Genomic DNA, 115,343 nt, shown 5'->3' with positions numbered 1-115,343 from the left:
GTTGCTTCGCCAGATTATATTGCTCAGCATGGTCAACCTGAAACACCAAGTGATTTACGCCGCCACAATTGCATTACTTATCAAAGCCGCGAACGTAAATATGTCAATTGGGCTTTCTCTCGTGATGGTGTACAACAATCAATTCGTGTTCGAGGCAATTACCGTATAGATAATGCCCCCGCGGTATTGGACGCGGCGGTTAGTGGCTTAGGTATTGCCTATTTATCAACATACTTAATGACCAATGAAATTAAAAATAACAAATTAATTCAATTACTTCCTGAGTGGAAAACAACTGTCGATTTACCCATCTATGCTGTTTATCCACGACGAAAATACTTAGCACCTAAAGTACGTTGCTTTATTGATTTTATGGCCGATCGTATGGCACAAGCACCGTATAAAACACCGCAATCATAGCCAAAAATAATCTAAGTAAAAATATAACCACAAACAATAACGCGGCTATTGCTATTATAGCAATAGCCGCGTTATTGGCTTTAAAATAAATGTATTTATTCTAGGGGCTGTTTTTTCTGAGCCGGGAATGCATACATACGGCGTAAAATCGCTTGTACACCTTGTGGTTGATCGGCTAATTTCTGTGCAAACAACTGTTGCTCTTCCGCCGTTACTTGATCCGATTCAATCTCTGCTGCAATATAATTTGATGGGAATAAATGATAATTTTCAGTTATTTGCTTGTCAATAATTGCAGCCATTTCATCAGGTGTTTCTGGCGCATTGGTGATCACATCACCAAAGCTGATATGGATTCTGCGTTTCTGTCCGACAATACCTTGGACAATACTTTCAATATCTTCAAATTCAGATTTTTCATACGTTCCCGTCGTCTCTTTTTGGTAAAGCTCTTGTGCTTTAGCCAAATCACAAGGGTCATTTTCATATGAAATAGCAACAGGAACAATATTTAAGCCACTCATAAACTCAGCAAAGGGCATTTTTTGCTTACGTCCTTCCATGAAGAACATCTTCAAAATAGCAGGATCAGTTTTATCGTTACCGTCTTTTGCTCGGCCTTCTTTTTGTGCTATCCAAATATTATTGCCCGTCATTAAAGAATGTGAAATATAACTAGAAAGTAGACCTAATGACTTCATTAACTCACGAGGGCCTTTTGATGAACGTTTAACAATAAAACTCTTATTTAAACGCATCAATTCAGTTGCACAAGGCTTTTTAAGTAAATTATCACCAATCGCAATACGAACTGTAGTGAAATTATTATTGAATAAACACCAATTCACCATCGCAGGATCCATTGCAATATCACGATGATTAGAAACAAATAAGTAGGCTTTATTTGGGTCGAGCTTATCCAAGCCGGTTATAGTTACACCGTCACATGAATGATCTATTGTTGCTCGCATATACTTAGCAACATAATCTTGTACGTCTTTAACACTGGCCACATTTGACCATTTTTTAACAAGAAAACGTTTTATTAATGGAATAAGCAACCACCCAAACATACCGGAAGCATGAGGAAAGCGGTATTTTAAAATAGCATTGATAAAATCTTTATCCTCAATAAGGCGTTTAATAGCCCCTTTAACTTCGTTATCGTTGTAAGGGCGGATCTCTTTATAAATATCGTTATCTATACACACAATAAGGCTTCATCTTGAAAAAATCAGTTATTTTTTGGTAAATATTATTTTACCTAATAACCTAAATCGATAAGGAATATGGTTGAAGATCTAACCATAGCGAGTCGTTGAATTTTCAACCACTATTAATCATAAAAAGTGCGTTCTAATGCAAAAACGACCAATCATACACTGATTTTGATTATTGTCGCCTATGCAATGTTGACGATGAAACAAAAACAGCCGAATATGTATAAGATATCGAGTTAGAGAGACATTATGAAACAAGCCATTGAGTTTTCCAATAACGAGCACCCTTTTCTTTTCGTTGGTTCTCGTCGTAAAAGTCACAACGCCTACTTTATTGTTGTGAATAGCGGCAGCATATTAATACGTTTAGGTAAACATGAGCACCTCATGTCCAAAGGACAGGGGTTTTGGGTACCCTTTGATTGTTTACATGCATTAACGATTTTACCTGGCACGCAGTTTTTTAAAGTTGCGTTTTCAATCCGTTTACGACAACCATTGTGTCGTGATGCAGGGTTCTTTATCGTAACCCCGTTACTTAATGCCTTATTGGTCGAACTTGAAAAACAGCCAGTTGAAGAAAATGATTGGAATGGTGTCGATGGACGCTTACTTAAAGTCGTGGCCGATCAAGTAGCAAACTTATCAGCCTCTACCCAATCGTTATCACCTGCAATTAGCAAACACTATCATAGTGCGTTAGCCTTATTACTTAATGGTCATAAAGTTACTGACTCATCAGCAATTAAAACGATACAACCTGTATTAGGGATGACATTAAAAGAATTTGAATCTTGTCTTACCATACGTGAAACGGTGAAATTAATCCGTTCAGGAAGAAAATTACCGCAAATTGCAGCGCAGCTAAATACATCAGAAGTATTACTTGAAGCGCTTGCGATGGCGATTCTAGGCAAGTCCTTTCAATAATAATCCCTGATCTTAAAATAATGCCCATTATGAATATGGGCATTATCTTCCGTTTCATGTTTGATTGCTTTTATATTAAATCGCCATCGGATCTTTCTTAATTCAACGGCACATGTACTTGTAATGAAATGCCATCATCAACATTACTCTTGGTATGCCAGCGATAATCTAATCGTACCTGGGTGCTATCATCATTTGGATCACCAAAACCTAAACTCATTTGGACACCATGATTTAATACCCATTGCTCGGCATCAACCACATCGTCAACCTCTTCATTATTATATTTTCTTGGCAACCAAAATCCTAAACCGTAGTACATTGAATCATTATGGTCAGTAAAAACAGGATGATCAGAAAAATCATCATTCCACAAATTCCAAAAATCACTGGTGTTATAATTATGATCTTGTTTCCAATCACTGAATTGTTGAGCGTGATCATAAGAATTAGTCTTAACATGTAAAAATGGAATATTGTCAGCATTATTCGATGATAGACAGGCTGCATGATCAAATTGAAACAAATGATCATCTGTTTTAATGACTTCATGAGATATCAATTTACATGGATAAGCATAGGCAGATGATGAATAAATTACGTTACTCATCATAATAAGTATCACTGCTTTCATCGTATTCATGCGCAATATTAACTATCCGTTCGTTAATGAGAAAATAGAAAACGTTCATCATTCATGAGCATTAATTTAACTGTTGGCGTCGTATATTGGCTAATATCATCATTACTTGCCAATGCCTCTCGAATTAAAGTACTTCGTATTGGAACTGTTTCCGGACATGCCATAATTTGCCATTGTTTTAGGATTTCATCTGCTTTATAAAATCGATGAAAATTCAGAAAATTATCGGGCCCAACAACAAAGGTAATATTGGTATCTGGGTGCTTTAATTGTAAGTTTTTAAGTACAGAATATGTTGTGACAGCGTTATCACCAATGGCAATTTGTTGTTCTAATGTAGACAATTCTAGATTAGATTGTCCAATATCACTGATAAATGCACGAACAAGATCACAGCGAGCATCATAATCAAGCATCACTTTCCCCCACGCATGTTGATAGCTAGGAAGCAATAACACCTTATCAAACTGACTTAGTCGCTCTAATACCGAACGATGGCCTAAACTTGGAGGGTTAAATGCACTACCAAAAACTGCCAGTGTCTGTTTCATATTTCAATCACTCCCCTCTTAATTACCAACCTTATAAATACAACCTAGTTTAGGAAATATTCTTTAGTATCGTACTGTTTTTACGCTAAAACGGCATTATTTTATATAAATTCACGCTTGAGCATTGATCCTTAGTTAGAGTTATCGCATGATTTTGATAAAGGTGTAATGGCTGAATTCTCATTTTTCCGTTATGTCGTTTTAAATGATTAATATTTGGGCAAAAGCCTTAAGGATTCATGATCCATGGAACAACTTATCCGTGAGCAGATGCGCGTACTACCCACTATCGATATTGAATTTGAAATCCAGCGCCGTATTGCTTTCATCCAGAAAAAACTTAAGCAATCTGGTTGTAAATCTTTAGTTCTAGGTATTAGCGGAGGTGTTGACTCAACAACTTGTGGCCGTTTAGCACAACTTGCTATCAATGATTTAAATACAATAACAACGAGCAATGATTATCAGTTCATCGCTGTTCGCCTTCCTTATGGCGAGCAACAAGATGAAGATGAAGCACAACATGCTTTACAGTTTATCCAACCTAGTCAATCTGTTAGTGTAAATATCAAAACGGGTGTTGATGGACTACATGCCAGTGCTTTATTAGGATTAGAAGGTACAACTTTAATTCCAACCGACGCGGCTAAAGTCGATTTTGTAAAAGGCAATGTTAAAGCACGCGCACGTATGATTGCACAATATGAAATCGCTGGCTTAGTCGGTGGTCTTGTTATTGGTACAGATCATTCAGCAGAAAATATTACAGGGTTCTACACTAAATTTGGTGATGGTGCTTGTGATCTTGCTCCTCTTTTTGGTTTAAATAAACGTCAAATTCGTAGCATTGCCGCTAAATTAGGCGCGCCTGAACATCTTGTGGCTAAAGTGCCTACCGCTGATTTAGAAGAATTGGCACCACAGAAAGCGGATGAAGAGGCATTATTGGTTACTTATGACCAAATTGATGACTTCCTTGAAGGTAAACCCGTTGATGAATTTGTCAGTGAACGTTTAATTAGTATTTATCGTGCAACTCAGCATAAACGTCAGCCAATCCCGACTATTTACGATAAAGACTGACCTAGACCCAAATAGTGCTGATATAAATAAAAAGGCCTAACACAATGTTAGGCCTCTGTTTTGTCGAAAAGTGAAGATATTACTTACATAACGTAGCTTCAGGTTGACCAATAATGAGGCCATCTAGTTCTCTCCATAAATCATCACAAAGACCTGGACGATAGACTGCATCTTTAAATGCAGAATGTTCATGTTGATACATTTTATAATGTCGTGGTGAGCTTTTACTACTTGAACGCACATTCGCTAAACGATCACACACTTTCACTATCAGAGCTAAACGTGCAGCATCTTCTGTAATGTTTAAAGCTGCTAGACGATGGTTAATTTCTAATTTTCTTTTCGCACGATCTTCTAATTTCACATCAGTAACAGAATTAACCGCATCAGCAATCGTAAAACCAAAGCGATCAACTAATTCGTTAAAATTAGTATCCGTATCTTCAATCACATCATGTAATTGGGCAACAATCATCGCATCGATGCCAAATGGTTGAGCCAATTTTGCTACAGTATTAAGATGCACTGCATATGGGGTTTCGCCATATTTTTGCTCACCGTGACGTTTTTTTGCAAATTCTTGTGCTACTAAATAACGACTATCCATCAATGTTTCCTCGATACTTTATTATTTTATTAGTTCATTGTAGAAGTAATACATTCCTTGTTGCTAGTCATTTATTTGAAATGAAATTATTCAAAAATAAAAAAAGAGCCATAAAGGCTCTTTTTATTTATTAGATAGTTACGAATGATAACTTAGTTTTATTCTTCTTCATCCGCAGAGAATTCGCCAGCATCCTGACGACGCTTCATATCCGCTTCACGAATCTCATGAGCAACAATCATGATAGCTTCACCGCTACTAATACCTGTAGCCATAAGATCATGAATACGCTCTGCAGCTACTTGCTGTTCTGAGTGCGTTAATGTCGGCGTGTGATTATACATATCATTCTTCTTAACTTCGTAAACGGGTAGGTATTCTAGGAGTAAAGTGAAACAATGTCACTGTTTATCCTTACTGAATACAGATTAACCAGGATGACCATCAGCACGAGCTTTCGTTAATATTGGAAAATAAACCACACTAAAAATAGTAAATGCAATTACCCATAAAACGGCTGAAATAACATATGCATCTACCGCCGCTATTGGCATTACAACCACTAATAATGTTCGCGCTAATAACGAACCAAATATGCTAACAAATGCGATCATCATCCAACGACCCACCTGTAATTTTCGTCCTGTATGTCCTAATGAAACACGCGCCATCATCGCAAGTATCATTGCGCCAATACCACCAATAGCAATGAGATGGATCCCAATAGCCGAGCTCATATTATGATCAATATAACTTCCACCAAGCCATGCTAAACCAATAATCATTGATAAATAAGCCCCATGTAGCGACCATAATAACGGTACTGTTTTTGTTTTATAACTACGCCAGCGACACAGACGCACTAAATTAGTCACAGCAGCAATAATATAGGTTGTCGCTAATACATTTGCTGAAACGGTAATAGGAAAAATAGTGAGTATTAGTAATATCCAAATAGGCACCAATGCGGCGTATTCAAGCATTGGAATGCGTGTGATCGTCGCAGTCTGTGTTCCTCGTGAGGTAAAGAATGGGATCACTCTTCCACCCACAACTAATACCACCGCAGCAATAATAGTCAGTGTTGTTAATGCCGTTGCTTTTAAATCGTAAGGAATAACCTTGAGTACCATTAAATGATATTTAACATTGAGTAATGTAAATATAATTAAAACGGGTACAAAAAACAAATTGCGCCATTGCTTCACTCTAATAATGGGTATTGCTAAAAAAACAGTTGCGACAACAATCCAAGCACAATCAACGACCATCCATAAATAACTCGGTGTAGCAAAAATCAATCCTAACCGTGCAATAAGCCATAAACTAAATAGAAAGGCTAACTTGAACCCTTTTACTCCTGTTTGTCCGGTCCATGTTTGTACTGCCGTTAATAAAAATCCAACAATAACCGCACCTGTAAATCCAAATAACATTTCATGGCTATGCCACCATAACGGATTACCATACATAAATTGGCTAATGTGAGTATTACCAGACCAAAACAAACCCCATAATGCAATTGAAATCACAGCATAAATTGCTGCTCCGATAAAAAACGGACGAAATGCGAGTCGGAATAACGGTGGGATTTTTTCTTCTTGTGCTCGATCTATAATTTGCATCATACTACCTCACTGTAAACATGTATAAATTATACATGTTTACAGTGCTATTTCTATCTTTTCTCTAATTAGTTTTATTTATCTGAATTTAAAGGAAAAAAAATGACCATTACATAATTTAACCAGTAAAAGTTAAATGTAATAGCCATTTAGTTATGAATTATCTTAATCATCATCGCCAATATAATCGACTGGACGAGTAATACGTTGAATATCTAAAATCGAGATTTCACCTTGCCAACGCGTCTTTACCATACCAACACTGAGCCAATAACGCCCCTCAGGAACATTTAATTTAGGCAATGTTGTTGGCCAATCTGAGTCAGACTCTTGACTCCAAATAGAATGCCATGTTGTATCATTAAGATCATATAACTTTATATTTAATGTTGGAGACGGACAATTACCATTATTTTTTTCAATATTGCTAATACGCCACGTTTTACTGTCTTTCCAGCTAATTTCTTGTTTATCCGCAGGTGTTGTTAAAACAATCCAGTCAACCCAAGCGGGCTTATTCTCAGCAGTAATTGATAGTTTATACAGCCCAGCAGAAACAGGTTCATTTAAACGCTTTGTTTTAACAGAAAAAAAACCACCATCATCAATAGATGGAGCACCTTGCAATAACGGTTTATTCGGCCATTTCGTCAGGCTAATATTCGTAATATCACTGCGAGTAAGACCAACAACAGAAATTTTTAATAATTGTTGATTCAGGTTCTGCTCAACTTGGCGTTCAATTGATAATTTCGGTAACCAAACAGGTAAAACTTTACGCTCAAGGCTATGCCCACAATCTTCACTGATGGCTAAATTAAGTAATTGATCAAGATTGTTAGCTTGTACGCTATTAGGGGATTGTTGCCATGCTTGAATTATCGTTTGAAAAACAGCAGCTGTATTATCTTCAAGTAATTCTTTATGCGCCATCGTATAAAGATCTTGCGATACAAACCAATCAGATGATGCAAATGCACTCGACGAAAATAACGTCGAATGCACTAACAATAATCCCATAAGCCAGCGTTTTTGCTTGTTTATTCTCATGGAATACGGTACCTAAATCTTATGGCTTCATTCGATATCCAACACCACGTAATGTTTCAATCTCAATATCAGGCAATTTTTGACGTAATTGCAAAATATGAGTATCAACAGTACGCGTTGTTGGGTAGTGATTGTAACCCCACACTTGATCTAACAATTCATCACGAGTAAATACACGACCAGCATTTTTAGCTAAAAATGCCAGTAATTCAAACTCAGTGCGTGTCAAGGTTACACTATCACTGCCATGAAAAACTTCGCGGCTTTCTTGATTAATCGTAATATTACCCACTGAGATAATATTAATAGCGGCCATATCACCATCTTCACCGCGTAAATGTACTCGAACACGAGCCAATAACTCCTCTTCAGCAAATGGCTTCGTTAAATAGTCTTTTGCACCAGAATCTAACCCGATCACTTTGTCGTTAATTGAAACCATCGCTGTTAATAAAATAACAGGAACATATTTCTTTTTTAACCAACCTGATAAATAATCAAGTGAATCACCTTCCGGTAATTGGCGATCAAGTACAACAAGATCGGCATCTCGCCATAAAGCAGCAACTTTAGTCGCACAATCTGCATATAAGCAATTGTATCCAGCTTGCTTTAAGCAGTCGAGTAAACCATCAGCAAGGTTCCGGTCATCTTCAACCAGTAGCAGAGTTTGATTCACACGGAATCTCCAAAATAAATGTTGTAGGTGGACCAATGAGTTTCATTCGCCCTCCCATTCTATGAATCATCGATTCAACAATTGTTAAACCAAGACCTAAGCCTTGAGAACTAACAAAGGGTTTTCTTAAACGAGACCAATCTTTTGCACTAAGTTGCCCTTCATCTTGAACAACCAGCGTCAAAATCCCATTTTTATACGATGACGATAAACTAACTGGCATTACGCCATATTTATGAGCATTGGATAGTAGGTTATCAATACAAGTACCTAGCCAATAAATATTAACCAAAACACTTCTATCTTCTTCTGGTTTTAATATAACATCATATTTTTCAGTAATATAACCTAGCCATTCATTTAGTGACTCAACATTTTGAACGCTTAACTGTTGTTGATTCGCTTGAAGATAATCTTTACTCGCTTCGGCTAATTGACGTAACCGACGAGAATCATCCGTTAAACGACGAAATTCATCATATAAACCTTCAGGTAATTCATCAAAATGGCGTCGAAAACCTTCAACCGTCATGGCTAAACTAGCAATAGGTGTTCGTAATTCATGGGTTAATATTTGTAATACTAACATCCGCTCTTCCATCGTTCGACGACGGATCCGATATCGATAAATAATCCAGCTCAATAACAAACCAGCATTCATTACAAGTAAACCTATTAATAAATAATAAGTTACATGAGATTTATTATCTTCACGCCAACAAATATTACCATTTTTCGCTAAACAAAAATCATTTTGATCTAAATGTTTAAAATGTAATTGATAGCGATTAAGCATTTTTGTCCATGTTATCTTACCAAAAACACGATATTCATTACCATTACGAACCCAAAGTTCACTATTTGATATAAAGAATTGTGCGCCTGAAATAAATGCGTGTATCTCATCATTATTCATTCGCTGCAATCGACCTAAAATCGTCGTTGCGGCAACAATCGGACGTTCTTTTATATGTAAATATTTACTGTATTTTATCGCCATATTCGGATGTTTCTGAATATAACGATAGGCATAACTACCACCACCGGGATGAATATACCCTGAACGTACAAACCAACTCGATGGTAGCTTGGTTTTAAAACAAATAGCACGAGTAAATACAAGAGGTTGAGTCACTAATGGAGATAATGGCCATGGCCCTTTACAGTTTAATGAATTATGGTACAACTGACGCAAGGCATTCAACGGGTATTCATTTGTTTGTGGCAATAATGTTTCAGGAACTAACAAAGGACCCGGATATAAGCTCTGAAGTTTACGGAAATCGTATGTTGCTAAAGGCTTATGTTTCAATAGTTCAGAACGAACTGCATTTAATCGTTCTGGAAATGTTTGAGCTTCTGCAAATGACGCAGCAGAAAAGAATAAAGAAAAGGCTAACACATACGTTTTCATGCTCGTAGCTTAACATTGTAGAACAGTGCTTTGTCAATAAAATGTCAGAGTGACAATCACTGGAATCAATAGTCTTTATCTATGACATTTAGATTAAAAATACATTGTATTGTTCATCGAAAAAAAAAGCCACTCAAGCTTGAGTGACCTTATTTATATTACTGATGTTTTTATAAATATTCAAGAATAGATAAGTATGATGCTTGGCATTGCCAAAAGTAAAATAGACTCACTCACCGTTTAAAATCAATGGGTCAGTAGAAACCATCATTATCAATCTTGCTAAAAACCATTATAAGCCGCTTAACTATTATTGGTTCATCTGGTATCAACCACATGATTAAATCGATTGTAAGACGGTTGATGACTGCTTGCAGCCAAAAAGATAAAACAATTTGAATACTATAATGAGCATTAGTAAAACTATTATTAAGATCTAGAAATCAAGCATTATCGGTAATACCGTATAAAAAAGTGACCATCAAATGATCACCTTTTTATTATTTACCATCTAATTTTTTTGATAATCCAATCTTATTTTTTACATTTTTTAGTTTAATCACAAAATTAACGCTACTAATAACCACCATGTAAATACAAAATAGTTGAGCGTAGGTTAACGTTAACAATGAGCCAATACCTAAAGCACAAAATACACTCGAATAACTAGCAAATAGACTAGTTTTAACAATGAATATCTGTAGTGATGTTCCTATCACTAGTATTCCCATTATCATCGCAGATACAACAATCACACCAACTAACGATTTTACTGCTCTTTCATTTTCTTTGGAAAAAATAGGTATTACTTTCGATGATTGAACCAAGCTTAGAATGACTTGAGGGTAAACATAAGCAATCCATAAACCCATGATAGTAAAAATCATAGCTGATGTATTTTGAAGAATCGAAATCAAATTTTGTACATCTTTAAATTCTATATCGTTTCTAAAACAATAACTAACAGTGACTATTACGAATAAAATAACCACATGCCAGATTATAAATCTTATACTTGGCGATTCCATTTCATCACCCGTTAACAGTGTCCTCTTGATGCTCATCTTGAGCAAAGGGAGCAAGTAAGCTATCTCGGTTTAACTCTAAGGCTGTAAACAAGCGCTTAGGTGTATAATGACCAGTATCATCAATACCACCTTCTGCTAAATCACTTACAACTAGAGTGTTTTTTACAACAAATTTATTTAACCAACAAATCCCACCAACCCCTTCTTTTTTAAATCCAAGATTACGCCAATCATCTAACCCACTATAATCTTCGTTATAACGAGCAAAGACTTGTTGTAACTCTTCAACGGTAGGTTTAGCTTCTATGTTAATTTCAATCTTACGAGTATCTTTAGTCACTTCTCCAGAAACAAACGGTGAGGTTCTAAAAAATCTGGTCCAATCTTGTTCTTGAATTGTACGTGCTGCTATTACATCACGTTGAACGAAATGAGTTATATCTCTAGCTATTTGACTAAGATCGGCCTGAGTTGTGAGCTTAGTATATTGCTTATTTTCACAACGGAACCACAATGTATCTTGATTCGTATCATCATCAGATCTAAACGTTACGGTAGTATAACTTCCTTGAGCACCTTCTTTAACTTCTCGCACTTTACGCTTAACATTACTTTGAAGCCAGATAAAATCTTTAACATAAGAATTAAGCATTGCTGAATCAGCAATAGAATTATGAAAACGAATAGAAGAAAATAAGTTTTGTCTTGGACAGAACCAGTAATATGCTGCTTCACCCCAAATAACTCGAGCATTATCTTCAACGGCTTCATCTGCATTATACAAACGATTATCATCTAATCTAGAGTCAGCACGAATACCGTAAACACCATTACCTTGACCAATAGCTCTCCATAAAACCAGAATGTAATCACCTGTATTTGGGTTATATTCAATAGCTTTCAAATATACTTTTTTTCGATGTGAATAACCTTGTGTTTCATCATCCCACAATAAGGTATCTTCTAATGATATACGATCTTGGAACCATTCATGTAGAGACTCAAGCATTTCTCCCATTTCTAAAGGTTCATTATTATCGTGTTCTCTATAACGATAAAAGCCTAATTTAGTAAATTTAAAAAAAGAAACAACACCTGTACTCATACATAAACTCCAATTGATTAATTTTATAAGTAAATTAGAGCATATAAAGCCGAATACAAGGAAGATAAAAAAATACATATTGAGTGATAAATCTCAAAATACGCAATAGATATTATTAAATTAAATTTACCAAGATCGATGTAAATAGCTTAACGACTATAAAGAGCGATCAAGTAGCTAACTACAATAGATCTACTAGCAACAGCTTTAAATCTCTATCAATAATTATAAAAAAAGGGCTCTGACTAATCAGAACCCTTTAATATCATCTAGTCAGTAAAACCCACTAAAGATGCTCTAAAATTTTAGAACAAGTTACTTTTGCATCGCCAAACAGCATTTGGCTATTCTCTTTAAAGAACAATGGATTTTGTACTCCAGCATAACCAGTATTCATTGAACGTTTAAATACAATCACATTGGCTGCATTCCACACTTCAAGAACAGGCATTCCAGCAATTGGACTGTTTGGATCTTCCATCGCGGCTGGGTTTACAGTGTCATTAGCACCAATGACTAATACCACATCAGTTTTAGGGAAATCATCATTGATCTCATCCATCTCTAATACAATATCGTATGGTACTTTTGCTTCAGCAAGTAATACATTCATATGACCCGGTAAACGTCCAGCTACAGGATGGATACCAAAACGAACGTCAATACCTTGCGCACGTAACTTATCCGTGATCTCATGGACAGGATATTGAGCTTGTGCCACTGCCATACCGTATCCTGGAGTGATAATTACTGATCTTGCATCTTTCAGTAATTCAGCTACTTCTTCTGCCGTTGTTTCACGGTATTCGCCATACTCTTCATCAGATACTGGCGCTGCACCATCTGAACCAAATCCTCCGGCAATAACACTGACAAAAGAACGGTTCATTGCTTTACACATAATGTAAGACAGAATAGCACCTGAAGAGCCCACTAATGCGCCCGTAACAATCAATAGATCATTCGCTAACATAAAGCCTGCCGCAGCCGCTGCCCAACCTGAGTATGAGTTCAGCATTGATACAACCACTGGCATATCTGCACCACCAATAGATGCAACCAAGTGATAACCAAATGCAAACGCAATCAAAGTCACTAAAATCAATGCAGCAAGAGAGCCTTCAGATTGTACAAACCACACTAACAATCCAGCTGACACAATCAATGCGACAAGATTAAGCTTATGACGATGTGGAAGCTTTAATGCTGATGATGACACTAGGCCACGTAGTTTAGCAAAAGCCACCAATGAACCCGTAAAGGTTACTGCACCGATGAATACGCCAAGGAAAACTTCCACTAAGTGAATGTTTAACAATGCGCCTTCTAGCGGCTGATGATGTAAAAATGTATTAAAACCAACCAGTACCGCTGCCATACCCACAAAACTGTGTAGCATTGCAACTAATTCAGGCATTTCAGTCATTTCTACTTTTTTAGCGTAGAAAATACCAATTGCACCACCAATAATCATTGCCAGAATGATCCAAACTGTCGCTTGCGAATCTGGTCCAAAAATAGTGGCTACTAATGCAATCGCCATACCCGCAATACCGAAATAGTTACCTTTTCGTGCGGTTTCTTGCTTGGATAATCCAGCAAGTGACATGATAAACAATACGGCAGCAACAATGTATGCCGCTTGTACGATTCCTGCAGACATGTATTACTCCTTATTTATCTTTACGGAACATTTCTAGCATCCGTTTAGTGACAGTAAAGCCACCAAAAATATTGATACTAGCAATGAGAACAGCAACAAAAGCCAACACGGAAACGATTCCTGAGCCTTGTCCTATTTGGAGTAATGCACCAACAATGATGATGCCTGAAATCGCATTAGTTACTGACATTAATGGTGTATGTAAAGAATGGCTAACATTCCATACCACGTAATAACCAACAACACATGACAATATAAACACAGTAAAGTGAGCGAGGAACTCAGGCGGAGAGTAATGACCAACCCATGCAAATAATGCAATACCAGCAGCCATCATGCCGTATTTCTTAAGCGGTGACATTGGCTCCGCTTTTTTAAGCTGTACCTTTTCTACTGTTTTGGGTTGCTGCTTAACAGCAGACACTTTAATAGGCGGTGCCGGCCATGTAATTTCACCCGCTTTGATCACCGTTAAACCACGTAAAACTTCATCATCAAAGTTAATATCAATCGTGCCGTCTTTTTCTTTGCACAGCAGTTTTAATAAATTAACTAAGTTAGTACCGTAAAGTTGCGAGGCTTGTGTCGGTAAACGCCCCACCATATCGGTATAACCAATGATTTTAACGCCATTCGCGGTTGTGATAACTTTGTTTGCTTCGGTATAAGCGCAGTTACCGCCATTAGCAGCCGCTAGATCAACAATCACACTGCCAGACTTCATCGAATCAACCATTTCTTTGGTGATCAATTTAGGCGCAGGGCGACCAGGAATTAACGCAGTAGTAATAATGATATCAACATCTTTTGCTTGCTCAGCATATAAACGCTCAGCCGCTTGGTTGAATTCATTCGACATTTCTTTGGCGTAACCATCACCCGTTGACGTATCTTCTTTAAAATCTACTTCAAGGAATTCAGCACCCATCGATTCAACTTGTTCTTTCACCTCAGGGCGAACATCAAACGAGCGAACAATAGCACCTAGACTACCCGCAGCACCGATAGCAGCAAGACCAGCAACACCTGCACCCGCCACTAACACTTTAGCCGGTGGCACTTTACCTGCTGCGGTAATTTGCCCTGTAAAGAAGCGACCAAATTCATGGGCGGCTTCAATAACAGCACGATAACCAGCAATATTCGCCATTGAGCTTAATGCGTCTAAGGCTTGCGCACGTGAAATACGTGGCACTGAATCCATCGCCATCACATTAATATTTTTTGTGGCTAATTTTTCTAATAGCTCAGAATTTTGTGCTGGCCAAATAAAGCTCACTAAACTTGCGCCATCTTTGATCAGTTCAAACTCGTCAACACCCGTTGCAGGATTTACCTGCGGAGCATTCACTTTTAAAATAAGATCCGCTTGCCATACTGCTTCAGTCGTCGCTAATTCTGCACCAGCGGCTTCAAAAGCGGCATCATCAAAACTTGCTAATGTACCCGCTCCATGTTCAACAACAACGCTGAACCCCATTTTTAATAACTGCTCAACCGTTTTCGGTGTGGCAGCAACTCGCGTTTCATTCGCGAAAACCTCTTTTGGTACACCAATCTGCATTATTATTCCCTGAACATTGGCTATAGATAAATATTTTGTATCTAACCTTAAAAGCAATAGCAAGCCTTTTACAGTTAAACCCAAAAAATTACACAAATTTCATTCATAAATAACATTCATGTCATTTTATATTGAAATATAAGCACCTTTTCATCCGTGATAAAGAGGTTAAAAAACATGTATTACAAAATGTTAGTTATATTAACTAAATCAAAAAGTGACTCAGTTAATATTTTCATCAGTATTAATTGAAATATATTAAAAATCATCTTTCATTAACAAAGAAACAACACTTTGCTACCTATTTTTAGTGCTAAAAATAAGATACCCAGCAAACGGCACGATTGCAATGAAATATGTTGTATATGAGTATTTATTTGAACATTCGTTCACCCGTCTGATCAATAAACATTTGTGCTTTTTTTAGCATAAATGTTTCAGCATCAGCACGAGAGGGTAAAATATCAGAACGAATAAAATGATGAGTCTGCATCATTCCATCAATTTCTTTACAAATACGCCCTGCAATACGAAACTGCCCACCTTCTGCTTGCGGCTCGGGATAAATCAAATATCCTTTATATTCAATCGGTTCAATTGTTACTGTTTCAGTCGCGTTTTTTTTACCAAAAAGCCAAGAAAATAATCCCATCATTACTCCATTTTTTATTTATACACTCGTTATTGCGAATTTTTTGTTACGATATCATAACAATACATTGATAAGTTTCTTTAATACCAACAAGATTAATACTATATGCTTTTCTTGTTATGGGAAATTGCTTTATAAACAAGATAGGTAAGACATCACTAAGATAAATAGCCGTTGTTATCAGATCATAATTTCAATCATACTGGATGCCGTTATTACAGGTACAAAAAAACCAGCACATTGGCTGGTTTTTTCCTCTTATCGGTAGACTTATATCTTAATTATATTAGCGATAAAGACCGATATCTTTTTGAATATGTAACGGTAAATCAGAGATATTACATACTGCTAGTTTTGAAGCAGAACGACTAAATAAAATATCACGGGCATGAACTAGCAGGCCTTTTAACGTCAATGCGTACGTTTTTTGATCATTCATTACTGATGTTGGAATCGAATCAAAATCAAATGCCTGTGCCATACTGCCTCTTCGGATTAAGCCGTTACTAATAAGATTTTCTGTATAATAACGTAACGGTGACCATCCTGAATAATGACATTATTTAGCAATTAGGATTAGATAATCTAATCCTAATTGATCAGTTTTTATGGCTATCACATGGAATAAAGACGGTGAGGTTTTCACTTGGCTTATTAAACTCACCATGCTGTTTTGCAAATGCCTCAAAAGCATCAGCCATCGTGACGTTTAATGCCTGAGGTTCTTTCACATAATCAAGTAACGGTGCATAGCCTTCTTTCCCTGTGGCGGTATAACCTGATGATACTGAAGTGTAAACATCATCATCGTTTATAGCTAACCATTGTCCATTACGGTAATATTCTAATTTTTCAATCCGCTGACCGTTTGGAGCGCCACAACGATACACATAACGTAAATCGGCAACATAAGGAAAACTACCATCCCCCGTACCTTCAATATCATTATTTATAGCATTATTAATTGCACCTTCAAGTGCTTGACGAACACGCAATCCTTTTACGCTATACATCATAATACCAATAGCGAATGGCAATAATCGTCCAGCAATATCTGCTGGCGTTATCTCACCAGGATTAAATGAACATCTTACGCCACCAGCATTATGTATACCAAAATCAATATGATGACCTAATTCTCTCGCTTGCCAAACAAAGCTTTTTACAACCCATGGCGCTATATCACTTGATCCTTTTGCATCGGGCACTCGAATATGACGCAACGGCTCATTAATACGCGCTATTTTATCAGTTTGTAATGCTCGCACTGCTGGGCGGTAGTGTTGATTAAGAATATCTTCTATGTGTGGGTCTTTCATCACAAACCGAATATTGGGCTGATTCTGCAAATAATCACGAACTTTATTGTGATTATCATAGTCAAGGTGTTGAGTTCGCCCAGCATCAATCGTAAATTTACGGCCAAGTAAAAGTTGATTACACCCAGTAGCACTTTCTACGCTGCCATCAGCATTAAATGCAATTGTTAGCTGACCAAGAGCCAGTGCATTACAGCCGGCTTGTACCACACAGGTATTATTAACCATCAATGCATAAGTATCAGTTTTGCCATAACCAATATTCGTAAAATCGCCTTGCATGGTATGAGAATGACCACCAATAATAGCCCCGATACCATTCACTTCTTGTGCTAATAATAAGTCTCGGTGATAACCTAAATGGCTTAAAACAACGACTTTATTAATACCTTTCGTTTTAAGAAGCGCAATTGTATTTTTAGCAACAGTAACAACATTATGAAACGACGTATCAGGATCAGGGCTTGCGATGCCTGCCATATTTTCAATCGCTAAACCGAAAATAGCGACAGGTTCACCGTGAACATTTTTAATCAAATATTTAGCGGATTGGTTTTCGTTATCATAAGCATAAATATTCGTTTTATTACGCAATGGATTACGCTTAGTTTGATCTTCTTGCGATAAATCCCAATTACCCGCTAATAATGGAAATGTTGTATGATCAAGAAAATCAGCAACAACATCATTACCTATATCAAGTTCATGATTACCCAATGCCATAGCTTCAATACCAATAGCATTCAGTAATACCGCATTAGCGATACCTTTATAAAGCGAAAAATACAATGTTCCTTGAAAACAATCTCCCGCATGCACAAACATAAATTCACGTTTATTAAGTAAAGCGTCATGCTTTACATCCGTAACCGCAGAACAAATACGTGAAAAACCACCACAACTAGCATAAACCGATGTTTCAGTATTTAAGACATCAGGTGAGAGTGATAAAGAAATCGCAGAAGGCTCAAAATTAGAGTGTGTATCATTAATATGAGCAAAAGTGATTGTTGCTGCGTGATTAACAGTCATAAAAATTTCAGTTCCTCCAGAACCATCGGGATCAACTAACGACTGATTTATAACGCTCACTGCATTACAAAAATAAAGATCGCCATTAAATAAGAAACAAGATTACATAAAACGACATAAAAATGAGATCTCTACTAAAATATACTCTTTTTTCAATACAATTACTGAGTGAAGATCTCATTAACACGTTAACGCTCCCCCACTCAGTAAATATCATGCTATTAGATATTATTGATAACGACCATGGCGTTGTAAAAATTCAATTTTATAACCATCAGGATCTTGAACAAAGAAAAATTTAGCCAAGAGTACCCCTTCACGGAAAAACTCTTTAATCTCTGCTGGGTTATATTGAAGTGCTACTAACTTTTGATATTCAGCTTCAAGATCATCAACAGCAATCGCAATATGTCCATAACCTGTACCATGCGTATAAGGTTCTGTCGTTCCTTTATTCCATGTTAATTCAAGTTCCATGTCATTTTCGTCATTACGTAAATACACTAAACTAAAACCATCAAAATCAAGTCGCTCCGCAATCTCTAAATTTAATGCTTGTTTATAAAATTTCAATGATGCGTCAAGATCAATAACACGAATCATAGAATGAATAATTTTAGCCATGGGATCATCCTTTATAATTGTTTTCGTTAAATATTCATGTTCGGTATAGTAACTTTTTTAATTTAAACATTGTATCAATAATGTGAGCGAAACGATCCCTTTCTCATAGTCTCTACGCTATGTTGTAAAGAAATAATGAGGAAAATTCATGCATTTAGATCGAATTGAGATCGCAGGGTTTCGAGGTATCAAACGTCTATCACTGTCATTTGATGAATTAACTGTTCTTATTGGAGAAAATGCATGGGGAAAATCATCATTACTTGATGCACTAAGTTTAATGCTTTGCCCTAGTTCGGAATTTTACGAAATGAAATTTTCGGACTTCCATATTGATCATGCTATTGGCCACGAGCGGGCGTCTTCACTACAAATAGTATTACGGTGGCATGAAGATTATCAAGGTGAATATCGCGCTCGACGTTATCGTGCCTTTGATCCTTTCTGGATAGAACAAGATAATTTAAAACATCTTTATACTGAAATTAATAGTCATATCGAAAATGATAAAATAATCACTCAGCGCCATTTTTTACATGCCGATGGTCATATTATTGAACATCCTGATACTGATAAATTTTTACGCCAGTTAATGGTCTTACATCCAATAGTAAGAATTCGAGATGCTCGTCAATTAGAATATGATAAAACCAAGACAACGACACAGCATAATTCGTCAGTAGTGCCACCAGCTAAAATTTCAGAATCAAGCCGTATTCAACGCCGTCTGGATAATACTTGTCGCCGTTTAATGACTCAACCTGGACATGTTAGCGCTGCTGAAATAAAAAGTAGTATTAATATATTACGTTCATTGGTTGATCATTACTTTGCTTTTACGCCACACACTCGCACGAAAGCACAGCCTCATGCTTATTACCCTTTACAAAACCAATATGACGATCAATGCCTCAATCCGTTTGATCAGCTTGTCCAACCTAAAATGACTAAGCAAGCAAAGTTGATTTTAATGGGATTACTTAACACTTATATTCGTGCCCGTGGTCCTGTTGATCTTAAACGTATTTCACGCCCAATAATGATTTTAGAAGATCCTGAAGGTCGTTTACATCCAATCATGCTTCATCAAGCATGGGCGTTTATACAAAATATGCCAATGCAAAAAGTGTTAACCACCAATAGCCCTGAATTATTAAGTGTTGTTCCACTGACGGCAATTAAACGTCTGCAACGTACGCCACAAAAAACAGTTGTGCATGGCATAAATAACGGTGAATTAAACAAAGATGATATTCGTAAAATCACGTTTCATGTTCGAATGCATCGCCCGAGTGCTTTTTATGCGCGAGTATGGCTCTTAGTTGAAGGAGAAACGGAAGTCTGGTTATTTAATGAAATGGCACATCTCGCAGGCTATAACCTTGCAGCTGAAGGTATTCATGTGATTGAATTTGCACAAAGTGGCATTAAACCACTGATTAAACTCGCACGCTTATTGGGGATTGAATGGCATCTAGTCGCTGATGGTGATCCTGCTGGCCGAAAATATGCAGATAAAGTCAGATCATTGTTGAATGATGATAATGAACGCGAGCGTTTAACGGTACTCCCTGCAAAAGATATTGAACACTTCCTTTTTAAAAAAGGTTACGAGCCTTTATTTCGTCAACTAGCTAACATTGCAGATAATGACCAAATGCCCATTCGTAAAATCATTTATCGAGCCTTAAAAAAACATGCCAAGCCCGATCTTGCTTTAGCGATAGTAAAATATACGCGAGAGTCAGATTCAGACAAAATGCCATTATTAATTAAAGGAGTATTAAAAAGAGTAATCATCATGGCTAGGGGGATAATTTAATTACGTCTAATAACCAACATTCACCTCGTTTATTTATGGTATAGATAAACGAGGGATTAGATACGAAGATTACTTTTGAAAAAATAACGTCACACTCCCAACAGTAATACCCCATTTTTTCATTTTTGCGACATTAAATAATTGACCATCATATTGATAGAACATCCAATCTTCAAAATCAATATGGTATGGCGATCCATCAATATCTACGGTCAATACATATTGCCAATACAATGCGTTGCCTTTTTCATAACCTACCGCTTTACCAACAACATCATCAGCCGTACCAAAATAACGTCCATCTTCTTGTTTAGTGATAGTCCATATTCGCTGTTGCGTTTGTTTATCATCAAACACAAAATCTTCAGTAAGCACCAGTTGATTTCCCGTAATAACCCCGTTAAGTTTTACATCGAATCGGCGTACTTGCCGACCTTTATAATCTTGTACCATCCCCCACGCTTGGCTATGCCCTTCAAAAAACTGAAACAAATCAAATTTAGGTTCAGTCTGTTCATAATCTTCAATTGAAGCAGTACAACCGTTTAATAATAATGCCAATACGCACCCAAGTAACCATTGTAAGGTGATATGTGGTGTCTGATAAATAGAATGAGAAGACATAATCTGTTCCTCTTAACGTGTTATAGCCAATAACTAGCGTATATAACCTAGGTTCTACTGACCAATGAGCTGTAAGCGTAATTTAGGGTATGCGGTGTCGGTTGATAGCCAAATACCAATAAAAGCGTTACTTAATGCCGCAGACAGTGGTTTACCTAACGGTTTACCCTTTTGATAAAAACGTCCTTCAGTGGCATTTTTCACAAACACCAATCTATCGCCGGGTTTAACACTCGGCCATTGTTGTGCTAACTGGCTTAACCATTGTTGCCGCTGTAATGATGAAAAACCTAAGTGTTGCCATTGCTTGTCGGTTGCAATAAGAAGATCTTCTTTATCAATATCACGCAAATAACGAATAATCAGTGCCAAATTTGGATCATTTGCAACATATTTACCCGTAGGTGTTTTAAGTTGGGCGACATATATCTGCCACCAGCCCCATTTTAAGGTCGACTCACCCACGGTTGGCCATGTAAACCATGATGAGGCTTGTGCGGATGAACTCGTTAAAGTAACAATAAGCAGTAATAGTGCTAAATACGCTTTCATGCTATTTCTCTCTTGGTCATCATCTGTAATAACCACAGTAAATAACCACTATAAAGACTCCAGACAACAGCAATGCCGATAAAGGTAATGAGTTCTCCATAAGGCCATATTACTGCACCTAACGTTAATCCGGTCCAATAACTGATTGCACCGCCAAGACTACCCCCCATCATCGCCCCCCATAATGGCAGCTTTTGTACTTGTTCTCGCATTACCCATACCATTGAAGTAAACCCTAACCATAATAAAATGAGCCACAACGGTATAAAGTCATTAAAAGGTGCAAATAAAGGATCTTGAGGCAATGGAAATTGCATTACTTCTAACTGAGATAAGACATAATCACCGCAGATACCAATAACACTAGCAATTAACGCAAACGGGCAACTACGATGGTAAAACAGCCAACAACCAATTAAGAGTGCGATTAATATGCCTACATACTGGTATTGCCCCCATACAGCAAGCAACCAAAACAGGTTAAACCCAAGACCTATCGCGATATATTTCATTATTTACGCCACTGAGGACGACTAGCAACTAATTGAATGGTACTGATACTGCGCTCTAAAAATCCGCCTTCGCAGTAACAGAAGTAATAACGCCACATGCGCATAAAGCGTTCGTCATAACCATACTGATTTAATGCTTCACTATTGCGATTAAACGCAACATGCCAATCGGCTAATGTTTTTGCGTAATCTAAACCGATATCTTTAATATCACGCGTTACAAAATCACTGTGCGATGTTAATTGTGATTGTAAGACACTAATGGATGGTAGAAACCCACCAGGGAAAATATGTTTTTGAATGAAATCAACATCTTTGCTATAGCTTTCATAGCGTTGATCAGCAATGGTTATCGCTTGAATCGCTAATAGTCCGTTAGGCTTTAATAATGATTGGCATTTTTTTATATAAGTAGAGAGATATTGCTTACCGACCGCTTCAATCATTTCAATCGACACTAATTTGTCATATTGTCCGGTTAAATCACGATAATCTTCAAGTAATAAGGTGATCTTATCCTCAAGGCCAGCTTGCTTAACCTTCTCTTGCGCCCATAGGTATTGTTGCTCAGAAATAGTCGTGGTCGTAACATGGCAACCATAATGCTGCGCCGCATAAATAGCCATTCCTCCCCAACCCGTGCCTATCTCTAATAGATGATCATCTTTGGTTAGCTGCAATTGATCACACAATCTTGCCATTTTATTGATTTGAGCCTGAGCAAGTGTGTCTGATGCCGATAAATACACCCCAGCAGAATACAGCATTCTGTCATCAAGAAAGTGACGATATAAATCATTGCCTAAATCATAATGTGCTGAAATATTGTCTTTCGCGTTTAAAAGATTATTTCTACGTGAAAAATGATTAAGTTGTTTAACAAGACGTGCAATCCAGCCAACTTTTGCCTCAATTTTATCCAGTGTTGTCATATTACGCGCCAGAATGCGCACTACATTAGTTAAGTCTGGGCTATCCCACCAGCCATCAATATACGCCTCACCGGCCCCAATACTGCCATCGGTTAATAACCGTTTATAAAAATCAAGATTAGTAACGGTAATCGCTGCTTGTAAACTGGTTTGTTTATCACCAAAGAAATGGGTATCGCCACCTTGCTCAGATACGGTTAATCCAACATCTGATAATTGATGCAATATCGTAAAAATCAATCGACGTGATCGATCATGGCTAAATAAACCGGTTGATGTTGTTGGTTCTAATTCACTTCTAAGCATAGTTTATCCCTTACTATTCATTGTCATGATTAGGGTGATCATAAATCGGAGCACCTTTACGCCACAATTTAAAGGCTTGCCAATATATTCCCACTAACACTTTAACCATCATAATTGGCGTGCCCAATAAGTATCGTAATAATGTTGCGCTTGTAAATGACTGCTTTTTCATCACTAATGTGGCATCAAAGACTTTTGTTGAAATATCGGCATTATGATTGCTGTTTCCATAATCTTCATTTTCACCTCCCCGACAAAAGCTATCTTTTTTTGAATCAACTTCTAAGTGAACTCTTACAATGCTATCAGGTAAAGAAAGCTGCCATACATAATCTTGATCCATAGGATTAAACGGGGAGACATGAAACGCTTTGTCATCAATAAAATGCTTTTGTTGCCAATATTGCTTGGCGGGGATCGCATAATAATGGCGTTGATTCCAAGGGGTATTGCTCACTTCAGCTAATACATATTGCCAAACACCTTGCTGATCAAAAACGTAATACATATTCAATGGGCTAAAATACAATCCACCATAGCGTAGATGACACAACATACTAACTTTACCGTGAATACGTTCGCCAGTGAGTTGATGAATTTTATCCTCAACCGCTAAATGAATGTCATCGGCACCATCAATGTAGTCTTGACGGCGAAAACGAGCGAAATGAAACCATGATCGTCCAAAACACGTTACCCTGTCACTCAGGGAATCAATTTCATCAACATCGAGATACATCATAAACATTGAATAACGAAAACGATGCAGCACAGGGGTAAAGCGTCGATGTCGAATATGACCACTATAAATTCCGCTATTAATAATGGGTTCAGTTTTGTTCATGTGCACACTCAACATCAATAACATCTAACGCACTTTTAACTCCATCTTCATGAAAGCCGTTATACCAATAAGCGCCACAAAACCATGTATTATCAAGACCATTGATCAAATGCCGTTGTTGTTGCGCTTTAATACTGTTGCGATTAAACACCGGATGGGCATAAGTAAATTGGCGTAATATCTTACTGGGATCGATAGCATGCGTTTGATTTAAGGTGACACAAAACGTTTCAGGGGCATCAATGCCTTGTAGAATATTCATGTTATACGTTAAGGCAGGAAGCTGGTGGCATGACTCATTATCCGTTAATGGTAAATGATAATTCCATGAGGCCCACGCAGCTTTAGCATTCGGTAAAATACGGGCATCCGTGTGCAAAACAACATCATTATCTTGGTACGCCATGGCTGATAACACCTGTTGTTCATTTACGGTACTATCGGCTAGTAGCGCTAAGGCTTGATCGCTATGACATGCAAAAATAACATGATCAAAAACGTCCACACTGTCGTTAACGGTGATATGAATTTGATCATTAATACGGCTCACCTGCTGTACGGAAGAATTGAGCCTGATAAATGGTTCTATTTCTACTAGCATACGCTTTACATATTCACGAGAACCACCAGGGATCACATACCACTGTGGGCGATTAACAATATCAAGCAAACCATGGTTTAAGAAAAAACGCAGAAAAAAACCTAATGGTATATTGCGCATATCCGCTAATGATGATGACCAAATTGCAGCCCCCATCGGTAGAATATAATTCTCAGTAAAATAATCACTCAAACCATGTTGTTGCAGAAAATCCCCTAAGGTTTGTTGTTGTTCTATATCTTCATAAGCGGTTTGCTTTGCCAGACGGTTAAATTTGGTGATTTCATATAAAAAGCGGTAAAACTGCGGCTTAAAGAGATTCTTTTTTTGAGCAAACAGTGAACTCAACCCATGACCGTTGTATTCCAAGCCATTATTATCATTATGAACACTAAAACTCATTTCACTGGGTTGACCTTGAATATCAAGTTCTGACAATAACTGCTCAAAATTGGGGTATGTACGATCATTAAAGACAATAAACCCTGTATCAATAGCATATCGACCACTCGCAACCTCAACATCTACTGTTGCTGTATGCCCACCAGCATAATCATTGGCTTCAAACAGTGTAATTGTATGTTGATGACGTAAATACCACGCAGCGGTCAATCCTGAAATCCCTGATCCTATAATTGCTATTTTCATGACGCATTCCTTGTCATCCGTTGAATAATAATCCGCTGTAAAGCAACAGGAAATAAAGCAATCGCTTTCAGTAATAAGGTGAATTTTATCGGAAAATGTATTTCTGCTTGTTGCTTACTCACACCTAGACGTATTTTACGTGAGGCGTATTCACCGCTAACAATCATCGGCATTGGAAAGTCATTTTTATTGGTGAGCGGTGTTGCAACAAATCCGGGATTAACCAAAGTAACCGTCTTAACCTTGTCTTTTAAATCAATCGCTAATCCATTTGCTAAGTAAGATAGCGCAGCTTTAGAGGCACCATACGCTTCAGCACGAGGTAAAGCGGTATAAGCGGCAGATGAACTAATAAATACCAAATGTGTTGTAGCTGTAAATCGAGATTGCATCGCTTCTAAACAATGAATAATGCCAAAAAAATTCACCTCAAATACACGCTTAAACACATCACTCTCAATCACACCATCATCGATATATTCACAGATGCCAGCGTTTAAAAGGATCAACTCAGGCAAAGTTTCAAGCTGTGATAATACCTGTTGAGTCTGTTCAAGATGGGTAACATCAAAGACTAACGGGGTTATTTTTCCTGTCGTGGCAGCATCACAATTAGTGACTAACTGCTCAAGCCGTGGTTGATTTTGACCACAAGCATAAACATGCCAACCATCATTCGCATAATCCATTGCCAATTGCAGACCAATGCCGGAGCTTGCACCAGTAATAAGTACCAGTTTCATTGGCCTAACCTCGTTTTAATAGACGTAATCACATAACCAATAACAGGTAACCCTTCATATAGCATCGCCCCTAAATCAAAAAAATCACGATGATAAATGATCTGTTGCTGCTTAATGGTTAACTGAGTACAGCCGTCTAAAGTACGTTGTTTTCCTTGCTGTAACTTTGGATGAGAAAAAGTCATTGTCCATTGTAAAAACGCATGATCACCATCAACAACTGCTTGATTTATAGTAAAATTACAATAATTAATGTTACTATACAGCGCAGTAAAATAATGCTGTAGCGCGTCAATGCCCGCGATGTGATGGGCAGGATCGTCAAACACAATATTTGAATGATAGACATCATTGAGCAGTAATAAATTGTCTTTATTAAGCTGACAATAAACCTCAATAAACCTATTAATTACTGTGTTATTGGTTGTAACCATAATAATATCCTTATTATTATTCTATTTATGCCTCACGCTGGTTGTCATACTCAGTTTTAGCTTGCTTATAACGCTCAATCGCTAACAGTCGCATTTGTTTATGATCAACAATGGGTAATGGATAATTCACACTACCAAAACCAGACCATAATGATGGTGCATGGATATATTTGTCAGGGACTGATTTGAGTTCAGGTAACCATTGGCGAATAAACTCACCGTTGGGATCAAAACGTTCACTTTGCGTGGTGGGATTAAAGACTCGAAAATACGGTTGAGCATCAGTTCCCGTTGATGCAGCCCATTGCCAGCCGCCATTATTCGATGCTAATTCACCATCAATCAACTGCTGCATAAACCATTGTTCACCAATGCGCCAATCACACAACATATCCTTGGTTAAAAAACTCGCAGTAATCATCCGTAATCGATTATGCATCCAACCGGTTGTTGCCAGTTGTCGCATTGCCGCATCCACCAGCGGAAACCCAGTTTGTCCTTGTTGCCAAGCATGAACATGAACGCTATTTTCTAACCATCGCACATTATCTGTATATAACTGAAAAGATTGGTTTTTACTTAAACGTTCATCACTATCAAGCAAGTGATTGTAAAACTCACGCCACACCACTTCGCTTAACCAGACAAAAGCCCCATTATCTTTATTTATTTCAACACATTGCGGTAAAGTTTGCAGTAAAGCGGATAAACACTGACGGGCTGACAAAGCCCCAATGGCTAAATAAGGCGATAAACAACTGGTGCCATCAATGGCAGGAAAATCACGTTGCTGCTGATAATACTCAGCTTTAGTTTCGCAAAACATCTGTAATCGTTGCTGAATAGCGCCTTCATCAACAGGCCATAATACACTGTCTTGTTTGGTATAATTAAAGGTTTGAATATTACAACTAGCGTCAATATTGCCCGCAAGAAGATCAGCACATTGCGCACTAGGAGTTACGGTGTCACTATTAGTAACGGGCTGATAGTTATGCATTAAAAACTGCGTTAACCATGCATTTCGGTATGGTGTAAAAACCTTATACATTTGTTGTTGTTTCGTAACCACACTACCAGGCGGTAAGGCACAAAAATCATCACTGCAATGCCATTGCTTATCTTGTGCCAGTAAAGCCTGCTCTACCGCACGATCTCGTTGTTTTTCATTCCAAGCATGCTGGCGATTACAATACACCGCACTAATTTGATATTGCTGACACACATTAATAATAATATCAGTCGCTACTGAAAAATCATCACCTTCAAGAATTAATAATGGAATACTGATATCATGAAGTTGCTGTTTAATAACGTGTAATCGGCGTTCAATTAAATCAATTTGTCGTCCTGAAACATAATGTTGATACCACTGCATTGGCGTTGCAATATAAGCGGCAATAACGGGTAAACCTGATGCTATTGCTCGATTTAAAGCCGTATTATCACTAACACGTAAATCAGCACGCAACCACACCAATACATGATCGACGGTTGTTGTCGTTGATAATTGAGGCTCAATATTCATTATGATATCCCTTTAGCATGATCCATTACTGTCCGTGAATTGTTTTTATACTGCCAACAAAATGTAACGTAACCCCAGTTTCTTGTTGTACCCTTTCAATATCAGTTAATTGCCGTCGGCTTAACTTGGATTCACCGACAATAATAAGATTAACGATACTACGCTCACGTATGTAAGCCGGCATACCCGTTAGCCGCCCAGATAAACCCGTCATAATAGTGACACCGTCACCTTTATAGCACCATTCAAGTCCCTGTTGCCAAATATTATGATTCTGATTTTTATCAAAACTTATCAACAAACATGTGCGTTTTTTTTCGTTATTAATCTTGCTAATAACACTAATAAAACACAGCATTAAAACCGACGACCATAAACTTTTTTGAACAGCAATCAAGGGATTATCTGGATGATCAATAACAGCATTTACTTCAGGCAATAAACGTTGTTGAATCACCATATACGGGTATATTTTCAATGCTTCATTGATCAATCTTTCCAACTTAAAGCCATTTAACGCTTGTATCGCAGCAATAATATCAACCGCGATATCTAATGTTTGTTGTGGCTCTAATGTCTGTGTATCACCGCAGATCAATAACGGTTTCACTTTACCAATCGACACCCCTTTTGCTAACCAATCGAGAATTAATTGAATCTTCTCTATGTCTGCTTCTGTGTATAACCGGTGTCCTTTAGGTGTTCGCTGAGGCACTAATAATCCATAGCGGCGCTGCCATGCTCTTAATGTGACCGAGTTCACCCCCGTGATCTCAGAAACCTCACTGATGGCAAATAATGTAGTGTCAGTAAGATCACCCATAAAACGCCTTTAAACTAACCATTGAAAATATAAACGAAAGTGAGTCACTTATAATGCATAACGTAATTTCAAACTTTCAGGATAAAGCTCTAAATAGGCTTGATCGGCTAAATAACTATCCGGATGAACCGTTAAATGATGGTTAATCAGGGTTAAAGGTGCAATTAAGGGCAAAAGTCCCTCACGATAACGCATAATGACATCACGTAATTCTGCTTTTTGTGGCTTGTCGAGATCTCGTTTAAAATAGCCTTGAATATGCATTAATACATTAGTGTTATTTTTACGGCTTGCTCTTTGCTTTAATGCATCCATAAATAGCTGTCGGTATTCAATAAAGAAGGCATTTAAGTCATCCCACTTGTGAATGTCCGAAACAAAAGGCCCTAAGATACGATAAGATTGTGGATCATGCGCCATAAGACACAATTTATAGCGGGAATGAAATTTAATAATACTATCGCGAGTCACTCCATCGGCAACAGAGCGGTATAAATCATCAAGCGCATAGATACGAAAAATAAAATTTTCACGTAATACGGGATCTTGTAAACGACCATCTTCTTCAATGGGTAACCACGGCATTCTTGCTATTAATCGCTGAGTAAAAATACCAACACTACCACCGGGTACTGAATTTCCATTATCTAAATATAATTTAACCCGCTCCATGCCACAGGTTGGCGATTTAGCGCACACAATATAACCCCGTAAATGTTCAAAACTGGGTATTTGATTATCGGCAAATTCTATCATTTGATCGGTATAATCAAGGTCGTGATCTTTAGATCCAACTAAAGCAATACGATCACCGTTATCTTGTAAACGAATCGTTGGTCGCGGTACGGTCATCCCAATACCGACCTCAGGACAAACAGGTTTAAAATCAAAAAATTCACTGAGTTCTTCATCGGCAAAACGGTTACGTTTATGTCCGCCATCAAAACGAACTTTTTGTCCTAGTACACAAGCACTTATACCTACAGGAATCCCCATACTGCCTCCAAACCCCACACAAAGGTTGTACAATTGTTAAATTATGTACAATAAATGTAGCCAACAAATCATAGTTGTACAACATTTTTTTTTGTACAACCTGATGACCCCTCTATCAATAACATCTACTAAATCGCAGCCATAAAAAAAGCGACCTTGATAGTTAATGCCATTCATTTAAGGTGAACCGCATTAACCATCAAGATCGCTTTAATCTTTATATTATAAACAATAGATTACTTTAATTAACTCACACGCTTAAGATTATCTGTTACGTCTTTTTCCATCATTGCCAATTCTGACAATAAACTATCAAAACGTGAGATTTCCTGTTGCTTGTTAGCTATTTGTAACTTCATATCATCGAGTTGCTGATTAATATTTTGCATCAATGATTGCGACAAACTAATCTCAATGTCTTTAAGTTGTTTTACCGCTAAATCAAACTGTTTGGTAAATTCAGCTTGTATTTTTGCTAATACTTGCTCTAAAGCTTTGTTTAATTGTGAACGTAACGTGTCCATATCACCGGAACTTGTCACTTCACCAGAAAAGTTTGCACTGATTAAGCTGGTGGTATCCCCGAGCTGAAGATCAAAACGTGGTAATTCCAATTGGCTCAGTGCATTTTCAAGCATTGCCCTAAACATAATAGGATCAAAATCTTCACTCTTGGTATCTAACTCATTAAGTAATGCTTTTTTCAAACTTAATTTAAGCGCATCAGATGAAATCAACTTACCAAAAGCACTCACAATCTGCTGAGAGCTTTGCGCACCATAGCGGTTCACTTGCTCTATCGCATCGTGCGGATTAAGGTAATCGTAAGAAACGGTATAAGTACTATAAACAGTACGGGTATCACCCCAACTAAACGGGTTATACCATTTAGATGTACTGACCTCTCGGCTGCGTTCTTCCGTTCGTGTACCAGTGCGTGTCGATAATTGGCTAAAACTAATTTGATCTTGTTTTAACTGGCTTAATAATTCAGAGGCTTGCTGTTGAGCATTGTTTCTTGCTTGCGATAAAGTAAGGCTTAATACCGCAGCAATAGAGGCAAGTTTTACTTCACAGCCTTGTTGCTCTTTTTCAATATCGGCAATATCTTTTGACTGTAAAAATTCAATACGCTGTTTAATGGATTCAGCCAAACTTAATAACTGAGTATTCATACGCTTATAGCTATCAGGTAAAATACTGCGCTTTTGCTGTTCTAACAGTTCAGAACGATCGTGTTTAGCTTGATCAAATGCTTGCTGTAAGGCTTCAAAATTTGCTAATCGTTGCCAATCTTGTTGAGTGTACTCATATTCATCCCACTCATCATCAGCTAGCTCTAGTAATTCATTATGAACATGCTGCATCGTTTTCGTCCATTGATCTTGAGGCCAATGAGCAAAACCATAAGCAAATGTACTCGCGAAAACAGGATTGGCTAAACTTTCAATTAACAATGCATGTTGGTTATCATCTGTTGCCATTTTACGATCAGCGAGTTCATTCGCTTTGGTTACTGCAACGCGAGTTAAACGAGTTTTTAGGTTTTGCTCTGTTTCTGCTAATGAATCACGATCATAACCATCATCTAAAATAGCCGAATCAAATTGCCCCCCCACCAGCACTAACCGCTTCACACCTTTATTAGGGAGTTGATCGCGCAACAGTTCATCGTCTGATTTATCTAAAAACTGGCTACTGCGTGATAAGAAAAATACCACGTCACAATTTGCCATATATTCACGGGTTTTCTGAGTGCGACTAGCAACAGGATCGTTCATTCCGGGAGTATCAACTACCTCGAAACCTTTTAAATCATCAATCGGTAATTCAATTTCAGTGCTTTTTACTAATGGGGTATGACTGCCATCACTACCGGTATATTGATTTAAAATACCTTGCAAACCATCAAGATCATCTGCAATAACTGATTCACAACCAATAGATAAGCAGCGTTGAATTTCATCAGCATCTAGCTTATTCGCCATGGCAATCAGTTCTTGTGACACTTTAGCTTCAATGGTATCAGCACCGCTTTGCGCGATTTGTTGGATCTCTTGCCATTCTTGCTCAGTGTAATAATCAACACGCAGTGTAAAGGCATCACCGTAACTGATTTTAGTTAGGTTCGCAGTTTTAGGGGTTGCCGCTTCCGGTAAAATCGGCTTACCTGCAAACAATAGCGCATTTAAAAAGCTACTTTTACCCGCTTTTACTTGCCCCATAATACCAATGCTGAGCTTTTGTTCTTGTTGCTGCCAACGCACTTGTTTAGCTTGCAAATCTTTTTCAATTTCAACTAATGATTGAATTTGAGGGAATGTGTTATTCCATTGGTTTAGTGAATTAAACATTAGTCATTACTCCAACGTCTTATATTTGAAACTTTTTTCATGAAATTACAGACAGAATCAATACCGCTTTTTTTAATCGTCTCAGTATCAAATAATGCTGAATATATATGTCTAAAACCAAATGATACTTCGTTACTTTCAAACTCAATATCACCAGAAAATTTTGTGTTATTTAGTAAGTTATCACCGCATATATTATATATAACTATCTTTGTGGCAATATCACTAGATTTCACTGCCCCACTATAAAACGTCTCACTGTACAACCCACATTCTTTTTTATTTTCATTAAATGAGTAACAATCATCAATCTTACATTTAATTAATGTATTTTCTAACATAGAGAAGGCATAAATAGCCCCTCCTATGTTAGCTATGCATTCTGTAAATTCACAAGAATTAAATTTAACACCTCGATTATAACTTGCCACACCACCATTCAAATATTCATTACCACAATTTTTGAATGTTGTGGCTTCAAATAATCCTTTAGATTCTTCATCCTTGAATTTAAAGCACCGCGCATTTTTTAACTCAAAGGAACTATTAGCCACATTAAATTCATTACAGTGACACAACGTAAATGCGGTTACTTTATCATCAGCATTAAAATCGCCTAATACCATTACATTATCAAAATTCACATTCGATGCTTCGATATTAAATATTGGCTTGACTAGCCCAGTATTGTTCAGATTAATGCTTGCATTTTTAATGTCTAATTTTGCATTATTACTAAAATTTATAATCGAATTTTCAAATTCAACTGCTAATTCGATTTCAATATCTGATTCTATTAACCAAATACCTTGTGTGATTTTACTTTCTAACTGTGATTTTGTTAGTTTAGTTGTGAAAAACTCAGCCCATACATCGTTTAGCAATAACGTCCTAACGGTTTCAGTCATTGAAACCACATGAGGTTCTTCAACACCTAAAATATGATCGGTTAATGCAATAACATCATTTAACTGTGCTTCACTCAGTGACAATAGCTGACACCATTCACCTAAAATGGTTTTTAGATTATCCGATAAAGCACCTGATAAACGTGTAAACACCAATACATCTATTAAGAAATGTTCAATTAAACCCTTCTCTTCTAATAGATTAATTCCGTCACGCAATGCATCCAGATCAACCGCTTGCGCTTGGGTAATTACATTCGATAAGGATAAATTGTTATTGATTGCAGCTAACCAGAAACCATATAAGCGTTCTTGATCTTGATTAATTGCCCCATTAGCTAATACAAATGCAGCTTGTAATACCGCATATTGGTTTTGCTCATGTTCATTTAATGATTCAGCAATGATATGAGCTTTAAATGGATTACGTTCAACACGTAGCTTGTCAAAGCTTTCAAGCCAAAAGTTTAGATTGTTCATTTTATTATAACCTTTAGTTTATTAAATACGTCTTCCCAAGCGATTAACTCATCTATTAAGTGGAACTTAAAATTAAATAAACATTCAATTTTAAAATTACCGATAAAAAAATTAAAATTAATGTCTTTTTTATATTTTTTATTCACTGGGAAATTAATAGCACTTGATAGTACTTGATAGTACTTTAACATCATCCATTACGTTATAACCCACAGGTAATTTGGTTATATTTTTATTTTTTAAATATTCACTTTTAATTATTATATCAAATTTCTTCAAAAAATCAGACTTGGAAATAATTTTAACATTATTATCATGAAAATATTTTTTCTTTTTATTTTTTGCGAATGTATATATATCACCTTCATTATAATAAGGACTCACCAATGAACTTGTAATATTCACGTACCCACTAAAAATACATTTAATATATTTTTTAACTATTCCAGATACACATAACATTCCATAAAGGTTATTTATAAGTTCCTTATTAACGCCATCTTCAGAAAAATAAGATAGTAAAAACGATTCAAAAAACAAAGAGTTTTTTACTTCTTTTTTATTTTCAACTATTGATATAACGTTTTTTTTACTAAAATCCGCAGCTAAATTATAATAGAAAGCCACTTCATTTTCTAATTCCATTGACGTTAACAGCATGCCAAACAAACGGCTTTGTGCTTCTGTTACTGTACCGGCTCCTGTAATGATTGCCGCTAACATGGTTGCGTAATCTTGCCGTTCAGCAACAGAAAATTGTGCCATATAGTGAGTATTTAATGGCTGTAAATTAGGCTTTACCTGATCAATGAGTTGTAATAATTTATGCTGACTCATTTTACTTCATCCAATAATTTTATAATGTCATCAACAGGTTGTGCTTGGCGTAATAACTGCGGTAATTGATTAAATAATTCTCCAGTCATTAACGCATCAAAACCATAATCAGGTGGCGTTTCTCTTCGTAAAATACGCGCAATAACTTTAGGATTAATGGGCTGTGAGAATAAATCAGCAAATGGATTTATGATCGGCTCTTCCAAGCCTTGTTCTTCACGAATTTGACGCAACATGCCTAATAAATCAATTTCCTTTAAGTCCATTAACTCAAGCGCATTTGGCTCGGGTAATGGCACACCGGCACGATCACCAATTTTTTTCAACTTAGTAAAAAACACATGGTTTAACGATGCTAAATTATCTTTAAGCTGTGTTAATTGTTGTAGTTCTTGTTTTACTAACTCAATCAAGTCGTTAGCATCTGACGTTAGCTCATCGTCATCAGCCAGCGTTAGAATACGATTTAATTTATGTAAACGTCGATTACCTAAGCGTTGTTCTTCTTCAAGAAACGATTGATATGCTAAAAACTGACGCTTAAAATTTTGAGCAAACTGTAATACGGTTAGCGTTTCATTCCACGCATCCATTTGTGCAATAACAGGCTCTAATGAATATTTCGCACGTTTACGAGTAGAAAATGGCACAACATCAATTACATTCACGCCACGATTAGCTAATGTAGTTTTAATCAGCTCAATAATTTTCGGTACATCTTCTTCAGTACGCTTATCAGCACGAGAGACTAATACATACTTAGGTATCTTCTTATCAAGTGAATCTAAAAACTTAATATCATCTTCAGAGATCACACCCGCTTCAGCCGATACCACCCAAACAATATAGTTAGCACTGTTTAGCTGTGCTTTCGCTAAGTTAGCATCAGTACGTTCATTCCAGTTTTGATCTTCAGGCTTTGAATACCCAGGTGTATCTAAAATTGCTAGGTTCTGCCACTGGAAATCAGGTAACGTAATAAAAGCAGATTTTAACATTCGCCCGACTTGGCTACCGTAAATAAGCTTTTCTTCGTGGGTTAAACTCGAAAACTCAGCTTGGGTTAACGTAATCGCACAATTATTGGTATTAATCGCTTGAATAGTCTCGTCTTGCCCTTTCATTACATAAGCTGGCATAGAGGTTGTAGGATCAACTTCAGCCACTAAGCATTTATGCCCAATCAACTTATTAATAAAACTTGATTTACCCGCACTAAAACCACCACCGATACCAACTACAGATTTAGTCGCTAACGATGGAAATTCACAAAACTCACGGAAACGCACTAATTCGTTATCCATTGCTTTGAGAATATCAGTGATGTTATCTGGACAACCTTTACGGGTTAGTTCAACTAAATCATGTTTAATTAATTGTTCTAACGCGGCAAGTTCACTCTTTAAATTCGCATCAATACTGCTATCAGACGAACACGCTTTGCACAGTAGTTGATAACGTTCTAATAATTGGTCATGCGACAAATTTGTTTTTAAATCTAAGGGGGACATGTTTTATCCTTTACATTGCTCGAGTAAATCAGTGGCAATGACTAAGTCTTCATTATATTGCTGACACTGAGCTTGATACTCAGCTTCATTTTTTTGTAAATTTTGCTGAAGCGTTTCTAGGGCACGCTGCTTTTCTGCTGCGTTACGTTCTGTTTCCTGATTCAACTCTTGCTTTATTTGATCAGCCAATTGATTCAAGTTGTTGCTCACTGTGCTTTGTGTTTGGTTTAATATTTGAGGGATAAGCGTATTTAGCACATATTGCTTCGCTTCCTCTTGCTGTTGTTCTTGGCGATATTGTTGCTCAGTATTACTCATAAATATCGAGGCTAAACCATGAATAATCAGACTAAATGGCTTTAATACTGGAATTAAGCTCAATACTTTTGCAATAGCTAACGCGACACCTTGATTAAAGATACCTGAATAGCTTTCACCTTGTGGTGATGCTTGAAAATCAGACTGAATATTGATCGCACTAGGTGCTAAATCATTTATATTTTGAAAAGCCTTAATCGTACGTGTAATTCGAGGTTTAAAATCCTGTTCAACACCTGATAGAAAGGCTTGTCGTAACGCGCTACCAACAATGCCATCTATATCGCCACCACGAAGTGCAGAACGGGTTAAACTATCTAATTGGGAAGCCAATGCTGACTGCATATTACGATTTATCGCATCAGAACAAATCGGTACTATTTCATCGATTTGTTGTGCTAACTGTTGGAGTTGTACTTTCAGTGCCGCTAATTCTTCAGGGATCTGGGCACACTCTTGACGAGACTGTTCTAATGTTAGGTTATCTTGATTCAATAACACATTAATCTGTTGAGCAGCACTATTTAGCCAATTTACAAACTGAGTACCAACGCTATTTTTATAAATGACATCAGCTTTACCATTCACTCGCTCAATCGCTGGTGCAAATCCTGTAATGTTCTTTTTCCTTGCTGCGATGGTAATAACATCAATTGGTGCTTCACCTAAAACATCGGTTACTGATTGTGTGATTTTTTCTTTTAAGGCAGGAATGTCTTCAGGTAATCGTTTGTCACATTTAGTGATAATTAACACGACAGGCATTTGGTAAATCTTTAGCTCAGCAAGTAAACGTTTAAGACTTTCACGTAAATCACCTTCTTCGGCACTCACGACAAGGCAATATGCGCCACTGCGGTTTACATAACCATCAATTGCTTGACCATGTTGCGCAATACCTGATTCCCACCCTGGCATATCCACTAACACTAACTCAGGTACTTTTTGCAATTCAGAATGAGGAATAGCAATATCAACCCAATGCGTTAATTTATTATTTTTAATTGGAAATTCTTGGTTTTTAAGCTGTTCACGGTTAAGTTGACATACAACACCGACTTCATTCATTAATTGAATAGTCTCAGTTGCACCATAATGAATTTCAGTTGCTAAACATGTTTCAGGATTTACTTGAACAGCAAGTAGTTTTTCACCTAAAAAAGCGTTCAACAATGTCGATTTACCAGCGCTGAAAGCACCAACCAACGGCAACCTAACTTTAAATTCATTATGCGCAGTAATGATGGCGTTCAGTTGTTCTTCGCTGCCATAGTATTGAGTTAATCGTTGGATTTGAGAAAGAGATTGAGGCGTCAACCAGCTGATTTCCATTAGATATAATCCTTTGTATTAATAAGAGTATATTTTTATTGACTATACTCTTATTAATACAAATGCCCCTACTGTCAAATGTGAATTAGTTGCATATAATCACAAAATCTAAACGAAAATAATGAATTTTGATATTTAGTCAGTACAAAATAAATTATAACTCTAAATAGCAGCCATAAAAAAAGCGACCATCAAGGTCGCTTATTATCAATACAATTATCTATTACTGAAACATTATGCCCAGCGTTCTGCTTGCCATTCTGCTTGTTGTTCTTCGTTTAAGAACGTCCATGCAACAACACGAGAGATTTTCTGCCCTTGTGACATTTCAATGGTTTTTACTTGGAATGCGCTTACTTTTTCAAGTTGCTTATAAAGCACACCAAGGTTTTCTTTCTTAGAAACAAGTGTCGTAAACCAGAAACATTGTGTCGCTTTGGTCGCACTTTGGTTGATCATCTTTTTAATGAAACCAACTTCGCCACCTGTACACCACAATTCAGCCTTTTGACCACCAAAGTTAAGCACTGGCGTTGTTGACTCAGATTTCGCATTAAATGCCGAAAGCTTATTACTACGACCATGTGCTTGACGCTTTTTGTTTGAGTTAGTCGTTAGATTACGTACTTTACGTTCAGAGACAGCCATCGCTTCTTCTTCTGAGCCGTGGAATGGTGGATTACACATAGTGAAATCAAACATTTCTTCATCATCAATCATATCGGTAAAGATATTATCTGCCTGATTTTGAAGACGAATTTGAATAGCACCTTTTAGTTTAGCATTGCTAGCAGCAATAAATTTCGCTGATTTAACCGCTAAAACATCAATCTCAGAGCCTACAAACTGCCAGCCATACGCACGATGACCAATAATAGGATAAACACAGTTAGCACCAATACCGATATCTAAACCACGCACGCCTTTACCTTCAGGAATAACGCCACCATTAGATTGTGCTAATAAATCTGCAATATAATGAATGTAATCAGCACGACCAGGAATTGGCGGACATAAGAAACCCGCAGGAATATCCCAGTAATCGATATGATAGAAATGCTTTAATAACGCTTTATTTAACGTTTTAACTGCGAGTGGATCAGAGAAGTTTACGGAAAGATCCCCATAAGCATTTTCACTAACATATTGCGCCAGTTCAGGTGTTGCTTGAGTTAGGGTCGCAAAATCATAACGCGCACGGTGTGGGTTACGTGGGTGTAAGCCTTGTTTAGGCTGTGCGGCTTTCTTTTGGGTCATCTTTGCTACTCGCAGAAATAAAATACAATTAAGCGCAGCATTGTACATGCTAAACCCTAATAACCTTAGCATCTTAATGAGCAAATGCACAAAAAACACCCAATAGCGGCTAACAATTATCATGTTAGTGCTTAAATTTACGATTAACCCTAATATCCAACGCGAAAATATGCCACATCCATTTGAGAATATCACTAAACCATCATGTGTATTTTCCGCTGTAATATCTATGATATTTAAAAAATTACTTATACTTAAAGATGTCCTCATTTTGCTAGGAGTGATGCTATGACAATTATCGCCCCATCATCTCAGCCATCTCATTTCGGTTTTTTCTCATTATTTTTTATTACAGCCTTCAGTATTATCGTTATATTTTACTCTGCGAATACATACGCAAAAGCCCCCATTAACAGTAAGACGTTACAAGTAGGCACCTATGCTTGCCCCCCGTTTGTGATAACGGACGATACCAATAACTATCAAGGGTTAAGTTTTTTACTGTGGGATAATATCGCCACCAAACTTAATTTAAACTATACGGTTAAAGTGTTACCCCTCAAAGACCTGCTTGCAGAGGTTGCCAGTGGTAAGCTTGATATTGGATTATCGTGTATTTCTATTACACCTGAACGTGAAGAAATATTAGATTTTTCACACTCTTTTTATGAAACAAATCTAGCCATTGCTGTTAAGCAAAAAAGTCATTGGGAAACCTTTACCAGTATTGTTTTCAATAAAAAACTCTTACAGATTCTGGCAATTATCTCAATAACTGCCGCAGTTGTTGGTGGAATATATTATAGACTTGAACATCGGGTTAACGACAAACTTTATTCAATGCAATCACGTTCAGCACGATTAGTTGAAGGGTTTATCTTAGGATTATTATTTATCACCAAAGGTCCGTTTAATTATTATGAATTTAAAACATTAACCGGACGTGTGATCACGGTATTATTAGCGGTTTTTACAACATTATTTATTGCGAGTATTACCGCTGTTCTAGCAAGTTCGTTCACTGTAGTACTAATAAATAGCGATATTAAAAGCCCCAATGATTTAGACAATGTCACTACTGGCGCAAAACAATCATCAACCTCTTCTGAGTTTTTAACAAACCATAGTATTAGCCATAAAACCTACCCAACAGTTGCCGCAATGCTATTGGCTTTAGATAACGGCGAAATTGAAGCGATTGTCGATGATGATGCTATTTTAAGATATCAAATAAAAATGGCGAAAAACAAAGGCAATTACGAACAATTACAAGTGCTTCCTTATCAATTTGAAAAACAAAACTACGGTATCGTATTGGGAGAAAACAGCCCTTATGATGAAGAAATCAATCGAGAACTATTGCAATTTCGTAAAAGTAATCAATGGAAAAAAGCATTAACTGAATATTTCAAGATTAAATAGCCAGTGTCTTTATAATGACAATCGTTACAAAAAACAGATACACAACAAAAAGGAGCACTTATGTACTCCTTAGAATATTTGCAATAAAATATACATCATTAACGTAATTTAAATAAACGCCCAAGTTGGCTTAATGTCGACGGATGATAAGACCAACAATGATCAAACAATTCCAATAACTCTGGGTTACCATATTTAGATAAATTCACCGCATGGAAACGGTTTTTCTGCTGCTTTAGCTTTTGAACTCGCGATTGCATTACTTCAGGTTGGCTTGGCGCAATAAAATCAGACAATACCACCAAATCGGCATTTTTATATTTACCCGCCGCCATCAGATCAATTGACTGATCCAATACGGGTCCAAGATCGGTGCCGCCATGAAATGAATATGACAAGAAGTTAACCACTTCATGTAAACCATCTTGCTTGGTCAGTTCATAAGTGATTTGTTGCGTTGAGAACATAATGACAAAGCAGTCACGTTCTTCAACAAGTGCTATTTGCATTAACCCGTAAGCCAATGCTTTTGCGCAGTTTTCAGGATAACCCGACATCGAACCTGATGCATCAATGCAAACAATAAAAGGACCTTTAGGTTGATCAACCTGTTTGGTTTGCCGCTGAAAGGCTTTTACTTTTCGCAATTTACGTTGAGTACCTTGCATTCGATAATTCATTAACCGCTTATCGGCTAAGTGCTTATAAAAAATCACTTCAAGCTCAGGATACGCTAAAAACATCGCTTCATTAGGCAATAGCTTGGTTAAATCATCACTTTCATGGATCCCAACAATATCGTCGGTGACATTGTCACTGATTTCTTCCACCAGCTTCATTTGTTCGGCTTTCACCCGCTCTTTATTGGGATCATCAACTTCATTGGCCATACGGCCTAATTTTTCAGCAATATCTTGAAGACCATTGTTCTTTTTTAAAAAAGCAGCAATTTTCTTCATCACATCAACATCAGTTTTAGTCAGCTTTGCTTGTGCCATATCCCACAAACGCCCCGCTTTACTGACATCACCAGCATCGGTTACTGTTGCCATTTTTTTCATGGTTTCAATGCGTTGATACAGATCTTGTAATAATTGATCTTTTTGTTCTTCAACTTCCGACTCTTGCGCTTCTCGCAATGCATAGGCTAGGTAGTCATACCATTTATCACAAAAGAAACGTTGGAACATGGGGTTATGTTTATTCTGCTCGGTTGCTAATAAACTTTTCGCCTTAAAATAGAATGCTGACTGCCCTTCAAGTTGCTTAATAATCTGCTCGGAGTGAGCAAAAAAGTACTCTTTATTCCATGTGCATACTTGTTGGTATAAATTAATCTCATCACTGAATTGTTCAACGACCGTGCCTTTGGCGGTTTTTTTGATCATCTGCCCACGCCACTTCATAATTTGATTTTTCATGGCGGTTTTAACACCTGGGCTGGCTTCTGCTGCCATAAGAAGTTGTGGCCTAAGCATCACTTCATTTACAGCAGTATCAATAATACCTGACTCAGCAAGCATCAAAGCAAAATTTAACCCTTCAGATACAGGCATAAGCATCAATCCTTTACTTTATTTATTATCACACAGAGCTATACAACGGTATTTTCTTATTCCAACAATCATTGTTTAGAAAAATATTCATTCATATGCGTAATTCTAAAAGCACTTCTTTCAGTTATTAATTTCAGATCGGCGACTTTATCAACGCAATCATTAAGGCTTTGTTCTATTAATGTAGGAAAATCACCACTAATGAAATTATGCGGTAATGCGCCATGGAACGAAGTGCGCGCTTTAATCACATTATGTTCAGAGTCAGTGATCTTAGCCATTGCTTGATCAACCAGTTGCTGCCATTGTTGCTGCTGAGTCGTTGTTAAGCCTTTATTGCCAGTAACACCGACCAAAACAGGACGATTAGCAATGTCTTTAATGACCAATTGATTCTCAGCATCGATCTCAAACTGTAGTCGGCATAAATGGGTATTTTTATTCACGAAGCCATAAATATCACATTTCCCGGTACGAATTTTTTTATCAAACTCATCACCATCAACATACACCCACCGGCTATCACCGAGTTCTTGCTCTGATACTGAAGTGTTAGGTTGTAGCATGACTAACTTAATCATGCGGGGGTTGTTATTAATATTAAATCGCGTCGCCGTTGCGAAGTTATATTTAAACCATTCTTTACGCATCGTACTTTCACGGGTAAAGGTCACAACTAATTGGGTGCAGATATCTTGGTTAATATTATCAATAATAACATGGGCTTCTTTAGCATCAGCAATAGCATCTTGTTGATTAAAAGCATGTTTAGTCGCAAATTCTTTCATAATGTTAACAATCACATTACGCGACTCAGGGCTATGCCATAAGCAATCTTGTAACAGTAATAAGTCTAACGGATTGATATGATCACGACCGTTAAAAAAGGCACTCGCTTTTAGTAACCGTACTGATTTTTTCCAACGGCGATCAGAAATATAAAGCTCGCTATCTGTTGCTTGTGCAATGCTTTCTCCTGAACGCGCTTCTATCATTGATTTTAGCTGATAAATTTTTTCAAAAAGGGTGTCAGTTAATGTTACATCTTCAATATGCGCTTGCCAGCTATGGTATTCATCGTCTTTGATCGTTAGTGACGGATCAATCGCCGTTAACGTTGTGCTATCGCCCATTAACATTGATTTAAAATTACGTTTTTCTTGAATACGGTTAACGAACACGCGAACTAACATACGATCATATAGCGCGTCTAGGCCACTATCTGCATCGGGTAATTCATTTGACGCGGTAATCAACAATCGCATAGGTATCGGTAGAATATCCTGACCATTTTTAAATGTCCGCTCATTCACCACAGTTAATAAGGTATTTAGAATCGCAGGGCCCGCTTTCCAGATTTCATCAAGAAAAACGACTTGAGCCGTGGGTAGGTAACCATCAATTAAACGAACATACTTGCCGTTATCTTTTAATTCTTGAATTGATAATGGGCCAAATACTTCTTCTGGGGTTGAAAATCGAGTCATTAAATAATCGAAAAAATTACTATTATCAAATGCTTGAATTAATCTTTTTGCAATTAAGCTTTTTGCAATACCTGGTGGACCTAACAAAAAAACACTTTCACCAGCCAATGCGGCTAATAAACATAATTTAATGGTTTCTTCACGTTCATAAACACCATTAGAAAGCCCATTAATCAGCTTTTGAATACGTTCTGATAAAATGGCTTTATTGGGTGCCGCTGTTGCTACTGTAAGCATATATCCAACCTTGAATTATTATCCTACCCTACATGGTATACCGTAAATGGCGTTTAATTATGTGAAATCACACCAATACGTTGCTGTCTTATAACTCTTATATCATGATTTTATGCGTGATACATCAATAGCATTCAGTGCTCAAGCTAACAATACCGTTACAATAACTGGTTCAACATCAGTGATGTCATATCATGGATATTTTAAAGAATTATCAGCGAATGCCGAGCGATCTTAATTTCAAATCAAAAACAGGGATACTACGGTGAGATATAAAAAAGGCTTTTAGTAAGAAATTTCTCGCTAAAAGCCGATTTGAATCATTACTATTCTTTGTACTATTTAAAAAATAATCCGTTATTTAACCACTGGATACTTCTCATTTGCACCCCATTCTGCCCATGAACCATCATAAACAGTGACCTTGTCACGACCACTAAGTTGTGCGGCTAGAGCTAAAATACAAGCTGTCACACCCGAACCACAACTAAAGATAAGCTGTTGTTCAGCAGCACTTAACGCATCAAATTTTTGCTTTAGTTGCTCAACAGGCACAAAGTGACCATCAGTCAATAATTCACCAAAAGGTAAACTTTTCGCATTTGGCATATGACCACTGCGAAGCCCAACGCGCGGTTCTTTTACGGTGGCTAAAAAACGGACTGTAGGACGTGCATCAATGATTTGAATACGGGTATCATCCAGTCTTTGACACAACGTATCTGCATCAATTACCCAATTAGGTCGATATTTAGCACTAAAATCCCCAATCGCATTAGTCATTGGTACACCCGTTTGCGTCGCATAACCCGCCGCTAGCCAAGCAGGTAAACCACCATCAAGCACTGACACATTATCATGTCCCATCGCCTTGAACATCCACCAGCCACGTGGTGCTGAAAACATCCCTTGGCTATCATAAATAACAACATGGCTATCATTATTCACGCCTAATTTTGCGACTTCTTGAGTGAATAATTCAGCTGATGGCAACATATGCGGTAAATCAGTATTCGGTGCTGCTATTTGATGGTTAAAATCAAAAAAATGTGCCGTTGGGATGCGAACATCAATAAACTCTTGTTGCGGATCACGAGGCACATCAGGCATAAATGCACTGGCATCTAATACCACTAGTGATGCAGCTGATAAGGTATTTGATAATTGCTGATTAAGCCATGCAGCAGAAACGATATTATTAACAGGCGATGCCATAAAAAATCCTTAAGAATAATCCGCAGTAAAAATGATTAACCTTGGCCACAACACCTGCCAGTTTTTGTCTCGAATACGCTGTTGATAAATGGCAGGTCTTGGGTAATGTGGATTAATGCTAACATGTAATGACCAGTTATGCTCTAATCCATATGCTGCAGTAAAAATGAATTGATTATCAACCGTTAACCGCACCCCAACACACGTAGGGACTTCTACCCATCGTGAAATGGCATCTGCACTATTCTTATAAGGTAAATGCTGATGTTTTAGGTGCATTCTTGCTTGGTTTTTAACGTCCCAATTAATCATAGGTAATTGCTGTTGTAACAATGCCACATAATGCGCTTCAGTAACTAATGAACAATCATTAGGATCAAAATACACCACATCAGCATCATTTAATGGTGTCATCGGTAAATGATGTAAGTGATCCCAAATAGCATTACGTACAAACCCAGCAGCTATAAACCAATCAGGTAAATTCAATGTTTGTACAGCGCGCAAACATGCCATTCTAAGCGGATCATCGTCTATGATGGCAGCAGTTTTTAAAGCTAAATCAGCCATATATATTAAGATCCTTTATCGGTGCATGTTGATAAATAACAATATGGACAAGCAGTAACGTCTATAACCAGCAACAAGTTACACTGTAGCAACCTGTTGGATTAATACCGACAGACCCTCACCATTGGCTAAATCATGGGTCGATGCCATCTGCATAATCTCTTCCGCATTATAGCGATTACCATCATAGACAACGACGATACTAGTATCACCTTTTTGTAAAAAATGGGTTTCACCATAGGGTGTATAACGAGTTGCTCCAATGCTGATCACCGCTTGGGTTGGATACTGACTTTGCGCTAACAGCTCAGCAATATTTTCAGTAGGTCCAACATCTTGCTGGTGGTTCATTCGTTCAATAATCCAATCTAATAACGTGTTATGAAAATAACTGTAGCCAATCACCGCACTCTCTTCACCATAACGATGAATTTCACCATCACGACAATGAAAACTCGCAATACGGTAACTGTCTAAAACACCACCTACAGAAAAATGATCGATAGTAATAAGGTGATCACTGATGCCTTTACTATTTGCACCCCAGTTTTTCTTTTCACTGATTTTTTTTGCATGTGGTTTTCGAATTGAACAATCGTTATAAGCACCAAATTGACGCGGAATCAATGCTGACACGGTTTGATGTCCATCATTAACATCAGTGCTATATATCACATCACAAACCAATGCTACTTCAGGTTCAATTTGAAGATTATCTGCATCATTAGGCGGCGTGATATTTGTTGAGGATAATGGGTATGTTGCTAGCAATCCGGAATTAATATTAGGAAGGTAAAAAGGAAAAATAGCTTTAGGTTGCGTCACTTCTTTTACTGCAACTGTCACAAAATCTGCGGCTTCACCCGCTTGCTCTAAATGTCCTGCAAAATTACCCGCGACACCAAAGCCAATACATTGATTAAACACAATTTATCCATCAAAAAACAAAAAATAGTGACTTATTATAATCAAAAACACAGCTATTTTCCGTTATCGAGTTAACAATTATCTATACACAACAAACAACATTCTCATTTTTGATTCAACCTTAATCACAGTTTTATAAGCCAAATAATCATCAACTAACTACACTGAAGATAATGGACATAACAAGGATTGATAATGCAATTACATAGACAAAAAAATACAATCCATTATTTATTACTCTTACTTCTTATAATATTCAGCTCTCGTCATTCAGTTGCACTCGCAGCACAATCCACATCAAAATCAATAAATAGCAACCCAGCGACACTTTACGCACCATTACTATTACCGTGGCAAGCAGCAATAACCTCATCAAATGTAACATCTGTATTATGTGGTGCGGTTATTATTGATGAATATTGGTTAATAACCGCAGCACATTGCACTAAAAATCATATTCACTATGTTATTGCAGGAACATCCTCAGTTCCTAAACCAAACACACAACAACTTGATACCAAATATAGATTCACCATCACGCATATAATAAATCACCCTAATTACAATAAGGAAATATTTGCAAATGATCTGGCGTTGATTCGTGTTAATCGTTCTTTATTGACGGTAGCCAAACCGATTGTTATTGCCTCGATAAATGAACAAATAACCGCTAATAATATTTTTGATAATAACTGGGTAATACATCAAAACTCAAAAGCTAATCTCATTGCATCAGGTTGGGGGAAATCAAATAGTGGTACACTAATAAACTACCCGACGCAATTACAAGTAGTGACGTTAGCGGGGATTCCTGATCAATATTGCAATGGCCTGCAAGCCAACAAATCACAGATTATTTGTGCTGATTCTAATATTGATGGTCTACTTAAAGATGTCTGTAGTGGCGACTCTGGTGGTCCCTTGATTTGGCAAAATCCACAACATGTTGCTAATAATGACTTTGGTTTACGTGTTATGGGTATTGTTAGTAATGGTGCGTTATGTGAACAGCGATTAAATAATCCGACCCAACAATACCAACACCTACATGGCCAATATACCGAACTAGCATCATTACGATCTTGGATTGAAACATCTATAAAGCAATATGATAACCAGCTCACCTTTTCCTTAACCTCACACTATAATTCGCCTAATTACAAGTACGATCCATTTAGCCTTGCTGATGATTACCCACAAGATCAAGATCTTAATCTTTTATTAGTGTCCACTCAGCCACAAGCTGCAGGAAATATACCATTAACAGTTTTGAGTATGCTTGTGACAATTGCTTTATTTCGAAAAAGAATCAATTTATTATAGAAAGTAAGTTATAACTATCTATTTATGAATAATAAAAAATACATTATTGTTATCAATAAATATTACGTAATAATAGACCCTATTGATATTTAAATATGGATATTATTAAATGGATTTCTTCCCGATATTTCTAAAAGTAAATCATAAACAAATCTTAGTTATCGGTGGTGGTGACGTTGCTTGCCGAAAAGTTGATTTATTATTAAAAGCACACGCTAATGTCACTGTTGTATCACCACAACTGCACCCTCATTTACAAATGCTACTTGAGCAACAGCTGATCACACATATCGATCAGCCTTATCAGTCATCACAACTTAGTGGTGCCGATCAAGTGTGGGCAACAACAGATTCAGCCGAACTTAATCACCAGATTTACCATGATGCGAGCGCATTAAAGATCTGGACCAATGTTGTTGATGACCCAACATTTTGTGATTTTATTACGCCATCAATAGTTGATCGTTCTCCCATTCAAGTTGCTATCTCTAGCGGCGGTACATCACCCGTATTAGTACGTTATTTACGTGAACGTTTAGAAACCTATTTACCACAGAATTTAAGTTTACTTGCAACATTCGCAGGTAAGCAACGTCAGCGTATTAAACAACATTTCACTACAGTAGATGAACGTAGAAAATTTTGGGAGCAGTTTTTCAGATTAAGTGCTGTTGAAAATGCACATACAACCGAAGAATTAGAAGCCGCTTTTCAGCAATTATTAACTGAGGAAAATCATTGTAGTGGTAATATCTACCTTATTGAAACTGGTCATGATCCTGAATTAATCAGCCTTAAAGCATTACGATTAATGCAACAATCTGAATATATTCTTTACCATGACGATGTAGCAGATGTGTTTATTGATTTATGCCGACGTGATGCTGATCGTGAACGCTGTGATCATAAGAATATCCAAGCCCTTACTGAAAATCTTATGCAGCAAGGTATACGCGTTTGTATACTTGCAACCAAGGATAATCATCGCCCTTGTATCAGAAAGTATTGTGCCAGTCATAATGGTATTTTCGTACCTATTTTTGGTTGAAACATTTTAGTACTGAACTAAAAACGCAGAACCGAAGCTCTGCGTTTTTGTTATCAATACTTATTCACTATACGTATTCTTAGTTATTTATTTGCCCATAATTCGGCGACAATTTTGCATGTAACCATATGCCTGTTGTTTTCATCAAATAACCAAAGATAACACCAACAATAAGAGATGGAATAACGAGCTGCCAATTACCAGCGGCTGCAAATGTTGCACAAGAGCCAATGAATGTACCAGGGATAAAGTTTAACCAGTGTTTTTTGGCTTGAGCACACATCATAAATGCAACAAGAGCCGTGATGATATATCCGACTATTTCTAAATTAATCAATGTTGATAATTTAATGATCACCATCGCCCAAAAGACACCACTAAGATTAGTTGCAATACTTAACCCAACCCCTTTAATACCATCTTGTTGTAAGGCAAAATATGTTGTACATCCTAAAAACCCCCCCCAACTAAGTAAGCCAAGAGAAACAGCAACCCAACCCCATATTCCAGAAAGAATACCGGTCGTTAAGGAAATAGCAATAAGTAAAGACATTATTGATCCCACATCAATTTTTAATGATGCGTAGTCTATATTAACCTGAGTCGCACTTAAAACGATTTAGATCACATATATATAAATAATATTACATTCAGTTACCATTTCAAGTGATACACATCACTTATTTATTTTCTGCTGCTAGTATTAAAAAATACAATAAAATCCAGATTAAAAATTGCGGTTACAGCAAACTATGATAATTTATTCGTTCTATTTGTTTGCTGGAGTGTCTTTATGGGACCTTTAATGCTTGATGTGTCAAGCTATGAACTTGATGCAGAAGAACGTGAAATTATTCAACACCCTACTGTTGGCGGCATTATTTTCTTCGCTCGCAACTACGATAATCGCGATCAACTTCGAGCGCTGATAAAAGATATTCGTCAAACAGCAAAACGCCCGCTTATTATTGGCGTTGATCAAGAAGGCGGACGTGTTCAGCGTTTTAGAGAGCAATTCTCAATTCTTCCTCCTGCTCGCGCATTTGCAGAATCAGATAATGGCCTAGCATTAGCAACAACGGGTGGCTGGTTAATGGCGGCTGAATTACTGGCAATGGATATCGATATCAGCTTTGCGCCAGTGTTGGATTTAGGTTTTGATTGTAAAGCCATCGGCAATCGTGCGTTTTCAGACAAACCATCTGATGTTATTCGCTATGCCTCTGCTTTTATTGATGGTATGACAACCGCGGGTATGGCAGCAACGGGTAAACATTTCCCCGGCCATGGTGGTGTTATTGCAGATTCACACCTTGAAACCCCTTATGACTCACGAGACAATATCAAACAACATGATATGACCGTATTCGCAGACTTAATAAGCAATAATAAACTTCAAGGGATCATGCCTGCACATGTCGTATTTGATGCTTATGATGAGCGTCCTGCCAGTGGTTCTGAATATTGGCTTAAACAAGTACTTCGTCATGATTTAGGCTTTAACGGTGTTATCTTTTCTGATGATTTAAATATGAAAGGTGCCGATGTTTTAGGTAATTATAGTGAGCGTGCTGTTGCAGCCCAACAATCGGGTTGTGACATGGTTATGTTATGTAATAACCGTGAAGGTGCAGTACAAGCATTGGATGGATTACCACAGACTCAAGTTACTATTCTAAATTCGTTATTGAAAAAAACGACACCTGAATTTAATGAGTTAATGCAAACTCGAGAATGGAAACAAGCACAACAATCTATTTCACACTTAGTCGACACTTGGAATAATAAAAACAATTAATCGTCGAAAATCAACAGCACTTTACTCTTCATATAATTTGTAGAATAAAGTGCTTTTCGTAGTAACTTTATTGCATGGTATATCTATCACAAACTATCTTTAGAATAATCAACTGACTTTGAACATTTTTTCTTCTCTTTTAAGATAATATAAAACGCACCAACAATAAACGCTACGGTGAGTATAATTTCCATAATTGACCTTTATATCTGTTAAAACAAAACTGATTATTTTCAGTTCATAAGTCTTTAGAATTTGATTATTCTTTCGCTCAAATCCCTCACCAACTTACATCATTGTATTAACAACACCTTAAATAAGTTATAAAGTTGTGATGCTTTACGGTTAAATTTCATATGCAATACAGCATGTTGCATAAAGATCATGTTATAACTAACATTGTTGAACGGTTAAACTTATAGAAAACTAGATTTTATCAAATTTATCGAAAAATTATGCATCATATGTAACTCGCAATCGACAAATTTACTTTCCTATCAAACAACTATTTTTCATCTATTATATTGATTGTATTAATAAACACTTCAATTATAAGTAATGGCAATGTAACTACTATATTATTAAATATAGCACTTAATACAAATTACGCCTTATTATCAAGTATCAACAATAATGAGATGTTTAAAAAACATTAAGCCTTTATTAATCAATATATTAATTAAAAAAACAAATACACTTTATTTTATTATTATTGACGAATTAACTCTAAACGCTCTACATCCGTATAAAACGTTACCATTTTTATACGACTTATAGCATATTCAAAACTACTTTTCTGACACATAAAAGGCGGTGATGTAGCGATCCAATCTCGAGGGTGTTGTACAACGTTATTGTTATATTTCCGTTCTAATTCGTTACAATTGGCATACCGTAGACAAGCATCATACCGTTCCTCTTTTAAGGTTAACCAATGAGCCTCAAATTGATATAACGCATTATGTAGCTCATTCATATTATCATTGGTAATCTCTCCCTGAAGAGCATTAACTTGCTGTAATTGCGAATCAATAAATGAATTAAAATAATCTTTAACTTGAGGAGCTAAATAAGCGCCACAATGATCCTTATGGTGAATTCGAGTGTGTTGATTTAGTTCTGCCACGTCAGCTGATGAGCATGCAATAACTAGAAATAATGTACAGAGTAACGAGAATGGCTTCATATTACCCTCTCAAGATAAATATTAATCTCAGTATGGCGTACTCATTGTAGCGCTGCTTTAATTATATAAAAGATCTTATAATTAAGAATTATAGGCATAAAAAAAACCAGTAATGTAAGTAACATTACTGGTTATCTTTTGTTTTAACACATGAAAATTTATTGTATTTTAAATATCTGTACCGTTTCGAGTTTGGTCATCTTTCGAATTTGACGCCACACAAAATAAAATATCCCTATCATCATCAACATTGATGGAATAGCAATAACGGGATAACTTAATAATGTCATTCGACCAAGCTCTTCATTAAACGCCTCAGTGCCAGCAGGACTCGTTACAATAACCGTTGCTAAAACATAATTCATAACCGATGAAAAAACGAAGGTACTTGCAAATAAATAATTAGATTGAACTAAACAACGATCAAACGCTTTCTGCTGGTTAAATTCCATCAATTTTTGCTTAATTAAACCTAGATTTAAAATACTCTCATTAAAAATCATTTTAGTTACAATAGGATATTTGGTGAATGTTGAGCCAATAACGACGACTCCAATAATACCTGGAATCAAAGCCTCTTTAACCGCAAGCCATTGAGTATCAAGTTTTAATATGCCAATACCACCAGTAAGTAACACACTCACAATACCGAGTATTGCTATAAAATTAAATTTCTTATTTTTTAATAATTCATAACCACCGAATGCAATAGGAAAAGCTAAAGCAACCAATAGAGCACCAACTGAACCTAGACGATCATCACTGCTCATTTTCATTAAAATGATTGATGGTACAACAACATTAAAAATAATTTCATTCAACGGATTTGTTTTCTTTTCAGCCATAATTCCTAATAATTTCCTTTATTCATAATTATGCCACTTTACATTTATCACAAGAGCTAGATCTCGTAATACTGTACAACTTGCTCTAAAATTATTGTTAATATTATAGTAACTTTAGTTAAAGCTGACAGATCTACTATTTCTTTATTTTGATTGTTTCGTTTCTTATCATTTCTGTAAAGAACAATATCGTTACAAACCATTAAAAACTACCATTAACAGCTAAGCTTGCAATGATTGCTAACGTACACGCACAAGCTAACATCGCTAACACAGGTTTAGTTTTAGTTAACAACGACATTAACCACAACCCTGTTGCGATTAACAAACACCCCACACTAACAATACGCCAGATAAAAGGTAACAAAATATCATGCTGAGTTTGTTCGATAAGCATTGCTAAATCTAAACATGCAACAATAAAAACAATAACACCAATAAATGCACCAAATAAAGGTAATGCTACATTAAGAGGATCGATTTTATGCTGTGCTTTCACTAACATCGTATGTGCTAATAGACTTCCGCCGAAACCAACACTAAAGATAATCGTCATCATATTACCAAAATGGCCATTGTTAGCACTAAAGCTTAAAATATCAATAACGTAAGCAATACTCCACAACAGCATAATACAAATAATTAACTTTCGTGACCCGTCTTTCCCAATAAGTCGATTTTCACACAAACTATAAATTAACGTTAATGCAATAAAGACTAATACAAACATAACTGCACTAGAATTTGTAACATTAATGCTAGATTGTACTGCCATCAAAGTAGCTTCACGAATTAACAACGAAGCAATTAATAACCAACTGATTAACGGTAATATTTTCATTACACGATCATGCTGTCCAAAACATAATTTTCCCGATAACATTACACCACCAATAATGATAAATGCACCTATCGAGAATTGTTCTAACACTTCAGACAGTAATATTGACCAATCATTCCACTGCATTTTAACTCCTAATACAGCCTTACTTAGACATAAGACGTTGACGAATATAGCCAACTTTATATGTCGTCCGTATTTTTAATAGATAGCTATTTTGCCTAATTGTATGAATGAGTGCAAAAGGCTTTGATACAAAAAGACAAATTTACGTATCAAAATAATTACTACAGGTATTAATCAGAGCCATACAACAAAATACAACCATCTTTTTACCTGCAAAGCATATTCAACAATTTTTTTCCCGCAAAGTATTCTTCATTTCAGGATCAAATTTACTTTTGTATGATATAAATATAAAAAAAGATAATAATCATACAATTTTTAGCATTTAATCAGATAAAAGATTGACGAAAGATGATTGAAACAGGTATCTTATTTTTTATAGTGAAATAAGATTCAACACACCGTATTAAATCTTATTCCAAACCAATTATTCGGTGCTCTATCTATCATTAACATAGTGTTGTTCTCATATGAATGAAGCCCACTAGATATAGAGTAAAATCGCCATTTTGCCTGTTAATTTATCATCAGGCTACAGAATTAAAGTGAGTAATCAGATGTTTGCAATTATTAACACCAACGTATTTGATGGTAAAACTATTCAAGAAAACCAAGCCATCTTTATTGAAAACGATCTTATTTCACGTATTGTTCCTATGTCTGCAGTCTCTACAGATGAGTTACCACAAGAAATATTTGATGCTCAAGGCTTATTGGCATCACCTGGCTTTATTGATGTACAACTAAATGGTTGTGGTGGTGTATTACTTAATACTGCTATCTGTAAAGAAACACTTGAGACAATGAATCAAGCAAATTTAAAAGGTGGAACTACACAGTTTTTACCTACATTCATTACCAGCGATGCTGAGTCAATGGTTGAAGTGCTTGATATGGTTGGAGCAATGGATGATCGCTTACAAAAAGGCGTGTTAGGTTTACACCTTGAAGGTCCTTTCATCAGTACTGAAAAGAAAGGCGCACACCGTGAAGAATTTATCCGTAAATTAGACATTAACACAGCTAAATACCTCGCTGATAACGCAGATAAAATTTGCGTATTAACGGTAGCACCTGAAAACACATCACAAGAAGTTATTGATATTGTTCGTAATTCAGGAATCACCGTATCATTAGGTCATACTAATGCAACTTACGAGCAAGTAAATGAGAAAGAAGGCCTAACCATGGCTACTCACCTTTATAATGCCATGACACCACTTGGCTCTCGTGAACCAGGTGTTGTGGGTTACATCTTCGATAAAAAACCACATGCAGGTATTATTGTTGACGGTATCCATGCTTCTTACCCATCAGTACGTATTGCTCATGAAATGCTGGGCGAACAACTGTTTATGGTAACAGATGCCGTTGCTCCAGCGGGTACTGACATGACTGAATTTGATATGGCAGGTTTACAAGCTTACGTAACTAACGGTAAGTGTCATTACAAAGACGGCACTATCGCAGGTTCAGCAGTAACCATGGCACAAGGATTAAATAACCTGATTGACCATGTAGGTCTTTCTCTTGAAGAAGCTTTACGTATGGCAACATTATATCCTGCGAAAGCAATCAAAGTTGATAATGAATATGGTCTACTAAAAGCAGGCTACAAAGCGAATATCACATTGCTTTCTGATAATAACGAAGTGAAACATGTTTACCAAATGGGTAAAAAAGCATTCTAATTTAAGCTAATACCTTAAAAGTAATGAAAAGTAAAAGGCTGCCATTCAATAAATAGCAGCCTTTTTTAATGCGTTTTCTTAATGATGATTAAATCTGCGGTGTTGTTGTCGTTGGGGCTACCAATGTTGCAGTACGCTTTATTGGTGTCGCAGAAACCACTGTATTACGTTTTTCTGCAACAGACATTTGATATTCTCGTAATTTGAAATAACCATAACTAACAACGATCGAGAAGAACAAATATGACAATGAGAAGATAAATGGTGAACTGATCAAGTTAGTTTTAATGACCAAAACCACTCCTGTAACAGTGATCCCTAATTTAGCTATCATCGCAACAAGTAACATCAATAATGCAAGTTGTGGATAACGTGTTGCACGAAAAGCTAACCAATATGCAGTTCCTATCGCGACAGCTGCAATACCAAAACCAGCCATAAACGAATGAAAATGTTCGCCTGATAGTATGCCAGCAACAATGGATAACAATATAATCATTCCAAATATCATATATCCTCACTTATAATATCCACAAAAAACCTCGGTGTAGTCTCTGAACGTATTTTCTCACCTAAAGATCAACTTGTATATATGAATTAAAAGATTTCATTTATAACAAGAAAAACAATTATTCATAACAATCCACATAACCGATTGTTACTAAATAAGTATAGTCAAAGAAAATAATAACAAGATAATTAATAGCATCCACATCGATTATCTGTAAAAAGAATATTTATAGATATTAACCCTACAAAAAACATTAAAATCAGTTATTTACATCAACAACTATCGTAAATAACCCTAATAATCCAAATTTAATAGGGAATAATGTATTGGATTTTTTATAGTATTTAAAAATAAACCGTAAAAACTGCTATAAGTCTGACTTCATAACAGCTTCAATAATTAATGGATAACAATAAGCATAAATAGACTAACAGCAAACATTATGGCACTGACAGTCAATAATAATTCAAAGAGATGTTTAGGCATATCACACCACTGTCAAGGTTACAACGTAACATGTTGCAATTAATAAACACCAACAGCTTCTATTACAAGTGTAGGCATTAACCCTTTGTTTCTATAACAATAGTATAATTATAAATACTAAATATTAGCTGAACAACTTATGGCTGAATGTTAAAAATAATATAGATTTAAATTCAATAGGTTAATTATTCCTTCAGTGAAGATTGCGAGTCGTCGCTTATTATTGCTGCTCTATCAACACTTTTAATCACGTTACTCTTTGAAAACCATCACAGATAAAAATAATAAAGTTGTCATTTATAACTATAATTCAGATACTTAATAATTACTTACCTATATCCTTAGTATTTATATGCGCTTATTTTTTCCTGTTTGTTTTTTATTTTATTGCACTATGAGTTTACTAACAGCATTAGTTATCGCTTCACCAATAAAATCAATTATCAAATTATCGCCACTTCCTATAACACAACATAACGTTGAGTTACCATTAAATGAATATCATGCACTAGAAATCTTAGCCTTGAGAAAAGTGAGTAGCAGTCAAGTCCCTCTCCCTTATGATATGCCACAAAATACTCAATCATTATTACCAATAGACACTGATACCGTTATTGATATTAATCACAACAAGATAAGAGATGACTATGAGCGACTATTGCTAACGCAATATCAACGACCTGAATATGTTGCGATGGGCGTTCTCGCCGCTGCACATTGGGATCGACTAGTAGCCACTCATACTCAAAATGATCGAGTCCCATCAATAACAGCATTGACATTAATAACTAACAATATAGCCATTAACCAATGTTATTATTCGTTGCAGCAAATAGACAACACATTAATATCACCTATATTAAACTATTTTAATACAGAACAACGTCTTGCAATAAAAGACCAAGCTGAAGAAAAACTCTTAGCTATTATTGCTTTATCGCCTTTCACTATCATATTTGATCCTCAACCTTGCCAGCGATTTACACTATTAGCAGAATCAATGCTACAAACGACATTCATTTCATTATAACAGCAGTGATGTCTCTACTTATATTTGACTCATTTGCTAAATTGACATAAATACCACATGACAATTAATATCCTATGTCATCATAATAAATTCAACAACATCCATTGAGGGTATATTATTTCACATATTAACAAATACTATATTTATGATTTAATAGTGGTTTTTAGTCGTTCACTGTATAATGCTTGACCTAAATTATTCAGTCATCACAGTTACGGAATCTAATGAGTAAAATATCAACCTTTTTAAAAGGCATGGCCATGGGGGCAGCAGATGTTGTTCCTGGCGTGTCTGGCGGTACTATCGCGTTCATCACCGGCATTTACGATACGTTGCTTGAAAGTATTCGTCGTATCAATCCCAGTCTAATAAAAATAATCCGTAACGGTGGCATTAAAGCCGCATTTGAACACGTTAATGGAACTTTCTTACTTTGTTTATTTGGTGGTATTTTAACGAGTATCTTTACGTTTGCGAAAGTGATCACTTGGATGCTTCATACTCATCCAATTCCATTGTGGTCATTTTTCTTTGGCTTAATTATTATTTCCGTTATTCATATGCTTAAACAAGTAGATAAATGGAATGTTAATCGTTTTATTGCCATTATTCTTGGTGTTACTTTTGCTTATGGCATCACTGTTTTACATCCGGTAGCGATGGATCCAACACCATTAAATATCTTTATTGCTGGTGCCATTGCTATCTGTGCAATGATCTTACCTGGAATCTCAGGTAGTTTTATTTTATTACTACTTGGCATGTATGGTCCCATTCTAGCCGCCGCAAAATCAGTTGATGTATTCACACTTGGTTTGTTTGCTGTTGGCTGTGTTGCTGGTCTGTTGACGTTCTCTCATGTACTGTCGTGGATATTACGTAATTACCGTGATCTTGCTCTAACACTGCTAACAGGCTTAATGATTGGTACTTTAGGTAAGATTTGGCCTTGGAAAGAAGTTCTTACATGGCGTATAAATTCACATGGTGAGCAAGTGCCACTGCTTGAGCATAATTTATCACCGTTTAATTATGAAAATATAACGGGTCACCCGGCTCTACTGGGTTACGCTATCGCTGCCATGATTTTAGGTCTTGCCGTTGTTTGGGGGCTTGAAAAATACGCTGTACGTAATGATTAATCGTCAGTAGCCAAAAACGTTGAAAAGTAGCCTCCGTGGCTACTTTTTTTATTCTTTGCATCTATCCATGCCGCCACATCACAAAAAATTACTCTGCACCTACCTTTTATAAACATCTCTATTCATAATTCATTTATTCCGTATAGATTATTTGGAAACATTTAAGGATGAATGAATGAAATACCAATGGTTAATTCTTGCTTTGGCTTTAGTTGCTGGACTGTTTGCCCGTCACATGATGGACAGTAACGATCCAACGGTTGCGAATGAACCTTACTACCTAATGAATTATTTAGAGTCGGGGACTGAGGTCATCGACTTATTCGACCCTGAAGATCAGCGTATTCGTTTAGTCTATTTTGGTTACACACAATGCCCTGATATCTGTCCAACATCGCTAGCTGTATTATCAGCGGCTTTAAAAGCAATTCCTCAACAACAACGTGATAAATTATGGCCAATTTTTATTAGTCTTGATCCAACTCGTGATACAGCAGATAAAACGGCACAATATGCTGCTTATTTTGATACCGCGATTACAGGTGCAACAGGAACAGAAGAACAAATTAAAGCTTTAGCTGACACATACGGTGTTCTTTATATTAAAAATAAATTAGATAATTCTGAAATAAAATACGTCCTTGATCACAATTCTTATTTTTATTTTTTAAAACCATCTGGTGAGTTAATTAAAAAACTGCCTCACATGGCAAATCCAACACAATTAATCACAATGATTCCAATAATAACATCAATAAGTAAATAATTAATGATGAAAAAGAACGAACATATAGGTACTTATACTAAACATAATTTATATTCATTGTGTTTTATACTGAATAATCTATTTTTTAAATAACATAATATAAATAACATCTCTTTTCATTATCGCTTTTTTGCTTATTTTTTAATCTATTATGTTATTTATTTGAGTGTTGGCAAAATTTTACATTATCCTGACTTTCACTCTTATTAAAAACGAGAAATTACTTGTAAGTCCTTATATTAAGCGGAGTTATGCGTAAGTTAATTTAAATAGAAATGCAAAAAAATGGTTAAATATGTGTTTTTTTTATTCAAAAATGAGAGATGTATCGGATTTTTTTTTCTTAGCTTAAAAAAATTAATGAGCAATTATAATAAGTTATGCCATAATGAATTTGCCAACTCAAACTTTATTCAACAGTTGTAGTGGCTAAATCAATATGGAGATTATATAAAAATGAAACGTACTGTATCTATCTTAGCTGGTGTTTTACTAAGTGCTTCACTTGTAGGTTGTTCTAGCTCTGATGAAGTAAGTCAAATGCAGCAACTAACTAACAAAGTTGACACACTTTCTACTCAAGTTAGTGCTCTACAAGGTCAACAAGACCAAATCGTAGGCGCAGTAAATGATTCTCGTGCAGCATCTGACGCAGCATACCAAGAAGCAATGCGTGCTAATAAGCGTATTGATAACATTGCTGGTTCATACACTAAGTAATTAATACTTAAGTTGTAGAATACCTAAAGAGATGGCTTCGCCGTCTCTTTTTATTTACAAGTATATTATAAAAAATCAAACATAGAATACCTAACATACTCTTTCAAATAAAATTTCACCATATATCACAATAATAACATTCACTATAAACATATATTTGTATACGATTGTTATCAGGCTTACATTCATCTAAACAAAAAAAACGAGATAATAATATCTCGTTTCTATAGGTTAACTATTTATTACGATTTTAAAATAATAGGAAGACCAGATTGTTTATCTAATTCAGAATATAATCGTTGTTTCGCTTTCGTATCACCTTCAACATCTTTTAATAATACTTCTGGTGCATCAACACTTTTCTTAACCCCAATTTGAGATTCATCTTTTGATAATGGCGAATGGACTTCTACAATCAATTCACCATCAGGATCTTGTGATATCTTGACTGGTTGATTAATAATCTGAACTTGAGTGCCCAAGGCTACATGTGGGAACAACCACTCAACATCCCACGGGTTCATTCGAATACAACCCCCACTAACGCGCATTCCAATACCAAAATCTTTATTGGTACCATGAATAAGATATTCACCATGACCATAAGCCAATCGCATTTTATAATCACCTAGAGGGTTATCAGGTCCAGCAGGTACAACTGCGGGTAAGATATCCCCTTTAGCTGCATGCTCTTTACGAATAGATGCCGGTGGAGTCCACGTTGGGTTTTTTACTTTTTCACTAATAGATGTCGTCATATTAGGTGTTTCACGACCTACTCGACCAATGCCGATAGGAAAAACATAGACAATAGATGCATCATTTTTAGGGAAATAGTAAAGACGTAATTCAGCCAGATTAACGACAATGCCTTTATGAGCCACGTCGGGTAAGACAACTTGAGTCGGTATTTGTAATAGTTTTCCTGGTTGCGGTAAAAAAGGATCAACACCTTTATTTGCCGCCATCATTCCAAGAAAACCCACATTATATTTATTAGCTATATCAGCAAGGCTATCACCCTGCTTTACTTCATAATATTCTGTTGTACCAACGATATTACTACCATCGGTAGGTAGTTTATATTCAATTGCATGCGCTGCGGATGAGGCTAAACATGTGAGTGACAAAAGTAATGCGCGGTACACGACAATATCTCCAGTTAAGATCTTACAAACATTCAATCATGGATGTAAAACGCTATAATTAATTGTGCACATAATAACTATATCGAATTATTACATGTGCTTTTAAGCTTTAGTGCCATACTACTTGATATTATTTTAATCTACTAGTTTATCGGTAACTGTAAATCTACAATAATATTGATGACGATATGCCAAGATAAGAGCATGGTAACGCTATATGATTATAACTGTTAATAAAAAAAAACGGTTAAATCTTGGTAAGACCTAACCGCTCAATAACAAGATTTAAATCTTAAACAGTATATTGTTGGACTAAATACTTCCAGTCGCGTCGTTGTTGTTGTAATTTTTGCTGAATAAATTCATATTGTTGCATAAATTCAAAGTTTTCATAATTATTAGCTAATTTCTTTTTCTGTAAATCTATTAGTCGTTTATTTATTTGATAATATTCAGAAATTTTACTAATTAACGCCTCATATTCATATTGTAATTGTTGTAAGCGAACACTATTATTAGGCAATGATTTTAATTTATCTTGTAACCGCTTAAATTCCATTTTTGTGCGTGTTTTTTCAATCCGATCCGCCGGTGTTACTTTCAAATTTGTCGTCCACCCAAACCATGAACATACTTTGATCAACCACTTAGTGGGATCGAATTGCCACCAGCAAATACCATTTCTATAATCGTTTTCAAAAATATGATGATAATTATGATAACCCTCACCAAATGTTAGCCATGCAATAACACCGTTATCACGCGCACTATTTCTATCTGTATAAGGCTGAGAGCCCCATTTATGTGCTAATGAATTAATAAAAAAAGTAGTATGGTGACTCAATACTAATCGTAATATACCTATAAACAACAGCGCTCCCCATAAGTCACCTAACAACACCCCAATCACAACAGGGATGCCAATATTCATAATAACTGCTAATAATAAATAATACTTATGTTGCCAAACAACGATGGGATCTTGCTGTAAATCGGCACAATTTGAATAATCATGATAACAACTGGCTTGATATTCTCGTAGCATCCAACCTATATGGCTATAAAACAACCCCATTTTAGCTGAGTATGGGTCTTTGTCGTTATTATCCACATGGCGATGATGTACTCGATGATCAGAACACCAATGTAGAATACTATTTTGCAATGCAAATGCCCCACCAAGGGCAAATATCACTCGCAAAAAACGATTTGCTTGATAACTTTGATGTGCCCATAAACGATGATAACCGGCGGTAATTGACATTCCACAACAACAAAATGCCACAATAGCTATCACAACGAGCGTAAGATCGAGCTCATAAAAATAAAGATATAGCGGAACACCAATAACTGCGATTACAAATGTTAGTGTAAATAGAACTACATTTAACCAAATAATGGGTGGTTTTTGCTGTTGAGGTATCATCCTTTTTCACCTTATTTTCAGCGTACACATGTAAGCAACATTATACTTACCACTTAGCTGATTCAACTAACCAACACGATTAAGCGTTATTGTTACATCAATAGTGTGATTCCAACCACATCAAAACGAGCATTTATGCAACAATAACGAGCATCTGTGGCTTGATAATAGCCAATAGGCATTGCCTCTTTTAATCCCGCTTTCACTAACGCATCATATTCTTCTCGCGTCATGATCACATATTCAAGATGCTCATCAATAATCATCTTAATATTTTCAATCGTTGCCTCATCATCACGAACGAGTGTTTTCAAATGACCCATGATTACCGATAATGGCAACATCATCTCTCTAACAAGCAATTTTCGTTCCTGAATCTTATGGGCTGCTATTGTTCGCTTACCAACATTAAATATCTGTATCCAATCGGGCTTTCCTTGTTTAGTCACTAATCCGTGCTGATAGCAATAATATGACTCTAAAAACGTGCGTAAATGGCTATACCGTTCAGCATAAACTTCTAAATAAATATGCTGCAACTCAAGGCTGGCATTAAAGTTATTGATCTCATTCATTAATATTCCTTTTTATTTGCTTATTCTTATCATTATTTTTCAAAACAATAATAAAAACCGACTATTTTTGAAATTTTTATTATTCGGTTACGGTCTACTTAAATAGCAATGATTATCATTTTAAACATCACTTATAGGTAACTTATGCACATAAAAACACGTCCTCGCTGGGCATTAACAGAAAACCAAGTGACACCAGAAGATATATACCATCAACGTCGTTCTATTTTGAAAAAATTAGGTATTGCAGCGGTTGGATTACCATTGTCAACCAATGCTCATGCAGGATTTTTTGATTTTATCTCATCTTCAGAAGAGCCTGCAATTGATCATCGTCGACAATTAGCAGGAACAACCTCATCATTATCCAATGCGGCATTGTCACTAACACCAGAGGATAAAATTCTTCATTATAATAATTTTTATGAATTTGGTACTGATAAATCATCCCCCGCTGTGCGTGCAGAAAAATTCATCACTGATCCATGGAAAGTCACAATTGATGGGATGGTAAATAAACCATTCACACTCGATTATGATGATTTGTTTAACCAGTTTACCTTGGAAGAACGTATCTACCGCTTACGCTGTGTTGAAGCATGGTCAATGAATATTCCGTGGATAGGTTTTAGCTTACGCGACATCATTAAAAAAGCCGATCCACAACAACGAGCAAAATACGTCGCCTTTGAAACCCTATACGATCCTAAACAAATGCCAGGGCAAGCATCATCACGACTTGGTGGTGGCATTGAATATCCTTATGTTGAAGGCTTGCGTATTGATGAAGCCATGCACCCACTGACAATGATCTCTGTCGGCTTATATGGCAAAACATTAGCCCCACAAAATGGAGCACCATTGCGACTCGTTGTGCCATGGAAGTATGGTTTTAAAAGTATAAAATCTATTGTGCGCATTCACCTTACCGATCAACAACCACCAACAACGTGGAATCGTTTAGCGGCCAGTGAATATGGATTTTATGCCAATGTTAACCCTGAGGTTGATCACCCACGTTGGAGCCAAGCCAGTGAACGTTTTATCGGTAAAGGCAATGTCTTTAGCAGTCAACGCCAACCCACATTAATGTTTAACGGTTATGCTGAAGAAGTGGCATCGTTATATAAAGGCATGGATCTAACAAGGAATTATTAATGCTCACTCATTATATTCAAAAATACCGCCTTACACCGGCTCGAATTTTAATGATAAAAATCACCATTCATGCAGTATCATTATTTTTTGTCGCAATATTGGTTAATAACACTCTTAACGGTGGCTTTGGTGCGGATCCGATTAAAGGAATTGAACATTTCACGGGCAAAGCGGCATTAAATACTTTAATCCTTACCTTATTGTTATCACCTTTAGCAAAACAATATAAACAAGGAGGACTGATACGCCTAAGACGCTTATTAGGCGTATACAGCTTCTTTTGGGCGGCACTTCATCTTAGTGTCTATCTTGCCTTAGATCTGAATTTTGATTGGTCTTTATTGGGCAGCGAGATAATAAAACGTCCGTATCTTGCCATTGGTGCTATTAGTTGGATTATCTTATTATTATTAACACTTACCTCAACACAATCGATGCAGCGTCGCTTAGGCAAGCATTGGCAACAACTGCATAATTGGGTGTATCTCGCTTTACTATTAAGCCCTATTCACTATTATTGGTCAGTAAAATCAGGATTGATTGAGCCGACAATTTACTTATTCATTTGTGCATTGCTACTGTATTGCCGTAAACAAAAAATCATGGAATGGTTTACACAAATAAATCATTTCTGGAAAACTAAATCTGTATCTAAAACATCAAACAACTAGCCATTTAATCATCAAATCCCAACAAGGTGTTATTGACTCTCCATTTGGGATTTGAATAATAGATAATAATATCAAAATCACATGATCCCTGCGCCATAAATACAGTTAGTTAGATTGACTCACTCTATGAAGCCACAGACAATACAAACATTTTTTTACATTTAGTGCTGCGGTTCACATGGAAGTAATCCAATGACAAGATCAATACCCCAACCATTATCCTTACGTGATGATTCAATCTTTCGTCTTTTTTGGCGCTATACTTTACCCACTATCGCAGCCATGCTGTTAACGTATTGATTCTACATAGCAAAGCATTTTTACTGGTAGGTAAACCGATTCATGTCGCAGCTTATGGCATCGTAAGTTACACCGAAGCATTTTTCTATTTGATATTTGAAGGTATAGCTTTAGGTACTCAACCCCTTATAAGCTTTACTACAGGAGCCGATCTTAAAGAGCGTGTCACTAAATTTCGTAACCTCGCGTTTATAATTACATTATTGATTGCAGTAATTGGCGTCATAACCGTATATAGCATTCCTGAAATAATCATCTATATATTTGCTGAAGATAACCTAGCATTACAACCTGAAGCAATTAAGGGAATATCATTATATTTCTGGGGATTACCTTTTGAAGGTTTGTTTGTTATTAGTAGGAGCAACTTACTTTCAAGCAATTAATATTCCCAAAGAAGCCTCGCTACTCACTGGAGGTAAGCTTCTTTTAATATCTATCGCTATTTTTGTACTTGCATATAGTATTGGGGTAAATGGTGTTTGGCTTGCATTACCAATCTGTAGTGCTGCACTAACCTTATGGATAATCTTTAGGTTAAGAATGTTATCAATAACTAATTAAATAAACAATTTTTAAACAAAAACCAATATGCATAAAATACATCCATTAAATGAAAATCATTCATTTTACTCATATTAATATTTATCTTAATATGTGGATAAAGAAAAAAACAAAATAGTATGACTACCTAGTTTTGTTTATTATCTAACGCCACTTTATATATAAAGTGGCGTTTTCTTTATTATTTCTTGTCTGCGTATTTCATTGAATCCAGTGCAACAGCAAAAATAATAATTCCGCCTTTAATAATATATTGCCAATACGGACTTACTCCAATATAAGTCATACCGTAATTAATCACGGTAAAGATCAATACCCCTGTAACAACACCAGCAACACTGCCTACACCACCAGCAAACGACACCCCACCAACAACACAAGCCGCAATCGCATCTAATTCATACATAAAGCCAAGGTTATTAGTTGCACTACCAATACGTCCCGCTTCTAACATGCCACCAAAAGCATAAAACACCCCGGACAAAGCATAAATTTTAAGAAGAGTAAGTGAAACATTTACACCGGAAACTTTAGCGGCCTCGGGATTACCACCAACCGCAAATAAATTTTTTCCAAAAACCGTTTTATTCCAAAGGATCCATACAAAAATAATTGCAATAGCAGCATAAAATGTTAGATAAGATAACCTGAAATCTCCAAACCGGATAAAGCCTTGTGTAAATTCAGAAAAACGCTGATCAAAACCAGCAATGGGTGATGCGCCTACAGAGTCGTAATAGAGAGAATTGATACCATAAACAATAATCATCGTACCTAAGGTCGTAATAAAAGGTGTTACCTTCAAATAAGCAACAATCAAACCATTAACAAGACCAATTAAAGCACCAACCGCACATACGGCAATAATGACTCCCACGATAGGGATCTCACCTAAACTTGGAAAAACTTTATTCACATTATCAGATGCTTGTAATAATGTTGCAGATAATACTGCGGCTAAACCGACCTGTCGACCAACAGATAAATCAGTACCTTGAGTAACAATTATACCAGCAACACCAAGTGCAATAATGATACGTACTGAAGACTGAGTCAGAATATTACTTAAGTTACGCAAACTAAGAAAAGAAGGTTCTTGTATTATAATTATTGCAAGTAGTATAAATAAAACCGCATAAATACCACCTTCTTTTAGGTAACGGGTCATACCTAATTTTTTGAGAGCTTCCATGTTCTTATCCTTATAAATAACGTGATGCTAAACTAAGAATTTCATGCTGAGTTGTCGTTTTAGTATCAACAATGCCAGCAGCACGACCATTACTCATAACTAAAATACGATCAGTGATCCCTAATAACTCAGGCATTTCTGATGAAATAATAATGATACCTTTATCACGGTTCGCTAAATCAAGAATAAGCTGATAAATTTCAAATTTAGCCCCAACATCAATACCTCTTGTCGGTTCATCTAACATTAAAATTTCAGGTTTAGTTAGTAACCAACGACCAATAATAACCTTTTGTTGATTACCTCCAGACAACGATCCAATTTTCGTTTTATGTGACGGCGTCTTAACTCGCATAGAATCAATGACCCATTGTGTATCACTGCTCATTTGGCTATAGCTTAGTAATCCACCCCATTTGGTATAGTTATCAACGTTTGCCACCAGCGCATTAAAAGTGATATCTAAATTACTGTATATACCCGTTGTTCGGCGCTCTTCTGTCACTAAAGCAAAACGATTACGAATTGCCTCATGTACATTACGATTTAGCACTACGTTATCATTTAAAACAATCTGCCCTTGACAACGTTCACGAATGCCAAAAATAGTTTCGACAATATCCGTTCTTTTTGAACCTACCAGCCCTGCAATACCTAATATTTCACCTTTTCGTAGATCAAAACTAATATTTTGAATTGACGGTTGATTAAGTGCAGTCAAATTTTTAACCGATAATATCGTTTCTTTAGGTATATTGGTTTTATCTGGGAATCGTTGCGTCAACTCTCGCCCAACCATCTTTGCAATGATTTGATCCATATTAAGATCAGCCAGTTTTTGTGTATCGACCCAGCGACCATCACGTAAAATAGTTATTTCATCACAAATGGAAAATATCTCATCCATCTTGTGTGAAATATAAACAATCCCACAGCCTTTATTTTTAAGCTTTTGTATTATCGTAAATAAATGATTAACTTCTTTTTCCGTTAGCGAAGATGTTGGTTCATCCATAATCACTATTTTTGCGTTATAAGAAAAAGCTTTAGCTATTTCTAACATTTGCATTTGAGATACTGATAATGTGGCAACTTTTACTTGTGGATCGATATCAATATCCAACTCAGAAAATATTTCCTTCGTATCTTGATACATTTTTTGTTGATCAATAAATAAACCTTTTGTGGGATAACGTCCTAACCAAATATTATCCATTACGGTGCGTTGTAAGACCTGGTTAAGCTCCTGATGGACCATCGATATCCCAGCTTCTAACGCTTGTTTTGACGATTGGAAATTGACTTTCTCACCCAGAAAAAAAATATCTCCCTTATTTTTTTCATAAATACCAAAAAGACATTTCAGTAGTGTTGATTTACCTGCACCATTTTCCCCCATTAACGCATGTATCGAATAAGGTCTAACCTTTAAATTAACCTCATCCAACGCTTTTACGCCGGGGAATTCTTTACTGATGCCTCTCATTTCTAAAAGAAATTCATGATTATCAAGCGTTGCCATCATTAATACCCCACCTAAATTAATACAACAACATGGCAGATAACAATCTGCCATGTATCTGCTAAAAATTTAATTAAGACTGGATTTATCAATGCCAACATAAGGAATTCGTACAACCTTATTAATGACAATCCACTTTGTTCCCTCTTCGGCAGGGCGACCATTCGCAAGATTACGCGTCATTTCAAATGCGGCTTTTGCTTGGTTATCGGCATCATTAAGCACTGTTCCCACCATAGCGCCAGATCGTACTAACGCCAATGCTTCACTTAACGCATCAACCCCAAAAACAGGCACCTCTTTTTTATCGGCTGCTTTTAACGATTCAATCGCCCCCATCGCCATACCGTCATTATTGGTGATAACTACTTCGAATTTATTACCATTAGGCCCTGATACCCATGCATCCATCTTATCTTTCGCCATCGCGGTATCCCACATTGCCGTGTCTAAATGCAATTGATCCGTTTTAATACCACGGTCATTTAATGTTTTAATAACATATGTAGTTCGAGCTTCAGCATCAGGATGACCCGGCTCACCTTTTAATAATACATATTGTAAGATACCGTCTTTATTTAAATCCCATGCAGCATTAGCTTGCCAATGTTTAGCGATAAGCTCTCCTTGAATAACGCCGGATTCTTTAGAGTCAGTACCGACGTAATAAGCTTTATCATAACTCGCAAGCACTTCAGGGGCTGGTTCTTTATTAAAAAAAACAATAGGTACATCATCCATTTTAGCTTTTTGAATAATGACAGGAGCGGCAGCAGGATCAACTAAATTAATAGCTAAAGCTTTAACACCACGGGCTAACATAATATCAATTTGATCATTTTGCATAGATTGGCTATTTTGAGAGTCATTCATTAATAATTTAATTTCTTGATCTGTGCTCGCTTCTTTTTCTATCGCTTGGCGAACAACTGACATAAAATTATCATCATATTTATAAATAGTAAAACCAACCATAGTCTCTGCAAATGCTGCTGACCCTACACTTAAACCCGCACACAAAACTGTTAATAATTTCAGACTTTTCATACAGTTACTCCCTGTATTTAATTACTATTTAAATTTCAAAGGATACATGCAGAAAGCATGTTTATTTAACATTCAGAAGTCTATAGTGAATTATTCGCTTAAAATGTGACCAATGATAAAATATGTAATCGTTGCCATCGAATATTAATAAAGAATAAAGTTCAGATCACAAACAGAAATGTTTAGCGATAAGAATTACATTAATAAATAACGTGAAAATCTCATCATATAATTATTACATAGCATAAGTTCTTAGCTTCTATTTTAGAAAAAGATAATTATAAATATTAAATATCTTTTTATAATACAGACACATGATAAAATAGTCATACTACTATAGAATAATAGCATTCTATTAATTGATAATTAAATATTCATCATTCTTGATATTTAATTATCATACCGATTTTAATTAAATATTTTAAAAATCAAACTGAAACAATGGTCATTAAAATATATTAAAAAATATCTTTTTTCATCATCATAAACGTCTTCACTATCAATAATCAGATGATGACTACCTAGTTTTGTTTGTTATCTAACGCCACTTTATATAATAACGTGGCGTTTTCTTTTTACCGCACACTCACTCGCTATTAGATCACCCAAATCCACCAGTTGCATAAAAAACACACTATTATGAATAAGAAAACCCAATTTTTTGATATTTATATCGCATAAATAACATATTAATTAGGAATTATTAAAATCACATATACCATATAGACATACACAACAACATAACTAGAAGATCATGAATCCAACTTCCGTTAAAAAATCATTACCACCACCAGAACCTTTTTTTGCCATCAAAATTATTCCAGCAATAATCATTGTAGTGTTAAGTACTCTCTGTTGGCACTATATCGACATACCCGCTGAATTAAATATTGCAGCATTTCATACCGCTATTATTTTTATCGCGACCATTGTCGCTATCGTAGCTAATGTCTTACCCACCGGTGCGGTTGCCGTTATTGCGGTTTCAGTTTATGCCGTACTCCATGCAGGTGGAGAAACATCCGCAAAAGCAGCGATTATGGCAGCCACCAGCAATTTTAATAACGTTCTTATTTGGCTAATTGTGATTGCGTTTATGATTGCCCGTGCCTTTGCTAAAACAGGCTTAGGTAAACGTATTGCGCTTATCTTGCTTAGTTGGTTTGGCCAATCTTCTTTACGTATTGCTTATTGTTTAGGTGTGGCTGATTTCCTTATCGCACCCGCAACACCCAGCAATACTGCCCGTTCAGCAATTATCTCCCCTATTGCCGACTCACTTGCAAAAGTCATCAACAAAGACGATCGCAAATTGGGTCAATACCTTATTTCTTCGGTAAGCGCCATGAACGACGCATCAGCAGTAGGTTTTCAAACAGGCTTTGCAGGTAACCTTGCTTTAGTCGGTATTGCTGCTTCTGTTGCTGGCATTAATATGACCTTCAGTCACTGGGCGCTCTATCTATTACTACCTGCGTCTATTTTACTATTAACGATCCCCTTTATTCTGTTTAAATTTATCAATCCAGAAACGAAAAAAACACCACAAGCACCCGCTTATGCAAAACAAGCCTTATTGCATTTAGGTCCTGTCAGTGTTGCTGAATGGAAATTAATCGCCGTTTTTATCGCGTTAATTATTATGTGGGTTGGTGGACAATCTCTGCATCTACACTCAACTACGTCAGCATTTATCGGTTTATCTGCCTTATTAATCTTAGGGGTTTTAAACTGGAATGATGTTAAATCAGAAAAAGGCGCATGGGATACGCTAGTTTGGTTTGCAGTGCTAATGGGAATGGCGAGCCAACTTAAAAAACTCGGTTTTACCGCTTGGGTAGGTCATGGCGTCTCTGATTTAATTAGTCAGTACATGGGTCATGCTAGCCCTACCCTTATTTTAATTGTAATGATGATTTTCTATCTTGTAACTGCCTACTTTTTTGCCTCTGGTACAGCAAAAGTTGTTGCTTTAGGTCCGGTTATTATCGGTTCATTAATGGCATTAGGGGTTAATCCCCTGATCTCTATTTTAGCCGTTGCTGGTATTACTAATATCGGCTGTAACCTCACAACCTATAGCCATGCTCGAAATCCATTATTAATGGGCTATCAATACCATAACGATAAACAGTGGATGAAAATTGGTTTAATTATCTCTGGTGGTGGCGCAATTATATTTATGACATCAGGTATTATTTGGTGGTCTATTTTAGGTTTAATGTAGTCAATTAATAACATCATCTAAGAATACAAATATCACAAATCAAATAAGCCCATACTGTCGTAATACACAGATGGGCTTACTCTAATCATACTGTCCATTTATATTACTAACTAACTTATACCGATACATTGACTTTATTTTTTAAGGTTCGAAATTCGTGTTTAGCCAAATGACTGTCCATTGACGCACGAAGTAACTTATACAATAAAATAGACCCATCAATTTCTTCTTTACGATTAGTTAAGCTCTCAATGTTTAATCCCAACGGCAAATCATACTCAACCACTGCATCTAAGATTTGATTGAGGCTATTGCAGCACATTTTAATCGATTCATGTAACGGGTTGGTCGCATTCAGAATACGTAAACTGGTTGCCTCTGGCACACTCACACCCAACCATTCAATAAACTCTAATGTCTTTGCACTACCACATGGCGAAAATGTTAATAAAATACGCTGAGGTTTAATACCATCTTGTTTACATTCAATCGCATAACGGGTCAAAATATCAATTGTCGCTTGCGTGTCATAAATAGCTTGAGAGATAAAGAAATTACACCCTTGCTGGTATTTTTCAATTAATCGTGCGTGCTCATTGCCTTTTTTTGCATGACGTTCAGCAATCATAATCCCGCCAGTAAAAAAGTTATTTTGATGTTCTGCCAGCGTTTGATATGCCGTAGATAACGGTAACGACACTTCATTTTTCGCCGAGGGACTTCCAACAAGCACAATGTCACGTACTTGATATTCATGCCACGCTTCATTAAGCCACTCATCAAAGGCTTCTGTTTCTGATTGCACCACACTTTTGTAAGTAATAACCGGACGCCCAGTTTTCTTATTGAGTAACGATGAATAGTAACGAGGATCATGGGTTGATTTAAATGGGAATGGGCGTGGTTTTTTCGTCCGTGAAACTTCATCTTGAATGTCGTACACAATCAAACCATCAATGGCGAGATCTTTAATACGGTTCACTAATCGATCTGCAATACCTTCAACTTCATCTAAAGGCGTGCTGGTTTTGGGCGGGGTTGTTCCGATAAAATAAACACCACGGGTAATATCATTATAACGTACCCGTAGTTCAGATTCTGTATTTGTCGCTAACGCTTGATTTACCATTAATAATCACTTCCATGTATTGTAATCAGTCCTAAATGTAGCCATAAATCATTGAACCGATGATGACAAATATTCCCTAACCACAGCGATATTATGTTGCGCCATAGTTACATCCTTGTTTCCTTTGTACCTAATCACTCCCCATAAATCAAAATATATCCGTTTTATTTTCAATCAGATAAAATCACACACAAGTCTGCTCTATCCATGAAAGGTAGTCTACTGAACCATTTGTTATAGGTAATTGGATAATTTCAGGCGTTTCATAAAGATGATATTGTTCTATTACTGCTTTAACTTGTTCAAATAATGCTGTTTTAGTTTTAATAATGACTTGCTGCTCTTGATCGCAGTTAATTTTCTGTTTCCAATGGTAATAACTTTTAATCGGCAGCACTTGAACACATGCAGCTAAACGCTGCTCAAGTAATGCATTAATAATAGTTTTACCGTTTTCATCATCTGAAAATGTAGTAACAATGACACAATAATTTGTCATTTTTTTATCCTTTTTAAAAACTCGCATATTAAATTAATAATAAAACATTAGTGATGAATGTTATCAGAGTGATTCATTGCCATCGTTTTTAACCAATACTGCTGCTGACAACGATTATAAAATGATTTTTTTGCGGGTTTAATTGTATGTAAAGGATCAACAGTCACTTGGTAATGAATCCAACATTCCGGACAAACATTTACATCACTAACGCAATCATCATACTCAATGGTATACATAATTTGTATTTTCGTATCAAACACATACTCTATTTCATAACGAATAACTTTAATTTCATCATCACAATATGAACAATCAGTACTTTTCCAATCACGAATACTGATATCAATTGCCCCATTTTGTTGATGTTGATCAATTGCAACGATATATCTAAACAGTGAAAGTGACATATATCTCCATAAAATTGCAATTTTAGGTATAAATAGTTGTAGGATAGCGATCCAGTTATCAAAAATATAATGTATACTATCGACAATTCAATACCTATTCATCGTAAACACTACGATTTAGTGTATTGCGAGTATAAATACAAAGGTAACGAAATGAATTTAAACGAAGAGCTTCAAAATCTTAACAACCGTATGGACAAGTGCCAGCGTAAACTTGCTGCTGCTATTCAACGTGATGATAAAGTTATCATCAAGCAGTTTAAAGATGAACTTCTTAGCTTGAACAAAAAAACGCAAAATGTTAAACACCGTAAGTCATCCGAAGTGAGTGGCAAAAGTAAAGATGTAAAATCTCTAGCTTTTAATCGCGTGTTAACTAAAGCAGAACAAGCAGACATGGGTAAACTGAAAAAATCAGTAAAAGACCTTGTTGTTGTTCACCCTATGACGGCTATTGGCCGTAGCATGGGTATTAAAGCCGTTACAGGTTTCGCACCAAAAGCATTCTAATATCTGTTTAGTAAAATAACTTACAAACAAATATTGCTAAATAGACAAAAAAAAGATCGTCAATTGGCGATCTTTTTTTATATCAAAAATATAGCAAAACCTCAATATTAATGCTTATTAATATATAATCTGAGGTAGAATATATTCCTTCATCGCTATTTGGACTTTCCAATGGAAAAATTAATGCCATATATGGCAAAATTCGCATTTGGCCTATCAATGATCATGTTTGTTGTTGGTGGCGTTTTAGCATTAGTTGCACTGTATAACCACTTTTAATCATGCACTGATTACAACCGTAAACCACCATCAATTTCTAGTACCCTACCAGTGAAATAATCGTTTTCTATAATAAATCTCACCGAGTGGGCAATTTCGCTAGGCTCACCAATACGTGCTAGAGGTACCATCGCTAGCATTTTCTCAACCGCTTCATCATTAATTTGTGTAGCCATTGGTGTATCTATAAGACCAGGTGCAATTGCGGCGACTCGAATACCATATTGTCCCAGCTCACGCGCCCAACCCACAGCCATTGTCGTTACGGCTGCTTTTGATGCTGCATAATTTGTTTGGCCAATATTCCCTGCACGAGCGGCACTTGAAATATTAATGATAACGCCTTTGGTTTCATTTTCAACCATCCACTTAGCCGCTTCTCTACCGCATAAAAATGTACCAGTAACATTCACATCCATTACGGTTTGAAATTGCTTTAGTGACATTTTTTTTATGCTCGTCTGATTTTTTTGTACCAACAGACCATCATCCAGAATACCCGCATTATTGATTAGCGTATCAATATGATCAAAATCTTCTATGATATGAAGGAATGCCTGCTCTACCTGATCTTCATCAGTCACATCAGCTTCATAAATACGCGCCAAACTATTAAGCATATGACATTGATCTTGCGTTTGTCTTAACCCTATTGTATTTACATCAATTAAAGCGAGCTGTGCTCCCATCTGTGCAAGCGTTACTGCCATCATTTGTCCAAGCCCTTGGCCTGCACCTGTTATGACGATAACACTATTCTCAATGTCCACGTTAATTCGCTCCTAAACCTTTTTATACTTACATAAAAAAAACACTGATTAACGTTAACAACTCGAAAAAATGGATAAAACACAACACTGTTTTATTATTCGAATAATTACATCAAATCAATTAATGGATTTGCTTGCTTCTGCCATAGCGGCACAAATAAACTTTTAACTAAACGTATGTCCACGTCCGAAATCGTCTTATATAACCATTTCGGCTGGGCATCTTTATCAATAAGACGCGCTCTTACGCCTTCTTTAAACTCACCAACTAACCCACATCGTACAGACAATGATAGCTCCATCGCTAAACACTCAGCTAAGCTTGCTTGTTGGTATTGCTGCATTTGATGGAAACAGATGTTAGCCGATAACGGACTACCATGAGCAAGGGTTTGTTTTGCTTTTTCAAGCCAACATCCCAATCCATCAATAGCATTAATTTGTTCATAAACAACGTCAAGTGTCGGTGCTACACATGCCGCTTGAATTTGTGGAAAATACGGAATCATCTGGCTTGGTGGACGCTGCCGTTCTGAATCTGTTGCAATATCAGTTAATATCTCAGTAATGATGGTAGCGGCTTGGTTTTCTTTTATATTCTGCCACGGATAATGTTTTAATCGTTTAATCAAATTCTCACGATCTTTATCAACAATAAGATGATCTGCCATGGCTAAGTCCAATGCATCACTTGCATTAACGTGGGCACCTGTTAAGCCTAAAAACAACCCAATACCCGCAGGTAGCTGATTTAAAAACCATGTAGCGCCAACATCTGGGTATAAACCAATATTTATTTCAGGCATCGCCAGCAATGCTGTTGGCGTAACAATTCGATGACTTGCACCAATAAATAATCCAAGTCCACCCCCCATTACTAAGCCATTTCCCCAAGCAATAATAGGTTTAGAATAATTATGAATCAGATAATCACAGCTATATTCGATGGTAAAATAATCAATTAAAAAAGGTTTTGCTAAATAGCTTTTTTCATTGCTTGAGTGGTTAATATAATCGTCAACGGTCGGTGCTACAGTCTGTTCAGCTGCTGTCACCGCGGGATCATTTTCAAGTGCATAATAGAGCGCACGAATATCCGCACCAGAACAAAATGCTTTATCACCAACAGCTTGAATCATCACACTGATGATATTTTCATCATGCTGCCAATGTAATAATTGTTGTTGGATCGTTCTAAGCATTGTCAGTGTTAATGCATTTAATGATGATGCATTATCTAATTCTAATACACCGATAGCATGACCACTGCCACATCGAATTTCAAATACATTTACTTTTCCAGTCATCCTTAAACCTCTTCAATGATCCATGCAATTAGCAATAATATGCTATTTATAGCCTCTGATTGGCCGATAGTTAAGAAATAGTGATGAAAACAGAGTTTTCAGTTTTACAACAAACACCAACTAATATGCAGTCGTTATTATATAAAAGTATCATTCACAATCACGGCATATACGTACTTCAGCTTCAAGCTCAGTAGTCGCATTCCACAATGGCTTCTCTCGTATATGTTGACGCTCTAAATTCGTATTAATGCCATCAATAATACTTTGATCTATCGGACCTAAATAATGCTCCGTAGTATCCGCCATAATAACGCGCAACTCTTCCATCGTAGGTAAACGATTATTCGATTCTTCAAAATCGTCAAAAATGTCATTTCCCTTCCCTGACATTTCTTGTTTGATCCTTTTAAGATTTGAACTATCCATATCAACCTCCAGAAAAACCACAATAATAATAGTAATAAACGATCGATTAAAAGCAATTGCTGGATCGTAGTTATTGTATTAATCTATCAAAAACAAACAATAAAAATACAATCCAAACCATGTAAATTAACAAAATAATCATAATGTATTGTTCTACACTATAATTATTTATACCTAATTTCTTAATCAGTATAGCTGTCGTATACGATATAAAATGAAATTTATGCAACAAAAAAGTAAGGATATAACATTCACTTGAAGACTCTAAAGCACACTATTCTTTCTTATTTTTCTTTATCGTTGTGCTGCTTCTATACAACAGCGATCAATGCAGCATCTCTCACTCAAAATTCTTCAGAAAAGAGTCACACCGTAACAAAGTTATTACCGCAAACGGCCCCAACCATTGATGCTGATACCGACCCTCCACATAAAATGACACTATGGATTGATAGCTCCCAACAATCTATGACTGACTCCGTACATAATGTTGGCGAATATATTGATCAGAGTTTAACTAAAGATGAAGATGAAGCTAAGTTGCCTAACCGTAGTTATCTTCGTATTCGCCAACGGTCAATCTACTCACACCGCGGTGAATTAGATAATGATTTCAAAGTTTATTTTAAACTCGATTTACCACACGTTAAGCGTGATTGGAAACTGATCTTAGATTCAGAGCCGAGTGATTATGACAGTCTAGAAAGTAAACAACGAGGCATAGCATCGGGAAGTAAAACCCAAACGGGAGACACTATTGGTGGATTTAGACTTCAAGATACGCAATTTGGTAACTGGAGCTCTGATTTTGATATTGGTATTAAACTCAAATTCCCTATCGATCCCTTTGTAAAAGTTCGCCTTACTCGTGTAGATAATATTAGTGAAAGCTGGACAACCCAACTCGAACAAGAGCTATTTTATTATCATTCAAAAGGCTTTGGCTCTCTCTCTCAATTAAGTGGATTTTATGCGCTAACCACCGATCATAAAAACATTTTTAGAACGACAACCAGTGCACAATATTTACAAGATGATGATAAGTGGGAATTGGTACAACAATTTAATATTTATCAGAGGGCAACAGAAAGAGATTTGTTTGAATACTCGATGGGAATAAGTGCAGATACCGATGAAATAAAAGAAATCACTAACTATTGGGTATCAGCAGAATGGAAACGGCGTATATACAAGCACTGGCTTTATCTTGCAGCACGACCACAACTTGAATTTCCACGAGATTATAATTACCACGCGAATCTAGGTATTATGATTGAACTTGAAATGTTCTTTTCTAAAAACCGTAAAATTGATGAATTAAAACGCTATATTCCAAAACCCGTAAAACAACGAAAAGAATCCTAGTGCCCTTAAAATAAAAACACCTTTACGTCATAAGAATTATCATCCTCACAACGTAAAGGTGTTAATTTAAATTTGTATGAATTATTTATTGTTCTGCTGTGAAATCGGCATTGTATCGTTAATAACTACAGGACCTAAACCATTAACGCAACGTTGATAACCTTGTTTCCAACCTTCTACATACTTCATTTTCTCAACCCCTTTCATGTCATCAAGGATCATTTTTGATGGTTGCCATTGATTCTTAAGCGCATCTTTACACCCATCATTATAGCCATGTTGAATAAATTGCTCACTAAGAGTAAGAGCTTTAGCCGTTTGAGTTACTTCTGTTTTTACCACTGAAGTTGCAGTTGTAGAAGGTGTTGATGTTAAAGCCGCAGTACTACAACCAGATAAAAGTGCAATTACACCAACCATCGCCCATGAATAACGCATATCTTTACCTTACAAATCAAAGTTAGCTATTTAAGCTCATCATACTCCAATATCCCTTAATGGAATATTAATAATAAAACGGCCTAATATATAAAATAATTTAATGACAAATATATGTTTTTATTATACAAAGGCGCAGCAAAAAAACGTCCCCAGAAATACACAATTATCTTTTTGATAATGACTTAACAGTATTTTATAAATCAACCACTGAGGTTAAGCATGCGCAAAAAATTATTATCTATGGCGATCTTACTTACTGCATCTAGTTCTCTATTTGCTGCTGAAATGTATGATCCAAATAAAAATTACTCGACTAAAGAACAAGTACAATTTAATGGCAATATTTTTGAAGCTCAGTGGTGGGTAAATCAAAATGAATCTCCAGCGACCATTACACAAAATACATGGGAATCACCTTGGATATTCATTTCAGCATCAGAAGCAATAACACCAGAAGACGTTCTACCTTTACCTCCACCAGCAGAAGTTATGCCTGAGATTGAACAAGTAAGTCAGGTTAAATATGTTCAGATCATGAACGAAATGGCTGCACAAATGGTTCAACGTGTAAGCGAACTCAAAAAGTATGCTCAGAACCCTGATTTTTATTTTTTCAAAGATGGTAAGAAATTCATTAAAATCAATGATATTGATTATGAAATAGATGCAGAGCATGGCACCCCTATTATTCCATTACGAAACTGGGCAGATGACAGTGCAACCCGTAATCTATTCAGTTTCTTTGACCAAGATTGGGAATTTTCCATGTATGAAGGCGGCGCTGTTGTCGTTAATAAAACATGGGGAAATTATGATTGGGGCAATGGCTGTGTGCTTGAATACTTACCCAATGGTCACCTTGAGAGCGACTATGTTTTAAATGAAGCATTTACATGTATGGATGGTTCAGACAAACATGAAAAGCCAGATGCTACTTCTATCGCTCCCTATAAATTTGGTGTCGATGTTACACATTCAAACATGGTTTCAATAGAGCAACTTGGCGATAAACTGATTGTTGCTCAATCGCCATCAGCGGGTAATTCACCAATGGTGGGTATTTACGATACCAAAGCAAATACGACAACAAAAATTTTAGGTATTAGTGAAGCTCAACCTTATAAAGGTCTTGATGATTTACGTAGCTATAAATCACAACTGTTCGTTTCAGCAATTAGTGCCCATGATCGTATAGATGTATTTAATGGTGAGACAAATCAATACCAATACTCTTATGCTGTTCAACATAATGGCAGTGGTAAAATTGCTGTTAATGATCAATATATTTTAGTCGCTGATGCCGATCATATTGCGGTTTACCATAATACTCCAGCTACGCTTGGTGAAACCAAATCAATACAACCTTTTGCTTATTTAGCTTATGCTCATGGTCGCCCTTTTACACTTGAATTTATTGGTTCTAAATTACTTGCCGGTGGCTCACAAGGATCCGCTGTTTATGATTTAGCCGCACTGTCACAGAATATAACGCTTCAACCAATGCATAAAAACCTTGGTGCGTTTGAATCAATGGATGCTAATAATAACTACATCTTTGTAAAAGAAAATAATGGTCAACATATAGATGCAACGACACGTTTTGCTATGTATGACATTCAGCAATTTATTGCAAATGATTACCAATTTAAAGATGCAGCTAAAGCCGTTTACCTCCTGGATAATTTCTGGGTAAGTGGTCATGATCTAATCGTCAATAATAATGAGATTATTACATTAACTCCGTCTATTATTGAAAGCGTGCCATTAGACAAATTAGATACCCTTGATTTTACACCAAATGCATATGTACCAACGGCTCAACTAGAATTTGATGCCCTACCACAAACAGCCTCTGTACGTAAAATTTTACAAGATGGATTAACTGAAGGTAGTCAATCTATTTCAGCCAATATTGATTCACTGGTAAATATTCGTTTACTTGATCGTAATACCGTTGAAATCACAAACTTTACTGGAATAGATCTTAACAATCTAGATCTCGATATTAAAGCTCACAGCCAACATAATTGGGCACGCTTGGCTAATTTAGATAAATTACCGGCATACACTCGTATTACCCTGCCAATTACGGATCTAAATATAGATAAAAGCTTTAATACTACAGATGGCAGTGGTGTATATAACTACACCGGAATGCTCAGTACGCTGGATGGTCAAGGCAATACTTACGGTCATTATGGCACCCGGCATCTCATTGATTCACGTTTTGCAACAGAAACAAAACATCCGCTATTAGACAAATTAAACAAAATAACGGCGACATGGGATATCTCGTTTACGGATATGTTGCTAGGTTCTACTAATACAGAAACACCTTGGGATGCAAACAGCATCAAGCGCCACATTGAACTTCTCACGAACGTTGCTTATATTGTTTCTAGTGATAGCTTCAAAAATAAGCTGATGAATTATAAAGAAAACTATGGTCATGATTTGTACCTTTATGGCACAACATTTAAAACAAAAGCACAGAAAGAAAGTTTACTTAACAAGACATTAAATTCGAATGGCTTTGTGAACTATCGTCAAACATCTGGATTCCAAAATACATTTAGCTTTGGTAAAAGTGCAGGAACTGTATTTGGTGTCTCTGATAAAGAGTTAGATAAAGTTGAACGCGGTGAAATGCAAGACTTTGCTTTGTACCTTGGCGAGCAATTTGGTCAGAATTGGTATCATGACTGCCCTCCAATGCCTTGTACCTGGACTGAAATTCATTTTGCTAAGCTATTTGTTGATGTTTATAACGAGCTAGATAAAGCGGGTGAATTACCTTACTAATCAGCCTGATTAATGAGTAAACCGTAATATGACATTCTAGGTTGCGACGTCTTGTCGCAACCTTTTATTCAAAAAAACTAGCGTTCTAGCTGTATTTTCCTCGACTGACCATCATATTATTAATGAGTATTACGACGAAAAGAGCAATGAATGTGACGATAAACGTCGTCACACCATACTGCAAAGATAGTGTACAAAGATCCGTCAAAGTAGATGATAATAATTTACCTGAAGAAAACGCCGATAAAACAATAACATTAATAACAGTTAATCCCGTAAATAAACTCATCATAACGAGAGTTTGATAAGACTGTCTTTTAATCGTAAATAGCAGATTAGTTCGCGTTGCTTCAAATAGAAATTTCTGTCCTAAAGAATACGAAACCAATAATAATAAGGTGCAGTAAAATAGAAAGAACCCAAAAATAGAAATTGGATACAGCGCTTTACTTGAGCCTAATAAATATACAAATTTTGCCGATTCTAAAGCACTATAGAAAACAATTGCTGATAATGAGTAAAATACTACCTGCCGTATAAGTCGATGCATCTGCATTTTAATTACCTAATAAAACATTAACATAAAACATTTCAGCTAAATATTCCGAATTTAACCTCCTTCAAATGACAGCTACAAAAAAGCGCCGAATCATCAGCGCTTTCTTTAAAAGTCACAGTTTTTTATTTTATCACACCACAAACCATACGTGCACCACCACCACCAAGCGGTTGAGGATGATCTGAATGATTATCACCCCCCGCATGAATCATTAATGTTCGGCCTTTTAAATCAGACAATTTTAATCGAGGCGCTAAAACTGGCTCTTCTGCATCGCCTTTAGTGTTTACATAAAGAGGCGGTAAATCCCCCAAATGATTATTATCAGTCCATGAATAACCATGCTGATCCGTTTTCATTGGATCATAATGACCACCAGCCGCACCGCCTAAAACAGTTTTACCCATTTTTTCAGAGGAGTCACATGAAGGATTGGTATGCACATGAAAACCATGTAATCCTGTGGGGAATCCCTTTAGATCAGGCGTAAAAACGACACCATATTTTGTTTGTTCTATCAATATAGTCCCCGTCATTGTTCCTGAATTAAGATCCATCATCTTAACCGAGAGATCCGCAGCACTTACGCTAGCTGAAGCTAAAAACAAAGCAGAAAGTAGTATTTTTTTCATTTTTACAATCCTTATATAAAGTCATTAACACCGATGAAAATATAACTCAGCAATACATCATTAATAGCTTTTTTTACTCAACAAAAATACCCACATATAATGAAAATGACATTTTTATTATAACAACAGTACTATTCATCATAAAATATAAAGAAAAAAAGAGCATCGAATATTATAAAAAATAAACAACACTATAATAATGCCTGAAATTAAATTATTAACATTCCACTTTGGAATAAATATTTAATCACTAATTCAATATAAACCTTATAAGCATTAATGATATAACATAATAATCCCCTCCTAAAACCATCATCCTTACTTACATTCCTGTTATACAACCCATCTTATAAATAAAGTGATATCAGTCATTAAATTGATATTTACTCATTGATAAATAAAACAATTGAAATATTATATTCATCGAAAACACTAGATTTAATATTAATAACTTTTAGGTATATTATTGCTTATTTAGCATAGCTTTAATATTAATCACCGTTATACCATTCTCTTATAATTGTAGGCTTGTATGTATAGTAAGAAAAAAATATTTTTATTTTCTCTAATATCCATTACTGGATGGCTGTTTGCTTCATTCATAATGCATACTGAAATAAAAACTGATCATGAATATATTAAAGTAAAAATATCAGAAAATGCTTTCAATATAGTTTCTCAAGCATTACAAGATCAAAAAACAGATAAAGAAATCATACAACAGATGGAAATATGGTTTGACAAAGGCTGGACGGCTCAAACGGGTTCTGTCACCACCATTTGTAATAATAACAGAGCTGCTTTTAAACAAATAATGTCTGATAACACGATTACTACAATCTGTAGATTACGAATTTAGTAGGAAGAATAATGGCTAAAGGTATTATAACGACTCTATTACTTATATTATCACTCTCAGGTTGGATTAGTGGCACTTTTTTTTATTTTCAAGCGAAAGAAAATGATAAATTCCTAATGGAAAAAAGCCTTGATAATTCGTTAAATATTATATCTCAAATGTTACAAAGAAATAATGATGATGATGGTGTTATAGAACAAATTAACCTTTCAATAAATAAAGGTTGGACAGCTCATACTGGTCCATTAACTACTCTTTGTGAAAATGATCGAGACCGATTATTAACTATTGTCACGAAAATTAATGCTGAACAAATATGTAATTTAGTCCCTAAAGGAAAATACTACTAATTTCGATAATTTCGATAATTTCGATAATTATTATGATTTATATTAATGATATTATTTCTTGTCGGTCTATTCTTATCTTTAATTGAAGATACAAAGCAATTAACTTTTGATAGCATAAGAAAAATCGTATAAACAAGATATACCAAAAAATAACGCTGCATAATTAATCAATAACAAAAAGGGAAGATACGTAACCTTCCCTTTTTAAAATTACTTACATCACAAATAAAACTTTGATTATATGCCAACCAAATTTTGTCTTTACTGGCTCAGGAATCAAACCACGCAAGTTAGTATTTTTCATCTTTAATGCATCACTGGTACTAATAGCCTTACCAGAAAAGACAGCTTTATCAAATTGGGCAACCATAGCTCCTTTGCGGAACTCACCTAAATCACCACCTTTTTTACCTGATGGGCAAGTAGAGTGTTTTTTAGCGAGATCTTGAAATTTCGCTCCAGCTTTTAATTGCTTAATAATGTCATCAGCTAATTCTTTATGCTTAACCAAAATGTGTAGTGCGTGTGCGCTAGAAGCCATCGTAAATATCCAAAATTACAAATATAATGCCGCTATTATACATGAAAGGGTTTTAAGCATTCATTAATCAGTTGTCTATTAACAACGTTCTTCTTTCTTATCAAATTTAGATGAGTATATTTTCATCAATTGTGCTTCCACAGCCCTACGACCGTAAAGTATTTCATCGCCGTTCTTGCAAAATACACACCCAATGTATTACGAGAAAGAATAAAAGTAGATCAGTTAAGTAACTCAATAATGTTCGGAAATATACGGCTATGATGAACTAGACTAGAATCTATCTTGGACGGGTAATCGTTTTACAATAATATGAAGGTATTACTGATGTGTTGATTATCGTATTTGTTGGCATAAAATGCCAAAGTCTCACGTTATGTTATAACATTAAAAAATGAAAAAATTTAAAGGCTTACAAATCGAATAATCTATTTATAATAGTGTTATTCACTTTCCATTCATGGCGACTTGGTTACAGTTATAAATATGAAAAAACATTACAAATATTTATATCTAATCGGATTTATCAGTATTTTTAGCTGTCGGGTTTTCGCAACACCCAATACTGATATCGATGAACATCACGACAATGTCATGGATGCAGTGGCTCTAGGACTTATTCAACCTTTTTCTGCTCTACAACATAAAGTCCAGCAGCAACTATTAGCTCGTATTATTCGCGTTGAATTAGACAAAAATGATAATGAATGGATATACGAATTAAAACTAATTGATGCTAACAATAATATAATAAAAGTCGAGTATGAAGCCCGTACTCTTAAAATGATAGAAATAAAAGGACGCCATCTTGAAAGTGTTCTTAAGGTTCCAAAATGAAAATTTTAGTTGTTGAAGATGATGTAACATTAGGCGAGCAAGTTGTCGCAGGTTTAGAACAAAATGGTTGGGTTGCAGAACACTCCATCGATGGTATTGATGCACTTTATCGCGCAACATCAGAACCATGGGATGCCATTGTACTTGATTTAGGCTTACCTAAACTGGATGGTATTACTGTTCTAAAAGGTATCCGTGAAGAAAACGTTAACTGCCCAGTGGTGATCCTAAGCGCCCGTAATGAGCTAACACAACGTGTCGATGGCTTAAATGCAGGTGCTGATGATTATCTCACCAAGCCATTTCAAATGGTCGAGTTAGTTGCACGCGTACGCGCCCAATTACGTCGAGCGACTGGTAATGTTTCACCCGTTATTCAAGCCGGTGATTTAAGTTTAGATACTCGAACCTCAAAAGTAACATGGCAAGATAATGTCGTTGATTTAACCGCGCTTGAATTTAAAGTGCTGTCATACTTAATGCATAACACTGATAAAGTTATTTCTCGTACTGAGCTTGTTGAACATATTTATAAGCAAGATTTCGACCGTGATTCAAATACTATTGAAGTGTTTATTGGTCGTATTCGTCGTAAAATTGGCAATGATGTTATCAAGACAGTACGTGGTCTTGGATATCGTATCAATGCTAATTAATCCATCTAAAAATCGTCAACCCAGTATTCGTAACCGACTGCTCATTGCTGCAGCAGTCTGGTTATTGGCGATTACATTATCAGCGGGCTATGTTGTCCCAAGTTTCATCAAAACCTATTTAATCGAACAAGAAAAATCACAGTTATATCTTTATATGGATCAAATTACAGCCCAAGTAGATATTGATAAACATGGTCAACTGTTTGTTGATGGTCGCCTATCAAATCCTCGCTTTAATTTTCCATACAGCGGCTTATATTGGTCATTAAAACTCAATCACCAAGTATTACGTTCGCGTTCGTTATGGGATACTACCATCAAAGGTAATGCCCAAAAAGGATTTGAAGGCCCCAATAATCAATCTTTAATTGTGGTGAAACGTAAATTCAGCTTGCCTGACAGTGACTACCCTATCGAATTATCAGTCGCGGTCAATCAAGATAAGCTACTGAAGACATTGCAACAATTAACCCATGGTTTATGGGGCATTCTGATTATCATGGCGATTGGTATTTTAGTGCTAACCACCTTACAAGTAAGCTGGTCATTGTGGCCTTTACGTAAACTTCGCAAGAATCTTATTGAAGTTCGTGAAGGACATTCAACCGAACTAACAGGGCTTTATCCTGTTGAAATTCAGCCTGTTATTGATGATTTGAATGCACTATTATTTCACTATCAAGAGCTGCTATTACGCGCAAGAAACCACTCTGGCAATTTATCACACGCGTTAAAAACCCCGATTGCGATTTTAAATAATGAAGTATCATTATTAGATCCAGCCACACAGGCAAAACTTGCTCCTGCGCTACAGCAGTTGCAACAACATATTGATTACCATTTAGGTCGAGCACGTATGGCGGGAGCCATGAATATTCTTGCCACAAAAACAGCATTGTCACACCGTATTGATGCCATCTCATTAGCGATGGATAAAGTTTATGCGCACCGAGAAGTCATATTAGTAAATGAACTCGATAGTGATGTGGTGATTGCGGTTGAAAAGCGTGACTTAGATGAAATGATCGGTAACTTAATCGAAAATAGCTATAAATGGGCCAATAGTTTAATTCGTGTGTATCAAGAATCGATTGTAGATGGTCATATTGTATTAGTGATTGAAGATGATGGACCAGGTATTGCACATGAAAAATGCAAGCAAGTACTAAAACGTGGTGTGCGGTTAGATGAAAACACCCCAGGTACAGGGCTTGGTCTTAATATCGTTAATGAGCTAGTACATAGTTACCGTGGTGACTTAGTCTTAACGAGCAGTGCTCTTGGTGGCTTAAAAGCGATGTTATATCTACCGATTCCTCGTAAATAAAGCTTAGCGGTTAATAACTGACTATAAAATAACGATTGCTATAGATCATTCAAATCGCGCAGTGATATATTAAAAAAAAACACGACAAAGGAAGATTAAAAATAAATGATAGATTTCCGCTCAGATACAGTCACTCGCCCATCAGACAAAATGCGTCAAGTAATGGCAGCAGCCCTTGTCGGTGATGATGTTTATGGCGATGACACAACCGTTAATGATTTAGAGTTGTGGGCCGCAGAACGTCATGGTTTTGAAGCGGCTATTTATTGCACCTCAGGCACACAAGCAAACTTACTGGCATTGATGGCGCATTGTGAACGTGGTGATGAATACCTTTGTGGTCAACAAGCACATAACTATAAGTTTGAAGGCGGCGGCGCGGCAATATTAGGCTCAATTCAGCCACAACCATTAGAAAATGATGCCGATGGTAGTATTCCATTTTCAAAACTAACGGCTGCAATTAAGCCATTAGATCCACACTTTGCACGAACTAAACTGCTTAGTCTTGAAAACACCATTAATGGTAAAGTATTGCCACTAGAATACATTCAGCAAGCACGTGAGTTTGTTAATCAACACGGCTTACAAATGCACCTTGATGGCGCGCGCGTTTATAATGCAGCGGTTGCCATGAACGTAGATATTACTGAAATTGTAAAATACTTTGATTCATTTACGATTTGTTTATCTAAAGGCTTAGGCGCACCTGTTGGCTCTTTATTACTAGGTGATAAAACCTTAATTGCCAAAGCTCGCCGCTGGCGTAAAGTACTGGGTGGTGGTATGCGCCAAGCGGGTATTATTGCCGCGGCGGGTAAATTAGCATTAACTGAAAATGTTGAGCGTCTTGCTGACGATCACCATAACGCACATTACTTAGCAGAGCAGTTAAATACGGTTGACGGTTTTAGCGTAAACCTACAACATATCCAAACCAATATGGCGTTTGCGAAGGTTGATCAACACATTGATCAAACCCAATTAATCGCAACCCTAAAACAGCAAGATATCTTAATCAGTGGCGGCAACCCAATGCGTTTCGTCACTCATCTTGATATCACAACAGCCGATATTGACACCTTTATTGCAGCACTAAAAAGCGCATTGTAATAGCCTGTTAATCCGCTGACAAAAACGAATAGCCCATACACGCATAAGTGGATATGGGCTTTATTTAAATGTTAGAAATACGTCACATCCAAGCAAAAAAAACACCAAAATCACCCCTCTTGTTTACGATCCTAAACTACGCTTATAACTAGTATCAATAATAGATAAAAACACCATATAAGCTGATGCTTCAAGTTACTAGACAAGGATAAATATATGGATGATTTACAGTTATGGATCGCCACTATAAAGACATGGTACCGTGAAGATAATCCTCACAATATTGAGCCTCTTATCGCGATCATTAGCGCCACGCCAGCGCGTTTATTTACCGCGCCAAATCTAAACCCAAATAAACAAAATAATCATAACTATGAGGAAGCATTGGCTTATTGGCTTGATGGGTGTCAAAAAATCAGCCAATTTCATCGCCAACAACAACCAGAGCTCGCCTTTACTTATATCCAATTACCCTATGCCAAATTACAAGCACTTATCTGTGATCCACAACAAGGTGCAACCACGAAACGCTGGGGCTTAAAAAAGCTCGATAGCATCATTGTTAAGTTATTAGAATTTTGCCAATATCAGCAACCGCAACACTGGCAATCGCAACACTGGCAACAACAACGTCGTGATTTGATCGATCTGCATGTTATTTTTATGGCGGCACAACAACATCTTAACCTTAGATATTAGTACCATGACAACTATAATAACTACGATGACTGAGGCTTACTCCATACCGATTTAAAATCAAACCACCCGAGTAAGTTCGACTCCATTCCTTGCAGTTGTACGTTATCATCAACGCCTAACCAGTTATGGAAGAGCGGAATAATTTGCCCTGTTTGCGATAATGTTTCACCAATAATATCACCGGGAAACTTGGTAGTTGACGTTGAGCGCCATTCACTGATCACTTGCTGTAATTGCTTAAATTCATCACTAGGCATTACGCGCTGAATATGATTAAAATTATGCAACCACGCCAGAATAGCATCACTCCGATTGCTTCCCAGGCTCATGCCATTTAGCCAGATATCAATCTTTTCAGCGTGCTTTCCTAGAACGATATCTTCATAGCTTAATTCCATTATATTTAGCCGAATACCATCTTTCATCAGGATTTTTTCAATCAAAGAGGCAACATACGGATAAATAGGATGTTCATGTTGGTAAGCCAGTGTCACTACTCTTTTATGCGGCATAACAACAGGTTCAGGCACTTGTTGAGTATGGATCCAACCAGGTAATAACCCATAAGCATTAAATAACTTAAAATCCCCTACCTGTGTTAAATCCATCTCACGCATCACATTTAAACTATATAACCGTGATTGAAAATAACGCAGCCATTGTGGATCTTGTGCTAAACCAGAAATACGATTCAACAATAAGAAGGTACAGCCTTGATCCATGGATAAGCGCGATGAAATATGAACATGTTGCTCAAGTTTATCCCCCAAGGTCGGTTGTAAATAACACGCAGCAAAATGATTTAATATCCACACTTCAACCACATCACTTAACGCTCTAAAACCAAAATAATGCTCAAAGGCTTCAAGTTTAAACCGCTGCTTATCATTAACCGCCACTTTATAAGGGCCAGTGCCTATCGGGAAAGTATTATAATCAGAGATCAAAGCATGATTAGCAGGCTGGATCATCGCGCAAATATTGGCTAATAAATCAGGAAAGCGATAATCATCTTGAGATAAATGAAAATCAATAATATTAATAAACGGTGACGACACTTTATCGATATGTGCAAATAAAGCTAACTGCTTCACTTCTGAAAACGTCGCAAAAATATCATTACTATCAAGCAATCGACCATCATGAAATCGAATCGCTGGTCGTAAATAAAAGCGCCAATGCCGTGGTGTTATCGCTTCCCAAGCATGGGCAATATCACCAATAACCGTTTCTTGTTCCCCTTTTTCCTCTTTTAGCTGCGTTAGACCACTAAAAATTTGCCTTACAAGATGCTGTTCAGAACGGCGTAATGGCTTTAGCGGTGTGATATTTTCAAAGCTACGATAATAAGGTAAACGGACAATTTGCTTGCCTTGATGATGTGAAATACCCAATTGTTCTTGAATCAACTGTACCAATTTTTCAGCATTATTATCCAAGGCCACCAAAGCGGGCTCTAACTTACCATCAGCCACTAACTTACGGGCATGGTGAAGCTGTAACTCGCTGTCTGTATTATTAAAAATAAGTCGCGACTGTTTACCTCGGCCAACAGCGGGTTGCCAGTCAACCCAACCTTTCTCGACCATCTTATTGATCACCATTCGCACGTTACGGCGCGTACAAAACAGAACTTCAGAGATATCTTGCAGGTTAGTCTCAGTGCAATCACCACCAAAGTGATTGTACAAACGTTGAAATTGCAATTTAAGCCGTTGACCACTCATAAAAAGGGGAACCTTATTTATCGATTTATACTCTTTTAACTTTTCTACTTTAACTTAAAATAGAGCATGTCAAAACAAAAACGTATCATCACAGAGCAAAATTACGCATGTTAACTCTGTGGCGTTTAATGTATTGACAAGGTTAATGAACATTGTCTGCAATGTGTTCCCCCAAACCGTTGCGACTCCTGAGTGATCATTAATAACACTGGTTGATATAAGCATTTTATTATATCAGCCAGTCTTTCCTCTTTTCTTACATCAAACTCTGTCATGCGACACAAACATAACGACAGAAGTTGCTTATTGAATCGAATATAGGTAAAAACATAACCCTCTATTCCTTAAAACCCATTATCATCATGCCTGAATCTATTTCTCAACCTTACGATTTTTCCTCTTTAGTTCACAGTCGCCGTTCGGTACGTAAATATGATTTAACGGCCGAGTTTGATCATCAAGCAGTTGCTCGCGCATTAGAATTAGCCGCCCTTTCACCCAACAGTTCCAATATGCAATTATGGCAGTTCCACCGCGTGATTAATGATGATAAACGCCAACAATTAGCCACACTTTGTATGGGTCAAAATGCAGCTAAGACTGCAAATGAATTAATCGCATTTGTGATCACACCTGATAAATGGCAACAGCGCACACGCATTAATGCTGCCCACATTCGAGAAATGTTTAAAGGCCGTAATGACAAAGCCTCTAAACGCGCCCTTAAATATTATGAAAAACTGATCCCGCTTGTGTATCGTAATGACCGATTTGGTCTTTTGGGCTTAGGTCGTCGCTTAATTTGTGCATTTTTAGGTAGAAACAAGCTAATGATGCGTGAAGTGAGTAAAGCAGATTTACGGGTTTGTTTGCACAAAAGCAGTTCACTGGCAGCAATGATATTTATGATGGCAATGCGTGCAGAAGGCTATGACACATGCCCAATGGAAGGATTTGACTCTAAACGCGCTAAAGCCTTACTTGGCCTTAAAAGCAACGATGAAATAACTATGATTGTTAGCTGTGGCAAGCGCACAGATGAAGGTATTTATGGCGAGCGTCAACGGGTTGATAATCAAGAGATCATCATTACGCATGCTTGATAGTTTGACTCATCGAATACACAAGCAATAAAATACAAAAGCGCATGGCATTAATGTTCTGTTATATGCGCTATCCCTTGGTTAGTAAGAGTAATTCAAATGTCTAATGTCGTTCAGCTTTCTATGTTCAGTCAGAATAAAAAGACGAACACTCCCCCACCAGCCAAATCATCAAGCCCTAAAGCTTTAAGGGAACAGGCTGTATTAAAACAACAAAATTGTTGTTACTTTTGTGGCATACGTAAAGAAACTAAAGATCTTAACTGGCTTAATCAGGTTGGTTTTAAACAAAAAGCACATGTTGTTTGTGGCAGCTGTAGTTCTGATGCTAAATCGCGCCCAATGGATGAACTCCGAATAATTCTGGCACTCAAGGCGATGGATTTTAGAACCATTAAGATTCAACAATATCTTGAGTTAAGAGAAAAAGGCATTCATATAGATGGCGTTCGTGATTACAAATTCTACTTTGAAACTATTGAGTGATGATAAACAAGAAAGACGCTAACAAAAATAATGGCATTAATGCGTAGTAATTAAAAAATATAATTATAAATCAACAAATTAAACTGATGGGTTCACGCCAAGGATGACGCTCGGCATCTTTGCAGCATCACCCTTCATGATATTTTCAATATTTACTTATATAAAGTGGCTTGGGCTTGCCCAACACTTGAACAGGTGTCGGCTGCGCGACACATATCCTTATTTGTTAGCTTATATTTTGCCTTAATCTAAAATGAGAATACGTTTTCTTTCCGCTAATTATCTCATCAATTAACTCTTGATTAATGATTATTTTAACGCTGTAAGCAGTACCATTAAGCATGAAAATTAATGTTGCTTTCATTCCAGAAACAAGAGTGTCTGGCTTTAATCCAATAGGATTTTTTTGTAAAATAATTCGATTTGTTGAAATTTCAAATAATTCAGCTATTGGAAATTCATAAGATTCCCCAATAGTTAACCCTCGCTCAAATAACGTAGGAAAAACAGCATCATAATGACATGATTTTTGAAACCACTCATGGACATAATAAAGTTGACTTATTGAATAACAATCACTTTTAAACCAAGAACGATGTACCTTTATTTTAATTTCATGAGCAAGTAAACGTTCAGCTGTAGAAGTAGATGTGATAATCAAACGATTTTTATGGACACTAGGAAATAAATTACAGACCTTCGCAAGATTTTTTGACAATTGATATGAACGAAATGCTGCAATAGCGCTCGCACTAGCAGCAAAAAAACTCAATAGCGATATTACTACGCTGACCTTTTCAGTTAATGACAATTTTACCCTTCCTCTCAAATTCAATTTATATAAGCTAACAACTTATCCAAATTTATTCTTTAAATGGAGACCCATATTTATCTCGTAATAATATAAAAGCATTATAAATCAGATCTGTTTTTAGTTATTAATCCCGATAGTAATCACACAATCGGATACTCGCCGTTTAGTTTCCAGTTTTTTACTCTACAACGCGCTAATAGTAGATTCCCTATCTCGTTCGTAACCTCACTGTAGGGAATGACGGGGTTTGGTATGCACTCAGCCCATTATACGTCATCTCGGAAGTTGAGGAACGAAGCTATCCGTGATCTATTCACCACGGGATTGAGCCTTAAAGACACCAACAAAAATAGCAAAAATAATGGCATTAATGCGTAATAATTAAAGAGGATCTAATTATAAATCAATGAATTAAATTGATTGGTTCACGCCAAGGATGACGCTCGGCATCTTTGCAGCATCACCCTTCATGATATTTTCAATATTTACTTATATAAAGTGGCTTGGGCTTGTCCAACACTTGAATAGGTGTCGGCTGCGCGACACATATCCTTATCTGTTATACATTAAAATCCATAGTACTTGCCGATAGCTGTAGCCAGTAGACTACCAGCAGCACCGACCTTAACATCCCATAACGTAGATGCTGCTTTAGATACCATAGTGCCCATCCAACCCGATACGGATGAACCAAAGTTACCAGATTTTACTTCCGTACTACCTTTATCGGTTTCTATTGCAACTTGAAGTGACTCTATATCCTCATCACTAACTTTATTTTGTTTGAGGACTTCGATTAAGGAAGCCATATCATTTTTGTTTACAGTATTACGAATAGTTTGAGTATTTGAATCACCAACTACGATAGTGGCATTATCACCAAAAACTGCATTGTTAAATAAATCTGACACGCCAACCTCTTTAGCTCTTGTTTTCATATCACTCAACGCCATTTCATTTGGAAATTTTTCAGACAATTCCAAGACGAAATCTAAGAGTCGAGTAGTAACCTCTGTCAATATTTGCGTCATCGCACCAGCAGAATGAATAGCCCAAGCGGTTTCTACACCATAGCTATCATCAAAACCCTCAGACAGGAGTGGATAGAACTCAGGTGCGATACTTACCTGTAAATTTTCTTGAGTTGAATACTGCTCGACAACAACAATACTATCCATCAAGTATTTAGTGTCTAGCCTTTCACGTATTTCATCATCTAAGTGCATCAAAGGCAGAGTTTGATTCTGGTATCTATATACAGAATTACTCAAATTGCCTTTAACTGTAAGATGTAGTTTCCTATAGGAGGGAACAGACTCACGATTTCCATATCCTCTGAGCTCACTATCAACCCAATCGAAAAGCTCTTTCTCACCTAACTGGTGAAGAAGTACTTTTGTTTTCAACAATGCTACTTTTAAGTTGCTTTCGCCAGAGCTTAACAACTCGATAATTTCTTCGATTAACTTCATTTACTTACCAAACTCAAATTTGATGCATAACGCCTGCATAACACGTTTGCTACGATACAAACTTAGCTGAATTTTACTACCTTAATCACTGAAACTAAAGGCAAACCGACAACGCCGAATGTAGCAAATCGTGTTGATGCATTTGTTATGCGCGTTCTAAACGTACCATGACTCTTTCAAAGAATTTGATATTCGAGTCACAAGTGAATGGTCGCCACAAGCTTTCCTTATTTGGAACACTTGTACTTAACTGTCTAAAAAGACTATGAAATTCAGAGTCAACAGAACATACATGGGTACCTTTAAACTCATCAAATTGATGTGCGGTCAGATCTATAATTACCTTATTTTCAACGACAACCCAGTAATGGATGCTACCAACTTTTAGCTGTTCAGTTTCATTCTTTGTATAAACCACATCGGCAATACCACCTGACTGCAAGTACAGAGCAAGCATTTGACTTGTAGCTTCACATGAACCATTTGGGAAAGAACATAGCTCACTATCTAAGTATTCTGAAGAGTTCAATTCATCTTCAAATGCTGAACAAAACTTCTCTACCAACTCAATCAACAACCGACACCTCTCTTTATTATTACAATTAAGCGCATAATAACTTATTATATTAACAACTTACCCGAGTTTGTTCTTTGAACCTACGCCCATATTTATCTTCTAATAATATAAAAAGCATTATAAATCAGATACATTTTTAGTTATTAATCCCGATAGTAATCACAAAATCGGGCACTCGCCGTTTAGTTTCGGTTTTTCTACTAATAATTAATATAAGAATATTGGGCAGAAGTATATTTAGTTTGAAAACTCAACGCGCTGTGAGTAGATTCCCTATCGCCCTCGCGGGCATTCACTGTAGGGAATGACGGAGTTTGGTATGCACTCAGCCCATTATACGTCATCTCGAAAGTTGAAGAACGAAGCTATCCGTGATCTATTCACCACGTGATCGAGCCTTAAAGACACCAGCAAAAATAACAAAGACAATGGCATTAACACGTAATAATTAAAAAGGCTCTAATTATAAATCAATGAATTAAATTGATGGGTTCACGCAAAAGATAACGCTCGATATCTTTGCAGCATCACCCTCATGACATTCGCAATATTTACTTATATAAAGTGGCTTGGGCTTGTCCAACACTTCGAATAGGTGTCGGCTGCGCGATACATGTGCTTATTTGTTAACTGCGCTTTTCAGCTTTAGTTACACAAACAGAAAATAGCTCTTTCATTAGCGCATAATTACAATGATAACCATGGATATTTGCAGTTACCCACTGTTCAGACGTAATACCAGAAAAATTAATATTGTAACCACAGTTAATTGCAATGTGTTCAAACAACAAACGTTGGGTGCGACCATTACCTTCACGAAATGGATGTAGAACGTTAATATCGCAATAATACTCAGCTAATTTAGTAAGAAATTCATCGAATGATAGATCAACTAAATACTTATCTTTTTCTAACATTGAAAAAAGATTATTCGCTTCTTTTCCAATTCTAGCAACATTGCAGAAGCGTGTATTTCCTTTTGAAATATCAATCGTTCTTAACTCGCCAGCCCATTCAAATAGATCAGAGAACAAGATACGGTGAATTGAACACAAATAAATAAAGTCGTAAGGAGGTAATTGAAACTCCACATACATTGCAGCTAACGTCGTTAAATCACGCTCAGCAGCCTCTAATACTGCTTCATTATTAATATTGAGCTTATTAACTAGAACCGTACTATTTTCGTAAGTATAAGGATCATGTGTTGTTCCATATTTATCAGCCATTGAGTGCCTCTAACGAATTTACGTTTGAGTATTTATTTAACAATATTTGACGTTGTTGCTCTCTATCGAGTGATAAATCGAAATCACTAGCAATATCATGCCCTTCTAAACGCATACTTTCTTTAAAGTTATCCATTTTGACTTGCTCGAAATAGGCATGTTTATCTTCATAAGAAGAAAGTATTGAATTACTAGGCATCACCAAATCAATATTATTAAGTTGAGATTGAATCGCTTTCCCTGATTCAAAAACACCCCAACTATTAATAGAAAAATGAAAGGTTCGACCTTGACGCTTTCTTTCAATATTTAAGCCTAGGTTTTCAATTAGTGAATTAACTACAGATTGTACTTTACGTTCAGAGATCCCAGTAGCAGCAACAATAGCTTGAGTATTTGGAGATTCTAATCGTGTCATTGCAGCTAAAACTAATAATTCGTACTTCATGCTTACCTCGCACATTTATGCGGAAATAATATTAGTCTACAACTCAAAGAGAATGATTGCCATATTTTGAAAGCTACAGTTAATGCCCAACAACGCGCTGATAGTAGATTCCCTATCTCGTTCGTAACCTCACTGTAGGGAATGACGGGGTGAGTTGGGCATTCACTAGCAGGAATGTTTATGGTTCACCACAGAAATACTGGACACCCATATCTATACGATTCAATGAAGATTTCAGTGCGTGGTGAACAAACAGAGCCCTCAATACAAAATTGAACGCTCTATTTCTGATAACCACTAATTGTAGCGCGGTGAGTTTTATTGCCAGTTGGGATTTTGGCTCAAGGCTTGTGTGAATACACTTTTTACTTGCTGATCAGGCTGACCAATATATTGATATGTTGCGTAAATACTTGGGGTATTCAATGCATCAGGCACATCTTTCACATGCACAATCATTGAATATTTTTTATTATTATCGGCCGTTAAGGTGATCATAAAATCACTGGCACAATCATGAGGTTTACAAAAAGAAACAGCATCGTAAGTATCGCCGCCCATCACAATCGCTTCTAACGGTGATGTTACCATGTCATCTTTTATCCAGTCTGGAAGCTGTTTTTCAACACTCGCTATCGATTGAACTGCATTTGTTGTCACAATTTTAGCACTCGGCTGAGTTGACGATGTATGAGAATTATTACACCCCACAAGCATGACACTGATTACTGCTACTAATACCAATTTTTTCATTCTGACTCTTGTAACCAATAGTTAGGTTTATAATTAAAATATAAGTAATTAACATCATATAGCGATACCACATATAACGACTATTATTTTATTCTTTTAACTGTCTATTAAATCTTACTGGGGTATATTTAATTCAATCACAACACAATGTAACAACTGATTTTATCGAAAAAAATCAAATAGCATACCCTATTATTGTGATTTAGGTTATGGTGTCAGCAATTGAATAAAAGAAGTGATGATATGCCACTAATTACAGAAAAACTGATTACTTTAAAAAACGCGTGGATGGCTAGCCATGTTACTGATGCTGAATTTCCAACCCCATTAAGTGAACTAGGTTTACATCTGTATCAACTCGCACACTCAGAACTGTCTACACAGATCATTGACTCAATTATCTCTCCAAGTGAATCATCGTTAACGTTTTATCCTGTTGATTGTCATCCCCTCACTATCCGTTATGCATTGGTTTATTCAAGCTATTGGCAACAAGAAGATCAACAACAAGCTATTGTTGAATACCTGACTCAGATTATGTTTGAAGCCGAAACAAAAGCACAACTGTATGTGGGTTTTTATAACGGTAAACCTGCAGCAACAGGTATGATTTATACTGATATTAACGATGATAAAAAAATATCATTAGTCAGTGATATCCATGCATTACCACTGCCTAATCAGACCCAACTGATGCAAAACATGGAGCAGTTTTTATTACATACTGCTCAACAAACCTCTGCAACAGTAATACTGCAAAAATAATATTGATAATCAAGATGTAGTTATATTACATCTTGATATTTTTACTACCTAGCTCTCAAATATATAATGTTCTTTACACTCCCTTTTGACGCACCAATAAACTCTGCCATAATTACTAACACAACGTCCCCCTTAGTGATTGGTTGCATAATAATTACACTAACTGGACAGTATTAGATAATAAGGGACGATATGAAAGGGATTATTTTTACTGAATTTATTTCGATTGTAGAAACACAATTTGGTTTAGAAATAAGTCAGCAAATGTTTGATCATGCTAATGATGCTGGTGTTTATACCACTATTGGCAGCTATGATCATCGTCGGTTAATTAAACTCATCATGAGCTTAAGCCATATCACTCACATTCCGGCACAAGATCTACAGCAAACCTATGGTCGATTAGTTTTTCCTGCACTATTACAAGCACTACCCATACCTGATATTGAAAATGATGATACTTTTAGCTTTATTGAAAAAGTCGAACGACATATTCATATTGAAGTCAAAAAACTCTATCCTGATGTAACACCACCTAAATTCACATTTAGTAATCAAACCCAATCAACCATGATCTTAGATTATCATTCAGCTCGTTGCATGGGGTACGTTTGCATGGGCGTATTAGAAGGCTGTGCTAGTTATTTTAATCAATCATTAACAATCGCAATGCAACCTATGAATGCCTCACAAAGTCATGTCCGATTTTCATTAACACTCACTGGTGACTAACATGGATACCAATCGCCATATTATGTTATTAGAACGCAAACTAGAGCGAGAACATGCTTCGCGTATTATGGCTGAGAAATTATTAGAAATAAAAAGCCGCGAACTTTTTGAAATTAATAACATATTAGAAAAATCATTAGAAAAACTACGACTACAAGCAGAGTTAGATTCTGCTCAACTCGCCTATCAAACAAAGATAGAAAATTTACTCCTTACTTATGCACGGTTATTTCTCAAACAAGCACCCTCTTGTAACAATATTCAACAATTAATCGAAAGCCTCATTGATGGCTACTACATTACTGCCTGTCATATTTCCATTATGCCCATTGAAAACATTACCATTAGTGGTGATTATTGCAGTGGACGTGAACAGATATGGTGCCCACCAGCCGCTCTTAAAAATCAAATCTCTTTATGGGATCCAACAACCAACCTTTACTGGACGGCATTAATTAATAACAATGATATTGTTGGGTATTTTGCAGCAAGAATATCGGCCCCGACAAATAGAACAACCATAATTCAGCAGCATCTAGCACTTTTTTGTGAATTATTTCGATCTGCTATTGGGCGTCAAATTACACTAAGCCGCGCAATTCATGCCCGTCAACGTGCTGAGGATTCAGAGCAATCAACCCGTGATTTTTTGGCGATGATTAACCATGAATTACGTACTCCCCTTAATGGTTTATTAGGAACTGCCGAGCTATTACAAGACACAGAATTGAATGCTAATCAAAATAAATTATTAACCACATTAAATCATTCCGGCGAACTACTTCGCGCTATTATTAACGACTTACTTGATTACAGTAAAATAAATGCTGGCATGTTAGAGCTAATAGAAAAACCCTTTAATAGCCATTTATTAGTCACTAAATTAAGGGATATATTTTCTCATCGTGCGTTAGAAAAACGGTTAGATTTCACCATTGATTATGATACTGATATTCCACGTTCAATTAATGCAGATGAAGATCGTCTTAAACAAATCTACGTTAACCTTATTGCTAATGCGATAAAATTCACCCATCAAGGGTTTGTACGTGCAAAATTTAGTTGGCAGGATAATCGTCTAATATTTACCGTAGAAGACAGTGGTTGCGGTATTGAACAACAGCAACAACATAAATTATTTAAACCGTTTAGTCAGATCGATATATCAAGTAAGCGTAGCCATGAAGGTACTGGATTAGGACTGGCAATCTGTAAACAATTATGTGAACAAATGAACGGTAATATTACGTTATCGAGTGAGCCTAAAAAAGGAACTACGTTTTCAGTATCACTGCCATTAACAATAAGCACACGTGATGAAACACTCTCTAATCATCCACCAATTACACACGAAGCATTACAAAAATTAAATATTTTGGTCGTGGAAGATTTAAAAACAAACCAAATGATCATTCAACTAATGCTTCAAAAACATAAGATTAATGTCACTATCGTTGATAATGGTCAGGCGGCGTTAGATATCATTGCCAACCAACCTTTTGACATTGTACTGATGGATTGTCGTATGCCGATTATGGATGGCTATTGTGCCACCAAAATTTTACGTCAACAACATTTCACCAAACCTATTATTGCATTAACGGCAGGTACAACAACTGCCGAGCGAGAAGCGTGTATTAACGCTGGTATGGACGATATTTTATGTAAACCTTACATGGCCTCTGAATTACTCGCGATGCTAAACAAATGGTTTAATAGCTCGCATCAATCTCATTTTAGCCGTGAGTCAAAGACTTAACATCACGGCTAAACGATTCTATTACCGATTAATACCCATTCATCATTATGGCTGTTTAGTTTGGGGCGAATGTAACCCCACAAGTGATGGTGATGGCTGTTGTACTAACTCATTAGGCTGAGGATGTAATGTCGGTTTCAGCAAAACATACTCCATAATATCTCGCGCCAAAGGAGCAGCATGCCAACCCCAACCACCATGTTCTAACACCACCGTCACTAAAATAGTGGGATCATTAGCAGGAGCAAAACCCGTAAATAAAGCGTGATCTTTAAAATGCTCAGCAACTTCATTCGCGTTGTAATGTTCAGTATCCTTCATTGAATAGACCTGACTTGTACCTGTTTTACCCGCCACTTGAAATGGCATATTTTGGAACATTCGACTAGCCGTTCCTTTTTCAACAACAAGCTCCATGCCCTTTTTAATGATCGCCCAATCTTTTTGAGGTACTGAGGTCAGAGGTTTAAAATCAGCAAAAGTAATCGGTTGCTGCACCTTGCCATCAATGATGTCTTTTAATAAATGAGGACGATGCTCAATACCGTCTTCAGCAATAACTGAGGTCGCTTTCGCTATCTGTATCGGGGTTGCGGTCCAATATCCTTGACCGATTCCTAGTGGTACAGTGTCCCCTTGCATCCAATGATGATGAAAACGCGCCATTTTCCATGCTCGAGTAGGCATAATACCGGTTGAATCTTCATCGATATCAATACCTGAGTGTTGACCATAACCAAATTTAGTCATCCACATTGATAATCGATCAATGCCTAAATCATAAGCCACTTGATAAAAATAGGTATTCACTGATTTTTCAATCGCTTTATAGATATCAACATTGGCAAAGCCTTGCTTTCTATCATCTCTGAACTTACGACTTTTACTATGAGGAATACGCCACCAGCCATGGTTATTACGCACCGTATGTACCGTGATGACCCCTGTTGTTAAACCAGCGGCAGCAAGTTCAGGTTTTACAGTTGAACCCGGCGGATATAAACCTAGAGTCGCGCGATTAATAAGCGGACGCGCGGGGTCATTCAGTAATGCGGCATAGGCTTTCGATGAGATGCCATTAACAAACAAATTCGGGTTATAACTCGGACTTGAAACCATGGCTAAAATCGCCCCATTCTTCGGATTCATTGCCACGATAGCGCCTCGACGAACTTTCGTTACTATCAAGCCTGTCATTGGATCTTGCTGTTGTAATGTCAATAATTTTTGCGCATAAAGCTGTAAGTTAATATCAATCGTTAACGTTAGATCTTTGCCTGCAACGGGCGGTACATAAGATAATGTTCGTACAACGCGACCATGACTATTTACTTCAACTGTTTCATAGCCAGTTTTACCATGAAGAATATTCTCATAGTGATGTTCAATGCCTAACTTACCAATAGTACGGGTTGCTTTATAATTTTCGTATTCACCGCTCTTTTTTAAGGCTGCAATATCACGATCATTAATTTTCCCAACATAACCTAATAGATGTGTTAATGCGGCACCATAAGGATAATAGCGCTCTAAATGCGCATCAACATTCACTCCAGGATATTCAAATTCATTAACGGAAAATACCGCTACTTGTTTGTTATTCATCTGCGCAATGAGCGTTACAGGTTTAAAGGCTTGAGTCTGTGATTTTGCTTTATTAAACGCAGTAATATTTTGATCTGATATTCCCAACAATTGCTGAAGTTGGTTTAATACCTGTGGCAGATTTTTTACTTGATCAGGTGTTATTTCTAATGAACAAACGGGAATATTATCCGCCAATATCACACCATTACGATCATAAATACGACCACGATTAGGCGCGACAGGGATCAATTTAATACTATTATTATTAGATCGCGCTTTATATTGACTATAATCCTGTACTTGTAAATGATAAAGGTTGGCAATCAACACACAAGTTAAAATCAAAATGCCAATAAAAGCTTGAATGGCTCGACGAATAAATAAGGCTTTTTCTTGTTTATGATCGCGAATCTGACGGTAGCATTTTTTCTTCATAGAACGTTTAATTGACTCATAATCGGGGCGATAATTCGCTAATCCTCAAATAATAACACCGTATTGATTCTTTTATAGAATACAATATGCCAGCATAGTTTAAATAATAATAGCATACTGATGTTTACTGCTAATTTTGTTATTGAAAGTGATATAAAATTCACAACCTACGATTTACAACCTTAATGATCACGCTACAATACGGCTCGTCTTAATAGCTAAAGATTAAAAAATGATTAATTCTCGTTCCGCAGATAGCGTTATCGTACTCGACTTTGAAACAACGGGCTTATCACCAGCCCAAGGTGATCGAGCCATTGAGATAGGTGCGGTTAAACTTGAACATGGTCAGGTAGTTGCGCATTTCCAGCAATTAATGAATCCCGGCTTTCGTGTCAGTAGTTTTATCGAGAACTATACTAGCATTAGTAATAATATGCTCCGTACGGCACCTTGTTGTGAAGACGTTATGGCTGATTTCGCTGATTTTATTGGTGATGCTAACCTTGTTGCTCATAATGCTTCTTTTGATCAACGTTTTCTTACTGCTGAATTAGATATTATTGGTCGTCAATACCGTGAACAATTTGCCTGTTCAATGCTAATTGCTCGACGTTTATACCAACATGCACCCAACCACAAGCTGGGCACTTTAGTAGAATATAAACATATTCACCATGATGGTGTCTTTCACCGAGCATTAGCAGATTCGGAAATGACGGCCCGATTATGGCTAACAATGATTGATGATATTAAACATCAATATGGCATTAACGATATACCATTTTCATTAATGCAAAAATTCGCTAAAACGCCTAAAGCCAATATCAACAAAGTGTTCTGTTAGCGGGAGGTCTTCTCCCACATTCAAAGCATCACTGTTATTAATGTCTCACTCTGGTATGCTACATATCAATAATTTAGCGTAATCATAAAGCCTAAGTCATGCACTTCGGCTTATATTTACTGAGAGTGTGTAGTGTGCCAAACGTTAATCAGCCTTCTTATGAAGTGCCCGTACCTACCGTTAAAATTGCCAGTTTTAACTTATTAAATTATCTTGAGCCACCAATGGCTTATTATGATTTTCAAAATATTTATACCCTTGAACAATGGCATAAAAAACAAGCATGGATAACTCGATTTCTTGATAAAAACCAACCTGACATTATTGGTTTTCAAGAAGTATTCAGTAGTGAGAGTCTGCAATCTCTGTTGGAAAAAGCGGGTTACCCTTATTATGCGGTAATTGATTCTCCCACAGTGATTGATGATTTTATTTACCGTAGCCCTGTCGTTGCTATCGCATCAAAATTTCCTATTACTGAAATATCGACCGTAACAGCCGATCAACAAGCTGCTACATTATTGGGTTTGCACGATTTTCACTTTAGTCGAAAGCCCCTTAGAGCCACAATTAATATTCCACATATTGGCTTAACTGACTGCTATGTTACGCATTTCAAATCAAAACGTTCATTATTTGATGATCCACTTCCTAGTACTATTGTTCCATCAGACACTGCATTATCACGTTTTGCAGGCCAACGCTTAGGCAGTTGGGGCTCAGCGATGTTACGCGGCACTGAAGCGAATCTATTATTGTTAGCCATTTTAAAACAACGTGAATCAAGCGCTCGACCAATGTTATTAATGGGCGACTTTAATGATGAACTATCAAGCTCATGTTTAGAACAACTGATCGCTGGCAATGTTTTTGGCATGTCTGACAGTGATATTGAGCGTTTAATTGGTTATTACCGTTTATACGATAGTTGGACGTTGTTTACCCAAAATACTGAACAAGCAACATTGTCCCGACCACCAACGCATTACTTTGGTGCAAAAAGCTCAGTACTTGATTATATTTTATTATCACAAGAGTTTAATGCCCAATACCGCGGTTCATTATTTGAAGTCAGCCATTATCATACGGAAGATAAACACCTAGTTAACAGCAGCTTTGAAGAAGATGGTTATAGTACTGACCATGCTCTTCCCTGTGTGACATTGTCATTACGATGTTAATTACACAAATTATAGATAAAAAAAACCAGCGTTATGATTCATCATCATTAACACTGGTTTTTATTAAGTCTATTTACTAAAGCGATTTATTAAACCGCAATAGCGACTTTAGTTTACCGTTGCAGCAGGCTTACGGTTACGTTGCGGTGTGCGACGAGGTGGCTTACCATCTACTGCTTTAGGTTTAGCATCGGCAGGACGTGGCTTACGAGCAGGTTTTGCACCTTCACTACGTGGCGCATCATCACTGCGAGGTGTTGCTTTACGTCGAGCAGAAGGCTTACTGTTAGAGAAAGTACGCTTTTCGCCATTAGCATTTGGCTTCTTAGCTGTTTTAGGCTTGCTAAGAGGACGTGTGTCTAATCTTGACGCTGGTAAATTAATCGATGGTTCAAAACCTTCAACAATTTCACGATCTAATATTTGCTTCGTTAGACGCTCAATGGCAATTAAATCGCCGTATTCATCAGCACAAACTAATGAAATAGCTTCGCCAACACAACCTGCACGGCCTGTACGACCAATACGGTGAACGTAATCTTCAGCAACATGCGGTAATTCAAAGTTAACCACTTGCGGCAATTGTTCAATATCTAAGCCACGAGCTGCAATATCTGTTGCAACAAGTACACGAACATTGCCTGATTTAAAGTTAGCTAGCGCTTTTGTACGTGCGCCTTGGCTCTTATTACCGTGAATAGCAGCAGATGAAATACCGCGGCTTTCTAAGTGAGTCGCTAATCGGTTTGCACCATGTTTAGTTTTAGTAAACACTAACACTTGCTTCCAACTACGCTCATTTAACAACTTCGTTAATAAGTTTGCTTTTTTCTTTTGATCAACAGGGCAAATCCACTGCTTAACCGTCGGTGCCGCTTGGTTGCGAGGATTAACATCAATCTCAACAGGATTATTCACTAAGCCTTTAGCAAGCGTACGAATGTCATCAGAGAATGTCGCTGAAAACAATAGGTTTTGACGTTGCTTTGGTAATAACGCTAAAATTTTACGAATATCACGAATAAAGCCCATATCTAACATACGGTCAGCTTCATCTAAAACTAAAATTTCAACATCACGGAATTTAACCGCATTCTGGTTGTGTAAATCCATTAAACGACCAGGTGTTGCAACTAAAACATCAGCACCTTGACGTAGACGGTTTATTTGTGGATTGGCTTTTACACCACCAAATACAACGGCTGAATTAATCGGTAAATTTTTACTATATTTTGCAACATTCTCAGCAACTTGAGCCGCAAGCTCACGGGTTGGTGTTAGAATAAGTGCACGAATATGATGTGAACGAGCAGGTTGACCACCAGATAATTTCTCTAGCAGCGGCAATGTAAAACCTGCTGTTTTGCCTGTACCCGTTTGTGCCGCCGCCATGACATCCTTGCCTTCCAAAATTGCTGGAATTGCTTGCGCTTGAATTGGGGATGGTTTTTCGTAGCCTTGCTTAGCAACGGCTTCAAGAATTGGGGCGGATAGGCCTAAAGAGGCAAAACTCATAGCATCTCTCTTTGTATAAAATAAACGCACAGTAGCGTAGTAGCTTGTTCATCTGATGATAAGCAAGCAATCACCCTATAAATAATAATAGGTATGATACGAAAAAACAGAAAAACGACCAAAATCATGTTTCTGTTTAAGGTATAACATTAATATTTTTTAACTATTAATTAACTGTAGATTCAATTTCACTATCAATAATAGTTTCTGATGTTGCATCTACAGTTTCAGTAACCAGTGCGGCTTCATCATCAAGCGTGGCACGTTCTGCTTTAGAAATATAACGGGGCTTAGTGCTTTTATTCAGCTTAGCATTCGCCTTCTTTATTCTCTTTTTTAGCGTTTCGTTAATTTTTTTCTTTCTATTCATAATCGTGTCAGTTGATATTTTGAGCCATTTTTAAACAGGGAGCTGATTGTAATCATTCGCAGCTGAATAACAAGCATTATCCTCATAATGCAATTATAAAAGCCAAATTATCATCCTCGACACACCTGATCATAACTAATTAGACTATTACTAAGGAGATCAAGTTCATTAAAAGGAATAAATAATGTCCGTTCGACAAACTGTCACCGTTTTACTGTTTGAACAATTTGAATTACTTGACGCATTAGGCCCACTGCATATGTTTGGTTTATTACCCGAGTATTATCAACTGCAAATCATAACAATCAATGGGCAGCATGTTACTAGTACTCAGGGTATTAATATGCAACCAACGCTAAGCTTTGATGACACAATATCAGCGGGGATCTTAATTATCCCTGGAGGCGCGGGTATTCGGCTTGCAACCCATAACAAAGACATTTTAGCTTGGCTGAAAAAAGTCGCACCACAACAACGCATTGTATGTTCCACGTCAACTGGCGCTGCATTACTTGCCAACGCGGGATTACTCGACAATGGCAAAGCAACTACCACTCAAAAAAACCTTGATTGGGTGTGTCAATTTGGTCACAACATTCAGTGGCAAACTTCAGCTCGATGGGTACGTTATGGCAATGTTTTCACAGCATCAGGAAGCTCAGCAAGCCTTGATATGTCATTAGCGATTATCGGTCATCAACATGGTGATTCTATTGCTCGCCGCATTGCTGCTGACACGGAATATTTATGGCTTAACGATCCTAACGATGACCCTTTCGCCCCCCTCCATCTCGTTAAATAATTTCATCAATGAAACAAATGAGCGACACTACTTCCACATAACATAACTTTTTACTGATATTGCCGTCTTTAATAAGTCAATAAGGGGAATGGCACGAACTACAATACTAATTTTCACTTCTTTTTCATTGTCATCGTTATCCACATCAACCACTTGCTGTGTATTCTGCGCTAACACTTGTTGTTGCTTTGCAACCGTGAGATTTTTTTCTAAATTAGCTAAAGCACTCCCAACATCTTCTGCTGTTATTGCTCCTGGTATCTCTGTTGTAAATTCCATCATCGTAATCAATGATTGCGCAATATCACCAAACATTGTGACATTATTATGAGATTTGCTACTAAATGTAACTAACATTATTGTCTCCAGCGTTTAATACCAACGTAATTGTTTATCTATTTAACCACACAAACACCTTTGCTACATTAAAATTACATAAAAAAACAGTCCTTAATGAACATTAATTGTAATTACGCACAGGCTTGTATATGCCATTAATGTCGGTATAATATCATTGACTAAAAACTATAAATACTGTGGAATATGAACATCTTACGCAATTTTATGTTTCTTCTATTATGCTTCATTACAGGCTGTGATAAAGAAAGCTATATCGATTATTCTTCTTTTAATATCAAACCTGAAATTATTCCATATCAAAAACAACAAGGCTTTATTATAACAAACAACTATAGTCCGTTTAAAATACCATCAGAATTTAATAATCTTGAATATGCAGCTAAAAAATTAGTTTCGTCAAACTGGTTATCTAATCCACATTATCTTGAAGATATTAACCATCTAATATATTTATTTAATCAAACACACATTAAAAATTCAGATGTTTTTATTCAAGCACTTAATAATAGCGCTTTAATCTATAAAAAAAACATGATTGAAGTTAATATTATAAAAAGAAAACTTCAAGCAGACATCACTCAAAAATTAAATCATTACCAACAACAATTAACATTAATAAACACTCAGCTTGAAATAATGCAAATCAATGAAAAGAAACAGATTAAACATATTTCAAATATAAAAAACACCATAAAAGAAAAGCAACAATATTATACTAAATTACGTCGTTCTTTAAAGCGTGACTTACAAGCTATTTTACTCGATAATGATCTTACTTTTGACCTAATATCCGATATTAAATTCAAATATAGAATAGACAAAACACTTCATTGCTCAAAGTATTTAGATATTTATCAAAAAATAAAATCAACCTCCCCTTATGCTTGTATTTATTATAATAAAGAAGAATTAATTAATAAAATACCAAAAGAAAAACAGCATAAAATAGCTGTTATTATTGATACGTACATACCAAAATTGTGGAAGACAATGGTACAACTTAATGGCTATTTTGAATATGATTATAACAAACAAGTTTTTGATGATTATTTACAAAAAGATTTAATGGTAGCTAATAATAATTTAGCTATTATACGTACCTTTAAGACAGAACAACAAGTTCAATATTCAATAGAAAAACTCATTAATAAAAGTAAACAATTAAATATCGCAATGGCTGCTAATATTAATAAAAACTTATTAGATAAAGATAATATGATTGATATATCAAGCACTGCATTTTATGATCAATTATTACCATTGTTAAGTAATAATATAAAGGACCCTACCCTTAATTTTTCATTACTTTATAATAATAAATCCTTAATTAAAAAATTCACTCAAGAATATGCAATAAAAATACTGAATGAATACCCTAAAAAATTAACATTTAGCGTTGCAGACAACGGAAAATTTACCCTTCCAAAAATACGCGAGAATCGCTATAAAATAGTTATTGATGTAAAAGAAAGTTACAGTGTCATTTATAATAATGATAATATTCTAACACTACCTACAGATCTCCGCCGAAACACGCCCAATACAATAGCCATGGGGTATAATCTTAACCAAGTTATCAGCCAGAAATTATTTAAACAGTGGTATAACAGCTAGTAAGCATATTGTTAATATCATCTTAGGCGTGTTCTGATATTATCCATACAATAGTTATAGCCTCGTTTATACTGATCGCATTGATATTTAAATAAAATCATTCTCTTATTATAATAAACAACAGTTAAAGAATAGAAAAAACAAATGAAAGTTTAAATGTTTTGTATATAAAATAACAAATTGTGCCTTATTTATCGTACATCTTAAATTATTTATTTCCACAAAACTTAACATTCTGAGTACACTTAATAAGTAGTCCTTATTTTTACACCCTTATTACTTGCGATAATTTGGAGTTATTATGACTGATAAAACACTTATAGCTGACACTCATGATATTTTTAATGCTTTTATTGTTAATGGGTTACACCGTCATTATTCAATATATTGCCAATTCCCTTTTAATGAAGATATTGTTAATCAACATAGTTATGGTGATAATTTTGATATCGAATTTAATGATGGTCACAGGCATCATCAATAAAGCCCCTACTTTTATAATAAATAAAGGCTTTTGTAATGTGCTTATCTATCATCAATTTAAATGACTGATCATCATTTATGACGACGCGTTCTAACATCTGCCGCAAGTTGACGTAAAACTTTATCAGTATCATTCCAACCGATACAAGCATCAGTAATGCTTTGACCATAAATTGGTGTTTCACCATCAATAATATCTTGACGACCTGCAACTAAATGACTTTCTATCATCACACCAAAAATAGCCTTATTACCATTGGCAATTTGCTGACCAACATCTTCAGACACAATCACCTGTCGTTGATATTGTTTTGAACTATTAGCGTGACTAAAATCAATCATCAATTTATTACGTAAACCCGCATTAACTAGCTGCTGCATAATAACATTGACATCATCTGCACCATAATTTGGCGCTTTACCACCACGCAATATAATATGACAATCTTCATTCCCCGCAGTTGCAACAATTGCAGAGTGGCCATATTTTGTTACTGATAGAAAATGATGAGGTGCACTTGCTGAACCAATAGCATCTGTTGCTATTTTAATATTGCCATCGGTGCCATTTTTAAAGCCAACAGGACAAGAAAGCCCAGACGAAAGCTCACGATGGACTTGCGATTCTGTTGTTCGAGCGCCAATTGCCCCCCAACTTATAAGATCCCCCATATATTGAGGTGTGATCATATCTAAGAACTCACCTGCCGTAGGTAATCCTAAATCAGTCAGATCGGCGAGCAGTTTTCGTCCAATCCTCAAACCATCATTAAGTTGAAAACTATTATCCATATACGGGTCGTTAATCAACCCTTTCCAACCAACCGTTGTTCGTGGTTTTTCAAAGTAAACTCGCATCACAATTTCAAGATCGTCTTTAAGCTCTTCTCGTAACAGCCTAAGCTTATTGCCATACTCTAATGCAGCTTGAGGATCATGAATTGAGCAAGGTCCAACAATGACCAATAAACGATCATCTTGATCATTTAAAATATTATGAATTGATTTACGTGACTCATACACTGTTTTTGCTGCTGTTTTAGATGCAGGAAACCGCTCTAACACTGCAATAGGTGGTAAAAGTTCTTTGATTTCACTAATACGAATATCATCCGTTTTATGCATACATCTACTTCCTATAATTCCTTTTAATACACGATAATTAGTCAACAAAAGACAATTAACCATAAAATATTAATTTTGATACATTTGCTTAACTTATCGTTTAAAAACTAAGAGTGCAAATAGTTATTAGATCAAAAATAGCATTAATTTTTTCATTTTATGATAAATGTTGCATAAGGCTTCCTATAAATGGCAATATATGAACAGAAACATCAAAAAATATGGAATATATCATTACACGAGAGAATAGAAACACTGTAAAATATACTTACAAAATAATGAATAACTAAATTTTTTATGCTTTATAGAATACAGATATACGTAATATAGTATTAAAATAGCATTGACCAATATTAATATATTAATTAAATAACTATGTATTCTTTTACCATAAAACATAACTATAGATAAAATAAGTAGATGTCTATTAATTTTAAGGAGTGTTGCATTGTCTGAAAACAACATCATCACATTTAATAATGTTGACAAATGGTATGGTAATTATCATGCACTCAAAAATATTAATCTTTCTATTAGTAAAGGTGAAAGATTGGTCATTTGTGGGCCTTCAGGTTCAGGGAAATCTACATTAATTCGCTGTATAAATGGTTTAGAACAATATAATAACGGTGACATAACCGTAGCTGGACATTTGCTTAATAACAAAGAGCTTCATACCATACGCGGTCAAGTTGGCATGGTGTTTCAACACTTCAATTTATTTCCTCATATGACCGTTTTAGATAACCTTACATTAGCTCCTCGTCGTGCATTAAAAATGTCAAAAATCGACGCAGAGAATTTAGCTCGTAAGTTTCTCGACCGCGTTCATATAGGTCATCAGGCAGATAAATTTCCAGGACAGCTCTCTGGCGGTCAACAACAGCGAGTGGCGATTGCTCGATCTTTATGTATGAAACCCAATATTTTGCTTTTTGATGAACCAACGTCAGCGCTTGATCCTGAAATGATCCGTGAAGTTCTTGATGTAATGAAAGAACTCGCAGATGATGGAATTACCATGATTTGTGTTACACATGAGATGGGGTTTGCACGTCAAGTTGCAGATCGGGTTGTGTTTATGGATCAAGGTGAGATTATTGAAATAGCACCTCCTGCACTCTTATTTGATAACCCTAAACATCAGCGCACACAACAATTTCTTGAAAACATTCTTAGCTATTGAGATCAAAATAATGACCCAAGATACGCGATCTCAAATTCCTAAATTCATCACCATTATCTTACAAGTAATCTGCGTTGCTTCAATCATAATGTTGCTACTCAATAGCGGTGCAAAAGCCATGAATTATCACTGGCAATGGTATCGTATTCCTGAATATCTTTGGCTTAAAGAAGACGGCCAATGGTATCCTGGTGACCTACTTGAAGGTTTAATGGTAACGCTGAAAATATCAAGTATCAGTTTAATCTGTACTGTTGTAATCGGATTTATTACCGCTTTATTACGAATGTCTAATTCTATTGTCGGTAGAGGCCTTGCCCGTGGCTACATTGAAGTCATCCGTAGTACACCTTTACTCGTACAAATCTACCTATTATATTTTGTATTTGGCCCAGTATTAGGCATTGATCGTACGAGTACGGCCATCTTAGCACTGTCTTTATTTCAAGGTGCTTATAGTGCTGAAATTTTCAGAGCAGGACTTCAAGGGATCCCGCGAGGTCAACGAGAAGCTGCTGAAAGTTTAGGGTTATCACAAATTGACAGTTATAGATTTGTTGTTATTCCACAAATGTTTAGAAAAATCATTCCACCGCTCACAAATGAAGCGGTATCTTTAGTAAAAAATTCTTCCATTGTCAGTATTATGGCTATATTTGATTTGACAACAGAAGGACGAAATATTGTCGCAGACACCGCAATGCCGTTTGAAGTTTGGTTTACCGTCGCGGCGATTTATCTTTGTATCACTTTAACATTATCAGCATTAGCTGTTTGGCTTGAACGCCGTTTAAGTATTCCTAACCACTAAATTCACATACACATCGATGGAGAAAGCTATGAAACGCTTTATTACGGTATTAGTGACCGTTTTCACTTGCTTATTAGGGGCAAGTAATGCCTTTGCGGCTGACAACAATAATGCACTACAACAAATAAAAGAAAATGGCACATTACGCGTTGGTTTATCAACATTTGTTCCTTGGGCTATGCGTGATAAACAAGGTGATTTAATTGGTTTTGAAGTCGATGTTGCTAAACGTTTAGCCGCTGACGCAGGTTTAAAAGTTGAATTCGTGCCTACTGCTTGGGATGGTATTATTCCAGCACTATTAGCAGGTAAATTTGATGTCATTATTGGTGGTTTAACCATTACACCTAAACGTAATATGAGTGTTCTTTTTTCTCACCCCTATTCATACTCTGCCGTTCAAATGGTCGCTAATAAAAAACTCGCATCAAAAATGACAACGATTGCAGACTATAATAAACGTAGCGTAACAATTGCCGTACGCAGTGGTGCCTACCCGGTTCAAACTGCACGTCAATTATTTCCAAAAGCAAAACTACGCCAGTTTGATGATGAAACTCAAGCTTTCCAAGAAGTACTCAATGGTAATGCACAAGCAGCATTAGCTTCGACTCCAACACCTGAACAAATGGTCATTAAAAATCCAGATAGTTTATTTATGCCCTTTAAAAAACCATTAACACGCTATGCGACAGGTTTTGCTATCCGCCAGGGTAATTTTAATTTACTCAACTTCCTGAACAATTGGATTCAAGTGCGCACAGAAGATGGTTGGTTAAATGAACGTTACCAATATTGGTTTAAAACAACTAATTGGCAAAATCAGGTTAACGAGAATAAATAATAATGACTGTAGCTAAAACGTCATGTCACAGTACATCACAGGCGGGTTCACCCCTGCCTGTGAATCGTCGCTTTAATTTCAAACTCAATAAGCTCGATATTATTTTACTCATCATTATTGGGTGTTTTATTAGCTGGTTAGTTTATCGATCATCCATTGGTATTCACTACAATTGGCATTGGCATCAAGCATTCAAGCTGATCTTTACTAATAGTAAAGATGGTGGAATACCTTATTTTATGCAAGGTATTATTAGTACTATTCGAGTCAGTATCTGGGGAATGATTTTTGCCGCCACATTTGGTTTATTGATCGCTTTAGCGCATCGCTCATCATTTAAAATCATTCAGCTTATCGCAAGTAGCTATATTCAGTTATTACGTAACATACCACCACTTGTATTTGTGTTTATATTTTATTTTTTCATTTCAAATCAATTGGTTCCACTACTCGGTCTGAGTGATCTATTTCGTCAC

114 protein-coding genes (2 of these 114 cut by a window edge) are annotated in these 115,343 nt (G+C 36.3%); 42 read left to right on the top strand and 72 right to left on the bottom strand.

The genetic code is table 11. The annotated features are described in order from the left end of the window. Window positions 1-420 carry the 3' portion of a LysR family transcriptional regulator gene (locus CIK00_RS04960; protein ID WP_101767806.1) on the top strand. The gene continues 498 nt to the left of window position 1, outside the view, so 420 of the gene's 918 nt are visible here — the last part of the coding sequence; its start codon lies off the left edge, out of view; its stop codon occupies window positions 418-420. Between the two features lie 95 nt (window positions 421-515). Here the strand turns inward: CIK00_RS04960 and CIK00_RS04955 are convergent, their stop codons facing one another. Next, a complete protein-coding gene (locus CIK00_RS04955; RefSeq protein WP_101767805.1) occupies window positions 516-1,631 on the bottom strand; it encodes a 1-acyl-sn-glycerol-3-phosphate acyltransferase in 1,116 nt (371 codons plus the stop codon). Between the two features lie 258 nt (window positions 1,632-1,889). On the opposite strand from CIK00_RS04955, the gene CIK00_RS04950 reads away from it, so the two are divergent. Next, a complete protein-coding gene (locus CIK00_RS04950; protein WP_101767804.1) occupies window positions 1,890-2,570 on the top strand; it encodes a hypothetical protein in 681 nt (226 codons plus the stop codon). A 97-nt stretch (window positions 2,571-2,667) separates the two neighbouring features. On the opposite strand, the gene CIK00_RS04945 is transcribed toward CIK00_RS04950, so the two are convergent. Beyond that, window positions 2,668-3,183, bottom strand: coding sequence for a hypothetical protein (locus tag CIK00_RS04945; RefSeq protein WP_144043150.1), 516 nt, complete (start codon window positions 3,181-3,183; stop codon window positions 2,668-2,670). A 53-nt stretch (window positions 3,184-3,236) separates the two neighbouring features. After that, window positions 3,237-3,764, bottom strand: coding sequence for a nicotinate-nicotinamide nucleotide adenylyltransferase (locus tag CIK00_RS04940; protein WP_101767802.1), 528 nt, complete (start codon window positions 3,762-3,764; stop codon window positions 3,237-3,239). Window positions 3,765-4,010: 246 nt separating this feature from the next. On the opposite strand from CIK00_RS04940, the gene nadE reads away from it, so the two are divergent. Next, on the top strand, window positions 4,011-4,847 hold the full coding sequence (gene nadE, locus CIK00_RS04935; protein WP_101767801.1) for an ammonia-dependent NAD(+) synthetase: 837 nt from the start codon (window positions 4,011-4,013) through the stop codon (window positions 4,845-4,847). 79 nt (window positions 4,848-4,926) lie between these two features. On the opposite strand, the gene CIK00_RS04930 is transcribed toward nadE, so the two are convergent. The 14 genes from CIK00_RS04930 to CIK00_RS04865 form a co-directional block, all read right to left on the bottom strand. Then, window positions 4,927-5,454: an HD domain-containing protein gene (locus tag CIK00_RS04930; RefSeq protein WP_101767800.1), complete on the bottom strand. Its 528-nt coding sequence runs from the start codon at window positions 5,452-5,454 to the stop codon at window positions 4,927-4,929. Window positions 5,455-5,612: 158 nt separating this feature from the next. Next, window positions 5,613-5,798: a YoaH family protein gene (locus CIK00_RS04925; RefSeq protein WP_101767799.1), complete on the bottom strand. Its 186-nt coding sequence runs from the start codon at window positions 5,796-5,798 to the stop codon at window positions 5,613-5,615. A gap of 84 nt (window positions 5,799-5,882) precedes the next feature. Further along, a complete protein-coding gene (locus CIK00_RS04920; protein ID WP_308455493.1) occupies window positions 5,883-7,082 on the bottom strand; it encodes an NnrS family protein in 1,200 nt (399 codons plus the stop codon). 162 nt (window positions 7,083-7,244) lie between these two features. Beyond that, complete coding sequence (locus tag CIK00_RS04915; RefSeq protein ID WP_101767798.1) at window positions 7,245-8,129, bottom strand: DUF2861 family protein; 885 nt, start codon at window positions 8,127-8,129, stop codon at window positions 7,245-7,247. Window positions 8,130-8,148: 19 nt separating this feature from the next. Beyond that, window positions 8,149-8,808, bottom strand: coding sequence for a response regulator transcription factor (locus CIK00_RS04910; protein WP_101767797.1), 660 nt, complete (start codon window positions 8,806-8,808; stop codon window positions 8,149-8,151). After that, on the bottom strand, window positions 8,783-10,222 hold the full coding sequence (gene vxrA / locus CIK00_RS04905; RefSeq protein ID WP_101767796.1) for a sensor histidine kinase VxrA: 1,440 nt from the start codon (window positions 10,220-10,222) through the stop codon (window positions 8,783-8,785). The genes CIK00_RS04910 and vxrA overlap by 26 nt, the downstream gene beginning before the upstream one ends. Before the next feature lie 500 nt (window positions 10,223-10,722). Further along, window positions 10,723-11,250, bottom strand: coding sequence for a hypothetical protein (locus CIK00_RS04900; protein WP_202820799.1), 528 nt, complete (start codon window positions 11,248-11,250; stop codon window positions 10,723-10,725). Between the two features lie 4 nt (window positions 11,251-11,254). Beyond that, window positions 11,255-12,355 carry a hypothetical protein gene (locus CIK00_RS04895; protein ID WP_101767795.1) on the bottom strand — a complete coding sequence of 367 codons (1,101 nt, stop codon included), beginning with the start codon at window positions 12,353-12,355 and terminating at the stop codon, window positions 11,255-11,257. A gap of 286 nt (window positions 12,356-12,641) precedes the next feature. Beyond that, entirely contained in the window at window positions 12,642-14,018 is a 1,377-nt protein-coding gene (gene pntB, locus CIK00_RS04890; protein ID WP_101767794.1) for a Re/Si-specific NAD(P)(+) transhydrogenase subunit beta, read from the bottom strand. A gap of 10 nt (window positions 14,019-14,028) precedes the next feature. Next, window positions 14,029-15,582 (bottom strand): Re/Si-specific NAD(P)(+) transhydrogenase subunit alpha, encoded by a 1,554-nt coding sequence (locus CIK00_RS04885; RefSeq protein ID WP_101767793.1) that lies wholly within the window; start codon window positions 15,580-15,582, stop codon window positions 14,029-14,031. A gap of 373 nt (window positions 15,583-15,955) precedes the next feature. Then, window positions 15,956-16,234 carry an HlyU family transcriptional regulator gene (locus CIK00_RS04880; RefSeq protein ID WP_101767792.1) on the bottom strand — a complete coding sequence of 93 codons (279 nt, stop codon included), beginning with the start codon at window positions 16,232-16,234 and terminating at the stop codon, window positions 15,956-15,958. 286 nt (window positions 16,235-16,520) lie between these two features. Then, on the bottom strand, window positions 16,521-16,715 hold the full coding sequence (locus CIK00_RS04875) for a hypothetical protein (protein WP_101767791.1): 195 nt from the start codon (window positions 16,713-16,715) through the stop codon (window positions 16,521-16,523). A 118-nt stretch (window positions 16,716-16,833) separates the two neighbouring features. Beyond that, on the bottom strand, window positions 16,834-18,585 hold the full coding sequence (locus CIK00_RS04870) for a bifunctional metallophosphatase/5'-nucleotidase (RefSeq protein WP_101767790.1): 1,752 nt from the start codon (window positions 18,583-18,585) through the stop codon (window positions 16,834-16,836). A gap of 228 nt (window positions 18,586-18,813) precedes the next feature. Continuing rightward, a complete protein-coding gene (locus tag CIK00_RS04865) occupies window positions 18,814-19,209 on the bottom strand; it encodes a VOC family protein (protein ID WP_101767789.1) in 396 nt (131 codons plus the stop codon). Between the two features lie 148 nt (window positions 19,210-19,357). On the opposite strand from CIK00_RS04865, the gene CIK00_RS04860 reads away from it, so the two are divergent. Then, window positions 19,358-21,031, top strand: coding sequence for a DUF2813 domain-containing protein (locus tag CIK00_RS04860; RefSeq protein ID WP_101767788.1), 1,674 nt, complete (start codon window positions 19,358-19,360; stop codon window positions 21,029-21,031). Between the two features lie 69 nt (window positions 21,032-21,100). Here the strand turns inward: CIK00_RS04860 and CIK00_RS04855 are convergent, their stop codons facing one another. The 17 genes from CIK00_RS04855 to rlmF all read right to left on the bottom strand — a co-directional run bounded on the left by CIK00_RS04855 (window position 21,101) and on the right by rlmF (window position 39,571). Continuing rightward, a complete protein-coding gene (locus CIK00_RS04855) occupies window positions 21,101-21,655 on the bottom strand; it encodes a DUF3833 domain-containing protein (protein ID WP_101767787.1) in 555 nt (184 codons plus the stop codon). Window positions 21,656-21,709: 54 nt separating this feature from the next. After that, on the bottom strand, window positions 21,710-22,207 hold the full coding sequence (locus CIK00_RS04850) for a chalcone isomerase family protein (RefSeq protein WP_101767786.1): 498 nt from the start codon (window positions 22,205-22,207) through the stop codon (window positions 21,710-21,712). Further along, window positions 22,204-22,719 (bottom strand): DUF2878 family protein, encoded by a 516-nt coding sequence (locus CIK00_RS04845; protein WP_101767785.1) that lies wholly within the window; start codon window positions 22,717-22,719, stop codon window positions 22,204-22,206. The genes CIK00_RS04850 and CIK00_RS04845 overlap by 4 nt, the downstream gene beginning before the upstream one ends. After that, window positions 22,719-23,957, bottom strand: a complete 1,239-nt coding sequence (locus tag CIK00_RS04840; RefSeq protein WP_101767784.1) for an SAM-dependent methyltransferase — start codon at window positions 23,955-23,957, stop codon at window positions 22,719-22,721. The genes CIK00_RS04845 and CIK00_RS04840 overlap by 1 nt, the downstream gene beginning before the upstream one ends. A gap of 13 nt (window positions 23,958-23,970) precedes the next feature. Then, window positions 23,971-24,801, bottom strand: a complete 831-nt coding sequence (locus tag CIK00_RS04835; protein ID WP_101767842.1) for a DUF1365 domain-containing protein — start codon at window positions 24,799-24,801, stop codon at window positions 23,971-23,973. Continuing rightward, a complete protein-coding gene (locus CIK00_RS04830; RefSeq protein ID WP_101767783.1) occupies window positions 24,788-26,050 on the bottom strand; it encodes an NAD(P)/FAD-dependent oxidoreductase in 1,263 nt (420 codons plus the stop codon). Before CIK00_RS04830 ends, CIK00_RS04835 begins: the two co-directional genes overlap by 14 nt. Next, on the bottom strand, window positions 26,047-26,793 hold the full coding sequence (locus CIK00_RS04825; RefSeq protein ID WP_101767782.1) for an SDR family NAD(P)-dependent oxidoreductase: 747 nt from the start codon (window positions 26,791-26,793) through the stop codon (window positions 26,047-26,049). Before CIK00_RS04825 ends, CIK00_RS04830 begins: the two co-directional genes overlap by 4 nt. After that, a complete protein-coding gene (locus CIK00_RS04820; RefSeq protein WP_045036940.1) occupies window positions 26,790-27,227 on the bottom strand; it encodes a nuclear transport factor 2 family protein in 438 nt (145 codons plus the stop codon). The genes CIK00_RS04825 and CIK00_RS04820 overlap by 4 nt, the downstream gene beginning before the upstream one ends. 25 nt (window positions 27,228-27,252) lie before the next feature. Further along, window positions 27,253-28,755, bottom strand: coding sequence for a deoxyribodipyrimidine photo-lyase (gene phrB, locus CIK00_RS04815; RefSeq protein WP_101767781.1), 1,503 nt, complete (start codon window positions 28,753-28,755; stop codon window positions 27,253-27,255). 25 nt (window positions 28,756-28,780) lie between these two features. After that, window positions 28,781-29,578 (bottom strand): MerR family transcriptional regulator, encoded by a 798-nt coding sequence (locus CIK00_RS04810; protein ID WP_101767780.1) that lies wholly within the window; start codon window positions 29,576-29,578, stop codon window positions 28,781-28,783. A gap of 48 nt (window positions 29,579-29,626) precedes the next feature. After that, window positions 29,627-30,574 carry a YbgA family protein gene (locus tag CIK00_RS04805; protein WP_045040033.1) on the bottom strand — a complete coding sequence of 316 codons (948 nt, stop codon included), beginning with the start codon at window positions 30,572-30,574 and terminating at the stop codon, window positions 29,627-29,629. 245 nt (window positions 30,575-30,819) lie between these two features. After that, window positions 30,820-32,928: a dynamin family protein gene (locus tag CIK00_RS04800; protein ID WP_101767779.1), complete on the bottom strand. Its 2,109-nt coding sequence runs from the start codon at window positions 32,926-32,928 to the stop codon at window positions 30,820-30,822. Next, on the bottom strand, window positions 32,928-34,316 hold the full coding sequence (locus CIK00_RS04795; RefSeq protein ID WP_101767778.1) for a hypothetical protein: 1,389 nt from the start codon (window positions 34,314-34,316) through the stop codon (window positions 32,928-32,930). The genes CIK00_RS04800 and CIK00_RS04795 overlap by 1 nt, the downstream gene beginning before the upstream one ends. Before the next feature lie 153 nt (window positions 34,317-34,469). Further along, a complete protein-coding gene (locus CIK00_RS04785; protein WP_101767776.1) occupies window positions 34,470-35,153 on the bottom strand; it encodes a hypothetical protein in 684 nt (227 codons plus the stop codon). Continuing rightward, window positions 35,150-36,664 carry a dynamin family protein gene (locus tag CIK00_RS04780; protein ID WP_101767775.1) on the bottom strand — a complete coding sequence of 505 codons (1,515 nt, stop codon included), beginning with the start codon at window positions 36,662-36,664 and terminating at the stop codon, window positions 35,150-35,152. Before CIK00_RS04780 ends, CIK00_RS04785 begins: the two co-directional genes overlap by 4 nt. Before the next feature lie 3 nt (window positions 36,665-36,667). Continuing rightward, complete coding sequence (locus tag CIK00_RS04775; protein WP_101767774.1) at window positions 36,668-38,314, bottom strand: dynamin family protein; 1,647 nt, start codon at window positions 38,312-38,314, stop codon at window positions 36,668-36,670. A gap of 234 nt (window positions 38,315-38,548) precedes the next feature. Beyond that, window positions 38,549-39,571 carry a 23S rRNA (adenine(1618)-N(6))-methyltransferase RlmF gene (gene rlmF, locus CIK00_RS04770; protein ID WP_101767841.1) on the bottom strand — a complete coding sequence of 341 codons (1,023 nt, stop codon included), beginning with the start codon at window positions 39,569-39,571 and terminating at the stop codon, window positions 38,549-38,551. A gap of 288 nt (window positions 39,572-39,859) precedes the next feature. Here rlmF and CIK00_RS04765 point away from each other — a divergent pair, with 288 nt between their 5' ends. Beyond that, window positions 39,860-40,993: a transporter substrate-binding domain-containing protein gene (locus tag CIK00_RS04765; protein ID WP_101767773.1), complete on the top strand. Its 1,134-nt coding sequence runs from the start codon at window positions 39,860-39,862 to the stop codon at window positions 40,991-40,993. A 98-nt stretch (window positions 40,994-41,091) separates the two neighbouring features. Here the strand turns inward: CIK00_RS04765 and viaA are convergent, their stop codons facing one another. From viaA to CIK00_RS04740, 5 genes are all read right to left on the bottom strand, one after another. Next, on the bottom strand, window positions 41,092-42,549 hold the full coding sequence (viaA, locus tag CIK00_RS04760) for an ATPase RavA stimulator ViaA (protein WP_101767772.1): 1,458 nt from the start codon (window positions 42,547-42,549) through the stop codon (window positions 41,092-41,094). 68 nt (window positions 42,550-42,617) lie between these two features. Then, window positions 42,618-44,273, bottom strand: coding sequence for an ATPase RavA domain-containing protein (locus tag CIK00_RS04755; protein WP_101767771.1), 1,656 nt, complete (start codon window positions 44,271-44,273; stop codon window positions 42,618-42,620). 357 nt (window positions 44,274-44,630) lie between these two features. Further along, window positions 44,631-45,488, bottom strand: a complete 858-nt coding sequence (locus CIK00_RS04750; protein WP_101767770.1) for a sulfurtransferase — start codon at window positions 45,486-45,488, stop codon at window positions 44,631-44,633. A 9-nt stretch (window positions 45,489-45,497) separates the two neighbouring features. Then, window positions 45,498-46,058, bottom strand: coding sequence for a nucleotidyltransferase family protein (locus CIK00_RS04745; RefSeq protein ID WP_233426533.1), 561 nt, complete (start codon window positions 46,056-46,058; stop codon window positions 45,498-45,500). A 78-nt stretch (window positions 46,059-46,136) separates the two neighbouring features. Next, complete coding sequence (locus CIK00_RS04740) at window positions 46,137-46,985, bottom strand: DUF5718 family protein (RefSeq protein ID WP_101767769.1); 849 nt, start codon at window positions 46,983-46,985, stop codon at window positions 46,137-46,139. Window positions 46,986-47,180: 195 nt separating this feature from the next. Between CIK00_RS04740 and CIK00_RS04735 the strand changes: the two genes are divergently transcribed. Together CIK00_RS04735 and CIK00_RS04730 are read left to right on the top strand one after the other, a co-directional pair. Further along, on the top strand, window positions 47,181-48,308 hold the full coding sequence (locus CIK00_RS04735) for a S1 family serine peptidase (protein ID WP_101767768.1): 1,128 nt from the start codon (window positions 47,181-47,183) through the stop codon (window positions 48,306-48,308). Window positions 48,309-48,417: 109 nt separating this feature from the next. After that, window positions 48,418-49,356 (top strand): precorrin-2 dehydrogenase/sirohydrochlorin ferrochelatase family protein, encoded by a 939-nt coding sequence (locus CIK00_RS04730; protein WP_101767767.1) that lies wholly within the window; start codon window positions 48,418-48,420, stop codon window positions 49,354-49,356. A gap of 79 nt (window positions 49,357-49,435) precedes the next feature. Here the strand turns inward: CIK00_RS04730 and CIK00_RS04725 are convergent, their stop codons facing one another. Further along, a complete protein-coding gene (locus CIK00_RS04725) occupies window positions 49,436-49,909 on the bottom strand; it encodes a DUF1097 domain-containing protein (protein WP_101767766.1) in 474 nt (157 codons plus the stop codon). Between the two features lie 240 nt (window positions 49,910-50,149). Between CIK00_RS04725 and nagZ the strand changes: the two genes are divergently transcribed. Further along, entirely contained in the window at window positions 50,150-51,154 is a 1,005-nt protein-coding gene (gene nagZ / locus CIK00_RS04720; RefSeq protein WP_101767765.1) for a beta-N-acetylhexosaminidase, read from the top strand. 709 nt (window positions 51,155-51,863) lie between these two features. On the opposite strand, the gene CIK00_RS04715 is transcribed toward nagZ, so the two are convergent. The 3 genes from CIK00_RS04715 to CIK00_RS04705 form a co-directional block, all read right to left on the bottom strand. Beyond that, window positions 51,864-52,340: a hypothetical protein gene (locus CIK00_RS04715; RefSeq protein WP_101767764.1), complete on the bottom strand. Its 477-nt coding sequence runs from the start codon at window positions 52,338-52,340 to the stop codon at window positions 51,864-51,866. Between the two features lie 158 nt (window positions 52,341-52,498). Beyond that, complete coding sequence (locus CIK00_RS04710; RefSeq protein ID WP_101767763.1) at window positions 52,499-53,185, bottom strand: VC0807 family protein; 687 nt, start codon at window positions 53,183-53,185, stop codon at window positions 52,499-52,501. A gap of 202 nt (window positions 53,186-53,387) precedes the next feature. Then, window positions 53,388-54,152 carry a hypothetical protein gene (locus tag CIK00_RS04705; protein ID WP_101767762.1) on the bottom strand — a complete coding sequence of 255 codons (765 nt, stop codon included), beginning with the start codon at window positions 54,150-54,152 and terminating at the stop codon, window positions 53,388-53,390. A gap of 557 nt (window positions 54,153-54,709) precedes the next feature. Between CIK00_RS04705 and nagA the strand changes: the two genes are divergently transcribed. Continuing rightward, window positions 54,710-55,843 (top strand): N-acetylglucosamine-6-phosphate deacetylase, encoded by a 1,134-nt coding sequence (nagA, locus tag CIK00_RS04700; protein WP_101767761.1) that lies wholly within the window; start codon window positions 54,710-54,712, stop codon window positions 55,841-55,843. Between the two features lie 88 nt (window positions 55,844-55,931). Here the strand turns inward: nagA and CIK00_RS04695 are convergent, their stop codons facing one another. Further along, the gene (locus CIK00_RS04695) at window positions 55,932-56,354 is read right to left on the bottom strand and encodes an NADH:ubiquinone oxidoreductase (protein ID WP_227990391.1); all 423 of its coding nucleotides are present in this window, start codon (window positions 56,352-56,354) and stop codon (window positions 55,932-55,934) included. Between the two features lie 880 nt (window positions 56,355-57,234). Between CIK00_RS04695 and CIK00_RS04690 the strand changes: the two genes are divergently transcribed. From CIK00_RS04690 to CIK00_RS04675, 4 genes are all read left to right on the top strand, one after another. Then, entirely contained in the window at window positions 57,235-57,870 is a 636-nt protein-coding gene (locus CIK00_RS04690) for a hypothetical protein (protein ID WP_232583518.1), read from the top strand. Between the two features lie 224 nt (window positions 57,871-58,094). Then, a complete protein-coding gene (locus tag CIK00_RS04685; RefSeq protein WP_101767759.1) occupies window positions 58,095-59,012 on the top strand; it encodes a polyprenyl-phosphate transporter in 918 nt (305 codons plus the stop codon). A 175-nt stretch (window positions 59,013-59,187) separates the two neighbouring features. Beyond that, window positions 59,188-59,778 (top strand): SCO family protein, encoded by a 591-nt coding sequence (locus tag CIK00_RS04680; RefSeq protein ID WP_101767758.1) that lies wholly within the window; start codon window positions 59,188-59,190, stop codon window positions 59,776-59,778. 456 nt (window positions 59,779-60,234) lie between these two features. Then, entirely contained in the window at window positions 60,235-60,498 is a 264-nt protein-coding gene (locus CIK00_RS04675) for an Lpp/OprI family alanine-zipper lipoprotein (RefSeq protein ID WP_101767757.1), read from the top strand. A gap of 242 nt (window positions 60,499-60,740) precedes the next feature. Here CIK00_RS04675 and CIK00_RS04670 read toward each other — a convergent pair whose 3' ends face one another. From CIK00_RS04670 to CIK00_RS04660, 3 genes are all read right to left on the bottom strand, one after another. Beyond that, complete coding sequence (locus CIK00_RS04670) at window positions 60,741-61,646, bottom strand: L,D-transpeptidase family protein (protein ID WP_101767756.1); 906 nt, start codon at window positions 61,644-61,646, stop codon at window positions 60,741-60,743. Window positions 61,647-61,938: 292 nt separating this feature from the next. Beyond that, a complete protein-coding gene (locus CIK00_RS04665) occupies window positions 61,939-63,072 on the bottom strand; it encodes an acyl-CoA desaturase (protein ID WP_101767755.1) in 1,134 nt (377 codons plus the stop codon). Window positions 63,073-63,164: 92 nt separating this feature from the next. Further along, on the bottom strand, window positions 63,165-63,647 hold the full coding sequence (locus CIK00_RS04660; protein WP_101767754.1) for a hypothetical protein: 483 nt from the start codon (window positions 63,645-63,647) through the stop codon (window positions 63,165-63,167). A 144-nt stretch (window positions 63,648-63,791) separates the two neighbouring features. Here CIK00_RS04660 and msrP point away from each other — a divergent pair, with 144 nt between their 5' ends. The 3 genes from msrP to CIK00_RS21490 all read left to right on the top strand — a co-directional run bounded on the left by msrP (window position 63,792) and on the right by CIK00_RS21490 (window position 66,162). Continuing rightward, window positions 63,792-64,805 carry a protein-methionine-sulfoxide reductase catalytic subunit MsrP gene (msrP, locus tag CIK00_RS04655; RefSeq protein ID WP_101767753.1) on the top strand — a complete coding sequence of 338 codons (1,014 nt, stop codon included), beginning with the start codon at window positions 63,792-63,794 and terminating at the stop codon, window positions 64,803-64,805. Beyond that, entirely contained in the window at window positions 64,805-65,476 is a 672-nt protein-coding gene (msrQ, locus tag CIK00_RS04650; RefSeq protein ID WP_101767752.1) for a protein-methionine-sulfoxide reductase heme-binding subunit MsrQ, read from the top strand. The genes msrP and msrQ overlap by 1 nt, the downstream gene beginning before the upstream one ends. Window positions 65,477-65,772: 296 nt before the next feature. Next, window positions 65,773-66,162 (top strand): MATE family efflux transporter, encoded by a 390-nt coding sequence (locus CIK00_RS21490; RefSeq protein WP_233426532.1) that lies wholly within the window; start codon window positions 65,773-65,775, stop codon window positions 66,160-66,162. A 359-nt stretch (window positions 66,163-66,521) separates the two neighbouring features. Here CIK00_RS21490 and mglC read toward each other — a convergent pair whose 3' ends face one another. The 3 genes from mglC to mglB all read right to left on the bottom strand — a co-directional run bounded on the left by mglC (window position 66,522) and on the right by mglB (window position 70,101). Continuing rightward, window positions 66,522-67,532, bottom strand: a complete 1,011-nt coding sequence (gene mglC / locus CIK00_RS04640) for a galactose/methyl galactoside ABC transporter permease MglC (RefSeq protein WP_101767751.1) — start codon at window positions 67,530-67,532, stop codon at window positions 66,522-66,524. A 10-nt stretch (window positions 67,533-67,542) separates the two neighbouring features. Beyond that, the gene (gene mglA, locus CIK00_RS04635) at window positions 67,543-69,054 is read right to left on the bottom strand and encodes a galactose/methyl galactoside ABC transporter ATP-binding protein MglA (protein WP_101767839.1); all 1,512 of its coding nucleotides are present in this window, start codon (window positions 69,052-69,054) and stop codon (window positions 67,543-67,545) included. A 69-nt stretch (window positions 69,055-69,123) separates the two neighbouring features. Then, complete coding sequence (gene mglB, locus CIK00_RS04630) at window positions 69,124-70,101, bottom strand: galactose/glucose ABC transporter substrate-binding protein MglB (protein WP_101767750.1); 978 nt, start codon at window positions 70,099-70,101, stop codon at window positions 69,124-69,126. A 754-nt stretch (window positions 70,102-70,855) separates the two neighbouring features. Between mglB and CIK00_RS04625 the strand changes: the two genes are divergently transcribed. After that, window positions 70,856-72,328, top strand: a complete 1,473-nt coding sequence (locus CIK00_RS04625) for a DASS family sodium-coupled anion symporter (RefSeq protein WP_101767749.1) — start codon at window positions 70,856-70,858, stop codon at window positions 72,326-72,328. 115 nt (window positions 72,329-72,443) lie between these two features. Here CIK00_RS04625 and CIK00_RS04620 read toward each other — a convergent pair whose 3' ends face one another. The 3 genes from CIK00_RS04620 to CIK00_RS04610 form a co-directional block, all read right to left on the bottom strand. Beyond that, on the bottom strand, window positions 72,444-73,457 hold the full coding sequence (locus CIK00_RS04620) for a methylenetetrahydrofolate reductase (RefSeq protein WP_101767748.1): 1,014 nt from the start codon (window positions 73,455-73,457) through the stop codon (window positions 72,444-72,446). A gap of 184 nt (window positions 73,458-73,641) precedes the next feature. Then, a complete protein-coding gene (gene cutA, locus CIK00_RS04615; protein WP_101767747.1) occupies window positions 73,642-73,956 on the bottom strand; it encodes a divalent-cation tolerance protein CutA in 315 nt (104 codons plus the stop codon). A gap of 47 nt (window positions 73,957-74,003) precedes the next feature. Beyond that, window positions 74,004-74,366, bottom strand: coding sequence for a hypothetical protein (locus CIK00_RS04610; protein ID WP_101767746.1), 363 nt, complete (start codon window positions 74,364-74,366; stop codon window positions 74,004-74,006). 153 nt (window positions 74,367-74,519) lie between these two features. Between CIK00_RS04610 and CIK00_RS04605 the strand changes: the two genes are divergently transcribed. Both CIK00_RS04605 and CIK00_RS04600 read left to right on the top strand, forming a co-directional pair. After that, window positions 74,520-74,876 (top strand): YibL family ribosome-associated protein, encoded by a 357-nt coding sequence (locus CIK00_RS04605; RefSeq protein WP_101767745.1) that lies wholly within the window; start codon window positions 74,520-74,522, stop codon window positions 74,874-74,876. A gap of 171 nt (window positions 74,877-75,047) precedes the next feature. Beyond that, window positions 75,048-75,155, top strand: a complete 108-nt coding sequence (locus CIK00_RS04600; protein ID WP_045036908.1) for a hypothetical protein — start codon at window positions 75,048-75,050, stop codon at window positions 75,153-75,155. An 11-nt stretch (window positions 75,156-75,166) separates the two neighbouring features. Here the strand turns inward: CIK00_RS04600 and CIK00_RS04595 are convergent, their stop codons facing one another. From CIK00_RS04595 to CIK00_RS04585, 3 genes are all read right to left on the bottom strand, one after another. Beyond that, window positions 75,167-75,925 carry an SDR family oxidoreductase gene (locus tag CIK00_RS04595; protein ID WP_101767744.1) on the bottom strand — a complete coding sequence of 253 codons (759 nt, stop codon included), beginning with the start codon at window positions 75,923-75,925 and terminating at the stop codon, window positions 75,167-75,169. Window positions 75,926-76,032: 107 nt separating this feature from the next. Beyond that, the gene (locus CIK00_RS04590) at window positions 76,033-77,232 is read right to left on the bottom strand and encodes an enoyl-CoA hydratase/isomerase family protein (protein ID WP_101767743.1); all 1,200 of its coding nucleotides are present in this window, start codon (window positions 77,230-77,232) and stop codon (window positions 76,033-76,035) included. 150 nt (window positions 77,233-77,382) lie between these two features. After that, complete coding sequence (locus tag CIK00_RS04585) at window positions 77,383-77,661, bottom strand: hypothetical protein (protein WP_101767742.1); 279 nt, start codon at window positions 77,659-77,661, stop codon at window positions 77,383-77,385. Window positions 77,662-77,916: 255 nt separating this feature from the next. Between CIK00_RS04585 and CIK00_RS04580 the strand changes: the two genes are divergently transcribed. Further along, a complete protein-coding gene (locus CIK00_RS04580) occupies window positions 77,917-79,026 on the top strand; it encodes a hypothetical protein (RefSeq protein WP_233426531.1) in 1,110 nt (369 codons plus the stop codon). Window positions 79,027-79,107: 81 nt separating this feature from the next. Here the strand turns inward: CIK00_RS04580 and CIK00_RS04575 are convergent, their stop codons facing one another. Further along, window positions 79,108-79,464, bottom strand: coding sequence for a hypothetical protein (locus CIK00_RS04575; protein ID WP_101767741.1), 357 nt, complete (start codon window positions 79,462-79,464; stop codon window positions 79,108-79,110). A 222-nt stretch (window positions 79,465-79,686) separates the two neighbouring features. Between CIK00_RS04575 and CIK00_RS04570 the strand changes: the two genes are divergently transcribed. Further along, window positions 79,687-82,269: a hypothetical protein gene (locus CIK00_RS04570; RefSeq protein ID WP_101767740.1), complete on the top strand. Its 2,583-nt coding sequence runs from the start codon at window positions 79,687-79,689 to the stop codon at window positions 82,267-82,269. Between the two features lie 85 nt (window positions 82,270-82,354). Here CIK00_RS04570 and CIK00_RS21270 read toward each other — a convergent pair whose 3' ends face one another. Together CIK00_RS21270 and sodC are read right to left on the bottom strand one after the other, a co-directional pair. Further along, window positions 82,355-82,825, bottom strand: a complete 471-nt coding sequence (locus tag CIK00_RS21270; protein ID WP_101767739.1) for a hypothetical protein — start codon at window positions 82,823-82,825, stop codon at window positions 82,355-82,357. Window positions 82,826-82,950: 125 nt separating this feature from the next. Beyond that, window positions 82,951-83,460, bottom strand: a complete 510-nt coding sequence (sodC, locus tag CIK00_RS04560) for a superoxide dismutase family protein (RefSeq protein WP_101767738.1) — start codon at window positions 83,458-83,460, stop codon at window positions 82,951-82,953. Between the two features lie 532 nt (window positions 83,461-83,992). Here sodC and CIK00_RS04555 point away from each other — a divergent pair. Both CIK00_RS04555 and CIK00_RS04550 read left to right on the top strand, forming a co-directional pair. After that, window positions 83,993-84,319 carry a hypothetical protein gene (locus tag CIK00_RS04555; RefSeq protein WP_101767737.1) on the top strand — a complete coding sequence of 109 codons (327 nt, stop codon included), beginning with the start codon at window positions 83,993-83,995 and terminating at the stop codon, window positions 84,317-84,319. Between the two features lie 11 nt (window positions 84,320-84,330). After that, window positions 84,331-84,669 (top strand): hypothetical protein, encoded by a 339-nt coding sequence (locus CIK00_RS04550; protein WP_101767736.1) that lies wholly within the window; start codon window positions 84,331-84,333, stop codon window positions 84,667-84,669. Between the two features lie 214 nt (window positions 84,670-84,883). Here the strand turns inward: CIK00_RS04550 and CIK00_RS04545 are convergent, their stop codons facing one another. Next, window positions 84,884-85,210 carry a peptidylprolyl isomerase gene (locus CIK00_RS04545; protein ID WP_101767735.1) on the bottom strand — a complete coding sequence of 109 codons (327 nt, stop codon included), beginning with the start codon at window positions 85,208-85,210 and terminating at the stop codon, window positions 84,884-84,886. A gap of 486 nt (window positions 85,211-85,696) precedes the next feature. Between CIK00_RS04545 and CIK00_RS04540 the strand changes: the two genes are divergently transcribed. The 5 genes from CIK00_RS04540 to CIK00_RS04520 all read left to right on the top strand — a co-directional run bounded on the left by CIK00_RS04540 (window position 85,697) and on the right by CIK00_RS04520 (window position 89,842). Beyond that, on the top strand, window positions 85,697-86,047 hold the full coding sequence (locus tag CIK00_RS04540; protein ID WP_101767734.1) for a PepSY domain-containing protein: 351 nt from the start codon (window positions 85,697-85,699) through the stop codon (window positions 86,045-86,047). Beyond that, entirely contained in the window at window positions 86,044-86,703 is a 660-nt protein-coding gene (locus CIK00_RS04535) for a response regulator transcription factor (protein ID WP_101767733.1), read from the top strand. Before CIK00_RS04540 ends, CIK00_RS04535 begins: the two co-directional genes overlap by 4 nt. Continuing rightward, window positions 86,693-88,030 (top strand): ATP-binding protein, encoded by a 1,338-nt coding sequence (locus tag CIK00_RS04530; RefSeq protein ID WP_101767732.1) that lies wholly within the window; start codon window positions 86,693-86,695, stop codon window positions 88,028-88,030. The genes CIK00_RS04535 and CIK00_RS04530 overlap by 11 nt, the downstream gene beginning before the upstream one ends. A gap of 105 nt (window positions 88,031-88,135) precedes the next feature. Beyond that, window positions 88,136-89,143 (top strand): low-specificity L-threonine aldolase, encoded by a 1,008-nt coding sequence (ltaE, locus tag CIK00_RS04525; protein WP_101767731.1) that lies wholly within the window; start codon window positions 88,136-88,138, stop codon window positions 89,141-89,143. A gap of 216 nt (window positions 89,144-89,359) precedes the next feature. Further along, entirely contained in the window at window positions 89,360-89,842 is a 483-nt protein-coding gene (locus CIK00_RS04520; protein ID WP_101767730.1) for a hypothetical protein, read from the top strand. Window positions 89,843-89,862: 20 nt separating this feature from the next. Here the strand turns inward: CIK00_RS04520 and CIK00_RS04515 are convergent, their stop codons facing one another. Beyond that, window positions 89,863-91,569, bottom strand: coding sequence for an SgrR family transcriptional regulator (locus CIK00_RS04515; RefSeq protein WP_101767729.1), 1,707 nt, complete (start codon window positions 91,567-91,569; stop codon window positions 89,863-89,865). A 362-nt stretch (window positions 91,570-91,931) separates the two neighbouring features. Here CIK00_RS04515 and CIK00_RS04510 point away from each other — a divergent pair, with 362 nt between their 5' ends. Further along, window positions 91,932-92,672 (top strand): nitroreductase family protein, encoded by a 741-nt coding sequence (locus CIK00_RS04510; protein ID WP_101767838.1) that lies wholly within the window; start codon window positions 91,932-91,934, stop codon window positions 92,670-92,672. A 99-nt stretch (window positions 92,673-92,771) separates the two neighbouring features. Then, window positions 92,772-93,158 (top strand): hypothetical protein, encoded by a 387-nt coding sequence (locus tag CIK00_RS04505; protein WP_101767728.1) that lies wholly within the window; start codon window positions 92,772-92,774, stop codon window positions 93,156-93,158. 226 nt (window positions 93,159-93,384) lie between these two features. Here the strand turns inward: CIK00_RS04505 and CIK00_RS04500 are convergent, their stop codons facing one another. The 6 genes from CIK00_RS04500 to CIK00_RS04475 form a co-directional block, all read right to left on the bottom strand. Beyond that, complete coding sequence (locus CIK00_RS04500; protein WP_080156041.1) at window positions 93,385-93,969, bottom strand: hypothetical protein; 585 nt, start codon at window positions 93,967-93,969, stop codon at window positions 93,385-93,387. Between the two features lie 569 nt (window positions 93,970-94,538). After that, window positions 94,539-95,444 carry an AbiTii domain-containing protein gene (locus CIK00_RS04495; protein ID WP_080156042.1) on the bottom strand — a complete coding sequence of 302 codons (906 nt, stop codon included), beginning with the start codon at window positions 95,442-95,444 and terminating at the stop codon, window positions 94,539-94,541. Between the two features lie 145 nt (window positions 95,445-95,589). Next, a complete protein-coding gene (locus CIK00_RS04490; RefSeq protein WP_080156043.1) occupies window positions 95,590-96,018 on the bottom strand; it encodes a hypothetical protein in 429 nt (142 codons plus the stop codon). Window positions 96,019-96,647: 629 nt separating this feature from the next. Then, window positions 96,648-97,250, bottom strand: a complete 603-nt coding sequence (locus CIK00_RS04485; RefSeq protein WP_101767727.1) for a putative adenosine monophosphate-protein transferase Fic — start codon at window positions 97,248-97,250, stop codon at window positions 96,648-96,650. Then, a complete protein-coding gene (locus CIK00_RS04480) occupies window positions 97,243-97,698 on the bottom strand; it encodes a YhfG family protein (RefSeq protein WP_232599583.1) in 456 nt (151 codons plus the stop codon). The genes CIK00_RS04485 and CIK00_RS04480 overlap by 8 nt, the downstream gene beginning before the upstream one ends. A gap of 318 nt (window positions 97,699-98,016) precedes the next feature. Further along, window positions 98,017-98,451 carry an Ivy family c-type lysozyme inhibitor gene (locus CIK00_RS04475; RefSeq protein ID WP_101767726.1) on the bottom strand — a complete coding sequence of 145 codons (435 nt, stop codon included), beginning with the start codon at window positions 98,449-98,451 and terminating at the stop codon, window positions 98,017-98,019. Window positions 98,452-98,673: 222 nt separating this feature from the next. On the opposite strand from CIK00_RS04475, the gene CIK00_RS04470 reads away from it, so the two are divergent. From CIK00_RS04470 to CIK00_RS04460, 3 genes are all read left to right on the top strand, one after another. Continuing rightward, window positions 98,674-99,216 carry a hypothetical protein gene (locus CIK00_RS04470; RefSeq protein ID WP_232604373.1) on the top strand — a complete coding sequence of 181 codons (543 nt, stop codon included), beginning with the start codon at window positions 98,674-98,676 and terminating at the stop codon, window positions 99,214-99,216. Window positions 99,217-99,408: 192 nt separating this feature from the next. Then, entirely contained in the window at window positions 99,409-99,948 is a 540-nt protein-coding gene (locus tag CIK00_RS04465; RefSeq protein ID WP_101767724.1) for a heme NO-binding domain-containing protein, read from the top strand. Between the two features lies 1 nt (window position 99,949). Then, window positions 99,950-101,707: an ATP-binding protein gene (locus tag CIK00_RS04460; RefSeq protein ID WP_101767723.1), complete on the top strand. Its 1,758-nt coding sequence runs from the start codon at window positions 99,950-99,952 to the stop codon at window positions 101,705-101,707. 45 nt (window positions 101,708-101,752) lie between these two features. On the opposite strand, the gene mrdA is transcribed toward CIK00_RS04460, so the two are convergent. Continuing rightward, window positions 101,753-103,729, bottom strand: a complete 1,977-nt coding sequence (mrdA, locus tag CIK00_RS04455; RefSeq protein WP_101767722.1) for a penicillin-binding protein 2 — start codon at window positions 103,727-103,729, stop codon at window positions 101,753-101,755. Window positions 103,730-103,964: 235 nt separating this feature from the next. On the opposite strand from mrdA, the gene CIK00_RS04450 reads away from it, so the two are divergent. Together CIK00_RS04450 and CIK00_RS04445 are read left to right on the top strand one after the other, a co-directional pair. Further along, entirely contained in the window at window positions 103,965-104,576 is a 612-nt protein-coding gene (locus tag CIK00_RS04450) for a 3'-5' exonuclease (RefSeq protein ID WP_202820802.1), read from the top strand. 134 nt (window positions 104,577-104,710) lie between these two features. Then, a complete protein-coding gene (locus tag CIK00_RS04445; RefSeq protein ID WP_227990383.1) occupies window positions 104,711-105,757 on the top strand; it encodes an endonuclease/exonuclease/phosphatase family protein in 1,047 nt (348 codons plus the stop codon). A gap of 108 nt (window positions 105,758-105,865) precedes the next feature. Here the strand turns inward: CIK00_RS04445 and CIK00_RS04440 are convergent, their stop codons facing one another. Beyond that, window positions 105,866-107,272 carry a DEAD/DEAH box helicase gene (locus CIK00_RS04440; RefSeq protein ID WP_101767719.1) on the bottom strand — a complete coding sequence of 469 codons (1,407 nt, stop codon included), beginning with the start codon at window positions 107,270-107,272 and terminating at the stop codon, window positions 105,866-105,868. A 166-nt stretch (window positions 107,273-107,438) separates the two neighbouring features. Continuing rightward, the gene (locus tag CIK00_RS04435) at window positions 107,439-107,642 is read right to left on the bottom strand and encodes a DUF2986 domain-containing protein (RefSeq protein WP_101767718.1); all 204 of its coding nucleotides are present in this window, start codon (window positions 107,640-107,642) and stop codon (window positions 107,439-107,441) included. Window positions 107,643-107,826: 184 nt separating this feature from the next. On the opposite strand from CIK00_RS04435, the gene CIK00_RS04430 reads away from it, so the two are divergent. Then, the gene (locus CIK00_RS04430; RefSeq protein WP_101767717.1) at window positions 107,827-108,444 is read left to right on the top strand and encodes a DJ-1/PfpI family protein; all 618 of its coding nucleotides are present in this window, start codon (window positions 107,827-107,829) and stop codon (window positions 108,442-108,444) included. A gap of 27 nt (window positions 108,445-108,471) precedes the next feature. Here the strand turns inward: CIK00_RS04430 and CIK00_RS04425 are convergent, their stop codons facing one another. Then, window positions 108,472-108,801 carry a DUF1840 domain-containing protein gene (locus CIK00_RS04425; protein ID WP_101767716.1) on the bottom strand — a complete coding sequence of 110 codons (330 nt, stop codon included), beginning with the start codon at window positions 108,799-108,801 and terminating at the stop codon, window positions 108,472-108,474. Between the two features lie 207 nt (window positions 108,802-109,008). On the opposite strand from CIK00_RS04425, the gene CIK00_RS04420 reads away from it, so the two are divergent. After that, window positions 109,009-110,418, top strand: a complete 1,410-nt coding sequence (locus CIK00_RS04420) for a hypothetical protein (protein ID WP_144043149.1) — start codon at window positions 109,009-109,011, stop codon at window positions 110,416-110,418. 301 nt (window positions 110,419-110,719) lie between these two features. Continuing rightward, complete coding sequence (locus CIK00_RS04415; protein WP_101767714.1) at window positions 110,720-110,902, top strand: hypothetical protein; 183 nt, start codon at window positions 110,720-110,722, stop codon at window positions 110,900-110,902. 71 nt (window positions 110,903-110,973) lie between these two features. Here CIK00_RS04415 and aroG read toward each other — a convergent pair whose 3' ends face one another. Beyond that, window positions 110,974-112,026 (bottom strand): 3-deoxy-7-phosphoheptulonate synthase AroG, encoded by a 1,053-nt coding sequence (gene aroG, locus CIK00_RS04410; protein WP_101767713.1) that lies wholly within the window; start codon window positions 112,024-112,026, stop codon window positions 110,974-110,976. Between the two features lie 448 nt (window positions 112,027-112,474). Here aroG and CIK00_RS04405 point away from each other — a divergent pair, with 448 nt between their 5' ends. The 4 genes in view from CIK00_RS04405 to CIK00_RS04390 are tightly spaced (at most 28 nt apart) and all read left to right on the top strand, a layout consistent with a single transcriptional unit that may run on beyond the window. After that, complete coding sequence (locus CIK00_RS04405) at window positions 112,475-113,212, top strand: amino acid ABC transporter ATP-binding protein (RefSeq protein ID WP_101767712.1); 738 nt, start codon at window positions 112,475-112,477, stop codon at window positions 113,210-113,212. A gap of 10 nt (window positions 113,213-113,222) precedes the next feature. Continuing rightward, the gene (locus CIK00_RS04400; RefSeq protein WP_101767711.1) at window positions 113,223-114,023 is read left to right on the top strand and encodes an amino acid ABC transporter permease; all 801 of its coding nucleotides are present in this window, start codon (window positions 113,223-113,225) and stop codon (window positions 114,021-114,023) included. A 28-nt stretch (window positions 114,024-114,051) separates the two neighbouring features. Then, on the top strand, window positions 114,052-114,867 hold the full coding sequence (locus CIK00_RS04395; protein ID WP_101767710.1) for a transporter substrate-binding domain-containing protein: 816 nt from the start codon (window positions 114,052-114,054) through the stop codon (window positions 114,865-114,867). Between the two features lie 2 nt (window positions 114,868-114,869). After that, window positions 114,870-115,343, top strand: the 5' portion of a protein-coding gene (locus tag CIK00_RS04390) for an amino acid ABC transporter permease (protein ID WP_101767709.1). It continues 468 nt past the right edge of the window; 474 of the gene's 942 nt are visible here — the first part of the coding sequence; the start codon lies at window positions 114,870-114,872; its stop codon lies beyond the right edge, outside the window.

It is taken from the genome of Photobacterium carnosum (genome assembly GCF_002849605.1).
Classification (GTDB): Bacteria; Pseudomonadota; Gammaproteobacteria; order Enterobacterales; family Vibrionaceae; genus Photobacterium; species Photobacterium carnosum.
Note: the sequence above shows the minus strand (reverse complement) of the source record. Positions and strands in the feature narration are given on the sequence as shown.

Bases quoted from the DNA above. Each gene is read 5' to 3' on its own strand.
- CIK00_RS04950 (WP_101767804.1), top strand. From the start codon at position 1,890: ATGAAACAAGCCATTGAGTTTTCCAATAACGAGCACCCTTTTCTTTTC.
- CIK00_RS04945 (WP_144043150.1), bottom strand. From the start codon at position 3,183: ATGATGAGTAACGTAATTTATTCATCATCTGCCTATGCTTATCCATGT.
- CIK00_RS04940 (WP_101767802.1), bottom strand. From the start codon at position 3,764: ATGAAACAGACACTGGCAGTTTTTGGTAGTGCATTTAACCCTCCAAGT.
- nadE (WP_101767801.1), top strand. From the start codon at position 4,011: ATGGAACAACTTATCCGTGAGCAGATGCGCGTACTACCCACTATCGAT.
- CIK00_RS04930 (WP_101767800.1), bottom strand. From the start codon at position 5,454: ATGGATAGTCGTTATTTAGTAGCACAAGAATTTGCAAAAAAACGTCAC.
- CIK00_RS04925 (WP_101767799.1), bottom strand. From the start codon at position 5,798: ATGTATAATCACACGCCGACATTAACGCACTCAGAACAGCAAGTAGCT.
- CIK00_RS04920 (WP_308455493.1), bottom strand. From the start codon at position 7,082: ATGATGCAAATTATAGATCGAGCACAAGAAGAAAAAATCCCACCGTTA.
- CIK00_RS04915 (WP_101767798.1), bottom strand. From the start codon at position 8,129: ATGAGAATAAACAAGCAAAAACGCTGGCTTATGGGATTATTGTTAGTG.
- vxrA (WP_101767796.1), bottom strand. From the start codon at position 10,222: ATGAAAACGTATGTGTTAGCCTTTTCTTTATTCTTTTCTGCTGCGTCA.
- CIK00_RS04900 (WP_202820799.1), bottom strand. From the start codon at position 11,250: ATGGAATCGCCAAGTATAAGATTTATAATCTGGCATGTGGTTATTTTA.
- CIK00_RS04895 (WP_101767795.1), bottom strand. From the start codon at position 12,355: ATGAGTACAGGTGTTGTTTCTTTTTTTAAATTTACTAAATTAGGCTTT.
- pntB (WP_101767794.1), bottom strand. From the start codon at position 14,018: ATGTCTGCAGGAATCGTACAAGCGGCATACATTGTTGCTGCCGTATTG.
- CIK00_RS04885 (WP_101767793.1), bottom strand. From the start codon at position 15,582: ATGCAGATTGGTGTACCAAAAGAGGTTTTCGCGAATGAAACGCGAGTT.
- CIK00_RS04880 (WP_101767792.1), bottom strand. From the start codon at position 16,234: ATGGGATTATTTTCTTGGCTTTTTGGTAAAAAAAACGCGACTGAAACA.
- CIK00_RS04875 (WP_101767791.1), bottom strand. From the start codon at position 16,715: ATGGCACAGGCATTTGATTTTGATTCGATTCCAACATCAGTAATGAAT.
- CIK00_RS04870 (WP_101767790.1), bottom strand. From the start codon at position 18,585: ATGACTGTTAATCACGCAGCAACAATCACTTTTGCTCATATTAATGAT.
- CIK00_RS04865 (WP_101767789.1), bottom strand. From the start codon at position 19,209: ATGGCTAAAATTATTCATTCTATGATTCGTGTTATTGATCTTGACGCA.
- CIK00_RS04860 (WP_101767788.1), top strand. From the start codon at position 19,358: ATGCATTTAGATCGAATTGAGATCGCAGGGTTTCGAGGTATCAAACGT.
- CIK00_RS04855 (WP_101767787.1), bottom strand. From the start codon at position 21,655: ATGTCTTCTCATTCTATTTATCAGACACCACATATCACCTTACAATGG.
- CIK00_RS04850 (WP_101767786.1), bottom strand. From the start codon at position 22,207: ATGAAAGCGTATTTAGCACTATTACTGCTTATTGTTACTTTAACGAGT.
- CIK00_RS04845 (WP_101767785.1), bottom strand. From the start codon at position 22,719: ATGAAATATATCGCGATAGGTCTTGGGTTTAACCTGTTTTGGTTGCTT.
- CIK00_RS04840 (WP_101767784.1), bottom strand. From the start codon at position 23,957: ATGCTTAGAAGTGAATTAGAACCAACAACATCAACCGGTTTATTTAGC.
- CIK00_RS04835 (WP_101767842.1), bottom strand. From the start codon at position 24,801: ATGAACAAAACTGAACCCATTATTAATAGCGGAATTTATAGTGGTCAT.
- CIK00_RS04830 (WP_101767783.1), bottom strand. From the start codon at position 26,050: ATGAAAATAGCAATTATAGGATCAGGGATTTCAGGATTGACCGCTGCG.
- CIK00_RS04825 (WP_101767782.1), bottom strand. From the start codon at position 26,793: ATGAAACTGGTACTTATTACTGGTGCAAGCTCCGGCATTGGTCTGCAA.
- CIK00_RS04820 (WP_045036940.1), bottom strand. From the start codon at position 27,227: ATGGTTACAACCAATAACACAGTAATTAATAGGTTTATTGAGGTTTAT.
- phrB (WP_101767781.1), bottom strand. From the start codon at position 28,755: ATGAATATTGAGCCTCAATTATCAACGACAACAACCGTCGATCATGTA.
- CIK00_RS04810 (WP_101767780.1), bottom strand. From the start codon at position 29,578: ATGGGTGATCTTACTGACACTACATTATTTGCCATCAGTGAGGTTTCT.
- CIK00_RS04805 (WP_045040033.1), bottom strand. From the start codon at position 30,574: ATGGGGATTCCTGTAGGTATAAGTGCTTGTGTACTAGGACAAAAAGTT.
- CIK00_RS04800 (WP_101767779.1), bottom strand. From the start codon at position 32,928: ATGTTTAATTCACTAAACCAATGGAATAACACATTCCCTCAAATTCAA.
- CIK00_RS04795 (WP_101767778.1), bottom strand. From the start codon at position 34,316: ATGAACAATCTAAACTTTTGGCTTGAAAGCTTTGACAAGCTACGTGTT.
- CIK00_RS04785 (WP_101767776.1), bottom strand. From the start codon at position 35,153: ATGAGTCAGCATAAATTATTACAACTCATTGATCAGGTAAAGCCTAAT.
- CIK00_RS04780 (WP_101767775.1), bottom strand. From the start codon at position 36,664: ATGTCCCCCTTAGATTTAAAAACAAATTTGTCGCATGACCAATTATTA.
- CIK00_RS04775 (WP_101767774.1), bottom strand. From the start codon at position 38,314: ATGGAAATCAGCTGGTTGACGCCTCAATCTCTTTCTCAAATCCAACGA.
- rlmF (WP_101767841.1), bottom strand. From the start codon at position 39,571: ATGACCCAAAAGAAAGCCGCACAGCCTAAACAAGGCTTACACCCACGT.
- CIK00_RS04765 (WP_101767773.1), top strand. From the start codon at position 39,860: ATGACAATTATCGCCCCATCATCTCAGCCATCTCATTTCGGTTTTTTC.
- viaA (WP_101767772.1), bottom strand. From the start codon at position 42,549: ATGCCTGTATCTGAAGGGTTAAATTTTGCTTTGATGCTTGCTGAGTCA.
- CIK00_RS04755 (WP_101767771.1), bottom strand. From the start codon at position 44,273: ATGCTTACAGTAGCAACAGCGGCACCCAATAAAGCCATTTTATCAGAA.
- CIK00_RS04750 (WP_101767770.1), bottom strand. From the start codon at position 45,488: ATGGCATCGCCTGTTAATAATATCGTTTCTGCTGCATGGCTTAATCAG.
- CIK00_RS04745 (WP_233426533.1), bottom strand. From the start codon at position 46,058: ATGGCTGATTTAGCTTTAAAAACTGCTGCCATCATAGACGATGATCCG.
- CIK00_RS04735 (WP_101767768.1), top strand. From the start codon at position 47,181: ATGCAATTACATAGACAAAAAAATACAATCCATTATTTATTACTCTTA.
- CIK00_RS04730 (WP_101767767.1), top strand. From the start codon at position 48,418: ATGGATTTCTTCCCGATATTTCTAAAAGTAAATCATAAACAAATCTTA.
- CIK00_RS04725 (WP_101767766.1), bottom strand. From the start codon at position 49,909: ATGTCTTTACTTATTGCTATTTCCTTAACGACCGGTATTCTTTCTGGA.
- nagZ (WP_101767765.1), top strand. From the start codon at position 50,150: ATGGGACCTTTAATGCTTGATGTGTCAAGCTATGAACTTGATGCAGAA.
- CIK00_RS04715 (WP_101767764.1), bottom strand. From the start codon at position 52,340: ATGAAGCCATTCTCGTTACTCTGTACATTATTTCTAGTTATTGCATGC.
- CIK00_RS04710 (WP_101767763.1), bottom strand. From the start codon at position 53,185: ATGGCTGAAAAGAAAACAAATCCGTTGAATGAAATTATTTTTAATGTT.
- CIK00_RS04705 (WP_101767762.1), bottom strand. From the start codon at position 54,152: ATGCAGTGGAATGATTGGTCAATATTACTGTCTGAAGTGTTAGAACAA.
- nagA (WP_101767761.1), top strand. From the start codon at position 54,710: ATGTTTGCAATTATTAACACCAACGTATTTGATGGTAAAACTATTCAA.
- CIK00_RS04695 (WP_227990391.1), bottom strand. From the start codon at position 56,354: ATGATATTTGGAATGATTATATTGTTATCCATTGTTGCTGGCATACTA.
- CIK00_RS04690 (WP_232583518.1), top strand. From the start codon at position 57,235: ATGAGTTTACTAACAGCATTAGTTATCGCTTCACCAATAAAATCAATT.
- CIK00_RS04685 (WP_101767759.1), top strand. From the start codon at position 58,095: ATGAGTAAAATATCAACCTTTTTAAAAGGCATGGCCATGGGGGCAGCA.
- CIK00_RS04680 (WP_101767758.1), top strand. From the start codon at position 59,188: ATGAAATACCAATGGTTAATTCTTGCTTTGGCTTTAGTTGCTGGACTG.
- CIK00_RS04675 (WP_101767757.1), top strand. From the start codon at position 60,235: ATGAAACGTACTGTATCTATCTTAGCTGGTGTTTTACTAAGTGCTTCA.
- CIK00_RS04665 (WP_101767755.1), bottom strand. From the start codon at position 63,072: ATGATACCTCAACAGCAAAAACCACCCATTATTTGGTTAAATGTAGTT.
- CIK00_RS04660 (WP_101767754.1), bottom strand. From the start codon at position 63,647: ATGAATGAGATCAATAACTTTAATGCCAGCCTTGAGTTGCAGCATATT.
- msrP (WP_101767753.1), top strand. From the start codon at position 63,792: ATGCACATAAAAACACGTCCTCGCTGGGCATTAACAGAAAACCAAGTG.
- msrQ (WP_101767752.1), top strand. From the start codon at position 64,805: ATGCTCACTCATTATATTCAAAAATACCGCCTTACACCGGCTCGAATT.
- mglC (WP_101767751.1), bottom strand. From the start codon at position 67,532: ATGGAAGCTCTCAAAAAATTAGGTATGACCCGTTACCTAAAAGAAGGT.
- mglA (WP_101767839.1), bottom strand. From the start codon at position 69,054: ATGGCAACGCTTGATAATCATGAATTTCTTTTAGAAATGAGAGGCATC.
- mglB (WP_101767750.1), bottom strand. From the start codon at position 70,101: ATGAAAAGTCTGAAATTATTAACAGTTTTGTGTGCGGGTTTAAGTGTA.
- CIK00_RS04625 (WP_101767749.1), top strand. From the start codon at position 70,856: ATGAATCCAACTTCCGTTAAAAAATCATTACCACCACCAGAACCTTTT.
- CIK00_RS04620 (WP_101767748.1), bottom strand. From the start codon at position 73,457: ATGGTAAATCAAGCGTTAGCGACAAATACAGAATCTGAACTACGGGTA.
- cutA (WP_101767747.1), bottom strand. From the start codon at position 73,956: ATGACAAATTATTGTGTCATTGTTACTACATTTTCAGATGATGAAAAC.
- CIK00_RS04610 (WP_101767746.1), bottom strand. From the start codon at position 74,366: ATGTCACTTTCACTGTTTAGATATATCGTTGCAATTGATCAACATCAA.
- CIK00_RS04605 (WP_101767745.1), top strand. From the start codon at position 74,520: ATGAATTTAAACGAAGAGCTTCAAAATCTTAACAACCGTATGGACAAG.
- CIK00_RS04600 (WP_045036908.1), top strand. From the start codon at position 75,048: ATGGAAAAATTAATGCCATATATGGCAAAATTCGCATTTGGCCTATCA.
- CIK00_RS04590 (WP_101767743.1), bottom strand. From the start codon at position 77,232: ATGACTGGAAAAGTAAATGTATTTGAAATTCGATGTGGCAGTGGTCAT.
- CIK00_RS04585 (WP_101767742.1), bottom strand. From the start codon at position 77,661: ATGGATAGTTCAAATCTTAAAAGGATCAAACAAGAAATGTCAGGGAAG.
- CIK00_RS04575 (WP_101767741.1), bottom strand. From the start codon at position 79,464: ATGCGTTATTCATGGGCGATGGTTGGTGTAATTGCACTTTTATCTGGT.
- CIK00_RS04570 (WP_101767740.1), top strand. From the start codon at position 79,687: ATGCGCAAAAAATTATTATCTATGGCGATCTTACTTACTGCATCTAGT.
- CIK00_RS21270 (WP_101767739.1), bottom strand. From the start codon at position 82,825: ATGCAGATGCATCGACTTATACGGCAGGTAGTATTTTACTCATTATCA.
- sodC (WP_101767738.1), bottom strand. From the start codon at position 83,460: ATGAAAAAAATACTACTTTCTGCTTTGTTTTTAGCTTCAGCTAGCGTA.
- CIK00_RS04555 (WP_101767737.1), top strand. From the start codon at position 83,993: ATGTATAGTAAGAAAAAAATATTTTTATTTTCTCTAATATCCATTACT.
- CIK00_RS04550 (WP_101767736.1), top strand. From the start codon at position 84,331: ATGGCTAAAGGTATTATAACGACTCTATTACTTATATTATCACTCTCA.
- CIK00_RS04545 (WP_101767735.1), bottom strand. From the start codon at position 85,210: ATGGCTTCTAGCGCACACGCACTACACATTTTGGTTAAGCATAAAGAA.
- CIK00_RS04540 (WP_101767734.1), top strand. From the start codon at position 85,697: ATGAAAAAACATTACAAATATTTATATCTAATCGGATTTATCAGTATT.
- CIK00_RS04535 (WP_101767733.1), top strand. From the start codon at position 86,044: ATGAAAATTTTAGTTGTTGAAGATGATGTAACATTAGGCGAGCAAGTT.
- CIK00_RS04530 (WP_101767732.1), top strand. From the start codon at position 86,693: ATGCTAATTAATCCATCTAAAAATCGTCAACCCAGTATTCGTAACCGA.
- ltaE (WP_101767731.1), top strand. From the start codon at position 88,136: ATGATAGATTTCCGCTCAGATACAGTCACTCGCCCATCAGACAAAATG.
- CIK00_RS04520 (WP_101767730.1), top strand. From the start codon at position 89,360: ATGGATGATTTACAGTTATGGATCGCCACTATAAAGACATGGTACCGT.
- CIK00_RS04515 (WP_101767729.1), bottom strand. From the start codon at position 91,569: ATGAGTGGTCAACGGCTTAAATTGCAATTTCAACGTTTGTACAATCAC.
- CIK00_RS04510 (WP_101767838.1), top strand. From the start codon at position 91,932: ATGCCTGAATCTATTTCTCAACCTTACGATTTTTCCTCTTTAGTTCAC.
- CIK00_RS04505 (WP_101767728.1), top strand. From the start codon at position 92,772: ATGTCTAATGTCGTTCAGCTTTCTATGTTCAGTCAGAATAAAAAGACG.
- CIK00_RS04495 (WP_080156042.1), bottom strand. From the start codon at position 95,444: ATGAAGTTAATCGAAGAAATTATCGAGTTGTTAAGCTCTGGCGAAAGC.
- CIK00_RS04485 (WP_101767727.1), bottom strand. From the start codon at position 97,250: ATGGCTGATAAATATGGAACAACACATGATCCTTATACTTACGAAAAT.
- CIK00_RS04480 (WP_232599583.1), bottom strand. From the start codon at position 97,698: ATGAAGTACGAATTATTAGTTTTAGCTGCAATGACACGATTAGAATCT.
- CIK00_RS04475 (WP_101767726.1), bottom strand. From the start codon at position 98,451: ATGAAAAAATTGGTATTAGTAGCAGTAATCAGTGTCATGCTTGTGGGG.
- CIK00_RS04465 (WP_101767724.1), top strand. From the start codon at position 99,409: ATGAAAGGGATTATTTTTACTGAATTTATTTCGATTGTAGAAACACAA.
- CIK00_RS04460 (WP_101767723.1), top strand. From the start codon at position 99,950: ATGGATACCAATCGCCATATTATGTTATTAGAACGCAAACTAGAGCGA.
- mrdA (WP_101767722.1), bottom strand. From the start codon at position 103,729: ATGAAGAAAAAATGCTACCGTCAGATTCGCGATCATAAACAAGAAAAA.
- CIK00_RS04440 (WP_101767719.1), bottom strand. From the start codon at position 107,272: ATGAGTTTTGCCTCTTTAGGCCTATCCGCCCCAATTCTTGAAGCCGTT.
- CIK00_RS04435 (WP_101767718.1), bottom strand. From the start codon at position 107,642: ATGAATAGAAAGAAAAAAATTAACGAAACGCTAAAAAAGAGAATAAAG.
- CIK00_RS04430 (WP_101767717.1), top strand. From the start codon at position 107,827: ATGTCCGTTCGACAAACTGTCACCGTTTTACTGTTTGAACAATTTGAA.
- CIK00_RS04425 (WP_101767716.1), bottom strand. From the start codon at position 108,801: ATGTTAGTTACATTTAGTAGCAAATCTCATAATAATGTCACAATGTTT.
- CIK00_RS04420 (WP_144043149.1), top strand. From the start codon at position 109,009: ATGTTTCTTCTATTATGCTTCATTACAGGCTGTGATAAAGAAAGCTAT.
- CIK00_RS04415 (WP_101767714.1), top strand. From the start codon at position 110,720: ATGACTGATAAAACACTTATAGCTGACACTCATGATATTTTTAATGCT.
- aroG (WP_101767713.1), bottom strand. From the start codon at position 112,026: ATGCATAAAACGGATGATATTCGTATTAGTGAAATCAAAGAACTTTTA.
- CIK00_RS04400 (WP_101767711.1), top strand. From the start codon at position 113,223: ATGACCCAAGATACGCGATCTCAAATTCCTAAATTCATCACCATTATC.
- CIK00_RS04395 (WP_101767710.1), top strand. From the start codon at position 114,052: ATGAAACGCTTTATTACGGTATTAGTGACCGTTTTCACTTGCTTATTA.